At 74.5% G+C, this 112,250-nt stretch carries 106 protein-coding genes and 1 tRNA gene (1 of these 107 running past the window's edge); 30 read left to right on the top strand and 77 right to left on the bottom strand.

The genetic code is table 11. The annotated features are described in order from the left end of the window. The 3 genes from ACQZ2A_RS12035 to ACQZ2A_RS12045 all read right to left on the bottom strand — a co-directional run. A partial coding sequence (locus ACQZ2A_RS12035; RefSeq protein WP_430211223.1) for a DUF305 domain-containing protein occupies positions 1 to 597 on the bottom strand: 597 nt, incomplete at its 3' end. A 54-nt stretch (positions 598 to 651) separates the two neighbouring features. Beyond that, complete coding sequence (locus ACQZ2A_RS12040; RefSeq protein ID WP_430211225.1) at positions 652 to 1,089, bottom strand: hypothetical protein; 438 nt, start codon at positions 1,087 to 1,089, stop codon at positions 652 to 654. 73 nt (positions 1,090 to 1,162) lie between these two features. After that, entirely contained in the window at positions 1,163 to 2,284 is a 1,122-nt protein-coding gene (locus ACQZ2A_RS12045; RefSeq protein ID WP_430211226.1) for a GuaB3 family IMP dehydrogenase-related protein, read from the bottom strand. Positions 2,285 to 2,488: 204 nt separating this feature from the next. Here ACQZ2A_RS12045 and ACQZ2A_RS12050 point away from each other — a divergent pair, with 204 nt between their 5' ends. After that, on the top strand, positions 2,489 to 4,138 hold the full coding sequence (locus ACQZ2A_RS12050; RefSeq protein ID WP_430211228.1) for a DHA2 family efflux MFS transporter permease subunit: 1,650 nt from the start codon (positions 2,489 to 2,491) through the stop codon (positions 4,136 to 4,138). A 106-nt stretch (positions 4,139 to 4,244) separates the two neighbouring features. Then, positions 4,245 to 5,279: a P1 family peptidase gene (locus ACQZ2A_RS12055; protein ID WP_430211230.1), complete on the top strand. Its 1,035-nt coding sequence runs from the start codon at positions 4,245 to 4,247 to the stop codon at positions 5,277 to 5,279. 126 nt (positions 5,280 to 5,405) lie between these two features. Here ACQZ2A_RS12055 and ACQZ2A_RS12060 read toward each other — a convergent pair whose 3' ends face one another. Continuing rightward, positions 5,406 to 6,356, bottom strand: a complete 951-nt coding sequence (locus tag ACQZ2A_RS12060) for a serine hydrolase (RefSeq protein ID WP_430211232.1) — start codon at positions 6,354 to 6,356, stop codon at positions 5,406 to 5,408. Between the two features lie 44 nt (positions 6,357 to 6,400). After that, positions 6,401 to 7,993, bottom strand: a complete 1,593-nt coding sequence (guaB, locus tag ACQZ2A_RS12065) for an IMP dehydrogenase (protein WP_430211235.1) — start codon at positions 7,991 to 7,993, stop codon at positions 6,401 to 6,403. A 251-nt stretch (positions 7,994 to 8,244) separates the two neighbouring features. Here guaB and ACQZ2A_RS12070 point away from each other — a divergent pair, with 251 nt between their 5' ends. Together ACQZ2A_RS12070 and ACQZ2A_RS12075 are read left to right on the top strand one after the other, a co-directional pair. Beyond that, the gene (locus ACQZ2A_RS12070; protein WP_430211237.1) at positions 8,245 to 8,535 is read left to right on the top strand and encodes a WhiB family transcriptional regulator; all 291 of its coding nucleotides are present in this window, start codon (positions 8,245 to 8,247) and stop codon (positions 8,533 to 8,535) included. 279 nt (positions 8,536 to 8,814) lie between these two features. Next, positions 8,815 to 9,045 (top strand): RNA-binding S4 domain-containing protein, encoded by a 231-nt coding sequence (locus ACQZ2A_RS12075; protein WP_430211239.1) that lies wholly within the window; start codon positions 8,815 to 8,817, stop codon positions 9,043 to 9,045. Between the two features lie 93 nt (positions 9,046 to 9,138). On the opposite strand, the gene ACQZ2A_RS12080 is transcribed toward ACQZ2A_RS12075, so the two are convergent. From ACQZ2A_RS12080 to groES, 6 genes are all read right to left on the bottom strand, one after another. Further along, positions 9,139 to 10,548 (bottom strand): FtsX-like permease family protein, encoded by a 1,410-nt coding sequence (locus tag ACQZ2A_RS12080; RefSeq protein ID WP_430211240.1) that lies wholly within the window; start codon positions 10,546 to 10,548, stop codon positions 9,139 to 9,141. Next, a complete protein-coding gene (locus ACQZ2A_RS12085; protein ID WP_430211242.1) occupies positions 10,545 to 11,270 on the bottom strand; it encodes an ABC transporter ATP-binding protein in 726 nt (241 codons plus the stop codon). The genes ACQZ2A_RS12080 and ACQZ2A_RS12085 overlap by 4 nt, the downstream gene beginning before the upstream one ends. After that, on the bottom strand, positions 11,267 to 11,800 hold the full coding sequence (locus tag ACQZ2A_RS12090; RefSeq protein WP_430211243.1) for a PadR family transcriptional regulator: 534 nt from the start codon (positions 11,798 to 11,800) through the stop codon (positions 11,267 to 11,269). Before ACQZ2A_RS12090 ends, ACQZ2A_RS12085 begins: the two co-directional genes overlap by 4 nt. A gap of 152 nt (positions 11,801 to 11,952) precedes the next feature. Continuing rightward, complete coding sequence (locus ACQZ2A_RS12095; protein ID WP_430211245.1) at positions 11,953 to 12,648, bottom strand: aspartate/glutamate racemase family protein; 696 nt, start codon at positions 12,646 to 12,648, stop codon at positions 11,953 to 11,955. A 121-nt stretch (positions 12,649 to 12,769) separates the two neighbouring features. Further along, on the bottom strand, positions 12,770 to 14,389 hold the full coding sequence (groL, locus tag ACQZ2A_RS12100) for a chaperonin GroEL (RefSeq protein ID WP_430211247.1): 1,620 nt from the start codon (positions 14,387 to 14,389) through the stop codon (positions 12,770 to 12,772). A gap of 141 nt (positions 14,390 to 14,530) precedes the next feature. Next, positions 14,531 to 14,824, bottom strand: a complete 294-nt coding sequence (gene groES, locus ACQZ2A_RS12105; protein WP_055810586.1) for a co-chaperone GroES — start codon at positions 14,822 to 14,824, stop codon at positions 14,531 to 14,533. 247 nt (positions 14,825 to 15,071) lie between these two features. On the opposite strand from groES, the gene ACQZ2A_RS12110 reads away from it, so the two are divergent. Next, positions 15,072 to 16,334, top strand: coding sequence for a THUMP-like domain-containing protein (locus ACQZ2A_RS12110; protein WP_430211250.1), 1,263 nt, complete (start codon positions 15,072 to 15,074; stop codon positions 16,332 to 16,334). A 9-nt stretch (positions 16,335 to 16,343) separates the two neighbouring features. Here ACQZ2A_RS12110 and ACQZ2A_RS12115 read toward each other — a convergent pair whose 3' ends face one another. From ACQZ2A_RS12115 to ACQZ2A_RS12125, 3 genes are read right to left on the bottom strand one after another with little or no spacing between them, the layout of a single operon-like run. Continuing rightward, on the bottom strand, positions 16,344 to 18,329 hold the full coding sequence (locus ACQZ2A_RS12115) for an acyl-CoA dehydrogenase (protein WP_430211253.1): 1,986 nt from the start codon (positions 18,327 to 18,329) through the stop codon (positions 16,344 to 16,346). Between the two features lie 57 nt (positions 18,330 to 18,386). Continuing rightward, positions 18,387 to 19,223: a PfkB family carbohydrate kinase gene (locus tag ACQZ2A_RS12120; protein WP_430211256.1), complete on the bottom strand. Its 837-nt coding sequence runs from the start codon at positions 19,221 to 19,223 to the stop codon at positions 18,387 to 18,389. Beyond that, the gene (locus ACQZ2A_RS12125; protein ID WP_430211257.1) at positions 19,217 to 20,191 is read right to left on the bottom strand and encodes a nucleoside hydrolase; all 975 of its coding nucleotides are present in this window, start codon (positions 20,189 to 20,191) and stop codon (positions 19,217 to 19,219) included. The genes ACQZ2A_RS12120 and ACQZ2A_RS12125 overlap by 7 nt, the downstream gene beginning before the upstream one ends. A gap of 112 nt (positions 20,192 to 20,303) precedes the next feature. On the opposite strand from ACQZ2A_RS12125, the gene ACQZ2A_RS12130 reads away from it, so the two are divergent. Beyond that, positions 20,304 to 21,986 (top strand): serine/threonine-protein kinase, encoded by a 1,683-nt coding sequence (locus ACQZ2A_RS12130; RefSeq protein ID WP_430211260.1) that lies wholly within the window; start codon positions 20,304 to 20,306, stop codon positions 21,984 to 21,986. Between the two features lie 4 nt (positions 21,987 to 21,990). Here the strand turns inward: ACQZ2A_RS12130 and ACQZ2A_RS12135 are convergent, their stop codons facing one another. From ACQZ2A_RS12135 to ACQZ2A_RS12150, 4 genes are all read right to left on the bottom strand, one after another. Further along, complete coding sequence (locus ACQZ2A_RS12135; RefSeq protein WP_430211263.1) at positions 21,991 to 23,079, bottom strand: hypothetical protein; 1,089 nt, start codon at positions 23,077 to 23,079, stop codon at positions 21,991 to 21,993. A gap of 155 nt (positions 23,080 to 23,234) precedes the next feature. Further along, positions 23,235 to 23,486 carry a hypothetical protein gene (locus ACQZ2A_RS12140; RefSeq protein WP_430211266.1) on the bottom strand — a complete coding sequence of 84 codons (252 nt, stop codon included), beginning with the start codon at positions 23,484 to 23,486 and terminating at the stop codon, positions 23,235 to 23,237. 83 nt (positions 23,487 to 23,569) lie between these two features. Continuing rightward, entirely contained in the window at positions 23,570 to 26,542 is a 2,973-nt protein-coding gene (locus ACQZ2A_RS12145) for a helix-turn-helix transcriptional regulator (protein ID WP_430211269.1), read from the bottom strand. Positions 26,543 to 26,663: 121 nt separating this feature from the next. Continuing rightward, complete coding sequence (locus ACQZ2A_RS12150; RefSeq protein ID WP_430211272.1) at positions 26,664 to 27,191, bottom strand: DUF7010 family protein; 528 nt, start codon at positions 27,189 to 27,191, stop codon at positions 26,664 to 26,666. Positions 27,192 to 27,324: 133 nt separating this feature from the next. On the opposite strand from ACQZ2A_RS12150, the gene ACQZ2A_RS12155 reads away from it, so the two are divergent. Genes ACQZ2A_RS12155 through ACQZ2A_RS12165 form a run of 3 tightly spaced genes read left to right on the top strand, consistent with a single transcriptional unit; the run spans position 27,325 to position 28,903 of the window. After that, on the top strand, positions 27,325 to 27,927 hold the full coding sequence (locus ACQZ2A_RS12155) for a putative immunity protein (protein WP_430211274.1): 603 nt from the start codon (positions 27,325 to 27,327) through the stop codon (positions 27,925 to 27,927). Continuing rightward, complete coding sequence (gene arr / locus ACQZ2A_RS12160; RefSeq protein ID WP_430211277.1) at positions 27,906 to 28,262, top strand: NAD(+)--rifampin ADP-ribosyltransferase; 357 nt, start codon at positions 27,906 to 27,908, stop codon at positions 28,260 to 28,262. The genes ACQZ2A_RS12155 and arr overlap by 22 nt, the downstream gene beginning before the upstream one ends. After that, positions 28,262 to 28,903 carry a class I SAM-dependent methyltransferase gene (locus ACQZ2A_RS12165; RefSeq protein ID WP_430211280.1) on the top strand — a complete coding sequence of 214 codons (642 nt, stop codon included), beginning with the start codon at positions 28,262 to 28,264 and terminating at the stop codon, positions 28,901 to 28,903. Before arr ends, ACQZ2A_RS12165 begins: the two co-directional genes overlap by 1 nt. Before the next feature lie 13 nt (positions 28,904 to 28,916). On the opposite strand, the gene ACQZ2A_RS12170 is transcribed toward ACQZ2A_RS12165, so the two are convergent. From ACQZ2A_RS12170 to ACQZ2A_RS12210, 9 genes are all read right to left on the bottom strand, one after another. After that, a complete protein-coding gene (locus ACQZ2A_RS12170) occupies positions 28,917 to 31,253 on the bottom strand; it encodes a hypothetical protein (protein WP_430211282.1) in 2,337 nt (778 codons plus the stop codon). A 2-nt stretch (positions 31,254 to 31,255) separates the two neighbouring features. After that, positions 31,256 to 33,487, bottom strand: a complete 2,232-nt coding sequence (locus ACQZ2A_RS12175) for a transglutaminase-like domain-containing protein (RefSeq protein WP_430211284.1) — start codon at positions 33,485 to 33,487, stop codon at positions 31,256 to 31,258. Beyond that, positions 33,484 to 34,668, bottom strand: a complete 1,185-nt coding sequence (locus ACQZ2A_RS12180) for a DUF58 domain-containing protein (protein WP_430211286.1) — start codon at positions 34,666 to 34,668, stop codon at positions 33,484 to 33,486. Before ACQZ2A_RS12180 ends, ACQZ2A_RS12175 begins: the two co-directional genes overlap by 4 nt. 10 nt (positions 34,669 to 34,678) lie before the next feature. Next, positions 34,679 to 35,668 carry an AAA family ATPase gene (locus tag ACQZ2A_RS12185; RefSeq protein WP_430211289.1) on the bottom strand — a complete coding sequence of 330 codons (990 nt, stop codon included), beginning with the start codon at positions 35,666 to 35,668 and terminating at the stop codon, positions 34,679 to 34,681. Beyond that, complete coding sequence (locus ACQZ2A_RS12190) at positions 35,665 to 39,960, bottom strand: FtsK/SpoIIIE domain-containing protein (RefSeq protein ID WP_430211291.1); 4,296 nt, start codon at positions 39,958 to 39,960, stop codon at positions 35,665 to 35,667. Before ACQZ2A_RS12190 ends, ACQZ2A_RS12185 begins: the two co-directional genes overlap by 4 nt. 82 nt (positions 39,961 to 40,042) lie before the next feature. Beyond that, positions 40,043 to 40,306: a hypothetical protein gene (locus ACQZ2A_RS12195; RefSeq protein WP_430211294.1), complete on the bottom strand. Its 264-nt coding sequence runs from the start codon at positions 40,304 to 40,306 to the stop codon at positions 40,043 to 40,045. A gap of 83 nt (positions 40,307 to 40,389) precedes the next feature. After that, a complete protein-coding gene (locus tag ACQZ2A_RS12200) occupies positions 40,390 to 41,829 on the bottom strand; it encodes a hypothetical protein (RefSeq protein ID WP_430211296.1) in 1,440 nt (479 codons plus the stop codon). Positions 41,830 to 42,025: 196 nt separating this feature from the next. Next, positions 42,026 to 42,292, bottom strand: a complete 267-nt coding sequence (locus ACQZ2A_RS12205; RefSeq protein ID WP_430211299.1) for a hypothetical protein — start codon at positions 42,290 to 42,292, stop codon at positions 42,026 to 42,028. Positions 42,293 to 42,372: 80 nt separating this feature from the next. Next, positions 42,373 to 43,206, bottom strand: a complete 834-nt coding sequence (locus ACQZ2A_RS12210; RefSeq protein ID WP_430211302.1) for a hypothetical protein — start codon at positions 43,204 to 43,206, stop codon at positions 42,373 to 42,375. A gap of 131 nt (positions 43,207 to 43,337) precedes the next feature. Here ACQZ2A_RS12210 and ACQZ2A_RS12215 point away from each other — a divergent pair, with 131 nt between their 5' ends. The 3 genes from ACQZ2A_RS12215 to ACQZ2A_RS12225 are packed head-to-tail and all read left to right on the top strand — an operon-like array spanning position 43,338 to position 46,837. Then, positions 43,338 to 43,835 carry a hypothetical protein gene (locus ACQZ2A_RS12215; RefSeq protein WP_430211305.1) on the top strand — a complete coding sequence of 166 codons (498 nt, stop codon included), beginning with the start codon at positions 43,338 to 43,340 and terminating at the stop codon, positions 43,833 to 43,835. Positions 43,836 to 43,844: 9 nt separating this feature from the next. Further along, a complete protein-coding gene (locus tag ACQZ2A_RS12220; RefSeq protein ID WP_430211307.1) occupies positions 43,845 to 45,080 on the top strand; it encodes a glycoside hydrolase family 3 N-terminal domain-containing protein in 1,236 nt (411 codons plus the stop codon). A 23-nt stretch (positions 45,081 to 45,103) separates the two neighbouring features. Next, positions 45,104 to 46,837, top strand: a complete 1,734-nt coding sequence (locus ACQZ2A_RS12225) for an FAD-dependent oxidoreductase (protein ID WP_430211310.1) — start codon at positions 45,104 to 45,106, stop codon at positions 46,835 to 46,837. A 13-nt stretch (positions 46,838 to 46,850) separates the two neighbouring features. Here ACQZ2A_RS12225 and tsaD read toward each other — a convergent pair whose 3' ends face one another. From tsaD to glmS, 10 genes are all read right to left on the bottom strand, one after another. After that, positions 46,851 to 47,894 carry a tRNA (adenosine(37)-N6)-threonylcarbamoyltransferase complex transferase subunit TsaD gene (gene tsaD, locus ACQZ2A_RS12230; RefSeq protein ID WP_430211312.1) on the bottom strand — a complete coding sequence of 348 codons (1,044 nt, stop codon included), beginning with the start codon at positions 47,892 to 47,894 and terminating at the stop codon, positions 46,851 to 46,853. Then, entirely contained in the window at positions 47,894 to 48,388 is a 495-nt protein-coding gene (gene rimI / locus ACQZ2A_RS12235) for a ribosomal protein S18-alanine N-acetyltransferase (RefSeq protein WP_430211314.1), read from the bottom strand. The genes tsaD and rimI overlap by 1 nt, the downstream gene beginning before the upstream one ends. Continuing rightward, positions 48,385 to 49,041, bottom strand: coding sequence for a tRNA (adenosine(37)-N6)-threonylcarbamoyltransferase complex dimerization subunit type 1 TsaB (gene tsaB, locus ACQZ2A_RS12240; protein ID WP_430211317.1), 657 nt, complete (start codon positions 49,039 to 49,041; stop codon positions 48,385 to 48,387). The genes rimI and tsaB overlap by 4 nt, the downstream gene beginning before the upstream one ends. Continuing rightward, on the bottom strand, positions 49,035 to 49,565 hold the full coding sequence (gene tsaE, locus ACQZ2A_RS12245; RefSeq protein ID WP_430211320.1) for a tRNA (adenosine(37)-N6)-threonylcarbamoyltransferase complex ATPase subunit type 1 TsaE: 531 nt from the start codon (positions 49,563 to 49,565) through the stop codon (positions 49,035 to 49,037). The genes tsaB and tsaE overlap by 7 nt, the downstream gene beginning before the upstream one ends. Continuing rightward, a complete protein-coding gene (locus ACQZ2A_RS12250) occupies positions 49,562 to 50,701 on the bottom strand; it encodes an alpha/beta fold hydrolase (protein ID WP_430211323.1) in 1,140 nt (379 codons plus the stop codon). Before ACQZ2A_RS12250 ends, tsaE begins: the two co-directional genes overlap by 4 nt. Then, positions 50,701 to 51,900 (bottom strand): alanine racemase, encoded by a 1,200-nt coding sequence (gene alr, locus ACQZ2A_RS12255; RefSeq protein WP_430211325.1) that lies wholly within the window; start codon positions 51,898 to 51,900, stop codon positions 50,701 to 50,703. The genes ACQZ2A_RS12250 and alr overlap by 1 nt, the downstream gene beginning before the upstream one ends. Then, the gene (locus ACQZ2A_RS12260; protein WP_430211328.1) at positions 51,897 to 52,154 is read right to left on the bottom strand and encodes a hypothetical protein; all 258 of its coding nucleotides are present in this window, start codon (positions 52,152 to 52,154) and stop codon (positions 51,897 to 51,899) included. Before ACQZ2A_RS12260 ends, alr begins: the two co-directional genes overlap by 4 nt. Before the next feature lie 149 nt (positions 52,155 to 52,303). Next, positions 52,304 to 53,758 (bottom strand): bifunctional ADP-dependent NAD(P)H-hydrate dehydratase/NAD(P)H-hydrate epimerase, encoded by a 1,455-nt coding sequence (locus tag ACQZ2A_RS12265; protein WP_430211331.1) that lies wholly within the window; start codon positions 53,756 to 53,758, stop codon positions 52,304 to 52,306. After that, positions 53,755 to 54,117: a holo-ACP synthase gene (locus tag ACQZ2A_RS12270; RefSeq protein ID WP_430211333.1), complete on the bottom strand. Its 363-nt coding sequence runs from the start codon at positions 54,115 to 54,117 to the stop codon at positions 53,755 to 53,757. Before ACQZ2A_RS12270 ends, ACQZ2A_RS12265 begins: the two co-directional genes overlap by 4 nt. 13 nt (positions 54,118 to 54,130) lie before the next feature. Continuing rightward, positions 54,131 to 55,990 (bottom strand): glutamine--fructose-6-phosphate transaminase (isomerizing), encoded by a 1,860-nt coding sequence (glmS, locus tag ACQZ2A_RS12275; RefSeq protein ID WP_430211335.1) that lies wholly within the window; start codon positions 55,988 to 55,990, stop codon positions 54,131 to 54,133. A gap of 77 nt (positions 55,991 to 56,067) precedes the next feature. Between glmS and coaA the strand changes: the two genes are divergently transcribed. Next, positions 56,068 to 57,051 carry a type I pantothenate kinase gene (gene coaA / locus ACQZ2A_RS12280; RefSeq protein WP_430211338.1) on the top strand — a complete coding sequence of 328 codons (984 nt, stop codon included), beginning with the start codon at positions 56,068 to 56,070 and terminating at the stop codon, positions 57,049 to 57,051. 55 nt (positions 57,052 to 57,106) lie between these two features. Here the strand turns inward: coaA and ACQZ2A_RS12285 are convergent, their stop codons facing one another. Both ACQZ2A_RS12285 and ACQZ2A_RS12290 read right to left on the bottom strand, forming a co-directional pair. Continuing rightward, positions 57,107 to 57,526, bottom strand: a complete 420-nt coding sequence (locus tag ACQZ2A_RS12285; RefSeq protein WP_430211340.1) for a hypothetical protein — start codon at positions 57,524 to 57,526, stop codon at positions 57,107 to 57,109. A gap of 14 nt (positions 57,527 to 57,540) precedes the next feature. Further along, a complete protein-coding gene (locus tag ACQZ2A_RS12290) occupies positions 57,541 to 58,635 on the bottom strand; it encodes a hypothetical protein (protein WP_430211342.1) in 1,095 nt (364 codons plus the stop codon). 165 nt (positions 58,636 to 58,800) lie between these two features. On the opposite strand from ACQZ2A_RS12290, the gene ACQZ2A_RS12295 reads away from it, so the two are divergent. Continuing rightward, positions 58,801 to 59,283 carry a hypothetical protein gene (locus ACQZ2A_RS12295; protein WP_430211344.1) on the top strand — a complete coding sequence of 161 codons (483 nt, stop codon included), beginning with the start codon at positions 58,801 to 58,803 and terminating at the stop codon, positions 59,281 to 59,283. Positions 59,284 to 59,371: 88 nt separating this feature from the next. Here the strand turns inward: ACQZ2A_RS12295 and ACQZ2A_RS12300 are convergent, their stop codons facing one another. The 3 genes from ACQZ2A_RS12300 to ACQZ2A_RS12310 form a co-directional block, all read right to left on the bottom strand. After that, positions 59,372 to 60,019 (bottom strand): hypothetical protein, encoded by a 648-nt coding sequence (locus ACQZ2A_RS12300; RefSeq protein ID WP_430211346.1) that lies wholly within the window; start codon positions 60,017 to 60,019, stop codon positions 59,372 to 59,374. A 237-nt stretch (positions 60,020 to 60,256) separates the two neighbouring features. Then, the gene (locus tag ACQZ2A_RS12305) at positions 60,257 to 61,594 is read right to left on the bottom strand and encodes a PhoH family protein (protein WP_430211348.1); all 1,338 of its coding nucleotides are present in this window, start codon (positions 61,592 to 61,594) and stop codon (positions 60,257 to 60,259) included. Positions 61,595 to 61,787: 193 nt separating this feature from the next. Then, positions 61,788 to 62,552, bottom strand: coding sequence for an isoprenyl transferase (locus tag ACQZ2A_RS12310; RefSeq protein WP_430211350.1), 765 nt, complete (start codon positions 62,550 to 62,552; stop codon positions 61,788 to 61,790). 212 nt (positions 62,553 to 62,764) lie between these two features. Between ACQZ2A_RS12310 and trhA the strand changes: the two genes are divergently transcribed. Next, positions 62,765 to 63,478: a PAQR family membrane homeostasis protein TrhA gene (gene trhA / locus ACQZ2A_RS12315; RefSeq protein WP_430211353.1), complete on the top strand. Its 714-nt coding sequence runs from the start codon at positions 62,765 to 62,767 to the stop codon at positions 63,476 to 63,478. 11 nt (positions 63,479 to 63,489) lie between these two features. Here trhA and ACQZ2A_RS12320 read toward each other — a convergent pair whose 3' ends face one another. Together ACQZ2A_RS12320 and mca are read right to left on the bottom strand one after the other, a co-directional pair. Beyond that, the gene (locus ACQZ2A_RS12320; RefSeq protein WP_430211356.1) at positions 63,490 to 63,879 is read right to left on the bottom strand and encodes a hypothetical protein; all 390 of its coding nucleotides are present in this window, start codon (positions 63,877 to 63,879) and stop codon (positions 63,490 to 63,492) included. Beyond that, complete coding sequence (gene mca, locus ACQZ2A_RS12325; protein ID WP_430211359.1) at positions 63,876 to 64,814, bottom strand: mycothiol conjugate amidase Mca; 939 nt, start codon at positions 64,812 to 64,814, stop codon at positions 63,876 to 63,878. The genes ACQZ2A_RS12320 and mca overlap by 4 nt, the downstream gene beginning before the upstream one ends. A 91-nt stretch (positions 64,815 to 64,905) precedes the next feature. Between mca and ACQZ2A_RS12330 the strand changes: the two genes are divergently transcribed. Next, positions 64,906 to 65,274: a DUF4307 domain-containing protein gene (locus ACQZ2A_RS12330; RefSeq protein ID WP_430211362.1), complete on the top strand. Its 369-nt coding sequence runs from the start codon at positions 64,906 to 64,908 to the stop codon at positions 65,272 to 65,274. A gap of 225 nt (positions 65,275 to 65,499) precedes the next feature. After that, the gene (greA, locus tag ACQZ2A_RS12335) at positions 65,500 to 65,988 is read left to right on the top strand and encodes a transcription elongation factor GreA (RefSeq protein WP_430211365.1); all 489 of its coding nucleotides are present in this window, start codon (positions 65,500 to 65,502) and stop codon (positions 65,986 to 65,988) included. Between the two features lie 109 nt (positions 65,989 to 66,097). Here the strand turns inward: greA and ACQZ2A_RS12340 are convergent, their stop codons facing one another. From ACQZ2A_RS12340 to ACQZ2A_RS12375, 8 genes are all read right to left on the bottom strand, one after another. Then, positions 66,098 to 66,937 carry a PhzF family phenazine biosynthesis protein gene (locus ACQZ2A_RS12340; protein WP_430211368.1) on the bottom strand — a complete coding sequence of 280 codons (840 nt, stop codon included), beginning with the start codon at positions 66,935 to 66,937 and terminating at the stop codon, positions 66,098 to 66,100. Positions 66,938 to 67,415: 478 nt separating this feature from the next. Next, on the bottom strand, positions 67,416 to 68,261 hold the full coding sequence (locus ACQZ2A_RS12345; RefSeq protein WP_430211371.1) for an ABC transporter permease: 846 nt from the start codon (positions 68,259 to 68,261) through the stop codon (positions 67,416 to 67,418). Next, on the bottom strand, positions 68,258 to 69,253 hold the full coding sequence (locus ACQZ2A_RS12350; RefSeq protein WP_430211373.1) for an ATP-binding cassette domain-containing protein: 996 nt from the start codon (positions 69,251 to 69,253) through the stop codon (positions 68,258 to 68,260). The genes ACQZ2A_RS12345 and ACQZ2A_RS12350 overlap by 4 nt, the downstream gene beginning before the upstream one ends. Then, positions 69,250 to 69,663, bottom strand: coding sequence for a VOC family protein (locus tag ACQZ2A_RS12355; protein ID WP_430211376.1), 414 nt, complete (start codon positions 69,661 to 69,663; stop codon positions 69,250 to 69,252). The genes ACQZ2A_RS12350 and ACQZ2A_RS12355 overlap by 4 nt, the downstream gene beginning before the upstream one ends. A gap of 32 nt (positions 69,664 to 69,695) precedes the next feature. After that, on the bottom strand, positions 69,696 to 71,018 hold the full coding sequence (locus ACQZ2A_RS12360) for a glutamate mutase L (protein WP_430211379.1): 1,323 nt from the start codon (positions 71,016 to 71,018) through the stop codon (positions 69,696 to 69,698). Between the two features lie 56 nt (positions 71,019 to 71,074). After that, positions 71,075 to 72,022, bottom strand: coding sequence for an intradiol ring-cleavage dioxygenase (locus ACQZ2A_RS12365; protein ID WP_430211382.1), 948 nt, complete (start codon positions 72,020 to 72,022; stop codon positions 71,075 to 71,077). A 206-nt stretch (positions 72,023 to 72,228) separates the two neighbouring features. Continuing rightward, positions 72,229 to 73,407: a cystathionine gamma-synthase gene (locus ACQZ2A_RS12370; RefSeq protein ID WP_430211385.1), complete on the bottom strand. Its 1,179-nt coding sequence runs from the start codon at positions 73,405 to 73,407 to the stop codon at positions 72,229 to 72,231. Further along, positions 73,404 to 74,471, bottom strand: coding sequence for a GNAT family N-acetyltransferase (locus ACQZ2A_RS12375; protein WP_430211388.1), 1,068 nt, complete (start codon positions 74,469 to 74,471; stop codon positions 73,404 to 73,406). Before ACQZ2A_RS12375 ends, ACQZ2A_RS12370 begins: the two co-directional genes overlap by 4 nt. 38 nt (positions 74,472 to 74,509) lie before the next feature. Between ACQZ2A_RS12375 and msrA the strand changes: the two genes are divergently transcribed. Further along, on the top strand, positions 74,510 to 75,208 hold the full coding sequence (gene msrA / locus ACQZ2A_RS12380; RefSeq protein WP_430211391.1) for a peptide-methionine (S)-S-oxide reductase MsrA: 699 nt from the start codon (positions 74,510 to 74,512) through the stop codon (positions 75,206 to 75,208). 76 nt (positions 75,209 to 75,284) lie between these two features. Here the strand turns inward: msrA and ACQZ2A_RS12385 are convergent, their stop codons facing one another. From ACQZ2A_RS12385 to ACQZ2A_RS12400, 4 genes are all read right to left on the bottom strand, one after another. Beyond that, a complete protein-coding gene (locus ACQZ2A_RS12385) occupies positions 75,285 to 77,273 on the bottom strand; it encodes a fibronectin type III domain-containing protein (RefSeq protein ID WP_430211394.1) in 1,989 nt (662 codons plus the stop codon). A 128-nt stretch (positions 77,274 to 77,401) separates the two neighbouring features. Then, positions 77,402 to 77,935, bottom strand: a complete 534-nt coding sequence (locus ACQZ2A_RS12390; protein WP_430211395.1) for a DUF1697 domain-containing protein — start codon at positions 77,933 to 77,935, stop codon at positions 77,402 to 77,404. Between the two features lie 103 nt (positions 77,936 to 78,038). Beyond that, complete coding sequence (locus ACQZ2A_RS12395; protein WP_430211397.1) at positions 78,039 to 79,697, bottom strand: MDR family MFS transporter; 1,659 nt, start codon at positions 79,695 to 79,697, stop codon at positions 78,039 to 78,041. After that, entirely contained in the window at positions 79,694 to 80,203 is a 510-nt protein-coding gene (locus ACQZ2A_RS12400; RefSeq protein WP_430211400.1) for a MarR family winged helix-turn-helix transcriptional regulator, read from the bottom strand. The genes ACQZ2A_RS12395 and ACQZ2A_RS12400 overlap by 4 nt, the downstream gene beginning before the upstream one ends. A 60-nt stretch (positions 80,204 to 80,263) precedes the next feature. On the opposite strand from ACQZ2A_RS12400, the gene ACQZ2A_RS12405 reads away from it, so the two are divergent. Then, entirely contained in the window at positions 80,264 to 80,863 is a 600-nt protein-coding gene (locus ACQZ2A_RS12405) for a TetR/AcrR family transcriptional regulator (RefSeq protein ID WP_430211402.1), read from the top strand. Between the two features lie 44 nt (positions 80,864 to 80,907). Here ACQZ2A_RS12405 and ACQZ2A_RS12410 read toward each other — a convergent pair whose 3' ends face one another. Next, positions 80,908 to 81,990, bottom strand: coding sequence for a GtrA family protein (locus ACQZ2A_RS12410; RefSeq protein ID WP_430211404.1), 1,083 nt, complete (start codon positions 81,988 to 81,990; stop codon positions 80,908 to 80,910). Positions 81,991 to 82,000: 10 nt separating this feature from the next. After that, the gene (locus tag ACQZ2A_RS12415; RefSeq protein WP_430211406.1) at positions 82,001 to 82,996 is read right to left on the bottom strand and encodes a phosphodiester glycosidase family protein; all 996 of its coding nucleotides are present in this window, start codon (positions 82,994 to 82,996) and stop codon (positions 82,001 to 82,003) included. 204 nt (positions 82,997 to 83,200) lie between these two features. On the opposite strand from ACQZ2A_RS12415, the gene ACQZ2A_RS12420 reads away from it, so the two are divergent. Genes ACQZ2A_RS12420 through ACQZ2A_RS12430 form a run of 3 tightly spaced genes read left to right on the top strand, consistent with a single transcriptional unit; the run spans position 83,201 to position 86,194 of the window. Beyond that, positions 83,201 to 83,806: a DUF4956 domain-containing protein gene (locus ACQZ2A_RS12420; RefSeq protein WP_430211409.1), complete on the top strand. Its 606-nt coding sequence runs from the start codon at positions 83,201 to 83,203 to the stop codon at positions 83,804 to 83,806. Beyond that, positions 83,803 to 84,567: a VTC domain-containing protein gene (locus ACQZ2A_RS12425; RefSeq protein WP_430211410.1), complete on the top strand. Its 765-nt coding sequence runs from the start codon at positions 83,803 to 83,805 to the stop codon at positions 84,565 to 84,567. Before ACQZ2A_RS12420 ends, ACQZ2A_RS12425 begins: the two co-directional genes overlap by 4 nt. A 10-nt stretch (positions 84,568 to 84,577) precedes the next feature. Continuing rightward, positions 84,578 to 86,194, top strand: a complete 1,617-nt coding sequence (locus tag ACQZ2A_RS12430) for a carbohydrate-binding domain-containing protein (protein ID WP_430211412.1) — start codon at positions 84,578 to 84,580, stop codon at positions 86,192 to 86,194. 83 nt (positions 86,195 to 86,277) lie between these two features. Here the strand turns inward: ACQZ2A_RS12430 and ACQZ2A_RS12435 are convergent, their stop codons facing one another. From ACQZ2A_RS12435 to ACQZ2A_RS12460, 6 genes are all read right to left on the bottom strand, one after another. After that, positions 86,278 to 88,305, bottom strand: coding sequence for an FAD-dependent oxidoreductase (locus tag ACQZ2A_RS12435; protein WP_430211414.1), 2,028 nt, complete (start codon positions 88,303 to 88,305; stop codon positions 86,278 to 86,280). Positions 88,306 to 88,363: 58 nt separating this feature from the next. Then, complete coding sequence (locus ACQZ2A_RS12440) at positions 88,364 to 88,843, bottom strand: DUF1992 domain-containing protein (protein WP_430211416.1); 480 nt, start codon at positions 88,841 to 88,843, stop codon at positions 88,364 to 88,366. 45 nt (positions 88,844 to 88,888) lie between these two features. Continuing rightward, positions 88,889 to 90,265: a cystathionine beta-synthase gene (locus tag ACQZ2A_RS12445; RefSeq protein WP_430211419.1), complete on the bottom strand. Its 1,377-nt coding sequence runs from the start codon at positions 90,263 to 90,265 to the stop codon at positions 88,889 to 88,891. Between the two features lie 13 nt (positions 90,266 to 90,278). Further along, positions 90,279 to 91,292 (bottom strand): Clp protease N-terminal domain-containing protein, encoded by a 1,014-nt coding sequence (locus tag ACQZ2A_RS12450; protein WP_430211421.1) that lies wholly within the window; start codon positions 91,290 to 91,292, stop codon positions 90,279 to 90,281. Then, positions 91,289 to 91,555, bottom strand: a complete 267-nt coding sequence (locus tag ACQZ2A_RS12455; RefSeq protein WP_430211424.1) for a hypothetical protein — start codon at positions 91,553 to 91,555, stop codon at positions 91,289 to 91,291. The genes ACQZ2A_RS12450 and ACQZ2A_RS12455 overlap by 4 nt, the downstream gene beginning before the upstream one ends. A 61-nt stretch (positions 91,556 to 91,616) precedes the next feature. Next, on the bottom strand, positions 91,617 to 92,003 hold the full coding sequence (locus tag ACQZ2A_RS12460; RefSeq protein ID WP_430211427.1) for a thioesterase family protein: 387 nt from the start codon (positions 92,001 to 92,003) through the stop codon (positions 91,617 to 91,619). Positions 92,004 to 92,099: 96 nt separating this feature from the next. Here ACQZ2A_RS12460 and ACQZ2A_RS12465 point away from each other — a divergent pair, with 96 nt between their 5' ends. Further along, positions 92,100 to 93,161 (top strand): SGNH/GDSL hydrolase family protein, encoded by a 1,062-nt coding sequence (locus ACQZ2A_RS12465; RefSeq protein ID WP_430211429.1) that lies wholly within the window; start codon positions 92,100 to 92,102, stop codon positions 93,159 to 93,161. Positions 93,162 to 93,176: 15 nt separating this feature from the next. Here the strand turns inward: ACQZ2A_RS12465 and ACQZ2A_RS12470 are convergent, their stop codons facing one another. Beyond that, complete coding sequence (locus ACQZ2A_RS12470; protein ID WP_430211432.1) at positions 93,177 to 93,569, bottom strand: RidA family protein; 393 nt, start codon at positions 93,567 to 93,569, stop codon at positions 93,177 to 93,179. A 201-nt stretch (positions 93,570 to 93,770) separates the two neighbouring features. Here ACQZ2A_RS12470 and ACQZ2A_RS12475 point away from each other — a divergent pair, with 201 nt between their 5' ends. Continuing rightward, positions 93,771 to 94,994 (top strand): acetyl-CoA C-acetyltransferase, encoded by a 1,224-nt coding sequence (locus ACQZ2A_RS12475; protein WP_430211434.1) that lies wholly within the window; start codon positions 93,771 to 93,773, stop codon positions 94,992 to 94,994. A gap of 84 nt (positions 94,995 to 95,078) precedes the next feature. Here the strand turns inward: ACQZ2A_RS12475 and ACQZ2A_RS12480 are convergent, their stop codons facing one another. From ACQZ2A_RS12480 to ACQZ2A_RS12505, 6 genes are all read right to left on the bottom strand, one after another. After that, on the bottom strand, positions 95,079 to 95,414 hold the full coding sequence (locus ACQZ2A_RS12480; RefSeq protein ID WP_430211436.1) for a hypothetical protein: 336 nt from the start codon (positions 95,412 to 95,414) through the stop codon (positions 95,079 to 95,081). Further along, positions 95,411 to 96,253 carry a Bax inhibitor-1/YccA family protein gene (locus ACQZ2A_RS12485; RefSeq protein ID WP_430211439.1) on the bottom strand — a complete coding sequence of 281 codons (843 nt, stop codon included), beginning with the start codon at positions 96,251 to 96,253 and terminating at the stop codon, positions 95,411 to 95,413. Before ACQZ2A_RS12485 ends, ACQZ2A_RS12480 begins: the two co-directional genes overlap by 4 nt. Positions 96,254 to 96,593: 340 nt before the next feature. Beyond that, positions 96,594 to 96,668, bottom strand: a tRNA-Leu gene (locus ACQZ2A_RS12490). Positions 96,669 to 96,698: 30 nt separating this feature from the next. Further along, positions 96,699 to 97,646: an exopolyphosphatase gene (locus ACQZ2A_RS12495; protein WP_430211441.1), complete on the bottom strand. Its 948-nt coding sequence runs from the start codon at positions 97,644 to 97,646 to the stop codon at positions 96,699 to 96,701. Beyond that, positions 97,643 to 98,167, bottom strand: coding sequence for a DUF501 domain-containing protein (locus tag ACQZ2A_RS12500; RefSeq protein ID WP_430211443.1), 525 nt, complete (start codon positions 98,165 to 98,167; stop codon positions 97,643 to 97,645). Before ACQZ2A_RS12500 ends, ACQZ2A_RS12495 begins: the two co-directional genes overlap by 4 nt. Further along, on the bottom strand, positions 98,164 to 98,607 hold the full coding sequence (locus tag ACQZ2A_RS12505; RefSeq protein ID WP_430211446.1) for an FtsB family cell division protein: 444 nt from the start codon (positions 98,605 to 98,607) through the stop codon (positions 98,164 to 98,166). The genes ACQZ2A_RS12500 and ACQZ2A_RS12505 overlap by 4 nt, the downstream gene beginning before the upstream one ends. Between ACQZ2A_RS12505 and ACQZ2A_RS12510 the strand changes: the two genes are divergently transcribed. After that, positions 98,597 to 98,833, top strand: a complete 237-nt coding sequence (locus tag ACQZ2A_RS12510; RefSeq protein ID WP_430211449.1) for a hypothetical protein — start codon at positions 98,597 to 98,599, stop codon at positions 98,831 to 98,833. The genes ACQZ2A_RS12505 and ACQZ2A_RS12510 overlap by 11 nt on opposite strands. Here ACQZ2A_RS12510 and eno read toward each other — a convergent pair. Next, positions 98,814 to 100,103, bottom strand: a complete 1,290-nt coding sequence (eno, locus tag ACQZ2A_RS12515; protein ID WP_430211452.1) for a phosphopyruvate hydratase — start codon at positions 100,101 to 100,103, stop codon at positions 98,814 to 98,816. The genes ACQZ2A_RS12510 and eno overlap by 20 nt on opposite strands. 236 nt (positions 100,104 to 100,339) lie before the next feature. Between eno and ACQZ2A_RS12520 the strand changes: the two genes are divergently transcribed. Beyond that, positions 100,340 to 101,248, top strand: a complete 909-nt coding sequence (locus tag ACQZ2A_RS12520) for a type IV toxin-antitoxin system AbiEi family antitoxin domain-containing protein (protein WP_430211455.1) — start codon at positions 100,340 to 100,342, stop codon at positions 101,246 to 101,248. 97 nt (positions 101,249 to 101,345) lie between these two features. Here ACQZ2A_RS12520 and ACQZ2A_RS12525 read toward each other — a convergent pair whose 3' ends face one another. Then, entirely contained in the window at positions 101,346 to 102,284 is a 939-nt protein-coding gene (locus ACQZ2A_RS12525; protein WP_430211458.1) for a pseudouridine-5'-phosphate glycosidase, read from the bottom strand. Continuing rightward, on the bottom strand, positions 102,281 to 103,450 hold the full coding sequence (locus ACQZ2A_RS12530) for a PfkB family carbohydrate kinase (protein WP_430211461.1): 1,170 nt from the start codon (positions 103,448 to 103,450) through the stop codon (positions 102,281 to 102,283). The genes ACQZ2A_RS12525 and ACQZ2A_RS12530 overlap by 4 nt, the downstream gene beginning before the upstream one ends. A gap of 94 nt (positions 103,451 to 103,544) precedes the next feature. On the opposite strand from ACQZ2A_RS12530, the gene ACQZ2A_RS12535 reads away from it, so the two are divergent. Both ACQZ2A_RS12535 and ACQZ2A_RS12540 read left to right on the top strand, forming a co-directional pair. After that, entirely contained in the window at positions 103,545 to 104,099 is a 555-nt protein-coding gene (locus ACQZ2A_RS12535) for an ArsR/SmtB family transcription factor (protein ID WP_430211462.1), read from the top strand. Continuing rightward, complete coding sequence (locus ACQZ2A_RS12540) at positions 104,096 to 104,752, top strand: SRPBCC family protein (protein WP_430211464.1); 657 nt, start codon at positions 104,096 to 104,098, stop codon at positions 104,750 to 104,752. Before ACQZ2A_RS12535 ends, ACQZ2A_RS12540 begins: the two co-directional genes overlap by 4 nt. Before the next feature lie 22 nt (positions 104,753 to 104,774). On the opposite strand, the gene ACQZ2A_RS12545 is transcribed toward ACQZ2A_RS12540, so the two are convergent. The 3 genes from ACQZ2A_RS12545 to mfd are packed head-to-tail and all read right to left on the bottom strand — an operon-like array spanning position 104,775 to position 109,823. Further along, on the bottom strand, positions 104,775 to 105,719 hold the full coding sequence (locus ACQZ2A_RS12545; protein ID WP_430211466.1) for a MazG family protein: 945 nt from the start codon (positions 105,717 to 105,719) through the stop codon (positions 104,775 to 104,777). Beyond that, entirely contained in the window at positions 105,716 to 106,222 is a 507-nt protein-coding gene (locus ACQZ2A_RS12550; RefSeq protein ID WP_430211469.1) for a hypothetical protein, read from the bottom strand. The genes ACQZ2A_RS12545 and ACQZ2A_RS12550 overlap by 4 nt, the downstream gene beginning before the upstream one ends. Positions 106,223 to 106,241: 19 nt before the next feature. Continuing rightward, positions 106,242 to 109,823, bottom strand: a complete 3,582-nt coding sequence (gene mfd, locus ACQZ2A_RS12555; RefSeq protein WP_430211471.1) for a transcription-repair coupling factor — start codon at positions 109,821 to 109,823, stop codon at positions 106,242 to 106,244. Between the two features lie 354 nt (positions 109,824 to 110,177). Here mfd and ACQZ2A_RS12560 point away from each other — a divergent pair, with 354 nt between their 5' ends. Further along, positions 110,178 to 111,794 carry a hypothetical protein gene (locus ACQZ2A_RS12560; RefSeq protein WP_430211474.1) on the top strand — a complete coding sequence of 539 codons (1,617 nt, stop codon included), beginning with the start codon at positions 110,178 to 110,180 and terminating at the stop codon, positions 111,792 to 111,794. A 127-nt stretch (positions 111,795 to 111,921) separates the two neighbouring features. Then, on the top strand, positions 111,922 to 112,250 hold the start of the coding sequence (locus ACQZ2A_RS12565; protein WP_430211475.1) for a phosphatase PAP2 family protein. Its footprint extends 445 nt past the window's final position; the window shows 329 of its 774 coding nt (coding positions 1–329); its start codon is at positions 111,922 to 111,924; its stop codon lies beyond the right edge, outside the window.

Consider the following 112,250-nt stretch of genomic DNA (forward strand, 5'->3'; position numbering starts at 1 on the left):
GGCGAGCATCGCGCGCATCTCGTCGATCTCGCGCTGCTGGGCCTCGATGATCGCCAGCGCGAGGTCCTTCGTGCCGGCGTGCGAGCCGCGCTTCAGCACGTCCTCGGCCATGTCGATGGCGCCCTCGTGGTGCTCGACCATCATCTCCAGCCAACGCTTCTCGAACGCGGCGCCGATGAGCGCGGCCAGCTCGCGCAGGTCGGTGGCGGACATCATCCCGCCCATGCCGTGGTCCATCGAGCCCATGGCGCCCGAGGCGTCCGAGGCCCAGGCGTCGAGCCAGCCCTGCATGCGGTCGATCTCGGGCTGCTGGCCGGCCTCGATGCGGCGGGAGAGGTCGAGCAGCGTGACGTCCTTGCTGCGCGAGGGCACGAGGGCGGCCATCTCCAGGGCCTGCTCGTGGTGGGGGACCATCATCATCGAGAACATGACGTCGGCCTGGTCGTGGTCACCGGCGGCGGACGGGACCGCGGACGAGCGCGACCCCATCATCGATCCGTGGGTGCCGGTGTCATCGCCGCCACAGGCCGCGAGGCCGAGGGCGAGGAGGGCGGGAGCCGTCAGCAGGACGGCGCGCCGGGTCGTGGTGGTGCGCATGATGGAACTGCCTCTCTCTGGGACGTGCTGTGCGGGAACGGAGCCGGAGAGCGGCTAGGTCCGCGAGACGCAGAGGAGGACAGGCAGCCGGATCGATGGTGGGGGCCGAGAGAGCCGGCGCAGGACCACCGTGCGCGGGGCCGCGGTACCCGTGGCCGCGGGCGCGAGGACCCCGCGCCGTCGCAGCACGAGCACGACGACGGCCCCGAGCACGGCGACGCAGACTAGCTCGGCGGTGGAGGACGCCTCCGCCGTGGGACCGGGGGCCGCCGACCCGACGGTGACCGGGTCGGCGCCGAGGAGGTGCACCGAGTGGGCGGGCATGCCGTGGGTCGCGGAGGCATGGCCCGCGTGCCCCGCCGCCCCCGCCCCGTCGGAGCACAGGAGCAGCACGTGCATCGCGAGCACGCCGGTGAGCAGCGGGAGGAGCAGCGGGAGGAGCAGACCGGCCCGCACGACGCGGCTCCGGCCCTCCGGCACGGCGCTCCCCATACCCCTGAGGGTACCTGCCGCGCAGGTCCCGCGCAGTGCGTTCCCCGTCACGCCGGCCGGCCCCGGCCGGCCCTCAGCTGCGCTGGTACGGCGCGACGACGACCTCGACGCGCTGGAACTCCTTGAGGTCGAGGTAGCCCGACGTCGCCATCGCCCGGCGCAGCGCGCCGACGAGGTTCGTCGTGCCGTCGGCGAGCCGGCTGGGGCCGAAGAGCAGCTCGGCCAGCGGCGCCACGGCCCCGACCTCGACCCGCTCGCCGCGCGGCAGCTCGGGGTGGTGGGCCTCGGGCCCCCAGTGGAAGCCGCGGCCGGGGGCGTCGGTGGCGCGGGCGAGGGCGGCGCCGAGCATCACGGCGTCGGCGCCGCAGGCCACGGCCTTGACGACGTCGCCGCTGGTTCCGACCCCGCCGTCGGCGATGACGTGGACGTAGCGGCCGCCGGACTCGTCGAGGTAGTCGCGGCGGGCGGCCGCGACGTCGGCGATGGCGCTGGCCATCGGGGCGTGGATGCCGAGCGTCGTGCGGGTCGTGTGCGCCGCGCCGCCGCCGAAGCCGACGAGCACGCCCGCCGCGCCGGTGCGCATCAGGTGCAGGGCCGCCGAGTAGGAGGCCGCGCCACCGACGATGACCGGCACGTCGAGCTCGTAGATGAAGCGCTTGAGGTTGAGCGGCTCGGCGCGCCCCGAGACGTGCTCGGCCGAGACGGTGGTGCCGCGGATGACGAAGAGGTCGACGCCGGCGTCGACGACGGTCTTCCACAGCTCCTGGGTGCGCTGCGGGCTCAGGGCCCCGGCGACGGTGACGCCCGACGCGCGGATCTGGCGCAGCCGCTCGGTGACCAGCTCGGGCTGGATCGGCTCGCGGTAGATCTCCTGCATCCGCTGCGTGGCCCGGGCCGGCTCGAGCGTGGCGATCTCGGCGAGCAGCGGCGCGGGGTCCTCGTAGCGGGTCCACAGGCCCTCGAGGTCGAGCACCGGGAGCCCGCCGTGCTGACCGAAGGCGATGGCCGACTCCGGCGACATCACCGAGTCCATCGGCGCCGCGATGACCGGCAGCTCGAAGTGGTAGGCATCGATCTGCCAGCCGGTGGACACCTCCTCGGGGTCACGGGTCCGGCGCGACGGCACGATGGCGATGTCGTCGAAGGAGTACGCACGGCGCCCCCGCTTGCCACGGCCGATCTCGATCTCGCTCACCGGTGCAGCCTACCGAGGCCGGCATCGGCCGTTCGGACGGTGTCCGGGGCCCCGGGAAGAGCCGGGAACCCAAAAACGTTTCCGGCCTGTCGGACCCCTCCGGCAGACTTCTCCCGGCACCGTCGCCACCCGCCCACCACGGGCCGACGGCCGCCGTCATCCCGGGCGGTCCCACCGCCCAGACCACCCGACATGGAGCCACGCGTGTCCGCTGCAGCACCAGCGCCCTCGGCGCCCCCCGAGTACCCCGAGAAGATCGACGCCGCGGTCCTCAAGATCGCCGGCGTCGTCGTCCTCGGCGCCATCATGTCGATCCTCGACATCACCGTCGTCAACGTCGCCCTGCGCACCCTGCAGGTCGACTTCGCCAAGGACGGCGTGCCCCTCGACTACTCCACCGTCGCGTGGACCGTCACCGGCTACACGCTCGCCCTGGCCACGGTCATCCCGCTCACCGGCTGGGCCGCCGACCGGTTCGGCACCAAGCGCCTCTACATGCTGGCCGTCGGCCTCTTCGTCGCCGGCTCGGTGCTGTGCGCCACCGCCACGAGCATCGAGATGCTCGTCGGCTTCCGCGTCCTCCAGGGCCTCGGCGGCGGCATGCTCATGCCGCTCGGCATGACGATCATGACCCGCGCCGCCGGCCCGAAGCGGATGGGCCGGCTGATGGCCGTGCTCGGCATCCCGATGCTCCTCGGCCCGATCTTCGGCCCCATCCTCGGCGGCTGGCTCATCGACCACTACAGCTGGCACTGGATCTTCCTCATCAACCTGCCGATCGGCGTCCTCGCCCTCGGCTACGCCTGGTTCGCCCTCCCCGGCGACCGCCCGCACCCGTCGGAGTCCTTCGACTGGCGCGGTGTGCTGATGATGAGCCCCGGCCTGGCCCTCTTCCTCTACGGCGTCTCGTCCATCCCGGGCGAGGGCGGCGTCGGGCACGCCAAGGTGCTCGTCCCCGGCCTCGTCGGGCTCGCGCTGATCATCGCCTTCGTGCTGTACAGCTTCCGTCCCGAGCACCCGCTGCTCGACTTCCGGCTGTTCAAGAACCGCAACCTCACGGTCGCGATCATCACGATGTTCATCTTCGCCGCGGCCTTCTTCGGCGGCCTGCTCCTCGTCCCCCAGTTCCTCCAGCAGGTCCAGGGTGAGACGCCGCTCTCCGCGGGCTGGCTCCTGGCCCCGCAGGGCCTCGGCGCGATGCTGACGATGCCCATCGCCGGCGCGCTGGTCGACAAGTTCCCGGTCGGCCGCATCGTCCCGTTCGGGCTGCTGCTCATCACCGGCGGGATGTTCGCGCTGACCCAGATCGAGGCCGACTCCTCGCACTGGGGCTACCTCATCCCGATCCTCTTCGTCATGGGCCTCGGCATGGGCGGCACGATGATGCCGATCATGACCTCGGCACTCAAGACGCTGACGCACCACGAGGTCGCCCGCGGCACGACGCTGCTCAACATCACCCAGCAGATCGCCAGCTCGGTGGGAGTCGCGACGTTCTCGGTCATCCTCACCAACGCGTTCAAGGACCGGCCGCTCGTCGGCCAGGGCGGGCAGTACCTCGAGACCGTGCAGACGCAGGGTCCCGAGGCCGCCCAGGGTGCGCTCGCGAAGCTGCCGCTCGTCGGTGACTTCCTCGCCCAGCAGGGCGGCGACCCGCAGGCCGCGGTCGGTGCCCTCGGGGCGCGGGTCGCGGACCTCGCGGCCGACGCCTACGCGCACACCTTCTGGTTCGCGGCCGGGTTCGTCACCCTCACGCTCGTCGCGGCGGCCTTCCTGCCGCGCAAGCACGAGGAGTCGCACCTGCTCGAGGGTGCCGACGCCGACGAGGTCGCTCCCCCGGTGATCGTCCACTGACGACCGCCCGGTGAGGCCCGCCCTCACCTCCCGACCGGTGCCGGTCCCGCGTCCGCGGGGCCGGCACCGTCGCGTCGGGGGTGGAGCCGTGGTGAATGCTGGGGGCGTGCGACCCGGACCCCACAACGCCATCACCGACGTGCCCGGCGTGCGCGTCGGGCAGGTCACCCGCGACGAGCCGGGCTGGCTGACGGGAGTCTCCGTCGTCGTGCCACCCCCGGGCACGGTCGGCGGCGTCGACGTCCGCGGCGGCGGTCCCGGCACCCGGGAGACCGACCTGCTCGATCCGGCGAACGCCGTCGACGCGGTGGACGCCGTCGTCCTCTCGGGCGGGAGCGCCTTCGGGCTCGGAACCGCCGACGGGGTCGCCGACGCAGCCTGGGCGGCGGGAGCCGGATGGCCGGTCGGACCCGGCGCGGACGAGCGCGTACCGATCGTCCCCGCCGCGATCCTCTTCGACCTCGGGCGGGCCGGCACGTGGCGCCACCATCCCGGCCCGGCCGACGGCGCCTCGGCGTACGCGGTGGCCGTCGACGGTCCCGTCACGTGCGGGGCGGTCGGCGCGGGCACCGGCGCACGCGCGGGCGGGCTGCGCGGAGGCGTCGGGACGGCCTCGGCGGTGCTCGATTCGGGCCAGACCGTCGGGGTGCTGGTCGCCGTCAACGCGGTCGGGTCGCCGGTGGGCGCCGACGGCGCGCTGCTCGGCGCGCAGTGGGGCCTCGATGGCGAGTTCGCCGACCTGCCGTCCCCGGACCCGGCTGCCGCGCAGGCCTACTGGGAGGAGCGACGCGCCGAAGCCGAGGCGATGCGCGCCGGGCGGGCGACGACCCTCGTCGTCGTCGCCACCGACGCGGCGCTCGGGAAGGGCGGCTGCCGGCGGCTGGCCACGGTGGCGCACGACGGCATCGCGCGCGCCATCTCCCCGGTGCACACGCCCTTCGACGGCGACACCGTCTTCACCCTCGCGACCGGTGCCGGGCCCGCGCCGGTGGGCCTCGACCTGGTCGACCTCCACGACGCCGCCGCGCGCTGCGTCACCCGGGCGGTCGTGCGGGCCCTGCTGGCCTCGACGTCGGTGGACCGCTCCGCCGACGGAGGGCTGGTCGCGCGCTCCTGGCGCGACGCCCTCACCACCGACTGACGCTGTCACGCCAGAGAGGGCGCGTCCACGAACTGACGAATGTGACGATTCGTGGACGCGCCGCTTCCGGCCCACCAGCCCCACCCGTCCAGCACTCGACGAATGTGACGATTCGTGGACGCTCGGTCAGCCGAGGCGCTTGGCGAGCAGGGCCGCGAGCCGGTTCATCTGCTGCACGTGCGCGGAGTCACCGTCGGTCTGCACGACGGCCGGCCCCTCGCCGACGGTGATGATGGCCACCGCGTAGCCCCCGACGATGCCCATCTGCCGGGTCTCGGAGTCCGAGGTCAGCCAGCCGCCCTTGAACGACGACGCACCGATGGTCCCGAGCCCCCAGCGGTGCGCGGAGATCGGCTGCATCTGCCCGAGCAGCCACGCGCTGGCCTCGGCGCTGACCACGCGCCCGGCGGCGAGCGCGGCCATGAACCGCACCTGCTCGCGCGGGCTCCACGACATCGCGCCCTGGGAGCGGTCGGGCGCCGACGTCGAGGAGTCGCCGATCGAGCGCAGCACGGAGGTGATGGCCGAGCCGGGGCTGCCGGGGATCCTCTCGCGGATGGCCACGACGGCGTCACCGTCGCTGCGGGTCAGGGCGGCCCGGATGAGGCTGCGGTCGCCGCTGCTGATCCGCGACGGGTCGCCGTCGACCACGGTGTCGAGGTAGGCGGCGACGACGAGGACCTTCGAGGTCGACCACGCCTTGTACCGCGACACCGACCCCTCCGAGCGCACCGCCGAGGGGTTCGACAGCGGCGCCCAGACGATCTGGTTGCGGGTGTTCCCGCTGAGCGAGGTCAGGCCGCCGGTCCCGCTGCCCTGCGACGGGGCGCCGTCATCGTCACCACCCCCGCCGGACGCCGGCGGGGCGGCCTCGGTGGGCTGGGGGACGGCCCGCACGAGCTCCTCGGCCTTCGTGGCGGCCGGTCGCGGGGAGGGCGTCGGGGCCGTGGACGGCACGGGGTCGCCGGTGGCCGACGCGGACGTGCTGCCCGAGGGCGCCACCGACCGGCCCGCCGTGCCGCACCCGCCCGCGAGGGCGAGCGCCAGCAGCGGGAGGAGCATCAGGACGCGGCGCACGCGCCAGACCCTACGTCGGCGAGGCGCCGGGCACGACCCGGCGGTCAGCCCTGGCCGCTGTAGTTCGGCGCCTCGACGATGCCGGTGATGTCGTGGGGGTGGGACTCGCGCAGCCCGGCGGTCGTGATGCGGATGAAGCGCCCGCGGGCCTTGAGCTCGGGGACGGTGCGCGAGCCGACATAGAACATCGACTGGTGCAGCCCCCCGACGAGCTGGTGGACGACGGCCCCGACCGGCCCGCGGTAGGCGACCTGGCCCTCGATGCCCTCGGGGACGATCTTGTCGTCGGAGGCGACGTCGGCCTGGAAGTAGCGGTCCTTGGAGTAGGACTTCTTGCCGCGCGAGGACATCGCCCCGAGCGAGCCCATCCCGCGGTAGGCCTTGAACTGCTTGCCGTTGATGAAGACCAGCTCGCCCGGCGACTCCTCGCACCCGGCGAGCAGCGAGCCGATCATCACGGTGTCCGCGCCGGCGACGAGCGCCTTGGCGATGTCCCCGGAGTACTGGAGGCCGCCGTCGCCGATGAGGGGCACCCCGGCCGGGCGGCAGGCCAGCGAGGCCTCGTAGATGGCCGTGACCTGCGGGACGCCGACCCCGGCCACGACGCGGGTGGTGCAGATCGAGCCCGGCCCGACGCCGACCTTGACGGCGTCCACCCCGGCGTCGACGAGCGCCTGCGCCCCGGCGCGGGTGGCGACGTTGCCGCCGATGACCTGGACGTGCCGCAGCGCGGGGTCCTTCTTGACCCGCTCGACCATCTCGAGGAGCAGCCGCGCGTGGCCGTGCGCGGTGTCGACGACGAGGACGTCGACCCCGGCCTCGACGAGCGTGGCGGCCCGCTCCCAGGCCTCGCCGAAGTAGCCGACGGCCGCGCCGACCATCAGCCGGCCGTCGCCGTCCTTGCTGGCGTGCGGGAACTGCTCGGACTTCACGAAGTCCTTGACGGTGATGAGCCCGCGCAGCCGGCCCTCGTCGTCGATGATCGGGAGCCGCTCGCGCTTGTGCTGGCGCAGCAGCCGGGTGGCCTCGTCGTGGCCGATGCCGACGTGACCGGTGATCAGGGGCATCGGCGTCATGACGTCGCGGACGAGGGTGTGGCCCCACTCGGCGACCGGCGTGAAGCGCAGGTCGCGGTTGGTGACGATGCCGAGCAGGTGCTCGCCCGGGTCGACGACCGGCAGGCCGGAGACGCGGTAGCGCCCGCAGATCTCGTCGAGCTCCTCGAGGGTGGCGTCCGGGCCGATGGTGACGGGGTTGGAGATCATCCCGGTCTGGGTCCGCTTCACGAGGTCGACCTGGTAGGCCTGGTCCTCGATCGAGAGGTTGCGGTGCAGGATGCCGAGCCCACCGTGGCGCGCCATCGCGATCGCCATCCGGGCCTCGGTGACGGTGTCCATGGCCGCCGAGACGAGCGGCACCCGCAGCGAGATCTCGCGGGTGAGGCGCGCCGTGGTGTCGACCTCGCTCGGGATGACGTCGGTCTCGCCCGGCTGGAGGAGCACGTCGTCGTAGGTGAGCCCGAGCTCCGCGAAGGGGCTGGACGGCGCGGGCTCGGCCGAGGCGGCGGGCACGGTGACGGGCTCACCCGGGGTGGTGCCGGCGGGGGTGGTGGCGGTCTCGTCGAGTCCGAGGCTCATCACCCGATTCTACGTCTCCGCGGCCCCGGGGCCGACCACCGTCCCGACGACGCCCCGGAGCCTTCCCGGGGCCGTTCCTCCCCCCACCGGAGGAGGCCGCATCGGCCGTTCGGGCCAGGTCTTGAGCCCCCGTTGCCACGCCTTGACCAAAGCCTTACCCAGCGCTTGCCCACCCCTTCACAAACGCCACCTAGCGTGAGATTTCGTTGCCGCTGGAGGGATGTGGCAGACGATCGCGTGGAGGTAGACACATGGCCGAGATCACCCGGCTCCCGGGCCCCGTGGCCGACCTGTGGGACTGGCAGCTCGAGGGCTCCTGCCGTCGGGTCGGTCCCGAGGTGTTCTTCCACCCCGAGGGAGAGCGCGGCAGCAAGCGCCACCGCCGGGCCACCGCCGCCAAGGACGTCTGCCTCGCCTGCCCCGTGATCCAGCAGTGCCGCGAGCACGCCCTGGCCGTCCGTGAGCCCTACGGCGTGTGGGGCGGCCTCACCGAGGACGAGCGCGAGAGCGTCTACGCCCGCGAGCGGCACCTGGCGTCCTGACCGACGCCCACCGAACCCGGCGCCCGCCCACACGGGCGCCGCTCGGCCCTCCGGGGGCCGATCCGGACCCGCCGCGCCGTGGGGGCGAGAGCCCACGGCGCGCGCGCAGGTCCACCCGCCGCAGGCGCCGGTCGTGGGGGCGAGAGCCCACGACCGGACCTGCGGCCACCCGTGGGAACGCGCCCGGGCGGCCAGTGCCGCCCGGGCGCGGCCACGTCCGGGGCGATGTCCCCGGGGACGCGCGGTGTCCCGTCCACGGCCACGCCGTAGCCTGACGCCGTGCCCGACGACGCCCTCGAGGTCCCCATCCGTGACGAGTCCATCCGGCTCGGCCAGCTGCTCAAGCTGAGCGGGCTGGTCGACGACGGCGCCGACGCCCGCGAGGTCGTCGAGCGCGGTTTGGTCGCCGTCAACGGCGAGGTCGACACGCGTCGGGGCCGCCAGGTCCGGGTCGGTGACGTCGTGACGCTCGACGGCGGCGGCAGTCTCCGCGTCACCTCCGGCGCCTGATCCCCGCCGCACCGACCCGACTCATTGCGCATCCGCCACCTCCACGAGCCCGGATCTGGGCCCGCGAGGTGGCGGATGGGCAATCGGTCGGGCTCAGGCGGGGACGCGGGCCTCGGAGACGTCGGTGCTCGCGGGGAGGGCGAGGGTCGCGAGGGCGGCGGCTGCGGTCGCCACGACACACACCACACCGACGAAGCCGAGCACGGTGCCGGTCGGGAAGTCGGCGTACGGCTCGGCGACGGACAGCAGGTAGGTCTTGGCTACGAGCCCGCCGACCAGGGTCGTCACGAGGACGGCCGGCACGACGGGCAGCACCGCCTCGACGACGACCGCCCGGGCGATGACGGCGCGCGGGACGCCCGCGGCGACCGCCGTCGCCAGGCTGCGCCGGCGCTCGACCACACCCTCGACCTCGGCGACGAGCAGCCCCAGCGCGCTCGCGGCCGTGGCGAGGCCGAGGGCGACGAGCACCAGCGTGTACGTCTGCCCGAAGAACCCGTCGGTATCGCCCTGCTGCGCGCTCATCGCGAGGGCCTCGGCGCGCAGCACGAGCGCCCCGCCGCCGATGAGGCACCCGAGCAGCAGGGTCAGCCGGGATGCGCCCCGCCGCTGCTGCGCGGTCATCCGGCGGCCCGCCAGCAGCAGGTCGGCCCGGCCGGAGGCGACCGCGAGCCGGCCGCCCACGGCCACGGCGAGCTCGCCCGCGAGGCCGGCGGCCCCGACCGAGAACGCGACCACGGCGAGCAGCAGGAGGGCCGAGAAGGCGATCGTGCTGCCCCGCGACGCGCCAGCGACGACGGTGGGCGCGACAGACGCGACCAGCAGGGCGAGGACGACCGCGGCACCCGAACGCAGCACCCGGCGCCGGGTGGCGCGGGGCGCATCCCCCCGGCGGTCCCGGCGGGCGGCCCCCACGGAGGCGGCCACCGTCACGAGCAGCGGCAGCAGGAGCAGGCCCGGGAGGACCACCCACCACGCGGGCACCCGGTCCGTCGGGAGCAACAGGGCATCGGCCATCCACTGCGTCGACGTGGGCGCGAACTCGAGGTCGGGCGTGATGGGGACCGGCGCCCCGATGCTGTCCACGACGAGCGCCAGCAGCACGTAGAGCGGGATGCCGAGCCCAGCCCCGCCCGCCGCGGCGATGCCGGCCTCGAGGGCGACGACGCGGCGCAGCTCGTGCGGCGTCGTGCCGAGGCGCGCGAGGTCCTCGAGGCGGCGCTGGCGCTCCGGTGCCCCGATCCGCGAGCACTGCGCGGCGAAGGCGAGGAACGGCAGGCAGAGCAGGGCCAGGGCGAACACCGTGCCACCACGCAGCCCCTCCTCGTTCCACAGCGTGGGGTTCGAGTAGAACGACGGCTCGGACCCGGGTGGTGTGGCGACGGCCCCGGCGAGCAGCACGAGCACCGCGGCCAGCGCCGTCGAGGCGACCGTGAGGACGATGCGCAGCCGGTCCGAGCGACCGCCGCGGAAGGCCAGCCAGGTGGCGCCGGCCCAGGTCATCGCCCGGCCTCCGTCCCGACGACGAGCCCGTCCCGCAGCCGCACCTCACGGTCGCAGTAGGCCGCGACCGTGGCGTCGTGGGTGACGACGACGAGCGTCGCGCCGCGCTCGCGCACGGCGCCGAGGAGGGTGGCCATCACCCGCTCGCCGGAGACGGTGTCGAGGGAGCCGGTGGGCTCGTCGGCGAGGACGACGTCGGGCGCCGTGACGAGGGCCCGGGCGATGGCCACGCGCTGCGACTGACCGCCCGCCATGTCGATCGGCCGGCGGTCCGCGACGTCGTCGACCCGCAGCTCGGCGAGCACCGCCCGCGCGGACTCGAGGGCCTCCCGTCGGGGCCGACCGAGCAGCAGGAGGGGCAGGGCGACGTTCTCGACGGCGGTGAGGTCGGGGATCAGCTGGCCGTACTGGAAGACGATGCCGAACCGGGTGCGCCGCAGCCGGGCCCGCTCGGCCTCGGCGAGGTGCGACAGCGTGGCACCGTCGAGCGCGACGTGGCCCTCGGTCGGCACGAGCACCCCGCCGAGCGCCAGCAGGAGGGTCGACTTGCCGGAGCCCGACGCCCCGGTGACGGCCACCCGCTCCCCGGCCGCGATCTCGAGCTCGACGCCGGCGAGGGCGCGCGTGCGGCCCTGGTGCACGACCAGCCCGCTCGCCGTGAGGCGCGGGACGGCCGGTGCCGGGGTCCCGACGTCGGTGGTGGCGTGCGGCTGCGGGGTCATCGGAGCTCCTCGGCGAGGTCGACGACGCGGGCGGCGGCGGCCTCGAGCCAGCGCACGTTCGCGTCGAGGTGGGCGATGGCGTGGTCGGTGGCGAGCAGCTCCCCGACGGAGAGCCCGGAGTCGGTCTTGCGGCGGGTCAGCTCGCGCATCCGGCCCACGACGACCACCCGCTGGCGGTCGAGCAGGTCACGGGCCGCCTCCGGGCCGCCGGCGAGCATCGCGACCGCGGCCCGGGTGGCGAGCGGGTGCGAGAGCAGGGCGTCGGGCGCCTCGGTGGCGGCGCTCCAGCGCTCCAGCTCCGCGCGGCCCGCCGCGGTGAGCGCGTAGACCCGGCGGTCCGGGCCACCGTCGCGCTCGACCGCGGCGAGCTCGACCCATCCCCGGGCGGCGGCCCGGTCGAGGGCCGCGTACACCTGCCCCGGGGCGATGGGACGCGCCGACGGGAAGAGCGCGTCGTGCGCGCGCTTGAGGTCGTAGCCGTGCTGCTGCCCCCTCGACAGCAGCCCCAGCAGCACGTGTCCCGTCGTCATGCCGCCACTATTCACTGTGTGAGTAGTTGGCGCCAGCGGAACTGCGAGAACTCGCAACGAGGGGAGGATGGCCGCGCCGCCCGACCCGACTCATTGCGCATCCGCCACCTCCGCGAGCCCGGATCGGGGCCCGGGAGGTGGCGGATGGGCAATCAGTCGGTGGCGCAGAGCCAGTCGACGCCGGCCGCGACGTGGAGCGCGGTCGTGTCGAGCAGCGGGACGTCGGCGTCGCCGTCGCGCAGCAGCAGCCCGATCTCGGTGCACCCCAGGACGACGGAGTCCGCGCCGTCGGTGACCAGGCGCCGCACGACCTCGAGGTAGGCGGCCCGTGACTCCTCGCGCACGACGTCGTGGACCAGCTCGTCGTAGATGACCCGGTGGACGAGGTCGCGGTCGCCGGCACCGGGAACGACCACGTCGAGCCCCCGCCCGCGCAGCCGCTCGACGTAGAAGTCCTGCTCCATCGTGAAGCGCGTGGCCAGCAGCCCGACCCGATGGTGCCCGCCGGCGAGCAGCGCGTCGGCGGTCGGGTCGGCGATGTGGAGCAGCGGCACGCCCGCCGCGGCCTCGATGTCGCCGGCGACCTTGTGCATCGTGTTCGTGGCGAGGAGCAGCGCCTCGGCCCCGCCGGCCGCCAGACCCCGGGCCGCGTCCCCGAGGATGCGCGCGGTGGCGTCCCAGTCGTCGGCGTGCTGCGCCTCGGCCACCGGCGCGAAGTCGACCGAGTGCAGCAGCAGCCGCGCCGAGTGCAGTCCCCCGAGCCGCTGCGCCACCCCGACGTTGAGCCCGCGGTAGTAGGCCTCGCTCGAGGTCCAGCTCATCCCGCCGAGCACCCCGAGCAGCCGCATCCCCCGACCCTACGCGCGGCCCACCATGAGGAGGCGGCGGGTCAGACGCCCGCACGCACGACGCCGCCCGGCCCCTGGGCGGGACCGGGCGGCGTGCGGTGGTGCGAGGGAGGGAGCAGCCTCAGTGGCCGTGCCCGTGGCCGTGGCCACCGGCGGCGGCCGGCTCCTCGTCCTCCTTCTTCTCGACGACGAGGGTGTCGGTCGTCAGGACCATCGAGGCGATGGACGCGGCGTTGCGCAGCGCCGAGCGGGTGACCTTGACCGGGTCGATGACACCGGCCTTGACGAGGTCCTCGTACTCGCCGGTCGCGGCGTTGAGGCCCTGGCCGGCACCCAGCTCGGAGACCTTGGCGACGGCGACGTAGCCCTGCAGGCCCGCGTTCTCGGCGATCCAGCGCAGCGGCTCGGCCGCGGCCTTCTGCACGATGCGGGCGCCGACGGCCTCGTCGCCCTCGAGCCCGAGCCCGTCGAGCACCGACACGGCCTGGATGAGGGCCGAGCCGCCACCGGCGACGATGCCCTCCTCGATGGCCGCGCGGGTCGCCGAGATGGCGTCCTCGATGCGGTGCTTCTTCTCCTTGAGCTCGACCTCGGTGTGCGCGCCGACCTTGATGACGCAGACGCCGCCGGCGAGCTTGGCGAGGCGCTCCTGGAGCTTCTCGCGGTCCCAGTCGGAGTCCGTGCGCTCGATCTCCTGCTTGATCTGCGCGACGCGGCCCTCGACGTCGGCGGCCTCGCCGGCGCCGTCGATGACCGTCGTGTTGTCCTTGGTGACGACGACGCGACGGGCCTGGCCCAGCACCTCGAGCCCGACCTGGTCGAGCTTGAGGCCGACCTCCTCGGCGACGACCTGGCCGCCGGTGAGGGTCGCGATGTCCTGGAGCATCGCCTTGCGGCGGTCACCGAAGCCGGGCGCCTTGACGGCGACGACGGTGAAGGTGCCGCGCATCTTGTTGACGACGAGGGTCGAGAGGGCCTCGCCGTCGACGTCCTCGGCGATGACGACGAGCGGCTTGCCGGCCTGGACGACCTTCTCGAGCACCGGGAGGACGTCGGCGATCGCCGAGATCTTGCCCTGGTTGACGAGCACGTAGGCGTCCTCGAGGACGGCCTCCATGCGCTCGGGGTCGGAGACGAAGTACGGGGAGATGTAGCCCTTGTCGAACTGCATGCCCTCGGTGAACTCGAGCTCGGTGGAGGCGGTCGAGGACTCCTCGACGGTGATGACGCCGTCCTTGCCGACCTTGTCGAACGCGTCGGCGATGATGCCGCCGATCTCCTGGTCCTGGGCCGACAGCGAGGCGACCTGGGCGATCTCGTCCTTGGACTCGATCTCGCGGGCGGTCTCGAGCAGGCGCTCGGACACGGCCTCGACGGCGCGGTCCATGCCGCGCTTGAGGCCGGACGGGGCGGCGCCCGCGGCGACGTTGCGCAGGCCCTCCTTGACCATGGCCTGGGCGAGGACGGTCGCGGTGGTGGTGCCGTCACCGGCGACGTCGTTGGTCTTGGTGGCGACCTCCTTGGCGAGCTGGGCGCCGAGGTTCTCGTAGGCGTCCTCGAGCTCGACCTCACGGGCGATGGTCACGCCGTCGTTCGTGATGGTCGGGGCGCCCCACTTCTTGTCGATGACGACGTTGCGGCCCTTGGGGCCGAGCGTCACCTTGACGGCGTTCGCGAGCGCGTCGACGCCGCGCTCGAGCGACTTGCGGGCGGAGTCGTTGAACTCCAGTTCCTTGGCCATTGCTGTCCTTCTCGGTGGGGGGTGCCGGGGCGACGAGACGCCCGCCGGCGGTGGGTGCTGTGCGTCAGGGGAGCCGGACGCGCCCCGGTGGCACCCGGTCGGGTGCACACCGGGGCGCGGTCACGGCTGGTGGTGCGTGCGTCAGCCGACGACGGCGAGCACGTCACGGGCGGAGAGGATGAGGTACTCTTCGCCGCCGTGCTTGATCTCGGTGCCGCCGTACTTGCTGTAGATGACGCGGTCGCCGACGTTGACGTCGAGCGGGACGCGGTTGCCCTTGTCGTCGATGCGACCCGGACCGACCGCCAGGACCTCGCCCTCCTGGGGCTTCTCCTTGGCGGTGTCCGGGATGACGAGCCCGGACGCGGTGGTCTGCTCGGCCTCGAGGCTCTTGATGACGATGCGGTCCTCGAGCGGCTTGATGGAAACCGACACGGTGTGCTCCTCCCCTGTGGGATGAGTCGAAGTGGACGGGGACTGCGCGGGCCGGGCCGTGTCACGCCGTCGCGGGGGTCGATCCCCGGACCGGGCTGCGCTGGCACTCGCCGGTGACGAGTGCCAATGAGGCAAATCTAGGACGCCGTTAGCACTCGGTCAACTCGAGTGCCAGCGGGTGGGCGCCGCGCCGGGCGCACCGGGGCCCACCGGCCACGGTCGGGAGCGGATGGCAGGATGTCCGGCCGTGGACGTCGGCACCGTGAGAGCGCTCGGGTCGCCCGACGGCAAGGCCCTCCTCCGCTCGCTGCCGCCGTACGACGAGTCGGCCGTGTTCGCCCTCCAGGACCGGCTGCGCCGCGCGGGCCATCCGCCCGAGGTCGTGGCCGCGCTCCTCACCCAGCAGCGCCTGCGCGCCCGGGCCGAGGCCAAGTTCGGCGAGTTCGCGGGCGACATGCTCTACACCCCGGACGGCCTCGAGCAGGCCTCGCGCCTCGAGGTCGCCGCCACCCACGCGGGCCGCTTCTACAACGCCTCGCTGGCCACCGTCCACGACCTCGGCTGCGGCATCGGGTCCGACGCCGTCGCGATGTCGGCCCTCGGCGTCACCGTGCAGGGCGTCGACATCGACCCCGTCACCGCGGCCGTCGCCGACACCAACCTGCGCCCCTGGCCCGACTCGCGCGCCCGCGAGGGATACGCCGAGGAGTTCGAGCCGCCCCGCGACCCCCTGCGCTCCCGCGTCGGCGTGTGGCTCGACCCCGCACGCCGCGTCCCCGGGAAGACCGGCCGGCACGGGCGCATCAAGCGGGTCTTCCGCCTCGACGAGATCCGCCCGTCCTGGGACTTCGTCCTCCAGGTCGCGACCGCCGTCCCGGCCACCGGGGCCAAGCTCTCGCCCTCGATGCCGCAGGACGCCATCCCGCTGGGCACCGAGGCGCAGTGGACCTCGTTCGGCGGCGAGGTGCTCGAGTGCGCCGTCTGGTGGGGCCCGCTCGCCCAGCGCCCCGGGCGCAGCGCGCGCATCCTCTCCGCCGGCCGCTCGCCCGTCGAGGTCGACCAGACGATGGCCGAGCCCGAGCCGCCGGTGGCCGAGGGGTCGGGCTCGATCGGTGCCTGGCTCTACGAGCCGGACCGCGCAGTCACCCAGGCCGGCCTCCTCGGGGCGGTGACCGCCGCGACGCTCGGGGTCGAGGTCGACCGCGGGCTCGGGTACGTCCTCTCCGACGCCGAGGTCGACGTGCCGTTCGCTCGCCGGTACGCGGTCCTCGAGTCGATGCCGTTCACCGTCAAGACGCTGCGGGCGTGGCTCGCCCAGCACGGGGTGACCGGCCTGACCGTCAAGAAGCGCGGGGTGCGCCTCGATGACGACGAGCTGCGCCGCCAGCTGAAGATCGGGCGCAAGGCCGGCGACGGCGCGCAGGCGACGGTCATCCTCACCCGGGTGGCGGGCCAGCAGACGGCGATCGTCGTCGACCCCGTCCCGCTCGCGCCGCCGCGCGCCGACTGACCGTCGGGCTCAGGGCCCGACGAGCTCGCGCGCGCCGAGGACCTCGGGCGGGATGCCGAACGCCTCGACGAGCTCGAGCGCGACCGGCCGCAGCCGCCGCAGCAGCACCGAGACCTCGCGGGTGATGGCCTTCGAGCGCGGCGCCGAGAGCCGCCCGTGCTCGAGGAACCAGCCGCGGTCGGCCTCGATGACGGACAGGGCGTGCAGGTCGCAGAGGGCGGCGAGGACGTCGCGGCTGGGCGACGGCGGCTCGGCGCGCACCCGCTCGACGAAGGCCTCGAGGACGAGCCGCTCGACGTGCGAGCGCGCGGCGGTGATGACGTGGTCCTGCACCTCGCTGAACACCTGGCCGGGCGGCCGGCCCGCCCCCACACCGGCCTTGAGCCGGCGGGCGACGCCGGCCACCTGGTGCTCCTCGCGGAAGCGCAGCATCGCCAGCTGGTAGTCGGAGTCGAGGATGCCGGCCTCGGTGTCCCAGGCGTCGCGGCCGCCGGGCAGCACGTCGCGGATGCGCTCGAGCAGCTGGTGGGCGGCGGTGCGCTCGACGAGGGTGTCGACGGCCAGCCCGGTGACGAAGCGCACCATCCCGAGCTGGTCGAGGTCCTCGAACTCGGAGGAGTAGTCGGTGAGCAGGCCCTTGGCGACGAGCTGGAGCAGGACGTGGTTGTCGCCCTCGAACGTCGTGAAGACGTCGGTGTCGGCCTTGAGCGCGGCGAAGCGGTTGGCGGAGAGGTAGCCCGCGCCGCCGCACGCCTCGCGGCACTCCTGGATGGCGTCGCTGGCGTGCCAGGTCGCCAGCGCCTTGGTGCCGGCGGCCCGGGACTCCAGCGCGCGGCGGGCGCGGTCGTCGGCCTCGGGGGTGTCGTGCGAGAACACGTCGTGCAGCTGACGGGCGACCTCCTGCTGGGCGCAGCTCAGCGCGTAGGTGCGGGCGAGCATCGGCAGCAGGCGGCGCTGGTGCATCCCGTAATCGAGGAGCAGCTGCTCCTCCTCACCGGCGCCGGTCTCGAACTGCCTGCGCCGCAACGCATACCGGACCGCGATCTCCTGCGCGACCTTCGACGCCGCAATCGCGCCACCCCCGACGCTGACCCGTCCCTGCACGAGCGTGCCGAGCATCGTGAAGAAGCGACGGTTCGGGTTCTCGATGTCCGAGCGGTAGCGGCCGTCGTCGTCGATGCTCGCGAACCGGTCGAGGAGGTTGGCCCGCGGCACCCGCACGTCGTCGAACCAGAGGCGGCCGTTGTCGACGCCCTCGAGCCCGAGCTTGGCGCCGCAGTCCTCGACCCGCACGCCGGGCAGGACCTCGCCGGCGCGACGGATCGGGACGAGGACGGCGTGGACGCCGTGCCCCTCGCCACCGACCTCGAGCTGGGCGAAGACGACGGCCAGCTCGCCGTCCTCGGCGGCGTTGCCGATGTAGTCCTTGCGCGAGGCGTCGTCGGGTGTGCGGACCACCAGCTCGTCGGTGGCCGGGTCGTAGGTGGCGGTGGTGCCGAGGGCCTGGACGTTGCTGCCGTGGCCGGTCTCGGTCATCGCGAAGCAGCCGAGGAGGCGGCCGGTGAGGATGTCCGGCAGGTAGCGCTCGTGGTGGCTGCGGGTGCCGAGCTGGAGCACCGCGCCACCGAACAACCCGAACTGGACGCCGGACTTCACGAGGACGGACAGGTCCCCGTACGCGAGCGTCTCGAACGACGCGATGGATGCCCCGATGTCACCGCCCCCGCCGTACGCGGGCGGGAAGCCGTGCGCGGCACGGCCGCTCGTGCCGATCTCGACGACGAGGTCGCGGACCCGCCGGCGCAGCTCGCTTCGGGAGAGGTCGACCCGCTCGTCGAGGACGGCCACGTGCTCGACGAGCGCGGCACGCACCTCGTCGCGGGCGGCGGCGTGCGGCCCGTCGAGGAAGGCGCGCAGGACGGAGGCGTCGGCGCTCAGTGGCGCCGGCGCGCGGCGGGTCGGGTCGTCGGTGCGGACGGCGTCGGTGGCGGCCATGTCGTCACGATGGCACGGCACCCCACCTGCAGAGGCCGTCCGTGACGCAGAAGTTACTCACAGGTAGGGATCGGGTTGCGCACCCTCGCGCTGGACCGCGGCGGCGCCGGCCGCCAGCGCGGCGTGCAGCGCCGCCGGGCGATCCTCACCCCGCGCGAGGGCGGCGGCCAGCGCCCCGCAGAACGCGTCACCGGCCCCGGTGGTGTCGACCACCCGGCCACCCTCGAGCGCGTGCGCGGGCGCCGTGTCGCCGTCCCACGAGGCACCGTTCGCCCCGAACGTCACGAGGAGCGACCCCGTCTCGGCGCCGGCCTCGGCGAGCGCGGCCATCTCGAGCTCGTTGGCGACGACGGGGTCGCCGAGCGCGACGACGTCGGGGGGCAGCGCCACGTAGGGGGCGACGTTGAGGACCACCCGGGCCCCGCGGCCGTCGGCGAGGCGCGCCGCCTCGCAGACGACGTGCAGGGGGATCTCGAGCTGGAGCAGCAGGACGTCGCCGGGACCGAGGGACCGGACGGCGTCGAGCTCGGCGGCGCCGACCTCCTCGTTGGCGCCGGGCACGACGACGATCGAGTTCTCGCCGTCGTCGGAGACCTGGATGAGGGCGTGGCCGGTCGTGGCCCCCTCGACGACGCGGACCGCGGCGACGTCGACGCCGAGGCGGGCCAGCCGCTCCCGGTAGGCGCGGCCGCCGTCGTCGTCGCCGACGCAGCCGACCATCGCCACGGCGGCACCCGCGGCGGCGGCGGAGACCGCCTGGTTGGCGCCCTTGCCGCCGGCGAGCCGCGACAGCCCCTCCCCCAGCACCGTCTCCCCGGGCCGGGGGTGGGCCTCCACCCGGGTCACGAGGTCGACGTTGAGCGACCCGAGGACGAGGACGCGTCCGCTCACCACTGCTCTCCTCCCACGGTGCGCAGCCACAGGTCGGCGACCCACGGGCCGTTGATCTCGAGCGCCACGTCGACCATCGCCGGGGACAGCCCGTGGGGGTCGTGCGCCATGTCACCGCTCCAGTCCCGGGTGTCGACGATGGTCCGGCCGCGGGTCCAGGTGCCGGAGAGCTCGACCCGCACGGGTCGTCGCTCGGTGCGCACGGCATCGGGGGCGAGCAGCATCGCGACGGCGCCCGCGTCGCCGATGGTCGCGCCGTCGCTCGCGAAGCGCCGGTGGTGGAAGGAGATGAGCGCCGCTGCGAGCTGTGCCGGTGCGGTGTCGACCGCACGCAGGCGCTGCACCTGGGCGTCGGTGACCTTGGGCTCGTAGAAGACGTCGAGCCCGTACATCGTCACCGGGACCTCGTGGACGGCGCAGGCGTCGAGGACGACGGCCGCCGCCTCCGGGTCATGGAAGACGTTGAACTCGGCTGCGGCAGTGGCGTTGCTGATGTTGGCGCCGCCACCCATGAACACGACGCGGCCGAGCTTCCCGAACGCCGACGGGTGCAGCCGGGCGAAGAGCGCGATGTTCGTCATCGGGGCCAGGGGCACGAGCGTGACGGGGCGCCCCTCGGCGGCAGAGGACTCGACCGTCTCGCGCAGCAGCTCGACGGCGATGCGGGGGTCGGGCTCGAGGGCGGGCGGTGGGAGGCCGAGGTCGGCCATCCCGTCGGACCCGTGCACGTGCCGGGCGTCGACCGGGTCCTCGAGGAGCGGACGGGTGGCTCCGACGCCGACGGGGACGTCGGTGCGGCCGACCAGCTCGAGGACGGTGAGGGTGTTGCGGACGACGTCGACGAGCGGGGCGTTGCCGCCCACGCAGGTGACGGCCCGCAGGTCGAGGCACGGGTGGAGCGCGGCGAGGAGCAGCGCGCAGGCGTCGTCGACACCCGTGTCGACGTCGAGGACCACCGGAATTCCCTGCACGGGGATGATCATGGCCGATCGGGCGGCTCCGGCGTCAGGGCCATACCATGACGGCGAGTCGGAGCGGACGAGGAAGGGGACCGGTGGAGACGAGCCTGTCGGGAGGTGTGCGATGAGCACCGACGACGCCTGGCGTCCCCCGGAGCCCTCGGCCGTGCCCGCCGCCGGCCCCGAGCTGCTGCCCGGGTACGACGGAGCGGTCGAGGTCGCCCGGGGCGCCGACAGCGTCGTGTACCGCGCCCGGCAGAAGGCGCTCCGGCGCGACGTGGCCGTCAAGGTCCTCCAGGTCGACGACGCCGCGACGGCCGCGCGCTTCCGCCGCGAGCTCGAGCTGACGGTGCGGCTCGGACGACTGCACCCGCACGTCGTCACGGTCCTGGACACCGGCACGACGGCGGACGGGCGGCCCGCCATCGTCATGGAGTACCTGGAGCGGGGATCGTTGCAGGACACCCTCCGTGCGTCCGGGCCGCTGCCCGCGGCCGACGTCGTGCGGGTCGGGAAGGTCATCGCCGACGCGCTCGCCTTCGCCCACGGCCAGGGCGTCCTGCACCGTGACGTCAAGCCGCAGAACATCCTCGTGCTGCCGACCTCGTGGGTGCTGGCCGACTTCGGGATCGCCCGGCTGGCCGACTCCGGGGCGACGGCGTCGGTCGAGCAGTTCTCGTACCGGCACGCGGCGCCGCAGGTGCTCGACGGTGTGCCGCCGACCGCCGCCGACGACGTGTGGTCGCTCGGGTCGACACTCTTCACGCTGCTCGACGGCCGCCCGCCCTTCGCCAGCGACGACCCTGCCGACGACACCGCCCTCGCCTACCTGCGTCGCGTTCGCACCGAGGCTCCCCGCGAGCTGTCGCGCACCGACCTGCCTCCCGGGCTGGCCGAGGTCATCGCGCGGTGCCTCGTCAAGGACCCCGCCGGCCGGACCGCGACCGCCGAGCAGCTGATGCACGAGCTCGCCCGGGTCGAGGGTGCCTCGAGCGGATGGGCGCCGAGTGCCGCTAGCGGATCCGTGGCCGAGCCCGCGGTCGAGTCCGCCTCCGCGACAGCCGTTCCCAACGACAGCGAGCCCGCGACGAACGAGCGCGAATGGGTCCGGCTCGGTGAGAGCGAGCCACCCCCGCCCGAGCCCGTCGCGGAGCCCCGGACGCCCGCGGCACCCCCCGGACCGGCGCTCGGCGCCCCCGCTGCCGCGGTGCCGGCGGTGTCCGCGCTGGCGCACACGGCCCCCGAGACCCTCGACGCCGAGCCGACGGGCACCGCCCCGACGGCCCTCGCCGACGACCCGTCGTCGGTCGTGTCGCCCGCGTCCCCGACGGGCAAGGGGTTGCTGGGCACCCCCGGACGCCGGGTGGCCCTCGGGCTCGCGGCGGGCGCGGCCATCGGGGTCTCCCTCGTGCTCGTCCTCGACCGCCCGGCGGAGCCGCGGGCCGCGCCGTCGACGACACCGACCCCGAACACGGTGCCGACGGTCTCGCTCGGTCCCAGCCTGTCCGCGACCCCCGTGCCGCCGGTCCAGGACCCCGCCCTGCGGCCGGTCGTCGTCGACGCGCGCGGCAGCGGCACGAGCGTCGCGCTGGAGTGGACCGATCCGTCGAAGGGCGTCGCGACGTTCTTCGTCACCCAGGTCGGGCTGCCGGAGCCCAGGATCGTGGCCTCCTTCCCGCCCGGCACGACGAAGGGCGTCGTGGAGGGGGTCGACCCCTCTGCGCGCCAGGTCTGCTACGTCGTGGGCGCCTCGGACGGCTCGTCGGCCGCGACGAGCGCCCAGCGCTGCCTCGACCCCTCCCCCTGAGCCCTCACCGGCCGCCCCCGTGACCGCGCTGGAGGCCGGTGACCTCGAGGACCTTGCCGGTGATGGTGACGACGTAGGCCGTGTTCCCGACGAGCTCGAAGGTCGTCGGGCGGTCCAGCCCGGACACCACGGGCCGGAACAGGCCGTGCCCGTCGGCCCGCATCAGCAGGCCGGTGTCCGGCGAGGCCGGGAAGCCCTCCTTGCCCTCCTGACCGGCGTAGGGCCAGTACCCCTGCGCCAGCCCGAACACGGTGTGCCCGCGGGCCTCGACGTCGACGAGCAGGGGTGCACCGGAGGCAACCTCGGCGACCGGCCCACCATCACGGCGGAGGGCGACGACCCGTCCCGTGGTGGGGACGTGGGGCACCGGCCCGGCCTGGCCGACGAGGACGTGGTGGCCGACGAGGTCGAGGCCCGTGGGCACGAGGTCGGCGGCGAAGTCCCGGAACACGCTGATGTCCCCGTCGAGTCCGACGCGGAGGACCCGGTTGTGGTGGGCATCGGTCACGAGGAAGCCGTCACGGTACGGCTGCATGGCGTAGGTGAACCCGCCGGGGATGAAGAACCCCGGGTGCTGCGGCGGGTTCGCCTCGCTCCAGGTGTAGAGGTCGGCGACCAGGGTCGCCCGCGTCGTTCCGCGACCCACCCTGTCGAGCCGGTAGACACCCTCGGCGGCCGGAGCGGCGGAGGACCCGATCAGGTCGGTCCAGAACGCGCTCACCCCCGTGACCAGGACGTAGGCGGTGGTACCCCGGAACGCGATGTCGGTGAGGCCCCCGCCGACCACACCCGGGATCGCCTTCGGGAGTCCGTCGGCGAACGTGGTCACCGTGCCCCGCCGGGGGTCGACACGTCGGATCCGCCCCGCGGTGGAGTCGGTGACGTACAGGCCGCCATCCGGTCCGACGGTGCTGCCGGTGCTGCAGATGTCGTCGGCGCAGGGGCCGGTGACGAACGTGGCGAGCTCTGTCACCCGGGGGCGCTCGCGGGGATGCGCCTCGGCGGCAGTCACTCCGGTGATGGCGACGAACGCGGTCATGACGATGGCGGCCCGCCCTCTCCTGAGCCATTGGCGCTCCTGTTGCTGGACCATGACGTCTCCTGGTGCGTGGTGGGGTGCCCGACTCCCCCACGCTCCGGCGAGCGTGACCTCGCCGGCATCCGGCGAACCCCCTCAGAAAGGGACCCCGACCCCCTCAGATCGGTCCGTGGCGCCGGGTCGGGTCAGGCCGCGCGTGCCGGGCCGGCTCACCGCTCGGCGACCCACCCGGGGGCCGGCACCCCGTTCCCCGTGTGGTCGTCGCACCGGACGTACTGGGTCCCGACGCGCTGGAGCGGGCACTGGCCGGCGTGGCCGACCGTGGCGGCCGCGGGTCCGACGTCCGGTCGGGCCGCGGCCGGTCCCGACCCGAGGGCGAGCACGGTGAGGGCGGCCGACGTGGTCACGGCGAGGCCCCGCAGGAGCTGCTGGGAGCGCGGGGCGTTGTGGTGCTGGACCATGGTGGTCTCCTTCAGGACTGTGGCGTCTTCCGACTCCTCCACGGTCCTGCGGCCCCCGCCCCACCCACATCCGGACAGCCCCCTCAGGACCCGGTGCCGGACCCCTCGGATGTGGCCCCGTGGTCCCCGCCCCGGCGGGCCCGCTCGGCCAGCTCGATGCGGTTCGCGGCACCGGTCTTGCGCAGGATGGTGGAGACGTGGCTGCTGACGGTCTTGTCGCTGATGAACAGGCGCGTGGCGATCTGGGTGTACGTCAGTCCGGCCAGCAGGCCGTCGAGGACCTCCTCCTCCCGCCGGGTGAGCGGTGGGTCGGCCGACAGGTGGACCGTCCGCCCGGTCGTCCCGGGTCCGTCGGCCCCCCGGGGCGGCAGGACGATGTGGGACTGGGCGGCCAGGTCGTCGATGCGGTGCAGGAGTGGCGATGCCCCGAGGTCGGCGGCGATGCCCCGTGCGGTGGCGAGGGACCGGGCCGCCCGGGACCGGTCGTGCCCGCGGGTCAGCAGGTGGCGGGCCAGGCTGTAGTGCGCGCGGGCCTGGTCGTACACCAGACCCGCCTCCGCCGTGGCGGCGCAGGCCGCGTCCCAGAGCTCGTCCAGTGCGGCGCCGGCCCCGGTGCACTCAGCCCGCTGGGCGGCATGGAGCGCAGCGAAGGCGGGATGGACGACGTCGAGCCGGTTCACCGGGGTGAACGGCGGCGGGTCGTCACCGCGGGTGGCCTCGACCAGGTCGAGGAGGCGGAGCGCGGCCTGTCGCTCGGGGCTGTCCGCAGGGCGGTCGGCCAGCTGGGCGGCCGCCTGCGACGCGTACAGGAGCCACTCGTCGGCGTCCACCCGGCTGACGCGCACGACCTCGGCCATGTGCTGGGCGATCGTCCCCAGGGCGCCCATCGGGTCGTCCACCGCGAGATAGACCTGGATACGCGCGGGGATCAAGGGGTTGCCGACCGGAGTCACGTTGGGCATCAGCTCCTCGGCACGGCGCAGGTGCATGAAGGCTGCTGCACGCCGGCCCTCGAAGGCGCACAACAGCGCTGCGGCACAGCGTGACTGAGCCGCGCAGTTGTCACTGCGGGCGAACGTCAACGTCTGCCGGACCATCGGCCGGGTCTCGTCCCAGCGGCCGAGCGCGAGGTTCCATCGGGTGGTGAAGCTCCCGGCGAAGGCGGCGTCGTCGAAGGCCCCGGCGTCGCGCAGGGTCAGATAGGCGAAGGCCGCCGTGTCGGCGGCCTCCACATAGCGTCCTGCGGCCTCGAGGCTGTTGCCGAGGAAGAGCGCGGACCAGCCGAAGAGCTGGGTGTCGTCCGCGCCCGACCCCACGGCGAACGCCCGTTGCGCATCCCGGACGCCCAGGTCGCTGCCCCACCGGCTCTGCGCTCTCGCGCCGTAGGCCCAGACGAGGGCAGGAGCGGTGTCGACCACCTCTGCCAGCCGCACTGCGCTCTCGGCGTGTGCGGTGGCTCGGTCGCTGCCGGCGAAGACCTCGGCGAAGGCGAGCTGCGCGAAGGCACGCGCTCGCTCCTCGCTGTGGGGCAGGGCTTCCGTGAGTGCGAGCACCTGTCGCGGCTCGGTTGTCGTCAGGTGCTGCACGTCGCCCATCCGGCTGCGGACGAGGTGCAGCGCGAGCAGGATCCGGGACTCCGTCAGAGGGTCATCGGGCGAGCACTCCACCCGCGCCAACGCGGCCTCGTAGTGCCTCAGGGCGTTGCGGTCGTCGCCGGCGTTCTCGCACACCCGCCCCGCCCGGGTCAGCAGGCCGATGACGTCGACGTCCGCCACCACCTGGTCGGACAGCCGCGGCATGAGCGACACCGCCGTCGAGAGGTGCTGGGCCTCCTCCTCCCGTGCGCGGATCGTGGCGGCCTCGTCCGCGGCCCGCAGCGACCAGGTGAACGCCAGGTCGCTGTCCCCGGCCTCGACGTGGTGCAGCGCGAGGAAGTTGGCCCGGTCCCGCTCGTCGACGCCGACCGCCTCCTGCCATCGAGCGGCCAGGTCGCTGTGCAGGTCGGCCCGCTCCTGGCGACGCAGGCCGGCCGCGATGGTCTCGGCGAGCATCGGGTGTCGGAACCAGACGGCGCCGGAGGCGGTCTCGATGGTGATGCCCTGTGTCGCAGCCTCCCCCACGGCCCGTGCGGCCTCCTGCGGCGAGACTCCGTGGGGGACCGCGAGGTCCTGCAGCACGTGGAATGCCACGGGCGCACCGGCCACGGCGAGGAGCTGGGTGACCTTTCGGCCGGACGGCGACAGACGGTGCCAGGACGCCGAGAGCGCGTCGGCCAGCCGCCCGACCCGTGGCTGGTCACCGCGTTGCGCTGTGCTGGCCTCCTCGATGAGCAGGTCGGCCAGGTAGGGGTTCCCGCCGGAGCGGCGCAGGACGTCCTCGGCCCGCACCCCGGCCCTCCCCGGGCCGCCTCGGGCCAGGACCATCTCCTCCATCGTCCACGCGTCCATCCGGTCGAGCGCGACGCGCGACACCGACGGCATCCGCAGGGCGTCGGCGACCCAGCCGTGCAGGCGGTGGCCGTCGTCGAGCTCGGTGTCGCGGTACGTGCAGAGGACCGCCAGTCGCTGGCCGGCGGTGAACCCCGCGACGAGGTAGGACAGCGCGTCCAACGAGCTCGGGTCGGACCACTGCAGGTCGTCGACCACCAGGACGGTCGGGCCGTCGGACTGGATGGCGTCGACCGCCGCGCCGATCTGGAGCAGCGCGAGCCCACCCGTCGGGTCGTGCAGCGCGGGGACGAGATCGTCGACGACGCCACGGGGTGCCAGCCGCTGGCGTTGATCGGTGTCGGTGGTGCGCAGCCACTGGCCGAGGGCCTGCGTGAACGGCAGGAAGCTCGTGACGTCCGCACCGAACCGGAGACACTGCCCGAACAGGACGTGGGATCCCCCGGCACCGGCCGCCTCGGCGGCCTCGCGGACCAGACTCGTCTTGCCGATGCCCGCCTCGCCGTGGACGAGCAACAGGCCCGGCTCCCCGGACGCCGCGCGGTCGATCACCGCTCGCAGAGCCTCGCGTTCGGGCTCGCGACCGACGAGGACCGGTCGGACCTCCATCGACCGATCATCCGCCCGGCACCCGGCCTTCGTCGATACCTGTGCGTGGGGCGGCGACGTCGACCCCCGTCCAGGCGCCGGGCCGCCACGACCCGCGCCGCCCGAGGGGCGGTCGGCGGGCTCAGACGGCGAGCGCGGCGACGCCCCCGGCGAGCAGCGTCACCCCGGTGACCGCGCAGATCCGCTGGACCGCGTCGTCGTCCTCCGGCCGCCTCGAGAGGGCGGCGGCCGCGACGGCCACGACCGCGGCGACGACGAGGTAGAGGACCGTGCCGTACAGCCACGCGTAGGGCACGAAGTGGACGGCGAGCACGACAGCGACGAGCGCGACCGCGGGGGTGTGCCGCCCGGCGGCCAGGAGGACGGCCACGAAGGGCAGCGCGAGCAGCTGCCCGGCGGCCAGGTAGACCGAGAGCGGGCCCAGGGTCGGGTCCTCGGGCCGCGCCCCGGTGGCCCCGAGGTGGGTGAGCAGGAGGCCGAGCGGCAGGCCGACCATCCCCTGGAACAGCACCGCGTAGGCGCCGGCCCGCGCACCGAACCGCCGGCCGACTACGGCGGCCACCGACCACGTCGCACCGTAGGCGAGGAGGAAGCCGAACCCGTTGCGGTTCACCTCGGCCAGTGTCCGCAGGTACTCGTCCGGCCCCATCGACGCATCCCCTCGAGTCGCTTGCGAGCCACCCACCCTAGGGCAGCGGCCACGGGTCGGAGGATCGTCCGGGTGGGCCGCCGGACCATCCTCCGCCGGGGCCGAGCCGCTCCGTCGTGCCAGACTCGAGCGGGTGGGTGACCTCGAATTGAGCACGGACGACCTGCGCGCGGTCGCCGCGTACGCCCTGGCGTGCGCCGAGCCCGCGCTCGTCGTCTTCACCGCGGTCCACCCCGACGACCCCAGGCCCGCCGCCGCGCTCGAGGCGGCCCGTATCTTCGCCGAAGGAGCCCGACGAACCCGGCTGCAGCGCACCGCCGCCACCGAGGCCCACCGGGCCGGCCGCGAGGCCACGACCGAGGCGGCGCGGCACGCGGCGACGGCGGCCGGCGACGCCTCCGCCGCGGCCTACCTCCACCCCCTGGCGAACGCCACGCAGGTGCGCCACGTCCTCGGTGCGGCCGCGCACGCCGCCCGGGCCGCCGAGCTGCATCGCGGAGACGACCCCGTCGTCGCCGAGTACGTCGTCACCGCGGCGGCGGCGCGAGCCACCCCGCACATGCTCGACGTGCTCGGCCGCTACCCACGGGTGCCGTTGGGGCGCAACCGGATCGGCGTCCTGATGCACCGTCTCGACCAGCTGCTGCGGGACCCGCCCCCGCCGAAGCGCGTCGTCGACGACCCGGGCCGTTCTTCCACGGCACGCGCGCCGACGTGCGGGTCGGCGACCTGCTGAGCCCGGGGTGGCGCTCCAACTACGGCACCGGTCGTCCGCTGAAGCACATCTACGTCACCGCGTCGTCGACCGGCGCACCGCTCGCCGCCGAGCTCGCCCGCGGCGACGGCCCGCCGCGCGTCTACCGGGTCGAGCCGCTCGGCGAGCTCGAGGACGACCCGAACGTCACCGACAAGCGCTTCCCCGGCAACCCGACCCGCTCCTACCGCACCACCGAGCCGCTCCGCGTGGTGGAGGAGGTCCTCGGCTGGGAGCCGCCGGACGCCGCCCTGGTGCAACGGCTCCGTGACGCGTCCGGCGAGCTCGCCGAGCTCGGCATCGAGGCCATCGACTGATGCCCGCCGACTGGCTCGACGAGGCCCGCCACTCCTACGACGCCGACGCCGACGCGTACGCCCAGGTCGTCACCGGCCTCCTCGACGCGAACCCGGCGCTGCGCGCGAGCCTGGCCCTCTTCGCCGACCTCGTCGAACGAGCCGGCGGCGGGCCGGTCGCCGACGTCGGGTGCGGGCCCGGCTACGTCACGCGCCACCTGCACGACCTCGGTGTCGAGGCCTTCGGCATCGACCTCTCCCCCGGGATGGCCGCCCGCGCCCGCCGCGACCACCCGGACCTCGACTTCACCGTCGGGACGATGACCGGCCTCGCCCTCGCCGACGGCTCGTTGGGCGGCGTGCTCGCGTACTGGTCGGTCATCCACGTGCCCGACGACGCCGTCCCCGGGGTGTTCGACGAGTTCCTCCGGGTGCTGCGGCCCGGCGCCCCGGTGCTCGTCGGCTTCCACGTCGGCGACGCCACCGAGCGCACGACGGAGGGCCACAGCGGCCGCACCATCGGTGTCGACACGCATCGTCGAACGCCCGAGAAGGTGTCGACCTGGTTGCGGGACAGCGGCTTCCACATCGATGCCGAGCTCGTCCTGCGGCCGGACGACGACGTACCAGGCGCGATCCTGTTCGGGCGCAGGCCCACCTGACCGCGGGACGACGTCAGGGGCAGATCTTGCCGTTCGTGCCGCACATGTCGTAGGGCCAGATCAGGCTCCATGAGAACGTCGCCGACCGGACGACCGTCCCGGGAGCGGCGGGGTCGTAGGCGCGCAGGGTGACGCTGTGGGAGCTGCGCCGCGTGATCTCCGCGGCCCGGCTCGAGAGGACCTGGAGGCTGGTCGCGTTGCACGGCACCGTGCTGGGGCCCGTCGTGGGGCCGGTGTAGTCGACGGCGCACACCCCACCGAAGCCCGCCCACGACGCCGGCGGCGCCAGGGTCAGGGTGGTGCCGCGCTCGACGTCGAACTCGTCCTCGGCGCCCTCGGAGGACTGCGACGCGACGACGGTCGCCCCGGCCTCCGGCAGGGGCAGTCCGGGCGTCGGGCTCGAGGCCGCCGACGCGGAGCCGGCGGGTCCGGTGCCCACCCCGTTGCCGGCCGTCACCGACACGGACACCGTGCCGCAGGTCGCCTGGCCGGCGTCGCAGGCCACCGTGACGCTCGCCGAGCGCGTCGAGCCGCTCCACGCGTCCGAGCCGTGCGGCCCGGACGCCGAGACCGCGTAGCGCGTCACCGCACTGCCGTTGTCCGCGGCGGCGTTCCACGAGACGGCGAACGTCACCGACGTGCGGCTGCGCGCCGTCTCGGACATCGCCACCCCGCCGGGGGCTCCCGGCGCCCCGGCCGGGGTCACCGTGGCCGGGGCCGACACGACGGTCCTGCCGCCGGCGAAGGTGCCGCGCACCGTGATCTGCACGGCGGATCCGGTGGCCAGGCCGGTGAGCGTGGTCGAGGTGGTCGAGCCGGACACCGTCGCCGCGACGGACCCGCCGACGAGCACGTCGTAGGCCGAGGCGGCCGCGCCGGGCTGGGTCCAGGTGACCGCCGCCGACCCGGCGCCGCTCGCGCGGGCGTCGGTGATGACCGGCGCGCTCGGCGCCGGCGCGGAGGGCGTGGACGGTGGCTCGGTGCCGCCACCGTCGGCGGGCGGCGCGGCGGTGGCCGGAGGGGCGGTCGTGCCGGTCCGGGTGGTCGTGTGGGTCGGCCGCGGGCCCTCGGGCGCGTTCGTCGGCAGGCCGCCGGCCCCGGGGTCGTAGCGCGGTGGGTCCTTCTTGGGCCGGTCGCGGTCCTCCTCGCGGTCCTTCTTGGCCTTGTCCTGCGCCTTCTCGTCGTCCTTCGTCGGGTCGCGGTCGACGTCGGCGGGCTGCAGCTTCTCGTCGAAGCGGACGAAGGAGGTCGTGGTGCCGTCGGCCGAGACCCGGACGCCCTTGGTGTTGCCGGGGACGTTGACGAGCAGGGCACCGTCGTCGACGACCAGCTCGGGGGCACCCTTGCCGGTGAGGATGTCGGGGCCGGCCTTCGCGCCGTCGCCCCCGAGCCGGATGACCCGGCCGGTGGTCGGGCACGGCACGTACACGACGCCGTGCAGCTCCACCGGCGCACCCGGACGCGGGCAGTTCAGCCGCCCGGTCTGCACCTCGGACACGGCCGCCCCGTCGCGGACGATGACGACGACGTCGCGCCCCGGGACCGAGACCGGCACGAGCGTGCTGGACGACGACTGGGCCGGCTGGATCGGGCCGCGCATCTGCGGGGCCGCGCTCACGAGGTCGTGACCGGTGCCGACCTGGACGATGGCGCCGGTGCTCGGGCTGACGGCCGTGACGCCGCGCTCGTGGGCCACGAGCCGGACGGAGGTGCCGACCCGGGTCAGCGTGCGGGACTCCTCGGAGGTGAAGGTCAGCGACTCGTCGGACCAGCTGAGCCGGGTCAGGGCGTCGTCACCCGAGGCGACCCAGATCGAGCCCTTGCCGTCGACGGTGGCATCGCGCAGCCCCTTCGGCGCCAGCCAGACCCGGCCGCGGGTGGCCAGCGTGACGGGGTCGATGCTGGCCACCAGTCCGTTCTCCCGATCGACGAGGAAGGCGCGCCCGCGGTCGAGCAGAACGGTCACGGCGTCCCCCGGCGCGGCGTCGCGCCGGCCGGACGCGAGGAGCGTGGCGAGGTCGATGGAGGTCAGCGCCCCGGTGACCTTGTTCGCCACGACGAGCCGTCCCCGGTCCTGGGAGAGGACGAGCTGCTGCCCGGGGAGCCCGACGAGCGCGGCGGACTGGGGCTCGAGCGTGGCCGGGTTGATCTCGACGACCTGACCGGTCGGCGAGTCGGCGAGCCAGGTGACGCCGTCGGTGACCTCGACCGCCGTGCGCGCGACCCCGGTGCCGACGAGCGAGCCGGCCACCACGGCGGCGGCCACGAGCGCGACGCCGACCTCGGCCGAGCCGCGGTCGCCGCGTCCACGCAGCCGGGCAGGCACCAGTCGCTTCGGCAGCAGGCGCATCGTCAGTCCCTCCGGTCCACGGTGGCCGGGGCCCACCGCTCGTGGTCATCCTCAGGCACGGGAACCGTTTCCCCCAACCGCTGCGGGGGCGGAACCTTCCGCCCGTCGCGCCGGCGCAACGGCCGCGGGTGCACACCCCAGGCCAGCCGGCGGCCCGTGCCGGCCCGCCGACGCACCGCGCGCGCGACGCCACGGGCGGCCCGCCACGTGCCGTCGGCACCGTCCGACGTCCCCTCCGGGGACCACGCCTCGGCCTCGGCGGCGGCCAGCACGGCGGTCGCGCCCGACCCCGTCCCGGACCGGGCGTCGAGGGCGGTCGCGAGCTCGCGGGCGTCCTGCCCCGGGTGCGCCCGCAGGTCGGCGAGCGCCGCGACGTCCAGGAGCTCGGCCCACGCCCCGCGGGCCCCCGCGCGACGATGGGCGCCGCGGCGCCGTCCCCTCAGGGCGCCGAGGACGACGAGCGGGACGGCCACGACGACCAGCACGGCCGCGCCCCCGAGGACGAGCGGCGTGAGGTCCGGGCCGGCCGCCGCCTCCCCCGGCGCCGTGACCTCGACGGTGACCGCGGTCGACGGCACCGGCGCGGGCGTCGGTGCAGCGCTCGGGATGGGGGCGTCGTCCGGCACGTCCGGGCCGAGCTCGGCGAGGTCCGGGGTGGGCGAGAACGGCACCCATCCGGCGCCGCTGAAGTACACCTCGGGCCAGGCCAGCGCGTCCTCGCCGCGCACGGTCCGCACGCCGGTGCGCTGGTCCTGCGTCCCGGGGGTGAAGCCGACGACGACCCGTGTCGGCAGCCCGACCGCGCGGGCCAGCACGGCGAAGGAGGTGGCGAACTGCTCGGACCCGCCGGCCTGCGCGCCGGGGGTGTCCTCCTCGCCGAGAAGGAAGGTCTCGAGCCGGCGGTAGGACGAGCCGCCGGGCGCGGTGGGGTCGAGGGTCCGGGTGCCGCGCACCGCCGCCTCGACGGCCTTGGCCCGCGCGAAGGGTGCGGCCGTGCCCTCGACGGCGGACTCGGCGTACTGCCGCAGCGCGTCCGGGAGGCCGGGGGTCGCGAGCAGCCCGGGCACGGTCGCCGGGTCCGGCAGGCCCGCGGCGGTGGCGGCAGCGAGGTCCGGTGCGTCGACGAGCCCCAGCGCGCGGTACGACGTCCCGCTCGCGACCCGCGGGTCGACGAGGGAGCCGGAGTCGACGTCGACGAGGGCCCCGGCCCGGTCGACGCTCGTCGGCGAGCCGCTGACGGGCAGCCACGGCGCGGGCAGGTTGACGACGGTGACCGCGGCGTCCACCTCGGCCTGCCGCTCCCCCGGGGCGAGCGCGGACTCGGCCTCACCGACGGGTCGGAACGCGGACGGTGCCGCCCACGCCGCGCCGTCGTACTCGGTGAGCACCGCGAGGTGGAGCGGGAAGACCGGCCCCTCGACCGTGAACAGCTCGCGCTGCGGGTCGCGGGCCCAGGCGTCGAGCATCGGCATCGGGTTGGCGACCGTGACCTCCGTGACCGGCGGCTCGAGCACCTGCCGCGGGTCGAAGGCGTCGTCGCGCGCCAGCACGGACCCGCCGACGACCACCGGCACGGACACGAGCGCCAGTGCGGCGGAGGCGACCACGAGGTCGCGGGGACGCCGCCCGGACCGGCGGGTCCCCGGTGCGGGCGCCACCCGGTCGAGCAGCCCCCACCCGAGGACGGTCACGACGACGAGCAGCGCGGCGAGCAGGCCGAAGCGGTCGGCGCTGCCGGCGGTCAGCGCGGCCGAGGCCACGACGAGCACGACCGCCCCCACCGGCGCGCTCGCCCGGAGTCGTGGTGCGCGCCCGAGACGGACACCGACGAGCACCGCGACCAGTCCGGTGAGGAGCACGGCCGGTGCGAGGAGGTCGGGCGCGGCGGGAGCCGGGCGGGGACCGGTCGCGAGGCGCGGCACCGCGTCGGCGAGGAGCCGCCACGGCGGCTCACCGGCCGCCGCGTCGCCCGACCGCAGCAGCAGCGTCGTGCCGAGGACGAGCACGGCCAGCGCGGCGAGCGTCGTCACCGTGGTCGATGCCCGCAGCGCGCGCCCGGCCAGCACGACGAGCACCCCGGCCGCGGTCGTCCCCGCGAGGACGACGGCCGGCAGCCATCCGCGGTAGGCCTGGCCGAGGGCGACGGCGCCCACGGCGAGGACGAGCACGGCCCAGCCCGTCTCGGCGAGGCCGGCCGAGCCGCGGTCCGGTGCGGTGGGCGGCGCGGCGCTCATCCGTGCACCACGTCCCACGCGGCGGCGAGCATCCCGGCGCGGGCGCCGCGGACGGCCGCCACCGACCCCACGGCACCGAACGGCGACTCCGGCGCCGGCTCGACCTGGGCCACCACCGGGACGGCGGCGGCGGCCAGCACCCCGGCGGCCTCGGCCGCGGCGATGCCCTGACCCGTGACGAGGACGACGACGTCGAGGTCGCGCGTGCTGACCGAGGCGACGTGCGGCGTGGCGGCAAGGGCTACCTCGGCGAGCGCGTGCGACGCGCGTCGGTCGAGCGCGCCGCCGACGAGGGCGCTGCGCGCCGGGACGTCGACGTCCACCTGACCGCTGAGCGTCTGCAGGCGCACGTGCCGGCCGTCGCCGACCGCCCGCTCGACGAGCCCGGCAGCGAAGTCGACGGCCTCCTCGAAGGACTCGTCGTCGTCGCGGTACGAGGGCGACCGGTCGTCGAGCAGGACGAGGACGTGGGGCAGCGCGGGGTCGGCGTCGTCGCGCACCATGAGGGAGCCGGTCCGCGCGCTGCTGGCCCAGTGGAGGCGGCGCAGGTCGTCGCCGGGGACGTACTCGTGGAGCCCGACGAGGTCGGTGCCGCCGAGCTCGACCCTCTCGTCCTGCCCGGTGGCGGCGCGGCGGGTGCCCCGCGGGAGGGTGTCGAGGCGCACCGGGCGCGGCAGCACGCGCAGCTGCCGCACCTGCCCCACCTCGCGGGTCAGCGCCGCCAGGCCGAGTGGCGCGAGGCTGCGCACGACGAGGGGCCCGACCGCCACCAGCCCGCGCCGGGGGGTCTCGACCTCGTAGACCGACTCGGCCGGCCCACCCTCCCGCGGTGCGTCGAGCGGCACGGGCCGGCTGACGCCGTCGACGAGGTCGACCGCCTCCCGGCGCAGGGGCAGCCGGACGGCCGGCAGGTGGGCCGTGACGACGCAGCGCGCCGGGGTGCCGCGGGGGACGACGAGCGGTTCCACGGTGCGGGTGGCCACCAGCCGGCGGTCACCCCGGACGACCGCCGCCTCGAGGAGGACGAGCAGGACGAGCGCCGCGCCGACCCCCAGCAGCGCCCACCACCGGGTGCCGAGCGCGAGGGCGACGAGGAGCACGCCGGCGAGCAGCGCGACGACGCCGCGCCCGGTCAGCGACGACCGGCGCAGCACCCGCACGAGCCCGGAGCGGCGCGCCATCGCGGCGTCCTCACCCCGCCGTGGGCTGCGGGGCGGGGACCTGCTCGAGGGCCGCGCCGAGGACGTCGGCGGTCGTGTGACCGGCCAGCGCGGCGTCGCGGGTGAGCATCATCCGGTGCGCCAGAACGGGTTCGGCGAGGCGCTGGACGTCACTCGGGACGACGTAGTGGCGGCCCTGCGCGGCGGCGTACACCTGGAGGGCGCGGACGAGCGAGCGCAGGCCACGGGTGCTGGCGCCGAGCCGCACGCGGTCGTCGGCGCGCGTGGCCGCCCCGAGCTCGCGGACGTAGCGGAGGATCGGCTCGGCGACGTGCAACCGCTCGAGGACGGCCGACCATCGCTGCACCTCGTCGGGGCCGCTGACGGTCGGGACGTCGGCCACGTCACCCGCCGTGCTGCCGGGCCGCAGGACGTCGAGCTCGTGCTCGGAGTCGGGGTAGCCGAGCGCGGTCCGCACGAGGAACCGGTCGAGCTGGGCCTCGGGCAGCCGGTAGGTGCCGTCGAGGTCGACGGGGTTCTGCGTCGCGACCACGAGGAAGGGCCGCGGCACGGGGTGCGCCGTGCCGTCGACGGTGACGGTGCGCTCCTCCATCACCTCGAGGAGGGCGGCCTGGGTCTTGGCCGCGGCCCGGTTGACCTCGTCGGCGAGCAGCACGTTGGCGAAGACCGGCCCGGGGCGGAAGCGGATGGAGCCGTCTGCCGGGTGGAAGACGGTGGTGCCGGTGACGTCGGAGGGCAGCAGGTCGGGGGTGAACTGCACGCGGCGGGCGGTGCCGCCGAGGGCCTGCGCGACCGCGCGGGCGAGGGTCGTCTTGCCGGTGCCGGGGACGTCCTCGAGCAGCACGTGCCCACCGGCGAAGACGGCCAGGAGGCAGAGGTCGACGACGTGGCGCTTGCCGTGCACGGCGACCTCGACGGCGTCCGCCACCCGCTCGCGCACCTCGCGGAACGCGGCGACCTCGGTCTCGGTGGCCCACGGGGTCGTGGCGGCGGCGGTCATCGGGGAGCTCCTTCGACGTCGGTCACGGCGTGGACGAGGGTGACGGTTCCGTCGGCGCACCACATCCCCCGCCCGGGGCCGGTCAGCGGCTCCACCGACTGCGTGGGGACCGTGACCGCCATGACCGTACCGTCGAGACCGTCCGGTTGCAGCAGGACGCCGCGACGTGATCGCCGGACGAGCTGGACGACGCCGGGGGTCATCGAGCGGGTGCGGGCGTCGTCGGCGTCGGTGGCCGCGACGACCGCCACGCGGTGCTGGGCGGCCCGCTCGAGCAGGGCGACCAGCGCCGTCAGCTCCGGGCGGTGCTCGAGCTCGCGGTCGAGCCGGTGCGCGTCGTCGAGGAGCAGCAGGTCCCACCCGGCGCCGTCGCGCGGGGCGGCGACCCGCTCCTCGAGCCACGCGGCGAGCGCCTCGGAGTCGCCCAGGTGGTGGATGCCGTGGGGCGCACTGCGGCCGAACCAGGCTGCGGTGGTGGGCGGCTCAGTCGACCGGACCGAGAGCGAGGACAGCCCGGCGAGCACCGACGTCCGCCCGGACCGGGAGCGCCCGGCCACGAGCACCGGTCCCGCGAGCAGGTCCACGACGAGCGGGGAGACGTCGTCGGCGACCACGCCGACCGCCACGCGCGGGCCCTCCGGCACCGGGAGGGCGTGGGCCGGCACGAGGCCGGGCATCGGGGGGACGGTGCCGGATGCCCGGCCGTCGACGACCGGGCGCAGGAGCGCGGCGACCTCCTCGAGCTGGCCCGGCTCGACCGTGCCCGCTCCCCCGGCGACCGTCGCGACCTGGCCGCGCCGGCCGGACCAGACGGCCGCTCCGGCGGGCGACTCGGCGTCGACCAGCCGGTGCGGGACCCCGAGCATCACGTAGTCGTCCTCGGTGGGCATCCGCAGGGTGAGGCGCGAGCCGAACGCTGCGGCCATCGCGGTCGGGACGCCACCGCGGCCGGGAGCGGTCGCCGTGACGTGGATGCCGACCCGCCGCCCGTTCTGCAGCACGGCCTGGAGCATGTCGGTGTGCGAACGCCGCACCGCGCCACCGCCGTCGAGCAGGTCGACGAGGGCGGGGAGGTTGTCCACGAGCAGGTGGACGCGCGGCAGCGGGCGCCCCGCGCGGGCCAGCGCCGCGAGGTCCGCCGCCCCCGCGGCGGCCAGCGCGGCCGAGCGGTCCTCGACCGTCGCCCGCAGCACGCGGAGCAGCCGCAGGATGCGGCCGACGTGCTGCTCACCGACGACGCTCGCGACCGTCGGCAGGGCCTCGAGGACCCCGAGCCCGCCGCCGGCCATGTCGATGCCGTAGACGTAGGGCGCGACGCCGTCGGGGGCGTGCGCATCGACGAGCGAGGCGGTGGCCGCGACCGTGCGCAGCAGCTCGGTCTTGCCACTGCCGGACGCGCCGTGGACGAGCAGGTGGCCGGCGGCGGCGTAGTCGACGGCCAGCCGCGGCTGGGTCTGGCGCTGCGGGTCGTCGGCGAGGCCGAGCGGCGCCCATCCGCTGTGGGACAGCCGTGCCGACGCCACGAGGCCGGCCGGGTCGAGGAGCAGCTCGGTCGGCAGCGCGGGCAGCCAGGGGCGCCGAGGGGCGGGCGAGCCGAGGCGCTCGTGGGCGCTCCGGATGGTTCGCACGCAGCGGTCGAGGTCGGTGCGGGGGTCGAGCCGGTCGGTCCCGGTCCCCGTAGTGTCCCCGTTCCGCGCCGCGGTGAACGGCCGGACGAGGGCCGCCGCGCTCTCGGTGCGCAGCGGCTCGCGCGCACCGACCCATGCGGCCTGGACCATCTCGGCGGTGCCGTGGCCGGTGCGCCGCACCCAGGCCCGTCCCGGCGTCCGACGCGAGATGTGCGCGGCGTCCGGGGTGTCGATCACGTCGCGGCTGTCCTCGTCGGAGGCGATGCGCAGCGCGATCCGCAGGTCGGTGTTCGCGCGGATGGCGGGGGTGACGACGCCCGCCGGCCGCTGGGTCGCCAGCAGCAGGTGCATCCCGAGCGAGCGACCGCGCTGCGCCAGGTTCACCATCCCCTCGACGAACTCGGGCACCTCGGCGGTCAGGGCGGCGAACTCGTCGATGCAGATGAGCAGCGCGGGCGGTGCGAGCTCGGGGTGCTCGCGCTCGAGGTGCACGAGGTCCTTGGCCCCGTGCTCGGCCAGCAGCTCCTCGCGGTGGGCGATCTCGGCACCGAGCGAGGTGAGCGCCCGCTGGACGAGCGCCGGCGTGAGGTCGGTGATGTAGCCGACGGTGTGCGGCAGGTCGGCGCACTCGCGGAACGCGGCGCCGCCCTTGTAGTCGACGAGGAGGAAGGTCAGCCGGCTCGGCGGGGTGTTCGCGGCGAGCGAGCACAGGAGGGTCTGCAGCAGCTCGGACTTGCCCGACCCGGTCGTCCCCGCGACGAGGCCGTGCGGGCCGTCCTCGCGCAGGTCGAGGGTCACGACCCCGTCGACCCCGGCGCCCACCTGGGCCCGCAGCCCGGTGCTCGCCCCCCAGCGCCCGATGACCGCCTCGACGTCGTCGAGATCGGCGAGGTCGGCCATCAGGTCGGGGAGCCGGACGCGCGACGGCAGGGCGGAGTCGGCCGGGAGGACGGCGGCCTCGTCGACCTTGCCGGTGACGAGTCGGGCTGCGCGCCAAGCGTCCCCGAGCGCCAGCGCGTCCGTGGTGTCGAGGTCGCTGCGGCCACCGCGGTCGCGGACGGACAGGTGGCGGCCGGCCAGGTCGAGCAGCAGGCCCGTGCTCGCGGGAACGGTGGACGGGTCGTCACCGAGGAGGACGAGGTGCAGCCGGCGCTCGGCGGCGACCGCGGCGGCGGCCTCGATGCTGCGCCGCTGGAGCCCCGCGGCGGAGTCGACGAGCAGCACGGTGTGCCCGTGGCCGCCGTCCTCCGCGAGCAGCCGGTCGAGCAGGCGCTGGCCGTCGGAGGCCCCCACGGCGATCGACGGCTCGCCGCCGACGCGCGGGCGGGCGTGCGGCATCCACCGCAGCCAGGTCTCGTGGTGCGCGCGTCCCGGCGAGAGCACGGCGGCGACCGAGACGTCGACCGGCGAGTGGTCGAGGCAGACCCGGGCGAGCAGGGCCCGGGCCGCGGCGTCCACCGCGTCGTCCGGCCCGACGAGCGCGACGAGGCCGGCCGCGAGGGGGGCGAGCACGGGGGTGTCGGGGATGGTGCGGCGGCGCTCGAGCTCGGCCTGGACCTCCTCGGTGACCTCCTCGTCGCCGCCCTCGCGCAGGGTGGCGGTGAGCAGGGCGGGGACGGGGCCGCGGCCGACACGGACGGCCAGGTAGTCGGGGCCGTCCTCGCGGCGGGCCCACAGCGTGCCGTCGCGGTTGCCGGCCCGGCGCAGCAGGACCGGCGGGTCCGGGTGGTCGGTGACGGCTCGGTGGTGCTGCTCGGCGGCCTGGGCGTCGACCCGGTCGGTGACGAGCGCGACCCGGCGGCGCCACGACGCCAGCGCCGCCTCGTGCTCCTTGCGGGCGGTGCGCCGCTGCTGCCACCAGCCGGCGAACATCACGAGTGGCCAGGCGAAGACGTACGTGAGCGCGAAGGGGCTGCGGGTCTGCAGGTAGAGGCCGACGCCCATGACGACCGGCAGCGCGACCATGGCCCACTGCAGGGGGGTCGGCCTCGGCTTCGTCGGGGGCGAGGGCACCTCGACGTCGTCGACCTCGAGGGCCGCGCCGAAGCGCGGGCTGCGGTACACGGACACCGACGCCGGGTCGGCGGTGGCATCGCGGTCGAGGACGAAGGTCGTGCCGCCGACGACCACCGGCGTCCCGACGGGCAACGGCGTCGCGCGGGTGACGGGGACGCCGTCGACGAGCGTGCCGTTGGCCGACCCCTCGTCGACGACGGTCGGCTCACCGGTGAGGTCGAGGCGGGCGTGGCGGGCGGAGACCAGCGGGTCCGTGAGGCGGACGGTGGCGTCGGTGGCCCGGCCGACGACGACGGAGGGGGTGGTGATGCCGATGGTGCGCCCCGCGTCCGGGCCGTCGACGACGCGCAGCACGGCGCGGACCTCGCGCGAGGGCGCCGGGCGCTCCAGCCATCCGCTCGGGACGGTGACGACGTCGACGAGGTCACCGGTGCGCATCGCGCACTCGCTGAGCCGGGCCGCGGCCGGCCAGGGGCGCCCGGCGCTGGTCGGCACGACGAGCAGGTCACGCCGGTCCGGGGCGAGGTGCCCGCCGAGGGCCCGGGCCAGGTCGGCGACCGTGGCGTGCGGCTGGGCCTCGACGGTCACGTCGACCGCCGGCAGGTCGGTCTCCGCGGCGGGGCTGACCGAGAGCGTCCAGGTGGGCATCGGCGATGGTCCTCTCGGTCGGGTGTGGTCGGGACGGTCGGACGGGGTGCCGGCCCCCTGGTCGGCACCCCGTCCCGCGTGCTCAGGCCGCGGAGACCTTCTCCTGGTCCTCGGCCTGGGTCTTGATGAGCGTCGAGAACGCCCGCAGCGCCTCGACGACGCTCTGCAGCGCGCGGACCTGGTCGGTGTCCCAGCTCTGCCGGGTGCGGTCGGCATCCGGTCCGCGCCAGTCGAACCCGCGGATGGCCTGGGTGAGCTGGGTGGCGGTCTGCTCGAGCTCGCCGGCCTTCGCGTCGAGGACCACGGCGCAGTTGCGGCCGCCGTCGACGTCCATTCCCTTGAACATGTCGTTCTCCTTCGTGGTGGTGGGGTCGCCCCCGGGTGTGGGTGGTGCGGTGGTCGTGCGGGTGGGTCAGGTGGTGCGCGGTGTCAGCGGGCCGGGAGGATGCGCGAGCGCACCTTGGCGGCCGCCTCCCCCGCGGTGATGCCGCCGACGCCGTCGAGGTCGACGCCCCGGTTGGCCCGGTAGGCCCTGGTGCCCTCGCGGAAGAGGACGCCGTCGGGGTCGTTGACCGCGTGGCCGGCGAGGACCTTGGAGTACAGGCCCTCGACGGTGGTGTACCGGCCGTTCCCGAAGTACTTCTCGACGTAGTCGAGTTGCTGGACGGGGGTCATCCGGGTCAGCGCGGCCGAGGTCGTGCCGAGCCCGCGGGCGGTGTCGGGCATGAACTGGATGAGCCCGCGCGCGCTGCCGCCGGCCATGTTCCGCTGCGCCGGGTCGAACGAGCCGCCGGTCTCGAAGCTCATGACCGCCATGAGGTCCTCGGGCTTGCACCCGAGCTTCGTGGCGATCTGCTCGGTGCGGCGCAGGAACTCGGGGGTGACCCGCTCGTTGCCCTCGACGCCCTTGATCCGGGTGTAGTCGAAGCCGTTCGGCGAGGTGAGGCCAGTTCCCTGGCCACCGCGTCCCGCGAGGGCTGCCGCACCGCCCACGCCGAGGGCCCCTGCGGTGCCGGCCGCGGCGTAGGTGCCGGTGCTGGCACCGTCACCGGTGGTCGCGCCGGCGACCGGTGTCGACCCCGCGCCGAGGGCCGCGCCGGAGCCGACCTGGCCGCCGTCGTAGGAGCTGGTGTCGGCGGCCGACCCTCCGGCCGTGCCCGCGGTGGTGTCGGTACCGGCACCGAGGGCGCTGCCGGTCGAGGTCCCCGGCTCGAGGGTCGAACCGCCCCCGCCGGTGCTCGTCCCGGCGCCGCCGCCGCTGCTTCCGGCGCCGGAGCCGCCCGTGCCGAGGGCTCCGCCGGCGCCGCCCCCGGTGAACGTGCCACCGGTGCCGCTGCCCGTGCTCGCGCCCGACGTCGCGCCGGCCGTGCCGGCGCTCGCGCCGACCCCGGTCGTGGACGAGCCGTCGTAGGTCGAGCCGTTCGCGGCGGGCGTGCCCGGGGTGGCGCCCGGGTCGCTCGACCCGGTGGCGCCGGGGACGGTGGCCCCGGCACCGGTGCCGCCGGGGAAGCTCATCACCGGCGGTGTGTCGGTGGCGTTCGTCTGCGGCAGCTGCGGCGACTGGTAGCGCGGGAGCGCCGAGAGGTCGACGTCCTTGCCGGCGCTCACCTCGTCCTGGGCCTGGGCGTTGGCGCCGAGGACCTGGGCGAAGGCCTTGAGCGCCATCGAGATCTTCTTGAGCCACGGGATGACGGTGCCCTCGAGGTACGCGGCGTACGCGGCACTCGAGCCCCCCGTCCAGAACGACATGGCCTTGAGGACGACGACGAGCGCGGTGAGGAACATCGTCACCTGGTCGGCGACCTTGGCCGCCTCCAGGCAGTCCTTCTGGACGTCCCGCATCTCGTCGGTGTCGGCTCCGAGGATCATCGTGCACCTCCTTCGTGGTGTGAGGGTTCTGGCTGACGTCGAGGACGCTAGGCGTGGCAATCCGACGGCGACAAGGGTTCGGACGGAGGAACATTCCGCCTTGCTGCTCGTGGATCGCCTGTCGCACAACGACGTCCGGACGCACGACAGGGCCCGCCCTCCGGTCGGAGGACGGGCCCTGCGAGTGAGGCGGGGGTCAGGAGCTGACGGCGTCCTGGGCGTCGGCCTGCCGGCGCATCGCGTGCGCGTTCTCCTCGATGGAGGCCGTCGCGGCGTGCACCTGGGGGGCGCAGGTCTCCATGTCGGCGCAGAAGCTCTTGTAGTCGCTTCCCTCCCAGCCGAGTCCCTGCACGCGCGTAACGAGCGTGCCGAACATCTGGGCCACCCCCTGGGCGTGGCTGTCCATGCCGCGCGCGTACTGGCGGGCCTCGTCGGTGTCCATGCCCTGCATGCGAGCGGTCATGGCGTCCCTCCTCGTCGGTGCGGGTCGCCGGTCGACCCGATGCCGGGACGGTAGGCGCCGCGGCCCACCCGGCGCGAGGGTCAGGCGGGCGGAACCTTCCGGGTCCTCGCGGCCTGCTCGACGTCCTCGAGGTCCTCGACGGTCACGAGGCGCACCTCGGCGGCGCGCCGGCCGATGGCGAAGCGGACGTTCTGCGCGCGCCCGCCACCGAGGAGGAAGGGGTCGTCCGGCCCGAAGGCCAGCCGGCTGATCGAGCGGATGCTGTCGTCGACCCGCTGGCTGCGGTCGAGGTTCCACGCGTACCCGTGCCAGCCGAGGACTCGTTCGTAGATCTCGCGGTTGGACGGCGGGCGCGGGTAGTCGTCGGTGCCGGTGAGCCAGGGCTCGGCGAGCGCGAGGGCGACGAACCACTCGCGCGTGCGGGCCTCCAGCCGGGGTGCCGGGGCGGTGGCGCCGTCCTCGCCGGCGAGCGCGCGCTCCGGCGGCGGGCCGGCCGGCTCGGGGTCCTCGGACGCGACGTCGACGACGACCTGGAGGTCGTCGAAGACCCCCGGCTCGCGCTCGCGCCCGCGCAGCACGACGAGCGCGTTCTCGCCCTCGTCGAGCAGGGCGGACATCCCGTCGGTGACGGTGACGCGGCGGGCACCGCCCGGGGCGTCGAAGAGGCTGGACAGCTGGGCCTCGGTGGAGCCGCGCCAGCGCAGCCGGACGATCTCCTCCCCCACCTCCAGCGCGCCGAGGACGCGCGAGACGTGCGGCGCGCAGCGGGGCAGGGCCAGGGCGGTGGCCCGCAGCTGGTGGTCGGCATCGAGGTCGTCGAGCGCCCGGTGCGGGGCGCGCCCGAACCACAGGGTCTCGCCGGTGCCGAGCACCACCGTGGGCAGCCCCCCACCGCGCAGGGTCACCCGCAGCACGTCGCCTCCCCCGCGTCCGCCAGTGCCACCATGCGGCCATCCTGTCAGCGGCTGTGCCTGCCCACCCGTCGAGAGGAGAGAACACGCCGCCTGCGTCCAGCGTCCCGCGGCGTGTTCTCTACTCTCGACGGGTGGAGGTGCGAGCGGAGGAGGGCGGGATGGGCCGGCGCGGTGGCCGACGGACGGGATGGGCGCTGCTGGCGCTCGGTGTCGTCCTGATGGTCGGGGCGAGCCTCTGGGCCCCCGCGCAGCCCGAGGTCCTGACCAGCGGCGCCTGCGAGGTCGCGCCGTGCGGCACCCTCGAGGACCCGGCACGGTGGCAGGCGGCCTGGCTGCCGTGGGCCCTCGGGGCCCTGGCCTGCCTGCTCGCCACCACGCTCAGGGCGGCACCCGGCGCGCCGCCACGGTGGCCCGAGGTCGTCCTGGCCCTGCTCCTGCTGCCCGTGCTCGGCGTCGCGCTGCTGGTCGTCGCGGTCGTCGTGTCGTGGTCCACGTCCGTCCACGGTGCGGCCACGGTGCTCGTGCTCGGTCTGGTCCTGCCGGTCGGCGCACGGGTCGCCGAGACCGCCAAGGGGCTCGCCCGGCGCCGTGACCTGCGCGATTCCGCGGTTCCCAGCCCCCTCACGTAGCGTCGTCGGGTGCCTTCGCGACCCACCCCCCGCCCTCGCACCGCCGCCCTGGCCCTCACCGGCGCCCTGGCCGTCGCCCTGACCGGATGCTCCGGTGGCTCGCCGTCCGCCGCCACGAGCCCGAGCGCCACGACCCCGTCGGCCACCCCGACCACCGCGAGCCCGACGCCGACGCCCACCCCCACCTGCGTCGAGACCACGCTGGAGTCCCTCGACGAGGACCAGCGGCTCGGCCAGCTCCTCATGGTCGGCTTCGACACCAACGCCGACCTGTCCTCGCTCGACGAGGAGATCGGCCAGGACCACGTCGGCAACGTCATCTACCTCGGCGGCTGGGAGGGCGCGGACAAGGTCGAGCGCACCTCGAAGCACCTCCAGGGGCTGGTGTCCGAGAAGGCCACCGGCGACGTCGGCCTGATGGTCGCCGCCGACCAGGAGGGCGGCGAGGTCCACCAGCTGCGCGGCGAGGGGTTCACCCGCCCGCCGACCGCTCGCGACCAGGCGCAGATGTCGTCCGCACAGCTCACGAAGGCCGCCACCGGCTGGGCGAAGGAGCTGCGGGCCGTCGGCGTCAACGTCAACCTCGCGCCGGTCACCGACACCGTGCCCGAGAGCCTCGGCCGCGGCAACGAGCCCATCGGCAAGTACGGCCGGCAGTACGGGTCGGACCCGAAGACGGTCGAGAAGGCGTCGGCCGCCTTCATCGAGGGGATGCTCGACGGCGGTGTCGAGGCCACGGTCAAGCACTTCCCCGGCATCGGGCGGATCCGCAACAACACCGACTTCAACGCGAGCGGCATCACCGACGCGACGACCTCGGCCGACGACCCGTACCTCGAGCCGTTCGCCGCGGGCGTCGAGGCGGGTGCCGGCCTGGTCATGACCAGCTCGGCGAAGTACACGAAGCTCGACCCGGGCGTGCCCGCGATGTTCTCCGAGAAGATCGTCACCGGCCTGCTCCGCGAGAAGCTCGGCTTCGACGGGGTCGTCATCACCGACGACGTCAACGCGGAGTCGGTCCGGGCCACGCCGCCCGGCGAGCGGGCCGTGAAGGTGCTCGCCGCGGGCGGGGACATCGTCCTCACCGGTGACGCCTCGACGGCGCCCGCGATGCTGAAGGCGCTGAAGGCGCAGGCGACGGCCGACGACGACTTCGCGGCCACGCTCGACGCCTCCGTCGAGCGGGTCCTCACCCTCAAGGACCGGATGGGGCTGCTGCCCTGCTCGGGCACTCCCCAGGACTGACCGGCTCGCCTAGGCTCGACGGGGTGACGGACACCTCCACCGCAGCCCCCGCCCCCAGCGGCACGCCGGCCCCCGACGCCCCGGTCATCGTCCTCGTCTCCGGCGAGCACGCGGAGACCCTGCGCGAGGAGTTCTGGCGCTACTCGCGCGAGTACGACCTGCGCGCGACCACCTCGTGCTCCGAGGCCGAGGCGGCCACCGCGGCCGCGCTCGCCGAGGGGCGCCGGGTCGCGATGTTCGTCAGCGACTCGCAGCTGCCCGACGAGGAGAACGTCCTCGCCGCCTTCGGTCGCTGGCGGGCGCTCGTGCCCACGGCCCGCCGGCTCATCGTCTCCCCGTACGACCGCTTCCTCGCCGACGCACCACGACTGCGGGCAGGCATGGCCAAGGGCAAGTACGACGCCTACCTCCTGATGCCCCGCGGCACCCGGGACGAGGAGTTCCACCACTCGGTCACCGAGCTGCTCAGCGACTGGGGCTGGACCACCACCGACCCCGACGTCGTCGTCGCCAAGGTCGTCGCGCCGGCCGGCGACCCGCTGGCCGTGGAGATCCGCGACTTCTTCGACCGGATGGGTCTGCCGAGCCGGGTCGTGTTGCCGGACAGCGAGATCGGCCGGCACGTCGGCGAACACTTCGGGCCCGACGACGGGTACCCGCGCATCTGGGCGGTCAACCGCGACCCCGTCGTCGCGACGTCCGTGCGCGACGTCGCCCGGTCGTTCTTCGAGACCTCGGCCGAGCGCGACCTCGACGCCGCGGCCGGTGACGGCACCGGCGTGGTGGACCTCGCGGTCGTCGGTGGCGGTCCGGCCGGGCTGGCGACCGCGGTGTACGGGGCGTCGGAGGGTCTCTCGACCGTCGTCCTCGACTCCAGCGCCATCGGCGGCCAGGCCGGCACCAGCTCGATGATCCGCAACTACCTCGGCTTCCCGCGCGGCGTCTCCGGGATGCGGCTCGCCCAGCGCGCCCGCAACCAGGCGCTGCGCTTCGGGACCCGCTTCCACACCGGCTGGGAGGTCGAGGAGCTTGTCGCCGGGACCGACGGCGCGCCACACCTGTTGCGGGGCAGCGACTTCGAGCTGGCCGCCCGCTCGGTCGTCGTCGCGTCCGGCGTGCGGTACCGGCACCTCGGGGTGCCGTCCGTCGAGGCGCTGGTAGGGCGCGGCGTCAACTACGGGGCCGCGATGTCGCTCTCGCGCGAGATGGAGGACCAGGACGTGGTCGTCGTGGGCGGTGGCAACTCCGCCGGCCAGGCCGCGGTGCACCTCGCCCGGTTCGCCCGCTCGGTGACGATCGCCGTCCGCCGACCGGCCCTTGCCGAGACGATGTCGGCCTACCTCGTCGGCGAGATCGAGTTCAACCCCCGCATCACCGTCTCCCCGTGCACGCGGGTCGTCGACGGCGGCGGGGACGGCCGGCTCGAGTGGCTCGAGCTCGAGGACACCACCACGGGGGCGCGCGAGCGCCGTTCCGTCGGAGGCCTGTTCCTGCTGCTGGGCGCCGAACCGCACTGCGGGTGGCTGCCGGACGTCGTGGCGCGGGACGAGCGGGGGTTCGTGCTCACCGGGCGCGACGTGCCCAAGGGGCTCTGGGCCGACGGCCTGCCGCCGGAGAACCTCGCGACGAGCGCGCCGGGCATCTTCGCCGCCGGCGACGTGCGGGCCGGCTCGATGAAGCGGGTGGCGGCGGCCACGGGCGAGGGCGCCTCCGTGGTGCCGCTCGTCCACGCCTGGCTGTCGCCCGGCGAGGCCTGACCCGACAGCCGCCTCACGCGGAGACGCGGGTCACCGGCATCGAGGAGTCGGCGGGGATCGTGAGTTCCGAGGGCGTCCGCCCCTTGAGGACCATCTGCGCGCCGAGTGCCGCGACCATCGCGCCGTTGTCGGTGCAGAGCCCCGGCCGGGGCACACGCAGCTCGATGCCGGCCGCGTCGCACCGCTCCTGGGCCATCGCGCGCAGCCGCGAGTTCGCCGCGACCCCGCCCCCGATCTGGAGGTGCCCGACGCCGTGCTCGCGGCAGGCGTCGATCGCCTTGCGCGTCAGGACGTCGGTGACCGCCTCCTGGAAGCTGGCAGCGACATCGGCGAGCGGGACCGCCTCTCCCGCAGCCTCCTTGGCCTGCACCCACCGGGCGACGGCGGTCTTGAGCCCGGAGAACGAGAAGTCGAAGCGGTGGCGCTCCATGTCCCGGCCGGAGGTGAGACCGCGCGGGAAGTCGATGCTCACCTGCCCGTCGCGTGCCGCCCGGTCGATGTGCGGCCCCCCGGGGAACGGCAGGCCCAGCACCCGGGCCACCTTGTCGAAGGCCTCGCCGGCGGCGTCGTCGATGGTCGAGCCGAGGCTGCGGACGTCGTGCGTGACGTCCGGGACGAGGAGCAGCGAGGAGTGCCCGCCGGAGACGAGCATGGCCAGTGTCGGTTCGGGGAGCGGCCCGTGCTCGACGATGTCGACGGCCACGTGGCTCGCGAGGTGGTTGACGCCGTGCAGCGGCACACCGAGGGCCAGGGCGAGGGCCTTGGCCGACGCCACGCCGACCATCAGGGCCCCGGCCAGCCCGGGCCCGGACGTCACGGCGACCGCATCGACGTCGCGCAGCGTCACCCCGGCCTCGCGGCAGGACCGCTCGATCGTGGGCACCATCGCCTCGAGGTGGGCGCGCGAGGCGACCTCCGGGACGACACCACCGAAGCGCGCGTGCTCGTCGACGCTGCTCGCGATGGCGTCGAAGAGCAGGGTCTCACCGCGGACGAGGCCGACGCCGGTCTCGTCGCAGGAGGTCTCGATGCCGAGCACCAGGGGCTGGTCGGTCATCACCGGTCTCCGTTCTGCTGGAGGGACTTCCGCATGACCAGCGCGTCGACGGCGCCCTGGTCGTAGTAGCCGCGACGCCGGCTGACGACGGCGTACCCGGACGACGCGTACAGCGAGGTCGCGGGCTCGTTGTCGGCGCGGACCTCGAGCATCACGTGCTCGGCACCGCGCCCTCCGGCCCGCCGCTCGAGCTCGTCGAGCAGGCGGCGGCCGAGGCCGAGCCCGCGGGCGGCCGGGGCGACGGCCACGGTCATGACGTCCGAGACCTCGCCACCGTGGTCGAGCCCGCCGTACCCGAGGAGGTCGGCGGGCACGTCCGCACCCGGGACCGCGTTGGCCACGACGTAGTCACGCCGCGGTCGCCCGGCCAGCTCGGACCACCAGGACCGCTCGGACCAGGCGTCGTCCGGGAAGAGGGCCACCTCGAGCGCGGCGAGGCCGGACAGGTCGGTCCACCGCGCGTCGCGCACGACGACCGTGTCGAGCGTGCTCATCGGGCGGCGCGCTCAGCCGTCGTCAGGGCGTCCGGGCGGCGCAGGTAGAGGGGCTCGACCGGCATGTCGCGGCCCTCGGCCAGCCCGCCGACGACGAGCTCGGCGAGGTCCGCGGCCACCGCCTCGACCCATCCGACGCGGTGCGGCAGCAGCTCGGGGTAGAGCACCGGCCCGGCACCGGCGGTCGGCAGCGCGCGCACCTCGGCGGGCAGGTCGGCGGGGCGGTCGACGGCGGGGGCCGTGAGCGCGCGGGCGCCGTCCGGCCCGAGGGCGTAGCGGGCCCAGTACACCTCGCGACGCCGGGCGTCGGTGGCGACGAGGATGTCGCCCTCGAGGTCACCCCGACAGCCGTGGGCGATGACATCGAGGCTGCAGACACCGTGCACGGGGATGCCGAGCGCGTACCCCATCGTGACGGCCGTGACCATCCCGACCCGCAACCCCGTGAACGGGCCGGGGCCGGTTCCGACGCCGATGTCGGTGAGGTCGCCGGGCGTGACCCCGCCGGCGTCGAGGACGTCGGCGACGAGCGGCGCGAGGCGCTCGGTGTGCCCGCGCGGGTCCTCCACGCCGGCGCTGGTCACGACGTCGGTGCCGTCGTGGAGCGCCACCGAGATCATCGCGGTGGAGGTGTCGAGGGCGAGGATCAGCACGGCTCTCCTCCAAGGGGATCGAGCGGGTCGGGTTGCGGCGCAGCGGAACCAGCGTCCTCGACGCCGGCCACATCGGACGCCGTCCACCGGCCGCCGATGCCGGTCACGGTGGCGGTCCGGACCTCGGTGGCCGGGTCGACGTCGAGGACGACCTCGAGCCGGTCCTCGGCGAGCCCCTCGGCGAGCCCGTGCCCCCACTCGACGACGGTGACGCTCTCCTCGACGGAGGCGTCGAGGTCGAGGTCGTCGAGCTCGAGGCCACCGCCGAGCCGGTAGGCGTCGACGTGGACCAGCGGCGGGCCGCCGACGGTGGACGGGTGGACCCGGGCGATGACGAAGGTCGGCGACGTCACCGCGCCCCGCACGCCGAGGGCCTCCCCGAGTCCCTGCGTCAACGTCGTCTTCCCCGCGCCGAGCCCGCCGGTGAGGACGAGCAGGTCGCCCGCGCGCAGCATCCGCCCGAGGGCGGCCCCGAGGGCCTGGGTGTCCTCGACCTCGGGCAGCACGAACCGTCGGGCGCTCACGACGCGGCCTCCTTGCGGGCGCGGGAGGCCCGGCGCTTCTTGGAGATGTCCTGCACGGTGCGGCGCACGCGGGGCTTGCTGCCGACGGCCACGCCCTCGGCGACCGCGCGCTGCGCCCGGTGCACCAGGGCGAGGAGCTGTTCGGTGACGACCTCGGGGTGCTCGAGCATGAGGATGTGCCCGGCGTCCTCGACGACGACGTGCTCCGCGCCCGGGAGCAGCCGCACGATCTCCTCGGAGTGCGAGGCGGGCGTGATGAGGTCGCCGGCGCCGTTCATCACGAGGACCTCGACACCGGCGAGGCCGGTGAGGAGGGGCGAGAGGTCGAGGGCATCGATGTCGGGGAGAAAGGCGGCCATGACGTCGAACGGCGTCGCGAAGATCATCTCGGCGACGAGGTCGACGACCTCCGGCTCGACGGGCGAGTCGAAGGCCCAGCGCGCGACCGCGAGGTCCTGGACGCCCTTGCCCATCTTGCGGATCAGGCCGATGGGCCCCGCGTGCCGCGAGAGCCGCGTCAGCAGGCCCGGGCCGACCGAGCCCACGATGCGCCCCGCCAGCGGCCCGAGCCCGAACTCGGTCACCTCGTGGCCGCCCGGCGAGGTGGAGACGAGGGCGGCGGCGAGCACGCGGTCGCGCACGACGTCGGGGTGGTGGCCGGCGAAGGCCATGACGCTCATGCCGCCCATCGAGTGGCCGATGAGCACCACCGGGCCGGTGGGGCAGGCCGCCTCGAGCACCTGCGCCAGGTCGCGACCGAGCCGCTCGATGGTGCAGGAGGCGAGGTCGGGCTGCGCCGAGCGGCCGTGCCCGCGCTGGTCGTAGCTGACGACGCGCATCCCGGCCTCGACGAGCGCCTGGCGCTGGAGCACCCAGGAGCGCATCGTCAGGGCGAAGCCGTGCACGAGGACCACCGTGGGCGCGCGGCCCGCGAGGTGGCGGCGTCCGCGGCTGGACTGCCCGGGGGCGTCGATCTCGACGTGGAGGTCGACGCCGTCGTCCGTGGTGACCACGAGGGCCTCGGTGGCGGTGTGCGCCCACCCGAGCGGCGAGGTGCCGTCGGTGCGGGGGGCGCGGCCACGCAGCCCTCGGGAGGTCACGGCCCCGAGCGCGAGGCCGACCGGTCCGCGGCCCATCAGGCCTCGCCCTCGGCGCCGGTGACGACCCGCGGGAGCCGGGGGCCCATGCGGGTGACGACCTCGTAGTTGATGGTGCCGGCCGCCTCGGCCCAGTCCTGCGCGGTGGGCTCGCCGTCGGCACCCCGGCCGAGGACGGTGACCTCGTCGCCGGGCGCCGCGTCGGAGTCCGGGCCGAGGTCGAGGACGAACTGGTCCATGCAGACCCGGCCGGCGATGGGGTGGCGGCGGCCGTGGACCTGCACCGGACCGGCGTTGCCCGCGTGGCGCGGGATGCCGTCGGCGTAGCCCAGCGGGACGAGGCCGAGCACCGTGTCGCGGTCGGTCGTGTACTCGTGGCCGTAGCTGACGCCCTGCCCGGCGCGGGCGCGCTTGACCTGGGTGAGCCGCGCCGTGACGCGCATCGCCTCGCGCAGGCCGAAGTCGGCGGGGCTGCCGAGGTCGGGCACGGGCGAGAGGCCGTAGACCGCCAGCCCGGGGCGGACGAGGTCGAAGTGGGCGCTCGCGTTGGTGAGCGTGGCGGCGGAGTTGGCGAGGTGACGCAGGCCGGGGTCGACGCCGGCACGCTCGAGCTCGGCGACGGCCTCGACGAAGCGCTCCTGCTGGGCCCGCACGGTGGGGTGCTGCGGCGCGTCGGCCCAGGCGAAGTGCGACCAGGTGCCGGTGACCTCGACGGCGCCCTCGGCGACGGCGCCGGCCAGGGCGCGGGTGAACTCGCTCCAGTCGGTGAGGACTCCGCCGCGGCCCAGGCCGGTGTCGACCTTGGCCTGGACGCGGACGGGGCGGCCGCGCTCGCGGGCGACGGCGAGCACGGCCTCGAGGTTCCAGGCGCTGCCGACGGTGACGTCGATGCCGGCGTCGGCGGCGGCCGCGATGTCGGCCTGCGGCGGGTAGATCCACGTGAGGAGCGGGGCCTCGACGCCCGCGCGGCGCAGGGCGAGGGCCTCGTCGAGCTGGGCGACGCCGAGCCAGGAGGCGCCGCCGGCGAGGGCGGCGCGGGCGGCGGTGACCAGGCCGTGGCCGTAGGCGTCCGCCTTGACGACGGCGAGGACCTGGGCCGGGGCCGAGCGGCGGACCAGCTCGGCGACGTTGTCGCGGATGGCGGCGGCATCGACGCTCACCCACGCGGAAGCACCCGCGGGCGCGGGGGCAGGGGTGGGCGCGAGGTGCGGTGCGGCGGCGCCGTGGTCGTCGGTCATGAGCCCGCCCAGTCTAGGACCGGCGGCCCGGCCGGGAGGGGCCACCCCGGCACAGAAGGGTGTCCGTCCCGGACTCCGGTCGCCCCGTCCGCGATCCCGGTCACCACGTCCACGATCCCGGTCACCACGTCAGGGATCCCGGTCGCCAGGTCCGCGATACCGATCGCCACGTCAGGGATCCCGGTCGCCACGTCAGGGATACCGGTCACCACGTCAGGGATCCCGGTTCCCAGGTCCGCGATACCGGTCGCCACGTCAGGGATCCCGGTCGCCACGACCGCGATACCGGTCGCCGCGTCAGGGATCCCGGTCGCAGCGTCCGGTTCTCCGGAGGACACCCGTCGCGCCGGGCCCGCCGTGGCCCATCGCTCCCGCCGGACGCGCCCCGCGCATGGAGCCCCGCTCAGCGCCTCAGCAACCCCGCCACCGTCGCCGGCAGGGCGTGGGCCACCGCGAGCGCGCGCACCGGGCCCCCGGGGTTGGCCCGGTCCGCGGCCACCCCGTGCACGAGGGCTCCGAGCGCCCCCGCCTCGTCGGCGGGCAGCCCCGCCGCCAGCAGCGCCCCCAGCACGCCCGCGAGCACGTCCCCGGCCCCGGCGGTCGCGAGCCACGGCGGCGCATCGGCCTGGGACCACACGGTGGCCCCCTCCCCGGGCGGCACGACCAGCGTCGTCGCGCCCTTGAGCAGCACCGTCGCACCGGTCAGCGCGGCCAGCCGCCGGGCCGAGCGCAGCGGCGCGCCCTCGACCTCGGCCCGCGACATCTCCGAGCCACCGAGCCGCGTGAGCAGCCGCGCGCACTCCCCCGCGTGCGGCGTCAGCAGCGTCACCCGCTCGCGGCGCCGCCGGACCACCCCCTCGTCGAGCAGGTCGAGCCCGCCGGCGTCGAGGACGACCGGCTCCTCGCCCCCGAGCGCGTCGCGCGCCACGTCGAGCTGTGCCTTGGACCCCACCGCGCGCGACTGCGTGTCGAGCCCGGGCCCGACCACCCACGCCTGCACCCGCCCGGCACCGTGCGTCGCCTCCGGCACGGCGGCGCGCACGAGCCCGGTGGGCGCCGGCGTGCCGACGTAGCGCACCATCCCGACCCCGGCCCCGACCGCCGCGGTGACACAGAGCACCGCCGCGCCCGTGTACGACTCCCCGCCGGCCACGACCCCGAGCACCCCCCGCGAGTACTTGTCGTCCCCCGCGCCGGGCACCGGCCAGAGCGCGGCCACGTCGTCGTGGTCCAGCCGCCGCACCACCGGCTCGGCCTCCACCTCGACCCCGATGTCGACGACGGTCAGCACACCGCACGCCTGCTCGGTGGGCGGCAGCAGGTGCACCGGCTTGGCGACCGAGAAGGTGACCGTCTCGTCGGCCATCACCCCGTCGGCGTCGAGCACCCCGCCCGCCGGGTCCTGGCCCGACGGCAGGTCGACGGCCAGCACGTACGCCGAGTCCGGCACGGCCTCGACCCACGCGGCCGCCCACTCCGGCAGCCCGGGGCGCGCCCCGATCCCCAGCACACCGTCGAGCACCAGGTCGGCCTCGCCCACGGCCGCGGCGTCGGTGGTCAGCACCACCCCGGCGGCCTCGGCCGCCGCCCGCGCGCCCTCGTGCACCGTCTCGTGGTGCACCGCGACGGCGCTCCACCCTGCCTCGGCCAGCCGGGCCGCGGCGTAGAGCGCGTCGGCCCCGTTGTTGCCCGGCCCCACGAGCGCCACCACCGAGGTACCGCCCGTCTCGGAGAGCCGCGCATCGGCGACCGCCGCCAGCCCCTCGACGGCCCGCGCCATCAGCTCGCCGTCCTCGAGCACCTCCATCAGTGCGGCCTCGGCGGCGTACACCGCCTCCGCCCCGTACCCCTCGATCACGCCGACCCCTCCCGTTCCGCGACCACGACGGCCGAGGCGATGCCCGCGTCGTGCGACAGCGACACGTGGATGCTCGTGATGCCCAGCTCCGCGACGGCTGCCGCCACCGTCCCCCGCAGCACGAAGGCCGGCCGCCGGTCCTCGCCCCGGGTGACCTCGGCGTCGTGCCACTGCAGGCCCACCGGCGCCCCCAGCGCCTTGGCCAGCGCCTCCTTGGCGGCGAACCGGGCGGCGCGGGAGTTCAGCGGCATCACCCGCTCGGACTCGGTGAAGAGGCGGTCCCCGAGGGCCGGGGTGCGTTCCAGGGAGGCGCCGAAGCGCGCGACGTCGACGACGTCGATCCCGACGCCGACGATCACCGCGCCACCGGCCTCACTCGACCGTGACCGACTTGGCCAGGTTGCGGGGCTGGTCGACGTCCAGGCCCTTGGCCGAGGCCAGGTGCAGCGCGAAGACCTGCAGCGGGACCACGGCCAGCAGCGGCGCCAGCATCGGCGAGCACTGCGGGATGCGGACGACCTCGCTGGCGAACGGCTCGACGTCCTCGTCGCCGTCGTGCGCGATGACGAGCGTGCGGGCCCCGCGCGCCCGGATCTCCTGGATGTTCGAGACGACCTTCTTGTGCAGCTCGTGCGGGGTGTCCGGCCCCGGCACGACGACGAACACCGGCTGCCCGGGCTCGATGAGGGCGATCGGGCCGTGCTTCAGCTCGCCGGCCGCGAAGCCCTCGGCGTGGATGTAGGCGAGCTCCTTGAGCTTCAGCGCGCCCTCCATCGCCACCGGGAACCCGACGTTGCGCCCGAGGAAGAGCACCGTGCGCGTGTCGGCCATGAACTCGGCCATCTCCTGCACGCGGTCCATCCGGCCGAGGAGGTCCTCGATCTTGGCCGGGATCTCGCCGAGCTCGGCCATGACCGCCTTCGCGTCGTCGGCGTAGGTCTCGCCGCGCAGCTGGGCGAGGTAGAGGCCGAGGACGTAGCAGGCGGTGATCTGCGCGAGGAAGGCCTTGGTGGAGGCGACCGCGATCTCGGGACCGGCGTGCGTGTAGAGCACGGCGTCGGACTCGCGCGGGATGGTCGAGCCGTGGGTGTTGCAGATGGACAGCGTCATCGCGCCCAGCTCGGTGGCGTGCTTGACCGCCATGAGCGTGTCCATCGTCTCGCCGGACTGGCTGATCGAGACCACCAGGGTGTCCTCGTCGACGATCGGGTCGCAGTAGCGGAACTCGTGGGCCAGGGCGACCTCGACCGGGATGCGGGTCCAGTGCTCGATGGCGTACTTCGCGACCATGCCCGCGTACGACGCCGTGCCGCACGCGACGATCGTGATGCGGCGCACCTGGCGCAGCCGCTCCTCGGGGATGCGGACCTCGTCGAGCACCAGCGCGCCGGACTCGTCGGTGCGCCCGAGGAGGGTGTCGCCCACGGCGTGCGGCTGCTCGTGGATCTCCTTCTCCATGAACGTCGCGTAGCCACCCTTCTCGGCGGCCGCGGCGTCCCAGGTGACCTCGTAGGCCTTGCCCTCGGCGGGCGCACCGTCGAAGCCGATGACCGAGTGCCCGTCCGGCGTGATGGTGACGATCTGGTCCTGGCCGAGCTCGAGGGCGTGCCGGGTGTAGCCGATGAACGCCGCGACGTCGCTGCCGAGGAAGTTCTCGCCGTCGCCGAGCCCGACGACGAGCGGGCTGTTGCGGCGGGCCCCGACGACGACGCCCGGGCTGTCGGCGTGCACCGCGAGGAGGGTGAAGGCGCCCTCGAGCCGGCCGACCACGGCCCGCATCGCCTCGGTGAGGTCGCCGAGGCGGTCGTACTCGCGGCCGACGAGCTTGGCGGCGACCTCGGTGTCGGTCTCGGAGCGGAACTCGACGCCCTCGGCGAGGAGCTCCTTCTTCAGCGCGTGGAAGTTCTCGATGATGCCGTTGTGGATGAGCGCCAGCCGGTCGCCGTCACCGCCCCGGTGCGGGTGGGCGTTGCCGTCGGTCGGGCCGCCGTGCGTGGCCCAGCGGGTGTGGCCGATGCCGGTGCGGGAGGCCGCCAGCGGGTGCGCCTCGAGCGCGGAGCGCAGGTTCTCGAGCTTGCCGGCGCGCTTCTCGGTGGCGACGCCGTCGTCGGTGACGAGCGCGACGCCGGCCGAGTCGTACCCCCGGTACTCGAGGCGCGCCAGGCCCTCCATGACGACGTCGAGCGCCGTCCCGTCCATGCTCCGGCCGACGTAGCCGACGATTCCACACATGGCGGGCAGCCTAGCCGCTGCACGGGGGGCCACCGGGCCTCCCCCGGCGCCGCGCGACCATGCGCGATGATGGCCGCGTGACCGCTGCCGAGCAGGCCCTCGCGCACCTCGGTGTCGCCGGCGACACCGGCGCGCCGACGCCCTACGTCGACCTCGACCGCCAGGCGTGGTCGCGGCTGCGCGAGGAGCACCCGATGAGCCTCACCCAGGACGACCTGGCGCGGCTGCGGGGGCTCGGCGAGCGGCTCGACCTGCGCGAGGTCGAGGACGTCTACCTCCCGCTCTCCCGCCTCCTGCACTTCTACGTCGAGGCCGTCCACGGGCTACGCCTCGCGACCTCGGAGTTCCTCGGCGAGCGGCCGAGCCGGGTGCCCTTCGTCGTCGGGGTCGCCGGCTCGGTGGCCGTCGGCAAGTCGACGACGGCGCGCATCCTCCGCGAGCTGATGTCGCGCTGGCCGCACACCCCGCGCGTCGAGCTCGTCACCACCGACGGCTTCCTCCTCCCGAACGCCGAGCTCGAGCGTCGGGGACTGCTGCAGCGCAAGGGTTTCCCGGAGTCCTACGACCGCCGCGCCCTGCTGCGCTTCGTCGCCGACGTCAAGTCCGGGATGCCCGTCGTCGACGCGCCGCAGTACTCGCACCTGACCTACGACGTGCTCCCCGAGCCGGTGCACGTGCGCAAGCCGGACGTCCTCATCGTCGAGGGGCTCAACGTCCTCCAGCCCCCCGGGGTCCGCCCGGACGGCGGCCCGGCGAGCGCGGTGTCGGACTACTTCGACTTCTCGGTCTACGTCGACGCCCCCGTCGAGGACGTCAGCCGCTGGTACGTCGAGCGGTTCCTCCGCCTGCGCGAGACCGCGTTCGCCGACCCGCAGTCCTACTTCCACCGCTACGCCGGGCTGAGCGACGCCCAGGCCCGCGAGACCGCCGCCGGCATCTGGGCGGCGATCAACGAGCCGAACCTCGTCGAGAACATCCAACCGACCCGCGACCGCGCGACCCTCGTGCTCGGCAAGGGCGCGGACCACGCCGTGACCAGCATCCGGCTGCGCAAGATCTGAGCGCGCCCGGCCTGCGTGCCGACCGGCGTGCCGCCCACCGGCATTCGCGCGGGTGCTACCAGGTGCCCCCGCCACCGGCCGGCGGCTGCGGGCCGCGCGGCCGCCCCGGGTCCTCGCCCGGCGCCCGGCGCCCGTCGGAGGTCGGGGTGGGCTCGCGCATCTCCTCGATCTCCTCGTCGGGGGTGCGCTCCTTCCCCACGCGCGAGAGGACGTCCTCGCGCTGCTCGGGGTCGAGCCGCTCCAGCCCCTTCTCGAGGTTCTCGAGGTTCTTGGCGGCCATCGCGTTCAGGGCCGGGTGCAGCAGGGCGCGGCGCACGTTCACGCGGCCGGCGAGCACCTCGCGCACGGTGCGTCGCAGGTCCTCGTCGTCGGTGCGGCGGGCGACGACCGCGAGGGTCGCGCGGAGCCGGCGCGCGCGGTCGGCATCACCGCGGACGATGCTGTCGATGCCGCTGTGGTCGGGCTGGTCGCTCATGCGGGGCCTTCGGGTCAGAGGGAGGCGTTGACGTAGGGCGCGGTGGGCAGCTTCGTGGTGACGTCGCCGTCCTCGGCCCAGCTGGCCAGGCCGGTCACGGCGGCGAGCAGGCCGGTCACGCCCATGTAGACGTTGCCGGTCACCTTGAGGAAGGCCGCGACCGCCTCGGTGGTCTTCCACACCTGGTAGGCGCCGATGAGCCCGATGATGACGTTGATGCCCGGCACGCTCGCGAGGCAGCCGGCCGCCGCGAGCTCGGCTGCGCAGATGAGGATCTCGTCGATCGCGGTCTCGAGCAGGCCACCGAGGGCGGCGGCGAGCTCGGCGCAGTGCTGGACGAGCAGCGCGTACTTCTGGCTGAGGTCGTCGAGCTTGTCCGCGTGCTCCTCGAGGGCGTTGGCGGCCTCGACGAACCACTGGCGTGCGTGCTCGGCGGCCTCGCCGGTCCAGACCATCGCCCCGGCACCGGTGACGAGCGTCTGCGCCGCGATCTTCTCGAAGTCCCCGAGGGCCTTGGCCGCGTGCCCGGCCTGGGCCAGCTCGCCGTAGTCGCCGACGACGCACTTGGTGAGCGCGGCCCACGGGTCCAGGCCGAACAGCGAGGCGAGCTTGACGGCCAGGCCGGTGATCGAGGCCCAGCCGGCCTTGTCCATGATCCACTGCACCATGTCCGGCACGGGGGCGTCCTTGCTCGGCTCACCGTTGAGCGCCGGCTCGGGGTTCTCCAGCGCCCCGCCCGTGGCGTCCAGCCCCGACGAGGGCGCCGGCACCGACGCCTGGCCGCCCGGGTAGGAGGCGTCGAGCTGGGCGGCCGCCGCCGCGTCGAGCTTCGCGTAGCGCGTGGCCGAGGCCGTGAGGGCCTGCCCGCTCTGCTGGAGCAGCTGGCCGACCGCCGTCGTCGAGGACTGCAGGGCGGTGACGACCTGGCGGTTGTTCAGGTACACGTCGGCGTAGAGGTCGCCGCTGTCGTACGGCACCGGCATGTAGGTGTCCACGTACGTGCGGGCCTTGCCCGTGAACGCGGAGGCCAGGTCGATGCTGTGCCCACCCTGACCGAGCACTCCCGCGAAGTCGGTGAGCGTGCCGGACTGTACCGAGAAAGCTGCCACGTGCGGTCCCCTCCAGGACGTGCGTGGGCCGGACCCCGGTGGGGTCACGGCCCTCGAGCGATGTCGCGGGCCAGCCTAGGCAGGCCCGCCCCCTCGTGCGATGGGGAGCACTCCCCGTGCCGCATGGTACGGCCCGGCGGGCTCCGCGCGCCTACGATCGGCCACATGGACAGCTCACCCAGCACCCCCCTCGTCGGACGCCCGCACAGCTCGAAACGGTTCGCGCAGGCCGTGGTCGGCGCCATCGCGCTGGTGATCGGTGTCGTGCTGCTCACCAAGGGGACCTGGCTCTTCGGGATGGCGCTGGTGCTGCTCGGCCTCTACGGGCTCACGGACCTGCGCCGCAAGGTGACCGTCACGCAGGACCGGATGGTCGTCCAGGGCCGCGTGGCCCGGCGCGAGGTGGCCCTGGCCGACCTCGTGCGCGTCGCGCTCTCCCCCGCGTCCCAGCTGTGGGTCGCCACCGGGGACGGCTCGGCGTTCTACGTGCGGATGGTCGCGCCCTTCCAGGACATCAAGAACCCCGGCGTCCGCGACTTCGTCACCGCCCTGCGCGAGCGCGCGTCGGCCGCCGGCGCCCGCCTCGAGGCCGAGGAGGGCGACCGCTCGCCGGCCCCGCAGGGCACCTCCCCGCTCTTCAGCGCCTGACCCCGTCCCACCCGCGCCCCACGCGCGACGACGAACGCCCCGGCCGGTGGTCGGGGCGTTCGTCGTGCGGTGTCGGGGGTCGTGCGGCTCAGTACCAGTGCGGCGAGCGGGCCTGCCACTGGCTGAGGGCGTTGCACGGGCTGCCGTAGGAGCGCTTGATGTAGTCCAGGCCCCAGGTGATCTGGGTGACCGGGTTGGTGCGCCAGTCCGGTGCCACGCTGGCCATCTTGTTGCCGGGCAGCGACTGCGGGATGCCGTAGGCGCCCGAGGACGGGTTGGAGGCCCACCAGCGCCAGTCGCTCTCGCCGATCCACAGCTGCTCGAGGCAGGACCACTGCGACTCGCCGAACCCGAACTCGGGCAGGAGGAGACGGGCCACCGACTTCGGGTCGTCCTGGGCGTTCTCGAGGACGCGGTTGCGCTCGGCGGCGCGAGCGGCGCGCTCCTGCTTCTCGCGGCGCTGCTTGGCCAGGGCCGCGGCCTTGGCGCGGTCGACCTCGGCGGCGGCGGCCGCGACGACGGCTCGCTGGCCGTTCGTGGCCGAGCGGTCGGCGGCGACGCGCACATCGTCCTGGAGCGCGACCTCGCTCTGCTCCGTGGACGTGCTGGAGGTCAGCTCGTCGACGGCCAGGCTCAGCGGGTCCGCGTTCGCGGTGTCCTCGAAGGCCCCGCTGACCGCCACGCCGCCCGTGACGACGGCCGCGACCAGGCTCGTCGAGACCAGCGGACGCCCCACGACCGAGACGGCCGTACGCCCCAGCGACCGCTTGGGAGCGGCGTGGCGCGGGGCGTGACGGGGTGTGTAGCGAGCCATGAGTACGGGGTGGGACCTTCCGGCAGGGGTGTCTCGGGGCGTGGCTGAGCCACGGCAGGGCGTTACGGAATCGAGACCTTAGCCTAGGGAACGCGGCGTCGAGGGCGAAATCGAGCGCTGAGCAACCACACAGACGAGCAGGTCAGGAGCCGTTCGGCGTCAGACCTCGATGCCCTCCAGCAGGTCGGTCACGAGGGCCGCGATGGGGCTGCGCTCGGAACGCGTGAGGGTCACGTGCGCGAACAGCGGGTGCCCCTTGAGCGCCTCGACGACGGCCACGACGCCGTCGTGCCGCCCCACCCGGAGGTTGTCGCGCTGGGCGACGTCGTGGGTGAGGACGACCTTGGAGTTCTGCCCGATCCGCGAGAGCACGGTGAGCAGCACGTTGCGCTCCAGGCTCTGGGCCTCGTCGACGATCACGTAGGCGTCGTGCAGGCTGCGGCCGCGGATGTGGGTGAGCGGCAGCACCTCGAGCATCCCGCGGTCGAGGATCTCCTCGACGACCTCGCGCGACACGAGCGCCGAGAGGGTGTCGAAGACGGCCTGGCCCCAGGGGTTCATCTTCTCGGCCTCGGACCCCGGCAGGTAGCCCAGCTCCTGGCCCCCGACGGCGTACAGCGGGCGGAAGACGACGACCTTGCGCTGCTGACGGCGCTCCATCACCGCCTCGAGGCCGGCGCACAGCGCGAGCGCGGACTTGCCGGTGCCGGCCCGGCCGCCGAGGCTGACGATGCCGATGTCGGGGTCGAGGAGGAGGTCGAGGGCGATCCGCTGCTCGGCGCTGCGGCCGTGCAGGCCGAAGGCGTCGCGGTCGCCCCGCACGAGGCGCACCTGCTTGTCGGCGCCGACCCGCCCGAGCCCGGACCCGCGCGGCGAGAGCAGCTTCAGCCCGGTGTGGCAGGGCATCTCGGCCGCGGTGACGCTCTCGAGGCGGCCGTACTCGTAGAGGTGGTCCATCTCCTCGACGCTGACCTCGAGCTCGGCCATGCCCGTCCAGCCCGACTCCACGGCCAGCTCGGCGCGGTACTCCTCGGCCTCCAGGCCGCACGCCGAGGCCTTGACCCGCATCGGCAGGTCCTTGCTGACGACGGTGACGACGTGGCCCTCGTTCGCGAGGTTGCGCGCGACGGCGAGGATGCGGGTGTCGTTGTCGCCGAGGCGGAACCCGGCCGGCAGCGACATCGGGTCGGTGTGGTTGAGCTCGACGCGCAGCGTGCCGCCGGCCTCGCCGACCTCGACCGGCGCGTCGAGGCGACCGGCCTTGATCCGCAGGTCGTCGAGCATGCGCAGGGCCTGGCGGGCGAAGTAGCCCAGCTCGGGGTGGTGGCGCTTGCCCTCGAGCTCGGTGACGACGACGACCGGGAGGACGACCTCGTGCTCGGCGAAGCGCAGGATCGCCTTCGGGTCCGAGAGGAGGACCGAGGTGTCGAGCACGAAGGTCCGGCGCGGCTCCTTCCCCTGTCGCGTGGTGCCTGCCGTCCGGGTGCTCGAGGCCATTGCCGCTCCTGGTGGTCGAAGGAGGATCGTGCCTCGACGCTACGACCGCTCCGGGGCCGCGGCGGGAGGCGGCGTCCGGCGTGTCGGGGCCCGCGGGACCTGTGGGACTCGTGTGACCGGTGGGACGAGATGTCACCCGTTCGACCCCCACCGACCCCGGCCGTTCACCCGACCCGGGGCGACCCCGGGACCCTCAGGTGCCGAAGCGGCGGTGGCGCTCCCCGTACGCGCGCAGCGCACGGAGGAAGTCGACCTTGCGGAAGTCGGGCCAGTACGCCTCGCAGAAGTAGAACTCGCTGTGCGCGCTCTGCCAGAGCAGGAAGCCGGAGAGCCGCTGCTCGCCCGAGGTCCGGATGACGAGGTCGGGATCGGGCTGACCCTTGGTGTAGAGGTGCTCGGCGATGTGCTCGACGTCGATGATCTCGGCGAGCTCCTCGATGCTCGTGCCGCGGGTGGCGTGCTCCTGGAGCAGGCTGCGGACGGCATCGGTGATCTCGCGGCGCCCGCCGTAGCCCACGGCGACGTTGACGATCATCCCGTCGACCTCACGGGTGCGCTCGGCCGCGGCCTTGAGCCGCGTGGCGGTCGCCGCCGGCAGCAGGTCCAGCGCGCCGACCGGGTTGATCCGCCAGCGGGTCGTGGCCGCGAAGGCGTCGACCGAGTCCTCGATGATGCCGAGCAGCGGACGCAGCTCGCGCTCGGGCCGGTTGAGGTTGTCGGTGGACAGCAGCCACAGCGTGACGACCTCGACGCCGACCTCCTCGCACCAGGCCAGGACGTTGAGGATGTTGTCGGCCCCGGCGCGGTGCCCCTCCTCGGTCCCGGCCCCGCGCAGCTTCGCCCAGCGGCGGTTGCCGTCGACCAGCACGCCGACGTGGCGCGGGATCGGGCCCGGGCCGAGCTGGCGGGTGAGCCGCTTCGCGTACGCGGCGTAGACGACGTCGCTGAGCCGACGCATGCCTCACGACCTCCCGCGTGCTCCGGAACCGGCTCCCGGAGACCCGGGAGGCGCGGCCCACGCTACTCCGCCGGGGGCCACCGGCCGCCCGGCGACGCCACCCGGCGACGAACCTCCAGGGGGTGCGCACACATCCCCCCGACATCCTCCGGACGGCCGGTTCCCGGACCGACGGAGTCGTAACCTACGGTCGCGTAGGTTATCCTCGGGTCATGGACGCCTCCGAGACCCCCACCCCCGACGCGGGGCGCCTCGAGGTGCTCGAGAGCCGCGTCGAGGCCGCCCTCCAGCAGGTCAAGCCGCACCTGCGCGGCTGGCTCCACCTGGGCATGACGCCCGTCGCGCTCGTCGCCGGCGTGGTCCTGGTCGTCCTCGCGACGACCACCGAGGGCAAGGTCTCGGCCGCGGTCTTCGCCGGCACCGCGGTACTCCTCTTCGGGACCTCCGCCGTCTACCACCGCGGCACGTGGTCCCCCCGCGTCGGCGGCTTCCTGCGCCGCTTCGACCACTCCAACATCTTCCTCATCATCGCCGGGACCTACACGCCCTTCGCGCTGCTGCTCCCGACCGACCAGGCCCGCCGGATGCTCGTCATCGTCTGGAGCGGCGCCGTGCTCGGCGTCCTCTTCCGGGTGTTCTGGGCCGGGGCACCGCGCTGGCTCTACGTGCCGGCCTACCTGATGCTCGGCTGGGTCGCCGTCTTCTACTTCGGCCCCCTGCTCCAGCACGCCGGCGCCGCCGTGATGACCTGGGTGGTCATCGGCGGCGCGCTGTACAGCATCGGCGCCCTCGTCTACGGGACGAAGCGGCCGAACATCAGCCCGCGCTGGTTCGGCTTCCACGAGGTCTTCCACGCCCTGACCGTGCTGGCCTTCGCCGCGCACTTCATCGCGGCCTCGCTCGCGCTCACCGGCCCCGCGGCCTGAGGCGCAGCGGGTCAGTCCCCGCCGCCTCCGCCACCGCCGTCGCCGCCCCCACCGCTGGAGTCGCCGCCGGACCCGCTGCCCCCGGAGTCCGCGCCGCCGGAGTCGGCGCCACCGTCGTGGGCTCCCCCGTGGTGACCACCCTCGTGGTGCGAGCCGTGCCCTCCGCCGTCGTCCCCGCGACCCCGGTCGTCCGTGAGCGTCCCGCCGGCGGCCGCCGCCCCGACGTCCGAGGGACCGGCCTGCGGGTCGTCCTTGCCCCGGTGGGCCGCCTGCTGGCGGTAGGACATCCGCCGCATCCGGGCGTTCATGTTCCGCATGAGGAACCACAGTGCCAGCGCCAGGAACGCGAAGGCGAGGAAGGCGAGGAACCCGGTGGTGACGTCGGGCGGGGTGTCGTTCATGCGGCACGCTCCGTACGGGTGTCGTGGACGAGGGTCAGGCCGCCCGAGGTGGCGAGGGCGTCGGCCTCGGCGACGTCGACCGGCAGGCCGGCGAACAGGTCGTCCTCGCCCTCCGGCGTGGCGACGAAGGACGCGGCGAGCTCGTACTCCTCGACCGGCCAGACCTCCGCCTGCACCTCCCGCGGCACCTGGAACCACGTGCCGTCGGGGTCGACCTGGGTGGCGTGCGCCAGCAGCGCGGCGTCCCGGCGGTCGTACCAGGCCGAGCACTCGACCCGCGTGGTCACGACCCGGTCCGGGCGCGTCCAGTTCTCGAGCCACTCGGCGTACGGGCTCTCCTGGCCGAGCGCGGTGAGCGCCTCGTGGAAGGCCTCGATGCGCCCCCGGCTGAAGGTCTGGTTGTAGTAGAGCTTGAGCGGCTGCCACGCCGGGCCCGCGTCGGGGAAGCGGCCGGCGTCGCCGGCGGCCTCGAACGCCGACACCGAGACGTCGTGGCACATGATGTGGTCCGGGTGCGGGTAGCCGCCGTTCTCGTCGTAGGTCGTGACGACGTGCGGGCGGAACCGCCGGATCTCGCGGACGAGGGCCTCGGTGGTGACCTCGAGGGGCTCGAGCGCGAAGCAGCCCTCGGGCAGCGGCGGCAGCGGGTCCCCCTCGGGCAGGCCGGAGTCGACGAAGCCGAGCCACGTGTGCTGCACGCCGAGGATGTCCCGGGCGCGGGCCATCTCGTCGCGGCGGACCTGGGCGAGGTCGCGGAGGATGTGGATGTCCTCCTTCAGCCGCGGGTTGAGGATGTCGCCTCGTTCGCCGCCGGTGCAGGAGACGACGAGGACCTCGTGGCCGGCGTCGACGTACTTCGCCATCGTCGCCGCGCCCTTGCTCGACTCGTCGTCCGGGTGCGCGTGGACGCACATGAGCCGGAGCCGTTCGGACATGCGGGACCCTTCGGTGCAGTGGTCTCGGGCGTAGCCGAGAATGGGACGGATCCCATCCTCTCACTGCCCGACGACGCCCCGAGGACACCCTGTGCCGCTGCCCGACCCGCGCACTCCCGCCGGCCGCCGCGCGCTCGCCGGCCTGCTCGCCGTGCTGGCCGCCGTCGTCGCCGTCGCCTGGTACGGCTGGACGAGCACCGCGGGGCAGGTGCTGCCGAACGTCACGGGGTACGAGGTGGTGTCCGACGAGCTGACCCGCGTGGGCTACGACCTCGCCCGGCCCGAGGGCACCGCGGTCACCTGCCGCGTGGCCGCGCTCGACGCCGGCAAGGGGCGGGTGGGCGTGGTCGAGGACCGCGTCCCTGCCGCAGGTGGCGCCACGCTGCACCGGGTGGTCGAGGTGCGCACCAGCGCCCGGGCCGTGACCGGCGTCGTGGAGTCCTGCACCCGCGTGCGCTGAGCCCGGCGCACCCCTTCCGGGCTCCGGGAGGGAGCATCGGTGGCCTGACCTGTGCCGACGGATGTGCTTCACGGGGCTCGCGTTGCTAGAATGGTGGCTTCACGTTCGGGTCCGGGTCCGAGATGTCGCTGAGCAGCAGCGGTCGGTCCGGGCCCGTTGCCGTAGCACCCTCGGCGCAGCCCGCGAGGGTCCGGCGCCCACGTACCCAGCAGGAGTTGACCAGCCGTGACCGAGACCACGACGAACCAGAGCTACCTGACCCAGGCCGCGTTCGACCGGCTCACGGGCGAGCTCGAGGAGCTCACCGGCCCGGGGCGCACCGAGATCGCCAAGAAGATCGAGGCGGCCCGCGAGGAGGGTGACCTCAAGGAGAACGGCGGCTACCACGCCGCCAAGGAGGAGCAGGGCAAGATGGAGGCCCGCATCCGCCAGCTGACCCAGCTCCTCGAGAACGCCGTCATCGGCGAGACGCCGGCCGACAACGGCGTCGTCGAGCCCGGGATGATCGTCACCGTCGACATGTTCGGCGACGAGGAGGAGTTCCTCCTCGGCTCGCGCGAGATCACCGACTCCTCGATGCAGGTGTTCTCCGAGAAGTCCCCGATCGGCGGGGCCGTCAACGGCCACAAGGTCGGCGACACCGTCTCCTACGAGGCCCCGAACGGCAAGCAGATCGAGGTCAAGATCCTCAAGGCGACGCCCTACACCGGCTGACGCCCGCATCACCGCGGTCGGCCCGGCCCCTCCCCGGAGGCGCCGGGCCGACCTGCGTCCGGACCCGGTGCGCGTCGACCTCGCACGAGGTGTCGAGGGCAGCGGCCCGTCAGGCGGGGCGCTCGCCGGTGACGAGGGTGTGGGTGGCGCCGCCGACCCAGGTGTGGCCGTCCTCCACCGTCACGTGCACCCGCCCCTCGCGGCCGATGACCGTGCCCTGCGCCGCGACGTAGCGCGACGGGAGGTGGCCGGCCGGCACCAGCCACTGCGCGAGGCCGGCGTTGAGGCTCCCGGTGACGGGGTCCTCGCCGAAGTCCCGGCCGTCGGAGTAGAAGGCCCGCACCTCGAGGGCGACGTCGTCGTCGCGGGCGCCGTCGGGGTAGGGGGCGGCCAGTCCGGCCTTCATGCCGGCGAAGCGCATCCGGTCGGGGTCGCAGGCCAGGACCGCCTCGGGGGATCGCAGCAGCAGGCCCATCCACCCCGGCCCGTTGTCGACCCAGGCCGCCTCGAGCACGTCGGCCGGGTCGAGGCGCAGGGCCCGGACCATCTCGGCGAGCTCGGCGTCCTCGACCGGGCCCGAGCGGGTCAGCGGCGGCGCGGCGAAGCGCAGGCCGCCGTCGCGGCGGACCTCGACGAGCCCGGCCGCGCACTCCTGGACCACGACACCCTCCCGCCGCGGCGTGCCGCCGGCCTCGAGCCAGGCGTGCGCGCTGCCGAGCGTGGGGTGCCCGGCGAACGGCAGCTCGCCCCCGATGGTCCAGATGCGCACGCGGTAGTCGGCGCCGGGGTCGGTCGGGGCGAGGAGGAAGGTGGTCTCGGAGAGGTTGGTCCACCGCGCGACGGCGAGCATCTCCTCGTCGGAGAGGTCGTCGGCGTCGTGCAGGACGGCGAGGGCGTTGCCCCGGAACGGGCGGTCGGAGAAGACATCGACGAAGCGAACGGCGGGCATGCCGCCATCGAAGCACGCCGACGCCGTCCCCCGAGTCCCGGCCGGCCCGACCGTCCGGTGGTGCGTGCTCCCAGAAACCAGTCATCGCGACCGCGATACCGGACGCCGCGACCGCGATACCGGACGTCGCGACCGCGATATCGGACGCCGCGACCGGGAAACCGGACCTCGCGACCGCGAAACCAGTCATCGCGACCGCGAAACCGGACGCCGCGACCGCGATACCGGACCTCGCGACCGCGATACCCGACGTTGCGACCGGGAAACCGGTCATCGCGACCGGAGTTCGGGGCGACACCCTTTGTCCTCGAGCCGGGCCTGTCGCCGGGGTCCGCCTGCATCGCCGGGGTGCCACAGCACCCCGGCGGGACGGGGCCGCCCCGGCGAGGCGGGAACACGCCGGCGAGGCGGGACCACGCCGGCGAGCAGGGCTCGCACGCCGGGCGGGACACCGCGCCGACTGCGGTGGGCCGGGTCCTCAGTCGTTCGTGCGCCGGACGAACGCGCGCACCGCGAGCGGCGCCAGCACGGCGGAGAGCCCCACCGCCCAGATCACCGTGGTGAGCACCGGGTGCTGCAGCGGAAGGGCGGCCCCCTCACGCAGCGGGATGCCGTCGTTGCCCCACAGCTCGCGCAGCGCCTGGACGAGCGCGCTGATCGGGTTCCACTCGGCGAGGAAGCGCAGCCAGTCGGGCATCACGTCGGTGCGGGCGAAGGCGTTGGACAGGAACGTGATCGGGAAGACGGTCGTGAACATGACGCCCTGCACGGCCTCGACCGAGCGCAGCGCCGACCCGAAGAGGATGCCGACCCAGATCATCGCGAAGCCGAAGAGCACGAGCAGGCCGTAGCCGGCGAGCCCGCGCAGCACGCCCTCGTGGATGCCCCAGCCGACGAAGAGCCCGGTGACCGACATGACGACGATGCCGATCATCGAGTGGATGACGCTGGAGATGCTGCGCGCGACGACGACCGACGAGCGCCCGATGGGCAGCGAGCGGAAGCGGTCGACGATGCCCTTGCCGAGGTCGGTGTTGAGCCCGATGGCGACGATGAACGCGCTGAACGTCATCGTCTGGGCCATGATCCCGGGCAGCAGCCACTCCTTGTAGTCGACGCCGGGGATGGCGATCGAGCCGCCGAAGACGAACGCGAAGAGCAGCACGAACATCACCGGCTGGATGGTGACGTCGGTGAGCATCTCGGGCTGGCGCTTGATGTGGGTGAGGTTGCGCCGCACCAGCGCCCACACCTGGCGCACGGGGCTCGGGCGGCGCTCGCCGGGGTGCACGGCCTGGAAGTGCTGCTGCTGGGTGGCGGTCATCGCACGGCCTCCTCGGCCGGCTCGCCGGCCTCGTCGTCGGTGGTGTCGGTGCGCTCCTCGGCGCGGTGGCCGGTGAGGTGGAGGAAGACGTCGTCGAGGCTGGGCCGCTGGAGACCGATGTCGTCGAGGTCGATGCCGGCCTCGTCGAGGCGGGCCGCGATGCGGGTGAGCGCGGCGACCCCCTCGGCGGGGGCGGTGATGCGGCGCGCGTCGGGGTCGACGTGCAGGTCGCCGACCTCGGCGCGCACGATCTCCTCGGCGGCCCGGACCTCCTCGGCCCGGCTGACCGCGACGACGAGGCTGGCCCGCCCGGAGCGGTCCTTGAGCTCGAGCGGCGTGCCGTCGGCGATGACCTTGCCGTGGTCGACGACGACGATGCGGTCGGCGAGCTGGTCGGCCTCGTCGAGGTACTGCGTCGTGAGGAAGAGCGTCGTGCCCTCGCGGACGAGGTCGCGCAGGACGCCCCACAGCTCGACGCGGCTGCGCGGGTCGAGGCCGGTGGTCGGCTCGTCGAGGAAGAGCACCGGCGGGGTGGCCACCAGGCTCGCCGCGAGGTCGAGCCGCCGCCGCATCCCACCGGAGTACTCCTTGGCCACCTTGTCCCCCGCCTCGGCGAGCGAGAACCGCTCGAGGAGCTCGTCGGCGACGCGACGCACGGTGGCGCGGTCGAGGCCGTAGAGGTCCCCGACGAGGCGGAGGTTCTCGCGGCCGGTCAGCAGCTCGTCGACGGTCGCCGACTGCGCCGTCAGCCCCATCCGCTGGCGCACGGCGTCGGCGTCGCGGACGACGTCGAGACCGGCGACCCGGCCGGTGCCGCTGGTGGGGGTCGAGAGCGTGGTCATCATCCGCACCGTCGTGGTCTTCCCGGCGCCGTTGGGGCCGAGCATCGAGAAGACCGTGCCCTCCGGGACCGAGAAGCTCACGCCGTCGACGGCCGTGAAGTCGCCGAACCGCTTGACGAGGTCGACCGCCTCGATGGCCGGGGTGCTCATCGGACGAGGCAGAACGGGTGTCCTGCGGGGTCGAGGTAGACGACGAACCCGCCGTCCTCGGACGGCTGGTGGTCGTGACGGACCGCTCCGGCGGCCAGGACGCCCTGCTCACCGGCCGCGAGGTCGTCGACGAGGAGGTCGAGGTGGAACTGCTGCGGGTGCCCGCCCGTGGGCCAGGTCGGGGCCTCGAAGTCGTCGGCCCGCTGGAAGGCGAGCGCGGGGACCGAGCCGGCCGGCGCGTCGGCCGGGGTGCCCGCGGGCACGATGGTCGTCCACGAGTCGTCGGAGCCGTCCTGCACCTGCCAGCCGAGGAGGCCGGCGTAGAAGGACGCCAGCGCCGCGGGGTCGGGGCAGTCGAGGACGACGACGTCGAGCCGGAACGTGGCGGAGGGCGGGGATTCTGCGCTCATGCCCCGACGCTAGGGGGTGGCACCGACAGCCGTCACCCGAGTTCGGCGCGCCCCGCCAGACTCGCCGCCAGCGCTCGCGCGCGCACGGGGTCGGACGCGGCCAGGAGCCCGACGGCGAAGAGCACGTAGTCGCGGTCGACGACGGGCGCGGCCCGGTCCGGCACCCGCCAGCCGCCGCCGTGGTCGGTCAGTGCGGCGGCCAGCACGCGGTCGGCAACGGCGGGGTCGGCGTGCCGCAGCACCCCACCGGACCCGACGAGCAGGCCGACCTCGGCGAGCGGGCGCGGGCGCTCCCCCGGCGCCGGCCGCCCGTGCCGCCGCAGCGCCACCGTGACCGCGGAGCGGGCCAGCGCCTCCTCGCACCTCCACTCGTCGGCGGAGGCGGCCACGTGGCCGGTGTCCGCCACGACCCGCTCGGCGTAGCGGGCGACCTCGTCCGTCACGGGCACCCGTTCACGGGCCGCGGCCTCGACCACCCCCTCGGCGTTCCACCGCATCCCCAGGTCGGCCTCGACGGTGCGGGCGTGCCACATCGTGCCGACGACCTCGCGGTGGATGGCCGCGTCCTCGCCCTGGGGGCTGATGACCGAGTAGACGTCCGTCGTGGCGCCCCCGACGTCGACGACGAGGACGTCCTCGCCGCGCACGTCGGCGAGGACCTCGACCCCGCCGAGCACGGCGTCGGGTGTCGCGGCCCGCACGAGGTCGGCGAACCCGCGTCCGCGGGAGAGCCCCTTGCCCCCGATGACGTGCCGGAGGAAGACCTCTCGGATGGCGGCCCGCGCCCCCTCGGGGGCGACCTCGCCGATGCGCGGCAGCACGTTCGCCGTGACGACGTGCCGCCGCCCCGTCCCGGCCAGCTCGGCGGCCACGGCCTCGGCCACCGCCGCGTTGCCGGCGACCACGACGGGGGCCGTGGTGCGGGCGCGCGCCAGGCGACGGGCGTTGTGCAGCAGGACGTCCGCGTTGCCGCCGTCGGTCCCGCCGACGAGGAGGACCACGTCGGGGCGGGCGGCCCGCAGGGCGGTGACGTCGGCGCCGGACATCGGTCCGGAGGCGACGTGGACCACGCGCGCGCCGGCCGACAACCCCACCCGGAAGCCGGCCTCGGCCGTCACCTCGCGCTCGTAGCCGACCACGGCGAGCCGCAGCCCGCCCCCGGCGCTGGAGCACAGGAACAGGTGCTCCGGGTCGTGGGCCACCCCGAGCGCGTCCCGTACGGCGTCGACGCCGTCCATGACGTCGGTGGCGACCGTCGTGGGGTGGGACGCCCGACCGAGCACCACGCCGTCGTCGCCGACGAGCAGCGCCTTGGTGAAGGTCGACCCGACGTCGACGCACAGGACCGCACCCACGGGGCCCGACCCTAGTGGTCGGTGTGGATGCGGTCCCCGGCGGCCGGTCCCCGGCGTCAGCTCGACGGCGGCGCGCCGCCCGGTCCGCCCATCGACCCGCCCGTCGGCTGCGTCGTCGTGTCGACCGGCACGGTGAGCGAGACGGCGTAGCCCGCCGCGACGCTGCCCGAAACCGTGCCCAGCTGGTGCACGCCGCCGTCGTCGCCGAAGACGTTGTCGCTGGTCAGCGACAGCCGCGAGAGGTTGGAGACCGACTGCTCGTACCCGCTCGTCGCGTACACGGTGTCGCAGGTCGCCTTCGGCAGCGCGACCTGCGAGGTGGCGATGGCCTTCGTGGAGTCGGTGATGCTCGCCTCGTCCGGGTAGACCTCGAAGTGGATGTGCGGCCAGCGCCCCGAGTAGCAGGCCGGGAAGATACTCGTGAAGGTCACGGCACCGGCGTCGTCGGTGACCTGCACGCCGCGCAGGTAGTTCTCCTCGGTGACACCGTCGGTGTACATCGAGTACCGGCCCTCGCGGTCGCAGTGCCAGACGTAGACGGCGGCGCCGACCATCGGGCCGCCTCCGGCCGCGATGTCGAGGACGGTGAGCGTCAACGTCATCGGCACGCCCTCGGCCGTGGTCGTCGAGGTGCCGAAGCTGCTGCGGATGTCGTCGCGCACGACCCCGCTCTGCTCGAGGACGTCGGCGCCGTTCGAGCCGTCCCCCGGGTAGGGGCCGGCCGTCTCGTCGGGGATCTCGGTGAGCGCACCGGATGCCGTCGCGCTCGCGGTGGCGCTGCTCGTCGCCGAGGCCGAGGAGGTGGAGGAGGCGCTCGTCGACGAGCCGCTGCCGCAGGCTGCCAGCGCGCCGCCGGCGACGCCGATGCCGAGGACCTGCAGCGCGCGGCGCCGGTCGAACAGCGTGCCGAGGTCGAAGGCCAGCCCCTGGTCGACCACCTCCTCCTCGGGGTGGGGCAGGACGCGGCCCTCGTACGTGGGACGGGAGCGGTCGGTGCGGGTCATCGGAACCTCCGGGTCGGTGTCGTCCCGACGACCGTAGGCAGCCCGCCGAGGCATCCGGTGTGCGTTCCCTGTGCGCCTCCTGTGACGCCGGCCCCGTCGCGCCGCCGGCTCCCCCACCCGTCGAAGGTACAGAACACGCCGCGTGCGAGCTCCGCACACGGCGTGTTCTGTACTCTCGACGGGCTCTACGCGCCCGGGTGCCCACGTCAGGTGAGGCGGTCGAGCGCCTGGCGCAGGTCGGCGACCAGGTCCTCGGCGTCCTCGATGCCGACCGAGAGCCGGATGAGGTCGGCCGGCACCTCGAGCTCGGTGCCGGCGACCGAGGCGTGCGTCATCCGGCCCGGGTGCTCGATGAGCGACTCGACGCCGCCGAGCGACTCCCCGAGGGTCCACAGCCGCGTCTCCCCGCAGACCTTGGCCGCGACGTCCTCGCCGCCCCGGACGCGGAAGGCGACCATGCCGCCGAAGCGCTTCATCTGGCGCGCGGCGACGTCGTGGTTCGGGTGGTCGGGCAGGCCCGGGTAGTGCACGGCCGTGACCCCGGGGTGCGACTGCAGGAAGTCGACGACGGTCTCGGCGTTGTCGCAGTGGCGCTCCATCCGCACGGCGAGGGTCTTCAGCCCGCGCAGGACGAGCCAGGCGTCGAAGGGCCCGGCGACGGCTCCCATCGAGTTCTGGTGGAAGGCAACACGTTCCACGACGGACTCGCCGCCCCGCGTCGTGGCCCCCGGGGCGACGACGACCGCACCGCCGACGACGTCGCTGTGGCCGCCGGCGTACTTCGTCGTCGAGTGGACGACGACGTCGGCACCGAGCGCGATCGGGTTCTGCAGGTACGGGGACGCGAAGGTGTTGTCGACGACCAGCAGCGCGCCGGCCTCGCGGGCGACGGCCGCGATGGCCTCGATGTCGGCGATGCCGAGCAGCGGGTTGGTCGGCGTCTCGACCCAGATCATCCGGGTCTCGGGACGGACCGCCGCGCGCACCGACTCGACGTCGGCGACCCGGGCGATGGAGTGGTCGACGCCCCACGGCTTGAGGACCTTGTTGAAGAGCCGGTACGTGCCTCCGTACGCGTCGGACGGGACGACGACGTGGTCACCCGGGGAGAGCAGTGCCCGCAGCACGGTGTCCTCGCCGGCGAGGCCGCTGGCGAAGGCGAACCCGCGCTCGCCGCCCTCGAGCGCGGCGATGCACTCCTCGAGGGCGGTGCGCGTCGGGTTGGCCGAACGCGAGTACTCGTACCCGCCGCGCAGACCGCCCACGCCGTCCTGCTTGTAGGTGCTCACCTGGTGGATGGGCGGCACGACGGCACCGGTCGTGGGATCCGGCTCCTGCCCGGCGTGGATGGCGCGGGAGGAGAAGCCGAGGTTCTCGGGAGTCATGCTCCGAGGGTAGGACCCGGGCGGCCGGGCGGCTCCGCGCGGGGTGCGCCGGCCCTGGGGAGGTGCTTCTGCCACTGGGACACCCGGGCACCCACCCGGAAGCCCATCGCCGTGTTGACGGCCAGCATGTGGGTGTTCGTCGCCGCGTTCCACGTCCGTACGGTGCGCACGTCCGGCACGCCGTCGGCGAGCGCGCGGAGGTTGGCGACCTTGAGCGCCAGCCCGAGGCCGTGCCCACGGTGCTCGCGCAGGACGAGGGTGTCGTGCTGGAACGCCAGGTGCGGGGCGTCCTGCGGCACCTGGATGCTCGTGTACCCGACCAGCCGGCCGCTCGCGAGGTCCCGGGCGAACGTCGACACGACCCGTCGGCCCATCGCGCGGGTGCGCTCGTCCTCGCCGCGCACGCGCTCCTCGTCCCACTGCTCCTCCTCGAGCTCGAGGTCGCCCAGCGGGGCGTCGGTCGACATCCTCCGCGCGAGGACGGCGCGGTCCGCGAGGTCCGTCTCCGGCATCGCGTCGACGTGGGTCTCGAGCCGGTACCCCGGCGCCACGGGGGCACCGGGGAGCTCCGCCGACGCCACGAGGAGGTCCGAACGCAGCACCCGCTGGGCGAGGACGAACCCGTGGCGCTCCACCCACGGCCCCTGCGGGTCGCGGTCCGTGTCGGCCGTCCACTCGGTCTCGGCGTGCAGCGTCGTGCGCCCCAGCTCGCGGGCCCGCTCGTGCGCCCACCCGAGGAGCCGGTCACCGAGCCCCCGCCGCCGGTGGCCCGGCAGGACCGCGACGACCACCCAGCAGACCGTCGGGTTGTCGCGGAGCGGTGCGATGACCCCCGCCGCCCCGACGGCCTCCCCGCCGACCACCGCCAGCACCTGCAGGCGGCGCTTGGAGGGGGAGGCCTCCATCTCGCGCAGCTCCTGGGCGCTCCACGCGTCGTGGTCCTCGCCCTGCTCGTGACGGGCCACGTCGACGAGCACGCCGGCCCAGGCGTCGAAGCGGGCGATGCCCTCGGGGTCGGTGTCCAGGCCGGAGACGGGCACGAGACGGGGGACGAGGTCGCTCACGAGGAACACCGTGCCATCCCCCGGGCGTTGGACGGGACATGCTGTTCGGCTCGAAGGCGAAGACGACCCTGCCCACCCGCGACGAGGCCCTCCCCGGCCGCGACCACCGGATCTTCCCCGTGCCCGTCACCCACGAGGTGCTCGGCACGCCGCTCGAGGGCCCGTGGCCCGACGGCACCGAGGTCCTCTACGTCGCGATGGGCTGCTTCTGGGGCGTCGAGCGCATCTTCTGGAAGCTCCCCGGCGTCGTGACCACCGCGGCCGGCTACATGGGCGGCTACACGCCGAACCCGACGTACGAGGAGACCTGCACCGGTCGCACGGGGCACGCCGAGGCCGTCCTCGTGGCGTACGACCCCGCGGTCACCTCCCCCGAGCTGCTGCTCAAGGCCTTCTGGGAGAACCACGACCCGACGCAGGGCAACCGCCAGTACAACGACGTCGGCACGGCGTACCGGTCGGCGATCTTCACGACCACGCCCGGTCAGGCCGCCGCCGCCGAGGCGACCCGGCAGGCCTTCCAGGGCGTGCTCACCGAGGCCGGCCGCGGCGAGATCACGACGACCATCGCGAGCGCCGAGCAGGCCGGGCCGTTCTGGTACGCCGAGGACTACCACCAGCAGTACCTCCACAAGAACCCCGGCGGCTACTGCAACCACGGCCCGAACGGGCTGACCTGCCCCGTCGGCGTCGCGAACCTCCCCGCGCAGACCGACGTCGAGCCGCCGCGGGCCTGAGCGCCCCCGGCACCGGACCCGCACGCACGGACTCCCGACGCCGAGGGCGCCGGGAGTCCGTGGACCGTGGTGGCCGCTACTTGCTGGTCACCGTGAACGGTGGGGTGGTTCCGCCGCCGCTGGAGACCGCCATGACCCGGCCGGGGCTGGACGTGCCCGCCGCCGCGTTGCGCAGCCGGATGGTCCAGTCGCCGACGCCCGGGGGTGCGGCGGCCACGACGGTCGCGACCGCGCCCGGGATGGCCGCGCCCTGGGTGCCCGTGGCGGTGACCCGGTAGAGCGTCACCGTCGTGCCCAGCTGCGAGCCGGTGCCGACGATCTTGAAGTCACCGGTCTTCCAGACGGCGGTGCTGATCGTGATCCGGTCGGTGGGGACCGGCGTGCTGACGGTGATCGGTGCGGAGAAGTCGCCGACCCCGGCCGCGTTGATCGCCGCGACGGAGAACACGTACGGCGTCCCCGGCGCGAGCCCGCTGATGGTCTGCCGCGGCAGCGCCGTGACCGGCGGCGTGGTGACCGTGGTCCCGCCGGGGGTGGTCACCCGCACCTGGTAGCCCGTCACCGTGGTGTCGGTGCTGGCGTTCCAGGTCAGCGCCACCGCGCTCTGCGACGCGGTGCCGGCGAGACCGGTGGGGGCGGCCGCGAGGGGCGGCAGCGGACGCGGCTCGAAGTCGCCGGCGAAGGTGGCCAGGTTGCCGGCCTGGTCGAGGGCGACGACCGACAGGTGGACCGGTGCGGTGATCGGGATCGACCGGGGCAGCGGGCTCGGGAGCAGGACCGCCTCGTCGGTGGGCACGCCACCGGTGACCACCGGCACGTCGGGGCCGCCGATCGGGGTCGTCGTGTAGAAGACCTGGCCGTCGCTGTTCACGGTGACCTGGTCGGTCTGGGTGGTCCCGCCCGAGTCCGGGGTGATGGACAGCGTCGGCACCGTGGTGTCACCGAGCTGGGGTCCGGTCCCTCCCATCGTGAACGGCACGCTGAGCCGGTCGCCGGTCATCGAGCGGACCTCGACCGTGTAGTCCCTGCTCGGGTCGAGGCCGGTCAGGTTGGTCGACCGCGCATCGGGTCCGAAGCGGCGGCCGGAGGTGGCGGCGGGGAGCGAGCCCTGCTCGATCACCTCGACGTCGTAGCCGGTCACGGCGGCGGCACCGGGCTGCGGGGCCACGGGCGTCCAGTTGACCTGCATCGAGGCCTTGTCGGCCGACCGGATCGCGGTGGCGCCGCCGGCCGGTGCCTCCTGCTGCGAGGGCCCGAGCGGGCAGCCGCCCATGCCCGGGCCGCCGGCCTCGCCGAACTCGGAGATGGTCAGGCTCTGCCGGTTGCCGTCGGCGTCCTGGACCTGCCAGTTCATCGCCCGCTCGCCGAGGTCGGCCGCGGCGGTGGTGTCGGCGAGCTCGACGGTGTCGAAGACGTAGGTCGCGAGGAAGGTGCCGGCGGCGGCGTCGATGGACATGCCCGAGGAGTAGCCGCCGCGCGGCGCGCGGGTCAGGGGGCCGGGCAGGGCGCGCACGTCGCGCTTGCCGACGGCGGTGCCGACGAGGTCGGGCTGGATGATGCGCTGCTCCAGGAAGCTCGGGTCGACCCCGGGCCCGAAGGTGCCGGCGACGGTGATGGTGCTGCCGTCCTGCACCATGTCGCTGGCCGTCGCGGAGGACGTCGTGGTCTCCTCGACGCTGCCGTCGGGGAAGGTCACCGACACGACGTCCCCGGCGCGGATGTCGGGGGTCACCTTGAGCGAGGTCCCCGCACCCCAGCACTCGCCGCCGGGGTGGTTGATCTCGAACGCGACGTCGGTGCCCGAGACCACGGCCTCGGCGGACCCCATCACGGTGCCGTCGCGGACCACGCGCACGACGGCGCGCTCCCCGGCGTAGCGCTCGTAGCCCTCGACCGAGACGAAGTCCCGGTCGGGGAAGACGACCACGTTGTCGGGGAAGGCGGGCACCGCGGCACTGGCGGGCTGGGCGACGGCGATGCCGGCGACGACCAGGCCGAAGGCCCCGGTCAGGGACAGCAGTCGTCGCGGCGTTCGGCGGACTGGTTGGACGATGTTCTCGGGCACGATGCACTCCCCTGGACGTGGGTGCCGCCGCAGACGGAACGGGCGACTCTCAGCAGTCTCCGAGGGCGACCTTGGGGTTTCCTCGTGCTCTCGCCGCTGGTCAGGACCGGCGACGCCGCGGCGGGGCCCTACCGCGCGTCGATCTTCGCCACGAGCCGGGTGAGCATCGTGACGTTGCGGCTGCTGGTGCTCAGCGGTCCGAGCACCTTCTCCCAGTCGCGCCCCGTGAGGCGGGAGTCCGTGGACTTCCCGCGCATCCGCCAGTGCACGTCCGCCCCGTCGACGACGAGCGCGTCGAAGGGGTTGGACAGGGCCTCGAGCCGCTTCGCGTCGGCCGCCGCCGGGGCCTCCTTGAGGAAGGTCACGATGTGCGTGTCGCCCGCCTCGACGGGGAAGGGCTCGGCGGCCAGCACGTTCCGCAGCTGGGCCGCGGTCCGGACGAAGGTCGTGCACTCGAAGCCGAGGTCGTCCTCGAACGCCCGCTCCATCGCCCGCTCGAGGGACGCCCGTGCCCCGGTGGCGTCGAAGACGACGTTGCCGCTGTTGACGAAGGTCCACACGTCGGCGTACCCGAGCCCCTCGCACACCGCGACGAGGCGGGACATCGGCGCCCGCCGCTTCCCGACGTTGACCGCTCGTAGGAACCCCACCCGGACGCTCATGGCGCCTCACTCTAGGGCCGGCCGCAGCATGCAGGAGCCCCCGCGCTCCGGGTCCTTCCCCGGTGCCGCGGGAGCTCCTGCGCGAGGTCGTCCCGGCCGGGGCTCAGCGCACGCCGGCCGGCTCGCCCGCCCGCACGTCGTGCTCAGCCGGGGCGCTCGACGACATCGTGTCGAGGAGCTCGGTGCCGGCCTCCTCGGCCGCCTCGGCCGGGGTGTCCGCGTGGTTGCTGTCGCGCAGCGGCAGCGCCTTGATGGCGAGCGTCGCCAAGAGGACGAGCACGACGATCGGCAGGCCCATGAGGAAGACCGCGTGCAGCTGGTCGGCCAGGCCCTGACGGACGGCGGTGGCGACGGCCGGCGGCAGCTGGGAGAGGGCCGCCGGGTCGAGCACCGAGCCGGCGCTGGCCGCACCCTCGGGCATCGAGGCCGCCGCGCCCGCCGGCAGGTGGGAGGCGATGGCGCTGCCGAGCCCGCTCGTCAGCACGGTGCCGAAGACCGCGATGCCGACCGTCGAGCCGACGTTGCGGAAGAACTGGCTCGACGCGGTCGCCACCCCGAGGTCACGCTTCTCGGCGGCGTTCTGGACGACGAGCGTGTACTGCTGCATCGCCATCCCGATCCCGATGCCCAGGACGACCATCGCCAGCGTGAGCTGGGTCTGCGTCGAGTCGGCGGTCAGCCGGGTGAGGAGCCAGATGCCGGCGCCCATGACGACGACCCCGACGGCCATGAACGGCTTGTAGACACCGGTCTTCGTGATGACCAGGCCGGTGACGATGCCCATGACGATGAGGCCGACCATGAGCGGGGCGAGGATGAGGCCGGAGTTCGTCGCGTCGACGCCGAGCACGCCCTGGGCGAAGACGGGGATGTAGATGATCGAGCCGAACATCACCATGGCCAGGCCGAAGCTCGCGAGGTTGGCCGCCGTGAACACGCGGGACCGGAAGAGGCGCAACGGGATCACCGGCTCCTCGGCGCGGCTCTCCGCGAACACGAAGGCGGTCAGGCCGAGGACGCCGACCACGTAGAGCCCGATGATGGTGGCCGAGCCCCACGGGTAGGACGTGCCGCCCCACGAGGTGGCGAGCAGGACCGCGGTGAGCCCCACGGCGAGGGTGGCGATGCCCCAGCCGTCGACCTTCGCCTCGCGCCGCTCGTGCGGGAGGTGGAGGAAGCGCAGGATGAAGCCGGTGGCGACGATGCCGATCGGGATGCCGGCGAAGAACAGCCAGCGCCAGCCCCAGTGGTCGGTGATGAAGCCACCGGCCAGCGGCCCCGCGACCGACGTGACGCCGAAGACGGCGCCCATCAGGCCCTGGTACTTGCCCCGCTGACGCGGCGGGATGATGTCGCCGATGATGGTCTGCGACAGCGGCATCACCGTGCCCATGCCGAGGCCCTGGATGGCGCGGGCCGCGACGAGCACCCAGAAGCTCTGGGCGAAGCCGGCGACGAGCGAGCCGAGCATGAAGACGACGAGCCCGGCGATGTAGAAGCCGCGGCGGCCGTAGAGGTCGGAGAACTTGCCGACGATCGGGACGGTGATCGCCGAGACGAGGAGGGCGGCGGTGGCGACCCAGCTGTAGTGGTCCATCCCGCCGAGCTCGGAGACGATGCGCGGCATCGCGGGCCCGACGATGGTCTGGCTCACGGAGGCGACGAGCATGCCGAGCATCAGCCCGACGAAGACCCGGGAGGCCTCCGGGCTGAGCTTGTACGGCTGCTTCGCCGGTGTCTTCGCGATGGTCGCGGAGGTCATGCGGGAGTCCTTTCACGGTGGGCCGCACCCGTTCCGGTGGCGGCGGGGCCCGCGACGCTGCGAGCGGTGGTGTCGTGGGAGCCGGCGACGACCGCCAGCGAGCCCTGGAGCCGCCCGAGCAGGTCGGCCAGGGTGCCGCGGTCGGCGGGCGACCAGTCCTCGAGGGCGATGCCGACCAGCTCCTCGCGGCGACGGCGCTCGGCGGCGAGCACGGACCACCCGGGGTCGGTGAGCCCGATGCGCTGGGCGCGGCCGTCCTCGGGGTCGGGGCTGCGGTCGAGGAAGCCGCGCTCGACGAGGGCGGAGACCCGGCGGCTCGTCGTCGAGGGGTCGAGCCCGCCGGCGTCGGCGAGGTCGCAGGCGCGGCGCGGGCCGAGCTTGGCGGCCAGGGCCAGCAGCGCGTACTCCCCCCGCGTCACCGGCCCGTCGACGACGTGGCTGCGGCTGAGGAGGGTGAACAGCGCCGAGAGGTGCTCGGTGACGAGCGGGTCGGCGTTTGGTTGCATGATGCAAGCATATAACTATCTGCACTCGCTGCAAAATTGCGCTGACGGCATACTGGGGTCATGAGTACCGGTACGGGCGGTGTCCCCGGCCTCCGTGACCGCAAGAAGGAGGAGACGCGCCTCCGACTTCACACCGCGGCGCTGCGGCTCGCCGTCGAGCGGGGCGTCGGAGCCGTGACCGTCGAGGAGATCGCCGCCGCGGCCGAGGTCTCCCCCCGCACCTTCTTCAACTACTTCGCGACGAAGGAGGACGCGCTCGTCGACGCCGACCCCGCCCGCACGGCGCGCGTCCGGGACGCCGTCCTGGCCCGGCCGCCCGAGGAGTCCCCGGCGGCCGCCCTGCGTGCCGTCCTCACCGAGCACATGCGCCTCCTCGAGGCCGACCGCGACCTGTGGCGGATGCGCAGCGAGCTCGCGGCACGCAACCCCGGGCTCACCGCCCGCGCGGCCGGGGCGGGCGACCGCTTCGAGGCCGCGCTCGTCGAGGCCGCGTACGCGCGCACCGGGACCGACCCGGCCGACGACCTCGTCACGGGGCTCACCGCCAGGGTCGCGATGGCGGCGGTGCGGGCCGCCTACCAGCAGCACCGCCTCGCGGGTCAGGAGGGCTCGCTCGCCGACCGCCTCTCCAGCGCCTTCGACGCCGCCGGACTGCGCTGACTCCTCGCGAACGTGTGTGAACGCGCCGGGGGTCTCCGGCGAGTTCACACACGTTCGCGGGGACGGGGAGCCGGCGGGGTCGTTGCCGCCGTCGTGGGCCCGCGCAGGCCACTGCCGGCCGACGGCGCGAAGACGACGCGCCGCTGGACGGTGTACGACACCGCCAGCAACAACCCCTCGGTGAGGATCTTGCCGACGAGGAGGGGCATCCCCAGCCCGGCCACGAGCAGCTGCATCGAGGCCGCGTTGGCCGCCAGCACCGCCGCGACGAGGGCGGCGTACCGCAGCGCGGCACCCCTCCCCGCCGGTCCGAAGACGAAGCGACGGTTGGTGCGGTAGTTGACGGTGGCGCTCGCCAGCCGGGCCGAGACGACGGAGAGCACCAGGTTGCCGGTCAGCACGTGGACGAGGAACAGCAGCGCGTAGTCGACGGCGGTCGCCAGCAGCGAGGACGCCGCGAACCGGGCCATCGGCGCGTACACGCGCAGCGAGTCACGGACCGGCCGGAAGTGCGAGGAGGCGTTGCCCTGGAGGTAGACGGTCGCGACGGGCACCTCCACCACCGAGTGCCCGGCGCCGTGCGCCCGCAGGAGCAGCTCGAGCTCGTACTCGAAGCGCTCGCCCTCGACCTCGCACAACCAGCCGAGCATCTCCGACGGGTAGGCCCGCAGCCCGGTCTGGGTGTCGGACAGGTCGATCCCCGTCGCCAGCATGAAGAGCCGACGGGTCGCACCGTTCCCGAGGCGGCTCCGCGCCGGAACCGCCCCGGTGAACCGGCGCGCCCCGAGGACCATCGCCCGGCGGGATCGGGCCACCGTGTCCGCGACCGTCAGGACGTCCTCGGGCCGGTGCTGGCCGTCACTGTCCGCGCACACGACGTCCTCGCCCGGCCAGAGCACGCCGGCGCGGGCGAAGCCGGTCTTGAGCGCCCGTCCCTTGCCCCGGTTGACGTCGTGGTGCACGACCACCGCCCCGGCGCGCGCGGCCCGGGCGAACACCGCCGCGAAGTCCGGTCCGCTGCCGTCGTCGACGACGAGCACGTGGAGGTCGGGGCGGGCGGCTCGCAGGTCGCGCACCAGGTCGACGAGGCGCCCGTCGGGCTCGTAGGCGGGGACGAGGACGATCACGGCGCGCCCCTCAGGCCCCGATGTAGAGGATGTCGGAGGTGCCGCGCTCCTGGCCCTTGCCGAGGGGGTCGTTGACGAGGTCGCCGTCGAAGACCATCGCCGAGGACCCGCCGCCGTCGAGGTTGTAGGCCACCTGCGCGCCGCGGTCGACGAACACCTGCGCGAACTCGCTCATCCCGATGCCGCGGCTGTACCCGGTGGACCGGCCGTCGGCGACGATGACGAGCACGTGGTTCGCCTCGACGAGGCCGATGCCCGTCCGCGGCTGGTTGCCCTGCACCGAGTGGTTCCCGAAGTTCGTGTCGACCTCGACCGAGTCGATGCCGTCGACCACCGCACCGCCGTCGACGAGCCCGGGACCGAACGAGAGCGTCTGCCAGACACCGTCGTCCACGAGGGCCTTGGCCGTGGTCGCGGTCTCGTCGTAGAGCCGCATCGACCCGTCGCGGTACCAGGCCAGGCCCTGCCGGGCGCCCTCGTCGCGGTAGGCGACCCCGTTGCGGACGACGATCCCGTTGTCGCGGAACCCGTAGTAGTCGCCGTTGACGGCCCACACGGCGTCGACCGCGGAGGCGATGGCGCTCGGGACCTCGATGATGTTCTGCCCGAACTCGTCGTTCGCGAAGGCCGAGCGCAGGACCGTCGCGTCCTCCAGCCGCAGGTCGGCCGTGAAGTACACGAGCTGGTCGTCGCCGCTCCCGACGACCGTCCTGGAGATGTCGATCGTCGCGAGATCGCTCGTGTACGTGGTGCCGGAGACCGTGCCGCCGGTCGACGCGGTGGCCGCGGAGGCGACGCCCTGGCTCGCCTCGTAGGCGCTGGCCGAGGCGACCTCGACGTGGTCGACGACGTACCGCTCCAGGGCCCAGCCGGTCCCCGTCGCGGCGAGGGCGGCGAGGCCGGCGCCTCCGCCGAGGAGGGCGCGGCGGCCGACGCGACGACGGGGAGGACCCACCGACGGCGGCGGGGTGCGGTCGGGGGCGAGGGTGCTCGTGGGCTCGTTCATGGGAGCCACCGTCGGGCCGTCGGCTGTGCACCCGCTGTCCCCTGCCGGTGGGTCCCTCATGACCGTCCTGCGGAGACGCTGGAGCGGATGTCGTTCGGCGACAACGCCATACCCAAAGTCGCCACACCGACCTCGCACAGAGGCCCCACAGCCGCGGCGGGCCTGATGGTTCCCGACACCCCTCCCCCGACCCAGGAGCCTCCCGTGAGCACCCTGATCGTCTACGCCGCCGACGTCGCGGCCATCTGCCTGCTCGTCTTCGCCCTCTACGTCCCCCGGCACGGCCGCCGCGACCTCGTCGTCGCCTACCTCGGCGTGAACATCGGGGTGATGGCCGTCGCGTCCGCGTTGCTGGACAGCGCCGTCGGGGCCGGCCTGGGGCTCGGGCTGTTCGGCGTCCTGTCGATCATCCGGCTCCGCTCCGAGGAGCTGGCCCAGCACGAGGTCGCCTACTACTTCGCGGCCCTGGCCCTCGGTCTGCTGAGCGGGCTGGCGGTCGGCCCGGTGTGGCTCCCCGTCGCCCTGATGGCCCTGATCGTCGGCGCCCTCTGGCTCGGTGACCACCCCCGGATGCTGTCCCGGCACCGTCGCCGCGTCGTCGTGCTCGACCGCGCGTACGACGACGAGCGCGACGTCGCCACCGCCCTGGAGAAGCGCCTCGGCGGCCCGGTCATCGGGGTCACGGTCCTCAAGGTCGACCACGTCAACGACTCGACGACCGTCGACGTCCGCTTCCGCGTGCCCGTGACGCCGGCCTCCGCTCCCGACGCGGCCGCACCGGTCCGCCGCACGACGGTCCTGGTCCCGTGAGCGCCACCGCGCCGGCCCGGTTCGACGACCTGCCGGCCATCGCGCTCGACGAGCTCGTCGCGACGAGCGACCTGCTGACCCGGGTCGACCGCAAGTACGTGCTCACGGCGACCGAGGCGACGATGCTCACCGACCTCGCCCCGGCCGGGACCCGCGTCCTGGAGATCGACGGGTACCGCACCCTCGGCTACACGACCCGGTACCTCGACACCGGCGACCTGCTCACCCAGCGGCTCGCCGCGCACAATCGTCGCCGCCGCTTCAAGGTGCGCTCACGGCGCTACGAGCTGACCGGCGCGTCGTACCTCGAGGTGAAGACCCGGGCCGGCGAGCACACGGTCAAGACCCGCCTCGCGGGGGACCACATCCGTGAGCGCCGGATCGACTGCGCCGGAGCCCGGTTCGTCACCGAGTCGCTGGCGGCATCGGGCATCGACCCGGCCGTCGTCCCCGACCTCGCGCCGGCCCTGGACATCCGCTACGACCGCACGACGCTGCACCTCGCCGACGACGGGACCCGGGTCACCGTCGACCGCGCCCTCGGCTGGGAGCGCCCCGACGGGCTGCGGCTCGAGCGGCCCGACCTCGTCGTCGTCGAGACGAAGAGCCCCGGACGGCCCTCGTCCCTGGACCGGGCTCTCTGGTCGCTCGGCCACCGCCCCCGGCGGATGAGCAAGTACGCCACCGGCCTCGCCGCGCTCGACCCCGCCCTTCCCGCCAACCGCTGGGCGCGCACCCTGCGCGACCACGTCCGTCCCTGAGGAGACCACGATGAAGCTCACCAAGGCCCGGGCCGCCGTCACGGCCGCCCTGCTCGCCGCCACCCTCGCCGGCTGCGGCGTCGCCGGAGCCGTCACCGGCGCCTCCGTCGACGACAGCAGCACGACGACCAACGCCACCGCGACCCCCGGCGCCACGGTCGAGGCCGTGCTCGCCGCGAACCAGGAGTCGCACGCCGACACCGACGACGGCAGCTACGACGCCTCGGGCGCCGTCACCGTCACCCTGTCGGGGTCCACGGCCACCGCCTCGGGCGACGGGGTCACGGTCGAGGACTCCACGGTGACGATCAGCGCCCCCGGCACCTACGTGCTCACCGGCACGCTCGCCGGGCAGGTCGTCGTCGACTCCTCCGTCGAGGGCACGGTCCAGCTCGTCCTCGACGACGCGCACATCACCTCCTCGACCGGCCCGGCCGTCTCGGTCACCGCCGCCGACGAGGTCGTCGTCGTGCTGGCCGACGGCTCGACCAACACCCTCGAGGACGGCTCCGGCTACGGGGACGGCGAGGGCGAGCCCAACGCGGCCCTCTACTCCGCGGCCGACCTGACCATCGCCGGCACCGGGTCGCTGACCGTCACCGGCAACAGCAACGACGGCATCGGGTCACAGGACGGGCTGGTCATCCTCTCCGGCACCGTCACGGTCACCGCCGTCGACGACGCCGTGCGCGGCAAGGACTACGTGCGCGTCGAGGGCGGCACGCTCACCGCGAAGGCCGGTGGCGACGCCCTGACGTCCGACAACGCCGAGGAGGGCGACCGGGGCTACGTCGCGGTGCTCGGCGGGACGGTGGAGCTGACCGCCGGCGACGACGGCATCCAGGCCGCCACCGACGCCGTGATCGGCGGGGGCACCACGACGATCTCGGCCACCGGTGACGGCATCCACGGCGACGTCAGCGCCACCGTCGGCGGCGGAACGACGACGGTGAGGAAGTCCGCCGAGGGCCTCGAGGGCAAGGTCGTCACCGTCTCCGGTGGCACCCTCGACATCACGAGCTCGGACGACGCCGTCAACGCCACCGACGGCTCGAGCTCCGGTGGCGGAGGCGGCGGCGGGGGTGGCGGGATGTCGGCCCAGGACGGCGTGTCCGTGACGATCAGCGGCGGCACGGTCATCGTCGACGCCGAGGGCGACGGCCTGGACTCCAACGGCTCGATGTCGATCACCGGCGGAACCGTCGTCGTCAGCGGCCCGACCGGCAACGGCAACGGCGCGCTCGACACCAACGGCGGCCTGACCGTCTCCGGCGGCACGGTGCTGGCGGCCGGGTCCTCCGGGATGGCCGAGGCGCCGTCCACCGACTCCGAGCAGGGCTGGCTGTCGGCGACCTTCGACTCCGGGTACGCCGAGGGCACCGTCGTCCAGGTGGTGAACGACGGGGAGGTCATCGCCTCGTTCACGGCGAGCAAGACCTTCTCGTCGGTCGTCTTCTCGTCGTCGGCGATCACCTCGGGCGAGTCCTACGAGATCTGGGTCGACGGCACGCCGTCCGGGACCGCGGTCGGTGGGCTGGCCCTCGGCGGCTCGACCGACGGCGGCACGAAGCTCGGCACGGTGACGGCCGACGTGTCCTCCGGCGGCCAGGGCGGCGGCCGCCCCTGACCCACCCGTCGAACGACGAGAACATGCCGTGCGGTCCGGGGTTCGCACGGCATGTTCTCGTCTCTCGACCGGCGTGGCCGGGGTCAGAGGGCGGCGGCGACCTCGGTGCCCTGGCGGATGGCGCGCTTGGCGTCGAGCTCGGCGGCGACGTCGGCACCACCCACGACGTGCACCCGGATGCCGTGGGCCTCCAGCGGCTCGGCGAGCCCCCGCACCGACTCCTGCCCGGCGCAGACGACGACGGTGTCGCAGGCGACGACCCGCCGCTCGGCACCGTCCTCGCCGAGGGCCACGTGCAGCCCGTCGTCGTCGATGCGCTCGTAGGCGTGCACCCCGGTGACCTGCTCGACGCCCTTGGCGCGCAACGACGCCCGATGCACCCAGCCGGTCGTCTTGCCGAGCCCCTTGCCGATGGAGGTGGTCTTGCGCTGGAGCAGCACGACCTCGCGCGGGCTGGCCCCGGGCTCGGCGACGGCGACGCCGCCACGGGTCTCGGCGGGGTCACCGACCCCCCACTCGCGCCGCCACGCGGGGGCATCGAGGGTCGGGGAGGCATCGCTGGTGAGGAACTCGCAGACGTCGACCCCGACGCCGCCGGCCCCGATGACGGCCACCCGGCGCCCGGCCGTCCGCTCGCCGCGGACCAGCTGGTCGTAGGTCATGACCATCGGGTGGTCGACACCCGGGATGTCCGGCAGGCGCGGCGCGACGCCGGTCGCGACGACGACCTCGTCGACGCCGGCGGCCACGAGCGAGTCGACGTCGGCCCGCTCGCCGAGCCGCACCCGCACCCCGAGCACCTCGAGGCGCCGCGTGAAGTAGCGGATGGTCTCGGAGAACTCCTCCTTGCCGGGGATGCGCATCGCGATGTCGAACTGCCCGCCGAGGTGGTCACGCGCCTCGACCAGCTCGACCTCGTGCCCTCGCTCAGCCGCGGTGACCGCGGCGGCCATCCCGGCCGGTCCCCCACCGACGACGACCACCTTGCGCCGCACCGGAGCCCGTCCGATGACGAGCTCGGTCTCGTGGCCGGCGCGCGGGTTGACCATGCAGGTCGCCCGCTTCTTGACGAAGGTGTGGTCGAGGCAGGCCTGGTTGCACGCGATGCAGGTGTTGATCTCGTCCGAGCGCCCCTCGGCGGCCTTGCGGACGAACTCGGGGTCGGCGAGGAAGGGCCGGGCGAGGGAGACGAGGTCGGCCCCGCCGGCGAGCACCGACTCGGCGACGTCGGGGGTGTTGATGCGGTTGGTCGCGACGACCGGGAGCGACGTGTGCTCCTTGAGCCGGGCCGCGTACCCCGTGAACGCCGCGCGCGGCACCGACGTGACGATGGTCGGCACCCGCGCCTCGTGCCACCCGATGCCGAGGTTGAGGATGCTCGCCCCGGCCGCCTCGACCTCGCGCGCGAGCGCGGTCACCTCGTCCCAGGTCTGCCCGTCCTCGACGAGGTCGAGCACCGAGATCCGGTACACCAGCAGGAAGTCCGGGCCGGTGGCCTCCCGCACGGCGCGGACGACCTCGACCGCGAGGCGCCGGCGGTTCTCCGGCGAGCCACCCCAGCGGTCGGTGCGTCGGTTCGTGCGGGGGGCGAGGAACTGGTTGATCAGGTAGCCCTCGGACCCCATCACCTCGACGCCGTCGTAGCCCGCCTGTTGCGCGAGCCGCGCGGCCCGCGCGAACGCTCGCACCTGACGACGAACACCCCTGTCCGACAACGCTCTCGGGCGGAACTTGCTGATGGGGCTCTTGACCGCGGACGGCGCGACGCACCACGGCGTGTACGCGTACCGCCCGGCGTGCAGCAGCTGGAGCGCGATCCGGCCGCCCTCGGCGTGCACCGCGTCGGTGACGAGGCGGTGGCGGGCCAGCTCGCGGCGCGAGGTCAGCTTCGAGGCCCCCGGGTACAGCGTGCCCTCGAGGTTCGGGGCGAACCCGCCGGTGACGATGAGCGATGCTCCGCCCCGGGCGCGCTCGGCGAGGTAGGCGGCGAGCTTCGGGAAGTCCTTCGCCCGGTCCTCGAGCCCGGTGTGCATCGACCCCATGACGACCCGGTTGGGCAACGTCACGTGGCCGAGGTCGAGCGGGGCGAGCAGGTGGGGGTGGTCGCTCATCGGGCCTTCCTCGTCGGGCACCGGCGCGCGGCGCGGTCCCGGCGGGCGGGTCGCGGCCTCAGCGGCGGCGGCGCCACCAGCGGCGCCTCGGGCGAGCCTCTCCCGTTGTTACCGGCGGGTCAACCTCGAGGGGCTGTGAGGATGCTCGCAGCTCCCGCCAGCGCCCGACCATCTCCTCGACGTCGACGGTCGGGGCGAGCAGCGGTGGCATCCGGCCCTCCGGCGGGCGCAGCCGGTCGCGGCGCACGCGGTGGTTGAAGTCCTCGAGCACGCGGCGCACCGACTCCTCGGTGCGCAGCTCGAGCAGGCTCTCCGGGAACGTCGCGGCCTCCTTGCGGAGGGCGACGGCCGGCGGGAGGGCCCCGGTGAAGTCGATCTGCTCGCGCTCGGCCAGCTGGCGCACCCACCACAGCGGGTCGTCGGTGCCCTCGATGCGCAGCGGCTTCCCGGCGCCGGGCAGGTCGTCGAACTCGCCCCGCTCCTGCGCCTCGCGGATGGCGCGCTCGACCGGCGACTCGTAGCGGGGCCGCTCCACCATGCCCCCCAGTCTCACCCGGGAGCGCCCCTCGACGGGGCCCGCGGGTCAGTCGGCGAGGAAGGAGAGCAGGTCGGCGCGGGTGAGCACCCCGACCGGCTTGCCGTCCTCGACGACGAGCACGGCGTCCGAGCCCTCGAGCTCGTGGCGCGCCGTGGAGACCGGCTCGCCGGCGCCGACGAGCGGCAGGCCCGGGCCCATGTGCTTCTCGACGGGGTCGGCGAGGTGCGCCGACCCGGTGAACAGCGCCTCGAGCAGCGCCCGCTCCGAGACCGCGCCCGCGACCTCGCCGGAGACGACCGGCGGCTCGGCCTTGACGACCGGCATCTGCGAGACGCCGTACTCGCGCAGGATCTCGATGGCGTCGCGCAGCGTCTCGTTCGGGTGCGTGTGCACGAGGGCGGGGAGGTCGCCCGCCTTGGCGTGCAGCACGTCGCCGACGGTGCGCTCGCCCTCGGCCTTCATGAAGCCGTACGAGGCCATCCAGTCGTCGTTGAAGATCTTCGACAGGTAGCCGCGGCCGGAGTCCGGGAGCAGGACGACGACCACCGCGTCGTCCGGCAGCTCGCGGGCCACCCGCAGCGCGGCGACGACGGCCATCCCGCAGGAACCGCCGACGAGCAGGCCCTCCTCGCGGGCGAGGCGGCGGGTCATCTCGAAGGAGTCGGCGTCGGAGACGGCCTCCACGCGGTCGACCTGGTCGGGGTCGTAGGCGCTGGGCCAGAAGTCCTCGCCGACGCCCTCGACGAGGTACGGCCGGCCCGTGCCGCCGCTGTAGACCGAGCCCTCGGGGTCGGCGGCGACGACCTGGACGCGCCCGCCGTCGCGCTCGGCCGAGACCTCGCGCAGGTAGCGGCCCGCACCGCTGATGGTGCCGCCGGTGCCGGCGCCGGTGACGAAGTGCGTGATGCGGCCGTCGGTGTCGCGCCAGATCTCCGGACCGGTCGACTCGTAGTGCGAGAGAGGGCCGTTGGGGTTGGAGTACTGGTCCGGCTTCCAGGCCTTCGGCGTCTCGCGGACGAGCCGGTCCGAGGTGGAGTAGTAGGAGTCCGGGTGGTCCGGGGCGACGGCGGTCGGGCAGACGACGACCTCGGCGCCGTACGCGCGCAGCACGTTGCGCTTGTCCTCGGAGACCTTGTCCGGGCAGACGAAGATGCAGGTGTAGCCCTTGCGCTGGGCCACCAGCGCGAGACCGACGCCCGTGTTGCCCGAGGTCGGCTCGACGATGACGCCGCCCGGCTGCAGCTCGCCGGACTCCTCGGCCGCCTCGACCATCTTCAGCGCGATGCGGTCCTTCACCGACCCGCCGGGGTTGAGGTACTCCACCTTGGCCAGGACCGTGGCCCCGATGCCGTCGGTGACGGAGTTGAGCTTGACGAGCGGGGTGTTCCCGACGAGGTCTGCGATGTGCTCGGCGTACTTCACGCCGGCCATCCTGTCACGGCCGCAGGGGCTCCTCGTCCTCGCCCGCGAGCACCGTCAGCGCGTCGGTGGACGCGCGGGCGCCCACCCGCAGCAGGCCGAGGACCAGCCGCCGGGCCGGCCGACCGGTCCGGCGCGCGAGCAGGCCGCCGCGCACGAGCTCCACCCGTGTCGCGCCGTCCGCCTCGGCCCCGATGCTCACGTGCGACCACTGCGTGAGCCCCGTGCGCCCCCACCGGGCCTGCTCCCGGGAGACCGACCACACCACGAGGCCCGGCTCATCGCCCTGCGGGGGCCGGGCCAGGACGAGGCGACGCACGAGCGTCGCTTCCCGCCACGGGAGGCGGCGCCGGCCGGGGTCCGGCACCGTGCGCGCCTCGACCTCGGACACCACCCGCTCGCCGGCCACGCCGAGCCATCCGGTGGAGCCGGCGGCGGTCGAGCAGCGGCGCCACACCGCTTCCACCGGGCTCTCGAGCACCACGACGCGGCGCACCGCCTGCCCCGGCGACCCGACGAGCAGCTCGACCCCCGGCAGGGTCGAGGGGTCGACCTCGTCGGTGCCGCGGGCCACCGGGACGTCGAGCGTCACGACGGCCTCGCGCACGGCATCGGGATCCGCACCCTGGTGGGTGATGAGGGCGCGGACGGTGCCGCCGGGCTCGTCGACCAGCCGCAGGAGGACCGCCGGCAGCGCATCGCCCGGGACGAGGGCCTCCATCGCCCGCTGGGCGAAGGTCAGGTCGCCGACCGCGCCGTGGTGGAGGTCCGCGAGGGGAGGTCGCGGCTGACTCGGCGCGACCGGGACGCTGATACCGAGCCGCTCCACCTCGGCCCGGACGACGGCGTCGACGGCGCCGCGCGTGCCCTCGAGGGTGACACCCCGCTCGCGCAGCGCCCGTCCGACCACCGGGTCGTGCAACGTCGCGAGGAAGACGTGCTCGACGTCGACCTCCCGGTGCCCGAGGAGGGCACACTCGCGCCACGCCGTCTGGCTGAGTCCGATGCTCGCGCCCCACCGACCGTTCACGTCCTGCTCCTGCCTCGTCCTGCGTCGGGGCGCACGCGCCCCCGGAACTTCTTGTGCGCCGCCTGCCGGGACACCCCGAGGCACGCGGCGATGTCGGCCCAGGTCATCCCGGCCTCGAGCGCGGCCTCGACGTGCTGCAGCTCGAGGGCGACGGTCTGCTGGCGCAGCCGGGCCACGGCACGCAGCCCGGCGGCGGGGTCGAGCACCTCGCCGGTCGGTGCCGGCAGGGCCTCGCCGCCCGCGCCCCGGTCGTCGCTCGCCATGGCGTCAACCTAGGTTGACACCGGTCCGCGTGTCAACCCTGGTTGACGAGCAGCCCCGCGGTCAGGGTCGGGCCACCCGGGCCGTGAAGCGCGCGACGTCGACCACGGCGCGCTCGACCGTGCCGCGCGCCAGCACCGTGCCGTCGGCCCCGGTGGCCACGACCTCCAGCACCACGCTCCGGCCGTCGTCCGAGAGCATCCGGGCGCCGACCGTGACGACGTCGCCGACCGCGCTGGGGGCGAGGTGGTCGAGGGCGACCGCCGTCCCGACGCTGGTGCTGCCCCCGGGCAGCGCGCCGTCGAGGGCCGCCACGGTCGCCGCCTCGGCCCAGGCCAGCAGCCTCGGCGTGCCGAGCACCGGCAGGTCACCCGAGCCGAGCGCCGCGGCGGTGTCCCCGCCCGCCACCGTGCGCACCACCTCGGCCGATCGGCGCGGGTGGGGGTCCATCCGGTCAGCGTAGGCCGGTGCCGTGCGAATCCGGTCCACGTCCTCGGCGCCCGGCGTTACCGTGGACGTCCGAACCGAGGAGGAGGACCCACGGGGATGGGACGCGCACGCCGGGCCCGCCGGATCGCCTCCACCGCCGCGTACGGCGGAGGCGGGGTCGCTGCTGCCGGAACGGCGCTCGCCGCGCTCGGCTGGGGCGTCATCAAGGCCGAGGCGGTCCTCGCGCGGCGGGCCATCGGTCATCCCTTCGACACCTCCCCCGACGACAACGGCCTCTACGGCGCGGGGCGCGGCGCCCCGTGGGAGATCGTCGTCATCGGCGACTCCTCGGCCGCGGGCATGGGCGCCGACCACCCGCACGAGACGGTGGGCGCGATCGTCGCCAACGGCGTGTCCGCGCTCACCGGGCGCGCCGTGCGGCTCACGAACCGGGCGGTCGTGGGCGCCGAGTCCGGTGACCTCGAGCGCCAGCTCGCCAACGCCCTCGAGGACGTCATGCGCCCCGACGTCGTCCTCGTCATGGTCGGCGCCAACGACGTCACGCACCGCATCGAGCGCGCCGCCGCGGTGCGCCACCTCGAGCAGACCGTCCGCCGCGTCCGAGCCCTGGGCAGCGAGGTGGTCGTCGGCACCTGCCCCGACCTCGGCACCATCGAGCCGATCCGCCAGCCGCTGCGCTCGCTCATGAAGCGCTGGTCCCGCGACCTCGCGGCCGCCCAGACCGTGGCTGTCGTCGAGGCCGGCGGGCGCACCGTCTCGCTCGGGGATCTGCTCGGACCGGAGTTCGCCGCGTCGCCGCGCGAGATGTTCAGCAGCGACCAGTTCCACCCGTCGGCCGCCGGCTACGCCCGGGCCGGCGCCGCCCTGCTACCGAGCGTGTGCGCGGCGCTGCGGGTGTGGGGCGCCGACACCGACGACCGTGCCCCCGAACCCCGCCGCGGCGAGGGCGTGGGCCCTGTCGCCGTCGCCGCCGGGCAGGCCGTGCGCGAGGCCGGCACCGAGGTGGCCCCCACCGAGATCGCCGGTCAGTCGCGCGGCCCGCGCGGGCGCTGGGCCGTGCTCCTGCGCCGTCGCCCGGACGCCGCCGGACCGGCCGCGGACCCGGTGGCCGAGGACGAGACCGCCGGTCCGGCGGGCTCCCCCACACCGGCCGGCTGAGGCCTCCGGCCGCGGTCAGCCCTCGGCCACGACCGCGTCCACCTCGACCTCCACGCGCCAGCGGGCATCGAGCAGGCCCGCCACGAGCACCATCGTGCTCGCCGGCCGGATCTCGCCGAAGATCTCCCCGTGCACCGCGGAGACCGCGTCGACCACGTCGAGGTCGGTGACGAAGTGCCGGGTGCGGATGACGTCCTCCGGCCGGCCCCCGAGCTCGGCGAGCGCGCCGAGGGCGATCTCCCAGCAGCGGCGGGCCTGCGCCCCGGGGTCGGGGCTGACCGCCCCGTTCTCACCGATCGGTGCCGTCCCGGAGACGGCGATGTGCTGGCCGACGCGGACGGCGCGGGCGAACCCGACGCTCCCCTCGTACGGAGACCCTGACGATGCCCGGCTGCGCGTGGTGTCCATGGGCTCATCCTGTCCCTCCGGCGGCGTACGCACGACCCCCCGATGGGTCGGACCGGGTGCCGGTGGTCGAGACGCAGCCCACAGGGCCGGCCCGGTTCCCTCGGGCGGGGCGAGCGCCTACGCTGGACGGCCAGTGGTGAGCGCTTGCTCACCTCCCGGGCCGGCGCCCCACGACCGGCCACCCGACCCCTGGAGGACCCCGTGCCCGAGGCCGTCATCGTCGCCACCGCCCGCACCCCGATCGGTCGGGCGTTCAAGGGGTCGCTGCGCGAGATGCGCCCCGACGACCTGTCGGTGCAGGTCGTCCGCGGCCTCCTCGACCAGCTCCCGGGCCTCGACCCGACGACCGTCGACGACCTCTACTGGGGCTGCGCCGACCCCAGCGGCAAGGCCGGCAACAACATGGCCCGCGTCATCGCCGTGCTCGCCGGCCTCGACGGCCTGCCCGCCGCCACCGTGAACCGGTTCTGCGCCAGCTCGACCCAGACGATGCGGATGGCCTTCCACGCCATCAAGGCCGGCGAGGGCGACACCTTCGTCGTCGGCGGCGTCGAGTCGGTCTCGACCAACGCGGCGTTCCGCGGCGCCGGCGAGTCCGACCCCGACGCCCTCAACCCGGTCTTCGCCGAGGCGATGGAGCGCTCGGCCGCGATGGCGTCCGCCAACGAGACCTGGTCCGACCCGCGCGAGAGCGGCTCGCTGCCCGACGTCTACCTCGCGATGGGCCAGACCGCCGAGAACGTCGCGACGCTGCGCGGTGTCACGCGCGAGCGCCAGGACGAGTGGGGCGTCACGAGCCAGAACCGCGCCGAGAAGGCCATCGCGAACGGCTTCTTCGAGCGCGAGATCCTGCCGGTCACGCTCGCCGACGGCACCGTGGTGTCCCGGGACGACGGCCCGCGCGCCGGAGTGACGCTCGAGGCGGTGCAGGGCCTGCAGCCGGTCTTCCGCGAGGGCGGCACCGTGACCGCGGGCAACTGCTGCCCGCTGAACGACGGCGCGTCCGGTGTCGTCGTGATGAGCGACGAGCGGGCACGCGAGCTCGGCCTCACGCCGCTGGCGCGCATCGTCTCCACCGGCGTCTCGGGGCTCTCGCCCGAGATCATGGGTCTCGGCCCGGTCGAGGCCTCCCGGCAGGCGCTGTCGCGCGCGGGGCTCTCGATCGGCGACATCGACCTCTACGAGATCAACGAGGCGTTCGCGGCGCAGGTGCTGCCCAGCGCCGACGACCTTGGGATGGACCTCGACAAGCTCAACGTCAACGGCGGCGCGATCGCGCTGGGCCACCCGTTCGGCTCGACCGGCACGCGCATCATGACCACGCTGCTGAACGGCCTCGAGGAGCGCGACGGCACCTTCGGCCTCGAGACGATGTGCGTCGGCGGCGGCCAGGGCATGGCCATCGTCGTCGAGCGCCTCTCCTGACCCGCCTCCCCCACTCATTGCCCAGAACCCACCTCTCGAGGCCTCGTACGGCGCTCGGGATGTGGGTTCTGGGCAATAGGTCGGCTAGGGGAGGGCGCGGCGCAGGTCGGTCAGCTGCTCGGTGAGCCCCTGGGCGCGGCCGGCGGCGTAGGCATCCCACACGACGACGGCCAGCTGGTCGACGAGCGCCGCGGCGCCGAGGTCCGGGACGTCCACCCCGGGGGCGGTGCGGGCGGCCACCTCGTCGACGAGCTCGCGCACGAGCGGCGCTGCCGGCTCGGCACGGGTCAGCGGCAGCTCGGACCAACGACGGGCGATGCGGTCGAGCTCGATGCGCGCCGCGGCGGGCACCGGGTCCGCAGACGACGGCGCCGGGGCGGGATCCCCCGCCCCGGCGCCGGCCGGTGGTGCGTCGGTCACTCGCGCATGCGCGCGATGAGGCGCAGGAACTCGATGTAGAGCCAGACGAGCGTGACGATGATGCCGTGGGCCAGCAGCCACGAGTACTTCTGCGGCGCACCGGTGGCGATCGCCCGGTCGACCATGTCGAAGTCGAGCGCGAGGCTGACGGACGCGAGGCCGACGGCGAACAGCGAGATGGCGATGCCCCACGGGCCGGAGCCGCCGAAGCCGAACGCGGTGTCGGTGACCATCGCGAAGACGAAGTTCGCCACGGCGAAGATCGCGTAGCCGAAGATCATCATCGTGACGATCCGACGGAACTTCGGGGTGACCTTGATGAGGCCGACCTTGTAGGCGATGAACATGCCGACGAAGGTGGCGAGCGTCGCGAGGACGGCCTGCGCGACGATGCCCTGGTAGCGCTGCTCGAAGAACTGGCTGACGGCGCCGACGAAGAGGCCCTCGACGACGGCGTACCCGACGATGAGCGGCACGCTGAGCGTCTTCTTGAAGGCGATGACCAGGCCGAGGATCAGGGTGGCGATCATGCCGCCGAGCCACAGCCCGATCCCGAGGGCCGGGTTCGTGGCGGCGACGACCCAGCCGACGGCGCCGAAGCCGACCACGAGGGCGAAGAGGCCGAGCGTCTTCATGACGACGTCGTCCATCGTCAGGGCGCGGTCGGTGCCCGGGCGCAGGGCCGAGGGGGCCGAGTACATCTCCTGCAGCTGCTGGGCGCTCAGCTGGTCGGTGGCGGCGTGCGAGGCGCCGGCAGCACCGCTGCCGCTTCCGCCGAAGCCCGCGTAGCCGCTGCGGGCGTCCTTCTCGAGCCGGTTGAAGGCCGGGTTGTTGGCCATCGATCCTCCGTGCGTGTCGTGGCGGTGAGGCTCACCGTCGTCCGTACCAGCGTAGACGTTCGACGATCTTCCTGAGTTCCCGCTGAGAGCCGCAGTGGACGGCGTTCTCGCCCGCCCACCACGTCCCTCGCGAACGTGGGTGAAAACCGTCGCCCTGCCGAAGGATCTCACCCACGTTCGCGATGGTCGGGCCACCGCTCACGCCCCCGACGGGAACCGGCCACGTCACTGCGTTCGGATGCCTCCCGACTCCCCTCGGGTGCGCTGGCGCGCCCCCGACGGGGCACCATCGCTCACACTCCGTTCGAGCGACTCCCGACTCCCTCCGGGTGCGCTGGCGCGCCCCCGACGGGAGTCGAACCCGCACCTGTGGCGCTTTTAAGGCGCCTGCCTCTGCCGGTTGGGCCACGGGGGCGCGCCCACCGTAGCGCGCAGCGGCTCGGCGTCAGCCGGCGACCGAGAGGGCGATGCCGTCGAGGATGTCGTGCTCGCTCGTGACGACGCGCACGCCGGGCGAGCGCAGAGCCACCCGGGCGAGCACCTCGTGCCACACCAGCGCGCCGGCCCCGATGACGTCGACCCGGCCGGGGTGCATGTACGGCAGGGCCCCGCGCTCGACCCGGGGCATCCCCAGCAGGTCGCGGCAGGCCACCCGGTGCAGGTCGAGGGGGACCTCGGCCAGGTGGATGGCGTCGCGGTCGTACCGGTCCAGCCCGAGGGCGTGCGCCGTGACGGTCGTGATGCTCCCGGCCAGCCCGACGACGGCACCGAGGTCGCCGAGGTCGACGACGCGCTCGGCCTCGGCGAGGGCGTCCGCGATGTCCGCGCGTTCGGCCGCGACCTCGTCGTCGGTGGGCGGGTCGCCGGCGAGGTGCCGCTCGGTCATCCGGACGCAGCCGATGTCGACGGAGCGGCCGGCCTCGACGTCGTCGGTGCCGCGGACCAGCTCGGTGGAGCCGCCACCGAGGTCGACGACCAGGTAGGGGCCGTCGATGCCCCGGCGCCGCAGGTCGCCGGTGGCGCCGGTGAAGGACAGGCGGGCCTCGACGTCACCGGCCACGACCTCGGGCGCGACGTCGAGGTCCCCGAAGGCCTCGCGGACGCCGGCCACGAACTCCTCGGCGTTGCGGGCGTCGCGCGAGGCCGAGGTGGCGACGAAGCGGACCGCCTCCGCGCCCAGCTCTCGGCACCGGGCGGCGTACTCGCGGCTCATGGCGAGCGTGCGCTCCATGGCCTCGGCGCCGATGACCCCGGTGCGGTCGATGCCCTGACCGAGGCGGACCACCTCGGTGCGCCGGTCGACGTCGGTGAGCAGGCCGTCGTCACCGACGTCGGCGACGAGCAGGCGGATCGAGTTCGTGCCGCAGTCGACGGCACCGACCCTGCGCGTCACTGACCCTCTCCCGCAAGCGTTTCCGAGCAGGGGGCGCGGTCCCACCAGGGACCGAGGAGCTCCAGCGCCTCGTCGCCCAGGGGGTTGACGCCCGGCCCGGCCCCGAGCGAGTGGGCCGCCAGCACGTGCAGGCACTTGACGCGGGTGGGCATCCCACCGGCCGAGATGCCGGCGACCTCCGGGACGTCGCCGAGCTCGGCCCGCCGCGCCAGGTAGTCCGCGTGGGCCCGCTCGTAGCCGGCCCGCAGCTCGGGGTCGGCCTCGAGCCGGTCGGACATCTCCTTCATGACGCCGCGGCTCTCGAGCGTGGAGAGGGCGCCCGTGAGGCGAGGACACGTGGCGTAGAACGAGGTCGGGAAGGGGGTGCCGTCGGGCAGACGGGGCTCGGTGCGCACGACGTCGGGGTCGCCGCAGGGGCAACGGTGCGCCACCTCGACGACGCCTCGCGCCTCGCGGCCGAGCTGACGGGTGACGGCGTCGAGGTCCGCCTGCGCGACCGGTGGCCGCTCCGGACCGCTCACCGCACCGCCCCGGGGGCGTCGGCCGTGCGGACCGACTGCCACACGGTGGAGTACCACGGCAGGGTCGACTTCTGCTCTGCCGCACCGGGACCCACCGCGGCCGCAGCACCCGGCGTCTGCGGCTCGGGGTCGAGGACGGTGAAGGCTCGCTCCCCCGGCCGGACGAACTTCAGCCGCTGGCGCGCCTGCTGCTCGACGTACGCGGGGTCCTCCCAGCGCTCGCGCTCGGCGCGCAGCTCGGCGACGTCGGCCTGCTGCGTCGCGACCTTGTCACGAAGGGCGGCGATCTGCCCGCGCTGGTGCACCCACGCCGCCACGGACGATGCGAGCAGCACCACGATGAAGACGCCGATCGTGGCGAGGACGACGCCGCGGCGCAGCATCCGGTTCGAGGCTGCGCCGCCGACCCGCCCGCGCCAGCCGGAGGGGGTGCGGCGCACCACCTTCGCCGTGGTCGTCGACGCCTTGGAGGGGCGGGGCGACGCGGACGCCGGACGGGAGGGGCCGCGGCTGCCCGTCCCCCGCGCGGACCCCGACGTGCGGGAGGACGCCGACGGGCGCGCCGCGGACCCGCGGCGCGGTGGGCGCGCTGCGGGTCCGGTGCTGCGGCTCGTGGCCATCGGCTGCTCCCCCGGCGTCCTGGGGCTCAGGCCCGGCCGGCGGTGAACCGCGGGAAGGCGCCCGCGCCGGCGTAGACCGCGGCGTCGTCGAGCTCCTCCTCGATGCGCAGCAGCTGGTTGTACTTCGCGACTCGCTCGGAGCGGGCCGGTGCGCCGGTCTTGATCTGGCCGCAGTTGGTGGCGACCGCGAGGTCGGCGATGGTGACGTCCTCGGTCTCGCCGGAGCGGTGGCTCATCATGCAGCGGTAGCCGTTGCGGTGCGCGAGGTCGACGGCGTCGAGGGTCTCGGTGAGCGAGCCGATCTGGTTGACCTTCACCAGGAGTGCGTTGGCCGTGCCGGTCTCGATGCCGCGGGCGAGGCGCTCGGGGTTGGTGACGAACAGGTCGTCGCCGACGAGCTGGACCTGCGCTCCGAGGCGGTCGGTCATCGCCTTCCAGCCGTCCCAGTCGGACTCGTCCAGCGGGTCCTCGATAGAGACGAGCGGGTAGGCCGCGACGAGCTCGGCGTAGTAGTCGACCATCTCGGCGGAGGTCTTGGAGCCACCCTCGAAGGTGTACGAGCCGTCCTCGTGGAACTCGGAGGCCGCGACGTCGAGCGCGAGGGCGATCTGCTCACCGGGGGTGTAGCCGGCCCGACCGATCGCCTCGACGATGAGGTCGAGCGCCGCGCGGTTGGACTCGAGGTTCGGGGCGAAGCCGCCCTCGTCGCCGAGCCCGGTGGCCAGGCCCTTCTCCTTGAGGACGGCCTTGAGCTCGTGGTAGACCTCCGTGCCCCAGCGCAGGGCCTCGCGGAAGGTCTCGGCGCCGATCGGCGCGATCATGAACTCCTGGATGTCGACGTTGGAGTCGGCGTGGCTGCCGCCGTTGAGGATGTTCATCATCGGCACGGGCAGGACGTGCGCGTTCGGGCCGCCGACGTAGCGGAAGAGCGGCAGGTCGGCGGAGTCGGCGGCGGCACGGGCCACGGCGAGCGAGACGCCGAGGATGGCGTTGGCGCCGATCTTCTCCTTGTTCGCGCTGCCGTCGATGGCGAGCATCTCGGCGTCGACGAGGCGCTGCTCGCTGGCCTCGAAGCCGAGCAGCTTGGGGCCGAGCTCGTCGATGACGGCGTCGACCGCCTTCTCGACACCCTTGCCGCCGTAGCGGTTCTTGTCGCCGTCCCGGCGCTCGACGGCCTCGAAGGCGCCGGTGGAGGCGCCACTGGGGACGGCCGCGCGGGCGACGGTGCCGTCGTCGAGGGCGACCTCGACCTCGACGGTGGGGTTGCCGCGCGAGTCGAGGATCTCGCGCGCGCCTACTGCCTCGATGCTGGCCACGGGGAACTCCTGGGAGGGGAGGAACAGGTTTCCTCCCGAGCGTAGCCGGGCGGGCGAGGGTCACCGGGGACCGACCCGCTCCCCGGACGCCCTGCCTCCGCCCCGACCCAGGTGGACGCGCGAGCCGCCTTCCTGCGCGCGAGCCCCCGGGAACCGGCTCCCGCCCGGGAACCCGGCTCGACCGGGCCTGTGGAGAACCCCGCGGCCGTCCGGCGGGACGTGGGCACAGTGGACCGGTGCCCGATCTCGACCGCCTCCTCGCCACCGGGTCCGGCGTCCTGACGACCCGGGCCGCGACCGCGGCGGGCCTCACCGACGACGACCTGCGGCGCGCGACGGCAGGCGGCCGGCTGCAGCGCGTGCGCCGAGGGATCTACGTCGAGCACGCGACCTGGCAGTCCGCGACCCCGTGGGTCCGTTACCGCTTCCTCGTCCGCGGCGTGCTCACGGCCCGACCGGGCTGGGCCGCCTCCCACCACGCGGCGGGCGTCCTGCACGGGTTGCCGGTGCACGGCGTCGACCTCGCGCTCGTCGACGTCGCCGCCGAGGTCGGGACGAGCAAGCGGCGGGGCGGCACCCATGTGCACCGGCTGGAGACCGACCTCGTCGAGGCGACCGGGCTGCCCGCCGTCCCCGTCGCGCACGCCTGCGCCGTGCTGGCGTGCGCGAGCGGCGTCGAGTCCGGCGTGGTGTCGATGGACGGCGCCCTGCACGCGACGGCCTGCTCGACCGCCGAGCTGGAGGCCGCCATCGAGGCCCTCGGTGAGCGGACGGGCATCGGCCGGGCCCGCGAGGCCCTGCGGCTCGCGGACGGTGCTGCCGAGTCGCCCGGCGAGTCCCGCACGCGGATCCTGCTGTCGGGGCTCGGGGTCCCGGTCCGCTCGCAGGTCGACCTCTTCGACGCCGACGGTCACATCGGGCGGGTCGACCTGCTGGTCGGTGACCGGGTCGTCGTCGAGTTCGACGGGATGGTCAAGTACGAGGGGGCCGACGGACGGGAGGCGCTGGCGCGCGAGAAGCGGCGCGAGGAGCGGCTGCGCGATGCGGGGTACCGCGTCGTGCGGGTGCTCTGGTCCGAGCTCCGGCAACCGGCCGTCGTCCTGGCACGGGTCCGCGCCGCGCTCGCCGCCGCGGCCTCCGTCTGATGCGAGCCGCCTTCCGGCACGGGAGCCGCCTGCACGGGGCTCGAGCGCGGGAAGGAGGCTCCGCTGGCGTGACCGCGCGGGCCGCCCCGTCCCGCGCTCAGGCGCCGGCGGCGTACGCGACGGCGATGGCGGTGCCGACGACGGCGTTGTTCCGCACGAGCGCGAGGTTGGTGTTCAGCGACCGCCCGTCGGACAGCTCGACGAGCCGGCCGAGCAGGTACGGCGTGATGTCCTTGCCGGTGATGCCGCGCTCGGCACAGTCGGCGAGGGCCCGCTCGATGACCGCGTCGATGTCGGCGCGGGGCATCTCGTCGGCCTCGGGCACCGGGTTGGCGATCGAGATCCCGCTGCCCAGCCCCAGCCCGAAGGACGCACGCATCAGGGCGGCGACCTGCTCGGGGGTGTCGACGCGCATCGGCACGGGCAGGCCGCTGGAGCGCGAGAAGAACGAGGGGAACTCGTCGGTGCCGTAGCCGACGACCGGCACCCCGAGGGTCTCGAGCACCTCGAGGGTGCGGCCGATGTCGAGGATCGACTTCACGCCGGCCGAGATGACCGCGACCTCGGTGCGGGCCAGCTCGGTGAGGTCGGCCGAGACGTCCATCGAGGTCTCGGCGCCCTGGTGCACGCCGCCGAGCCCGCCGGTGACGAAGACCCGGATGCCCGCCAGCGCCGCGATCCGCATGGTGCTGGCGACCGTCGTGGCGCCGTGCACCCCGGTGGCGACCACGTGCGGGAGGTCGCGGACGCTCACCTTGCGGATGCCGCCGTCGGCACCGAAGAGCTCGAGCTGGTCGTCGGAGAGGCCGACGGTCGGGCGGCCGTCGAGGATCGCGATGGTCGCCGGGACGGCTCCGTGGTCGCGGACGATCTGCTCGACCTCGCGGGCCATGGCCACGTTCGAGGGGTACGGCATGCCGTGGCTGATGATCGTCGACTCGAGCGCGACGACCGGGCGGCCGGCGGCGAGCGCCTCGCGCACCTCGGGCGCGACGGCGAGCATCGGGTGCGGGGTGGCCGGGCTGGCGGTGGTCATGCGGAACGCTCCTCGGTGGACGGCTGGTCGGGCGTGAGGTGGGCCGCGACGAGCGCGGGGGTCAGGTCGGGGCGGACGGTGTCGGGGGAAGCCACCGTCAGCGCGGCGAGGACCTGGCCGAAGCGGGCGGCCTCGACGACGCCGTCGCCCGCGAGCAGGGAGTGCACGTAGCCGGCGGTCATCGCGTCACCGGCCCCCGTGACGTCGGCGACCGAGGTCGGTGGTGCGCTGACGAGGTAGACGCGCCGCTCCGGCGCCGGGTCCTCGGCCGTGGGCCGGGGCGCGACGGAGAGCAGGCTGCCGCGGGTCCCGCGACGCACCCAGACGTGCTCGACGCCGCGGTCGTGGAGGATGCCGGCCGCCTCGACGACCCCGTCGACCTCCGGGTCGACGTGCCGCCCCACGAGGGCCGCGAGCTCGTCGAGGTTCGGGGTGACGGTGTGGACCGGGACGGTGCCGTCGAAGACCGCGGCGGCCTCGGTGGCCTTGGCCACCGACACCGGCTCGAAGACGCCCACCACGCCGGCCTCGGCGGCGGCCGCCAGGACCCAGCGCACCACGGTCGGGCTCACGTTGGCGTCGACGACGACGGCGTCGGCACCCTCGAGGAGCGACGGGACGACGCCGAGCTCGCCGACGGTCAGCTCGTCGGTGGCGCGCATGTCGGCGACGGCGACGAGCAGGTCCCCCTCGTCGTCGAGGACGGCGGCGTAGGTGCCCGTGGGGTAGGTCGAGGTGACGAGGTGGCGGCAGTCGACCCCCGCGGCCTCGGTGCGTGCGGCCACGGTGCGCCCCGCGAGGTCGTCGCCGACGGCCGCCACGAGCACGGTGGGGCTGCCGAGCCGGGCGAGGTTCTCGGCGATGTTGCGTCCCACCCCGCCGACGGCCGAGGTCGAGACCCCGGGGTTGCTCGACCCGATGACCGGGCGCACCGAGATCCGCATCTTCGCGTCGAGCACCGCTCCCCCGACGACCAGCACGGACTGCGCCTCCGGCCGGACGAGGTAGCCGCGGCCGAGGAGCACCCCCTTGCGGGTGAGGTTGCTCAGGTGCACCGACACCGCCGCGCGGGTCGAGCCGAGGCGCTCGGCGAGGGCGGAGGCGTCGAGCAGCGGCTCGGCGCGCAGCAGCGCGACGATCTCCCGCTCCCGCGCAGTCAGACTCACGTTGCAGACGTTAAGCGATCTTGCACATCCAAAGCAAGCGACGCGAGCGACCTGACCACTTGACAGGATTTCCTGTCCATTGGACCATCGAGCCGTGCCCACCCTCATCGACGAGCCGGAGGCGGTCCGCGCCGCCCTCTCCCCCGTGCGGCGGCGGCTGCTCGCCCACCTGCGCGAGCCCGCCTCCGCCCCCGAGCTCGCGGCGGCCCTCGGGCTCTCCCGCCAGAACGTCAACTACCACCTGCGCGCGCTCGAGGCCGCCGGCCTGGTCGAGCTCGTCGAGGAGCGCCAGCGCCGCGGCTTCCGCGAGCGCGTGCTGCGGGCCCGGCCGGGGTTCGTCATCGACCCCGGCCTCGTGTCCGACGACTTCGAGCGGGTCGCCGACCGCTTCGCCGCCGACCACCTCGTCGGCGCCGCGGCCGACGCGGTCCGCGACGTGAGCCGGATGCAGGCCGCCGCCGAGGCGGAGGGCACCCGCCTGCTCACCGCCACGGTCGAGGTCGAGGCCCGCTTCGCCTCCCCCGCGGCCGTCCGCGACTTCACCGACGAGCTCACCGCCCTCCTCCAGGACCTCGTCACCCGCTACGACACCCCGCGCGGCCGGCGCCACCGGCTCGTCGCCTTCACCCACCCGGGAGCCGCACGATGACCCCTCACCCCAGCGACCCCGACGACACCCCGGTGCTCGTCGTGACCATCGCCGCCCCGGTGGCCGAGGTCTGGCAGGCCCTGCGCGACCGGGAGCGGGTCCACCACTGGCACGGGTGGGAGGCCGAGGGCCTGGACGACGAGATCGGGCAGATCTACTTCTCCGACGAGGTGGTCGAGGACGGCGCCGCCCACACCCTCACCCTCGGGGGCGGCGACCGGCTCGAGCTCCTGCCCGACGGCGACGCGACCCGGGTCCGGCTGACCCGCCCACCGGTCTCGGACGACGACGAGTGGGCGGCCTACTACGACGACATCACCGAGGGCTGGGTGACCTTCCTCCACCAGCTCCGGTTCGCCCTTGAGCACCACCGCGACGCGCCGCGACGCACGCTCTTCCTCGCCGGCCCCGGCGAGGCACCCGACCCGGCCGGCCTCGCCGACGGCTCGACGTGGTTCCGCTCCCAGCAGCAGGTCGGTACGCGCGTGCCCGCGTGGGGGGACGGGTTGCTGGTCACCGCACACATCCCCGCGAGGAACACGGCGATGGCCGTGCTCACGACCTACGGGATGGCCGACGACGAGCTCGCCGCCCTCGACACCGCGGCGCAGGCGTGGTGGGAGGGCCGCCCCGGCGCGGTGGACGCGCGGTAGGGACCAGGCGCCGGGTGTGCCGTCAGGCCTCGGGGTGGGCGCCGGCTGCGAGATCGGCCAGGGCGGCCCGGGTGCGGGCCTCGGCGGCGGCGAGGGCCGCCCGGGCCTCGTCGAGCTCGGTGCGGGCGGCGTCGTCGGCGACCAGGCCGCGGCGCCGCAGCCGGGCCAGGACCTTGGTGGCCGCCAGCTCGGCGGGCAGCGACGCCGGGACGCCGTGGAGGAGGTCCTCGGCGTAGGCGGCCGGCTTCTCCTCGGCCTTGATCCGCTCCCACTCCTGCTCGACCTCGTCGGGTGTGGCCGCCGCGCCGTCGGCGAACACGTGCGGATGCCGCCGCACGAGCTTCTCGACGAGGAGACCGGCCACGGTGTCGACGTCGAAGGCGTCCTCCCCCGCGTCCTCGGCCACCCGGGCGTGGAAGACCACCTGCAGCAGCACGTCGCCGAGCTCCTCGGCCAACGCGCGCGGGTCGCCGAGCTCGATGGCCTCGAGCACCTCGTGGGCCTCCTCGACGAGGTACGGCGCGAGCGAGGCGTGCGTCTGCTCGGCGTCCCACGGGCACCCACCGGGCGAGCGCAGCCGGTCCATCGCGGCGACGACGTCGAGCAGCCGGCCGCCCTGCACGTCCCAGGACCCGACGACGAGCTCGACGTCCGGCGGCACCTCGAGCCGGGAGACCTCGGTGGCGACGGCGTCGGACAGCCCGGGATCGGCGTCGGCGGACCCCAGCCAGACCACCGCCTCCGTGCCGGCCAGCTCCACGAGCCGGCGGGCCAGCGCGGGGGGCGGCACCTCACCGACGCACTCGACCTCGACCCCGGCGTCCGCGAGGGCCTCGACGAGCGGCTCGTCGGCGCTGCGCGCCAGGCGCCGGTCGGCACCGGCCACCGCGGACCACGCGGCGTGGGAGAGCAGCCCCGGGGCGACGCGGGGTGAGGTGACGAGGAGGGCGAGCCGCCCGGTGCTCACTTCGCGGCAGGGGCGCCGGCGGGCTTGATCCAGCTGGGCGTCGTCGGCGTGAGCGAGGCGGTCGAGGGGTCGTAGGTGCCGTAGCGCGGGTTGACCTCGACCTTCAGCTTCTCGAAGACCGCCATCGGGATGGAGACGCCCGCCTGCTGGAGGTAGGCGATGGCGAGCTCGCCGCGCAGGACCTCGACCGCCTCGGGCGAGGGGTCGGTGCCGGCGGGGAAGTTGGCGCGAGCGACCGACTCGGACTGCGGGCTGCCCTGCTGCGCGACGAAGTCGAGCTGGTAGGGCGCGTTGATGAGCCGCGCGAGCACGGCCGAGCTGCTGAGGTTGGCGTTCGGGAAGGCCTTGTTGATCTCGGCCTGCGCGGTGGCGACCTGGTCCTGGGTGATGACGCGGCCGTCGACCGTGGCGGCCCGGCCGGCCTCGGTGGTGCCGCAGCCGGCGGTGACGAGGGCGGCGCCCAGGGCGAGCGCCGCGGCGACGCGGCGAACCGGGAGGGTCACGAGCAGTCCTTTCATCGGGTCACCCCCGGGCGGGGGCGGTCGCGGCACGGGCGGCCTCGCCCACATTGTCCATGACGACGGAGCGCACCACCGCCGCGGCCCAGTCGAGGATGTCACGGTCGCGCAGGGGTCGGCCACCGACGGGAGCCGTCTTGGGCGCGGGCACGAGCATCGAGCCGGTGGCCGCCTTGAGGATGGACTTCGGGAAGAGCCGGTTCAGCCGCAGCTGCTGGCTCTCGCGCAGGTCGACCGGCCCGAAGCGCACGTGCTGGCCCTGGACCGAGATGTCGGCGATGCCGGCCGCCCGGGCGACGGTGCGCAGCCGGGCCACCTCGAGCAGGTTGCGCACCGGCTCGGGCACCGTGCCGTAGCGGTCGACGAGCTCGCCCTCGATCTCGGCGAGCTGCTGCTCGTCGACGACGGCGGCCAGCTTCTTGTACATCTCGAGCCGCAGCCGCTCGTGCGGCACGTAGTCGTGCGGCAGGTGGGCATCGACCGGCAGCTCGATCTTGATCTCGGCCGGCGCCTCCTCGCCCTCCCCACGGAAGGACGCGACGGCCTCGCCGACCAGCCGCACGTAGAGGTCGAACCCGACCCCGGCGATGTGCCCGGACTGCTCACCGCCGAGCAGGTTGCCGGCGCCGCGGATCTCGAGGTCCTTCATCGCGACCTGCATGCCGGCGCCGAGGTCGGTGTTGCTCGCGATGGTCTGGAGCCGGTCGAGGGCGGTCTCGGTGAGCGGGGTCTCCGGCGGGTACAGGAAGTACGAGTACGCGCGCTCGCGCCCCCGACCGACGCGGCCGCGCAGCTGGTGCAGCTGGGAGAGCCCGAGCCGGTCGGCGCGCTCGACGAGGAGGGTGTTGGCGTTCGAGATGTCGAGCCCGGTCTCGACGATGGTCGTGCACACGAGGACGTCGAAACGCTTCTCCCAGAAGTCGACCACGACCTGCTCGAGCTTGTGCTCGCCCATCTTCCCGTGCGCGGTGGCGACCCGGGCCTCGGGCACGAGCTCGCGGATGCGGGCCGCCGCCTTCTCGATGGTCGACACCTTGTTGTGGACGAGGAAGACCTGGCCCTCGCGCAGCAGCTCGCGGCGGATGGCCGCCGTGACGGTCTTCTCGTCGTAGGCGCCGACGTAGGTCAGGACCGGGTGCCGCTCCTCCGGCGGCGTTGCGAGGGTTGACATCTCGCGGATGCCCGTCACCGCCATCTCGAGGGTGCGCGGGATCGGCGTCGCCGACATCGCGAGGACGTCGACGGAGGTGCGCATCGCCTTGAGCTGCTCCTTGTGCTCGACGCCGAAGCGCTGCTCCTCGTCGACGACGACGAGGCCGAGGTCCTTGAACCGCACCTCCTTCGAGAGCAGCCGGTGCGTGCCGATGACGAGGTCGACCGAGCCGTCGGCGAGCCCCGCGAGGACGGCCTTGGCGTCGGCGTCGGTCTGGAAGCGGGAGAGCCCCTTGACGACCACCGGGAACCCGGCGTAGCGCTCTGAGAAGGTGTTGAGGTGCTGCTGGACGAGCAGCGTGGTGGGGCAGAGCACCGCCACCTGCTTGCCGTCCTGGACGGCCTTGAAGGCCGCGCGCACCGCGATCTCGGTCTTGCCGTAGCCGACGTCTCCGCAGACGAGGCGGTCCATCGGGACCTCGCGCTCCATGTCGGCCTTGACCTCGTCGATGGTGCTCAGCTGGTCGGGGGTCTCGACGTGGGCGAAGGCGTCCTCGAGCTCGCGCTGCCACGGGGTGTCCGGGCCGAACGCGTGGCCCTTGCTGGCCATCCGGGCCGAGTAGAGGCGGATCAGCTCGGCGGCGATCTGCTTGACGTAGCGGCGGGCCCGGCCCTTGGTCTGCTGCCAGTCCGAGCCACCCATCTTGTTGAGGGTGGGCTGCTCGCCGCCGACGTAGCGGGTGACCTGGTCGAGCTGGTCGGTGGGCACGTAGAGCCGGTCCCCGGGCTGGCCGCGCTTGGAGGCCGCGTACTCGAGGACGAGGTACTCGCGGGTGGCGCCCTGCACGGTGCGCTGCATCATCTCGACGAAGCGGCCGACGCCGTGCTGCTCGTGGACGACGAAGTCGCCGGGTCGCAGCTGGAGCGGGTCGACCTGGTTGCGCCGCTTGGACGGCATCCGGCGCATGTCCTTGGTGGAGGTGCCGGAGCCGGCGGCCGCGCCGGTGAGGTCGGACTCGGTGACGAGCGCGAACCGCTCGGCGGGGGCGAGGAACCCGTGGCCGAGCGCCCCCGTGGTGACCGTGACGACCCCCGGCTCGGGCTCGAGGTCTCCGGCGGAGAGGCGGCTCGCCACCTCGTTCTCGCCCAGCACCTCGGCGACCCGCTTGGCCAGGCCCGGGCCCTCGGTGGCGACGAGCACGGTCCAGTCCTCGGCGACGAGGCGCCGCAGCTCGGCGACGGCGTCCTCGGTGCTGCCGCGGAAGGTCGGCGACACGGTGAGGCCGAGGTCGAGGGTGTCGTCCTCGCCGTCCCCGGCGAACGGGGTGAGGTCGAGCCACCGCACCCCGAGGCCACGCGCCTGCTCGCGCAGGTCGGCGATGGTGTGGAAGGAGGCGGTGCCGAGGACGGACTCGAGGTCGATGGGGACCGCGCTGCCACCGGCCGCGTTGGCCCAGCCGGCCTGCAGGAACTCCTCGCTCGTCGAGACGAGGTCGTGGGCACGGGTGCGCACCCGCTCGGGGTCGCAGGCGACGAGGACGGCATCGGGGGGAAGCACCTCGAGGACGGTCTGCATGCCGTCGACGAGGGCGGGGGCGAGGGACTCCATGCCCTCCACGGCGATGCCGTGCGCGAGCTTCTCGAGGATGTCGGCGACACCGGGCAGCTGGTCGGCGAGCGCGGCCGCCCGATCGCGGACGGCGGGCGTGAGGAGCAGCTCGCGGCACGGCGGGGCCCACAGCCCGTGCTCGGCGACCTCGAGGGAGCGCTGGTCGGCGACCTTGAACCAGCGGATCTCCTCGACGGTGTCGCCCCAGAACTCCACGCGCAGCGGGTGCTCCTCGGTGGGCGGGAAGACGTCGAGGATGCCGCCGCGGACGGCGAACTCCCCCCGGCGCTCGACGAGGTCGACCCGGGCATAGGCCGCGGCGGCGAGGTCCTCGACGACCTGCTCCAGCGGCACCTCCTGGCCGGCCGACAGTGCGACGGGGCGCAGGTCGCCGAGGCCCTTGGCGATCGGCTGGAGCACGGCACGCACCGGGGCGACGACGACGGCCAGAGCGCCGTGCGAGGCGTCCTCGGCATCCGGGTGCGCGAGGCGACGCAGGACCGAGAGTCGTTGTCCGACGGTGTCGCTGCGCGGGCTGAGGCGCTCGTGCGGGAGCGTCTCCCAGGAGGGGAAGTGGCCGACCGCGTCGGGGCCGAGGAGCGCGGACAGGGCGGCGTGCAGGTCCTCGGCCTCGCGGCCGGTGGCGGTGACCGCGAGCAGCGGGGCACCGGACGGGCGCGGGGCGAGGGCGGCCACGACGGCGGCCCGGGCACCCGGCGGGGCGCTCGCCTCGACCTCGGCCGAGGGCACGGCGAGGGCCTCGGCGAGACGGGTGGGACCGGGGAGCGCGGCGACGCGGGTGCGCAGCGAGGTGAGTGAGGGCATGTCGGTGCCATTTTACGGTCGCGCACCGACACCGGGGGACGCGCGGTGGGCGCGAACGGTGGGACGCACCGAGGGGGACCGAGCCGGCCCGACCGGGCCCTCCGGGGAGGAAGGGCGCCGGTTCCGATCGGCCGTTCGGACGAAGTCCTTAGCGTTTCGTCGACCGTTGCCTCGTGTGTTTCACCTCACGCTCGACCGAACGGCCGATATGACCCCAGTTTCGGTCATGGACAGGCGAACCCCCGCAATAGCGTCCATACCAGATCGCGTCCCTGCACCCGAGGCGCCACGCGCGGTCACATGCGAGAGACCATCAGGGGAGTCGCGCATGAGGCGCCAAGGAAGTAGTCAGCCATGGGCACGCCTCTGTCCCCTCGCCGCCGCCGCGCGGCCTCATCCCTCGGCTCGCTCGCCGTCATCGCCCTCGGGATCGCCGTCCCGGCCGGTGCGGCCGCCCGCCCCCTCCCCTTCCCGGACCTGGTCCGGGTGCCGTACGGCATGACCGTCCAGAAGGTCGACGACTCGGCGACGAGCACCAGCCAGACCGCCCTCCGCTACGCGGGCACCTGGCAGGTCGCGACCGGCTCGGCCGCGTACCAGAACACCCAGCACAGCGCCCAGAGCAGCGCCAGCGCCGTGATCACGTGGACCGGCTCCCAGCTGCTCCTCTACGGGCCCAAGGGTCCCTCCCTCGGCCGGGCGAGCGTCTCGGTCGACGGCGGCGCCGCCACGGTGATCGACTCCTACGCCCCCACCCTGCGCCAGCAGGCGCTGCTCTACACGGGCCGGACGCTCACCCAGGGCACCCACACCGCGCGCGTCACGGTCCTCGGCCAGCGCAGCTCGTCCAGCACCGGCAGCACGTGGTCGCTCGACAGTCTCGTCGTCGTCGCGAAGAAGACGACCACCACGACGACCCCCACCCCGACGCCGACGCCCACGCCGACCCCCACGCCGACGCCCACGCCGACGCCCACGCCGACGCCGACCCCCACGCCGACCCCGACACCGGTCCCCGTCACCAAGACGAACTACGGCGGCCTCTACGGCGCCACCTCGACGGACCGCCTGCGCCGTGGCGTGAACCAGCAGTGGCTCAAGGTCCGCTGGTCCGACCTGGAACCCACCGAGGGCGTGTACAACTGGGCGCCGATCAGCAACCTGCTGGCCTCGGACCCGAACCTGGTCGTCCGCGTACACGTCCAGGGCGGCCAGTTCGCCCCGCAGTGGCTCAAGAACGCCGCGGGCATCGTCTCGGTCACCAACGCCAAGGACGGCATCACCGCGACCGTCGGCCAGTACTGGACCCCGCGCTACACGAGCGCCTACCAGCGCTTCGTGACCGCCCTGGGCGCCAAGTTCGACGCCAACCCGCGGATCGCCTCGGTCAACATGTTCGGCACCTCGCTCATCTACGACGAGCCGTGGATCACCGGCGGCACCGCCTCCGGCGCCGCGCTGTACACCGCCGGGCTCACGAAGGACAAGGTGATCGCCGCCCAGAACGCCGGTCTGTCCGCGACCGTCAAGGCCTTCCCGCACACCGTGGTCGAGATGCCCCTGCACGGCCAGTTCACCTACCCCGTGGCCGGCGGGCAGAAGGGCACCTGGGCCGACGGCATCGGCCTGGCCAACGCCTGGGACGCCCAGTACGGCAACCGCGTCGTCTTCACCGACTACGGATGGGGAGCCGGCGACTTCACCGCCGCCGCCACCAGCCTGACCACGGCGCCGAACCTGTACTCCTGGATGCACAAGCGCGCCGACCTCGGCCGCCCGATCGCCCTCCAGGCCACCCTCGCCCCCGGCACCGCCGCCGGCACCACGAAGCCGACCGCCGAGGTCGCCCGCGCGGCCGCCGACGAGGCCGTCCGGATGGGTGCCCGCTGGTTCGAGCACGCCAGCTGGGGCTACTTCACCGTCGAGGAGGCCGCGGTCTTCGACACCGGCCTCAAGGCCAACGTGAGGTAACCGGTCCGCGCCGGATCGACGGCCCCGGTCCCCCCGCAGCACGGCGGGAGGACCGGGGCCGTCCGTCCGTGGAGACGAACCGCCCGAACCCTTCCCGCCGCAGGTCACGGACATTTAGAGTCACGCCATGGACAGGACACCGGCCTCGCAGCGGGGGCTCGCCGGGTTGCGTTGGCTGGCGGGTCTGCGGACCGCCGCGGTGTGGCTGGCGGGGGTGACCGTGCTCTCCATCCTCGTCGGCTTCGTCGCCAAGTCGCTGACCACCCTCGTCGACGAGCCGGTCTTCGCCGCCATCGACCGGGCCGGCACCAACGGGTGGACCGACGTGCTGTCCACACTGACGAAGATGGGCAACGTCTGGCAGACGCAGCGGCTCGCCGCGGTGCTGGCCATCGTCCTCGCCGTGTGGCTCTGGCGGCGGGGCCAGCGGTGGTGGATGCCCCTCGTGGTGCTGCC

This window comes from Phycicoccus avicenniae (genome assembly GCF_050496545.1).
GTDB classification, from domain to species: domain Bacteria; phylum Actinomycetota; class Actinomycetes; order Actinomycetales; family Dermatophilaceae; genus Phycicoccus; species Phycicoccus avicenniae_A.

Bases quoted from the DNA above. Each gene is read 5' to 3' on its own strand.
- ACQZ2A_RS12040 (WP_430211225.1), bottom strand. From the start codon at position 1,089: ATGGGGAGCGCCGTGCCGGAGGGCCGGAGCCGCGTCGTGCGGGCCGGT.
- guaB (WP_430211235.1), bottom strand. From the start codon at position 7,993: ATGAGCCTCGGACTCGACGAGACCGCCACCACCCCCGCCGGCACCACC.
- ACQZ2A_RS12070 (WP_430211237.1), top strand. From the start codon at position 8,245: ATGGCCGAGATCACCCGGCTCCCGGGCCCCGTGGCCGACCTGTGGGAC.
- ACQZ2A_RS12080 (WP_430211240.1), bottom strand. From the start codon at position 10,548: ATGACCTGGGCCGGCGCCACCTGGCTGGCCTTCCGCGGCGGTCGCTCG.
- ACQZ2A_RS12085 (WP_430211242.1), bottom strand. From the start codon at position 11,270: ATGACCCCGCAGCCGCACGCCACCACCGACGTCGGGACCCCGGCACCG.
- ACQZ2A_RS12090 (WP_430211243.1), bottom strand. From the start codon at position 11,800: ATGACGACGGGACACGTGCTGCTGGGGCTGCTGTCGAGGGGGCAGCAG.
- ACQZ2A_RS12095 (WP_430211245.1), bottom strand. From the start codon at position 12,648: ATGCGGCTGCTCGGGGTGCTCGGCGGGATGAGCTGGACCTCGAGCGAG.
- groL (WP_430211247.1), bottom strand. From the start codon at position 14,389: ATGGCCAAGGAACTGGAGTTCAACGACTCCGCCCGCAAGTCGCTCGAG.
- ACQZ2A_RS12115 (WP_430211253.1), bottom strand. From the start codon at position 18,329: ATGGCCGCCACCGACGCCGTCCGCACCGACGACCCGACCCGCCGCGCG.
- ACQZ2A_RS12130 (WP_430211260.1), top strand. From the start codon at position 20,304: ATGAGCACCGACGACGCCTGGCGTCCCCCGGAGCCCTCGGCCGTGCCC.
- ACQZ2A_RS12135 (WP_430211263.1), bottom strand. From the start codon at position 23,079: ATGGTCCAGCAACAGGAGCGCCAATGGCTCAGGAGAGGGCGGGCCGCC.
- ACQZ2A_RS12140 (WP_430211266.1), bottom strand. From the start codon at position 23,486: ATGGTCCAGCACCACAACGCCCCGCGCTCCCAGCAGCTCCTGCGGGGC.
- ACQZ2A_RS12145 (WP_430211269.1), bottom strand. From the start codon at position 26,542: ATGGAGGTCCGACCGGTCCTCGTCGGTCGCGAGCCCGAACGCGAGGCT.
- ACQZ2A_RS12150 (WP_430211272.1), bottom strand. From the start codon at position 27,191: ATGGGGCCGGACGAGTACCTGCGGACACTGGCCGAGGTGAACCGCAAC.
- ACQZ2A_RS12165 (WP_430211280.1), top strand. From the start codon at position 28,262: ATGCCCGCCGACTGGCTCGACGAGGCCCGCCACTCCTACGACGCCGAC.
- ACQZ2A_RS12170 (WP_430211282.1), bottom strand. From the start codon at position 31,253: ATGCGCCTGCTGCCGAAGCGACTGGTGCCTGCCCGGCTGCGTGGACGC.
- ACQZ2A_RS12175 (WP_430211284.1), bottom strand. From the start codon at position 33,487: ATGAGCGCCGCGCCGCCCACCGCACCGGACCGCGGCTCGGCCGGCCTC.
- ACQZ2A_RS12180 (WP_430211286.1), bottom strand. From the start codon at position 34,668: ATGGCGCGCCGCTCCGGGCTCGTGCGGGTGCTGCGCCGGTCGTCGCTG.
- ACQZ2A_RS12185 (WP_430211289.1), bottom strand. From the start codon at position 35,668: ATGACCGCCGCCGCCACGACCCCGTGGGCCACCGAGACCGAGGTCGCC.
- ACQZ2A_RS12190 (WP_430211291.1), bottom strand. From the start codon at position 39,960: ATGCCCACCTGGACGCTCTCGGTCAGCCCCGCCGCGGAGACCGACCTG.
- ACQZ2A_RS12195 (WP_430211294.1), bottom strand. From the start codon at position 40,306: ATGTTCAAGGGAATGGACGTCGACGGCGGCCGCAACTGCGCCGTGGTC.
- ACQZ2A_RS12200 (WP_430211296.1), bottom strand. From the start codon at position 41,829: ATGATCCTCGGAGCCGACACCGACGAGATGCGGGACGTCCAGAAGGAC.
- ACQZ2A_RS12205 (WP_430211299.1), bottom strand. From the start codon at position 42,292: ATGACCGCTCGCATGCAGGGCATGGACACCGACGAGGCCCGCCAGTAC.
- tsaD (WP_430211312.1), bottom strand. From the start codon at position 47,894: ATGACCGACCAGCCCCTGGTGCTCGGCATCGAGACCTCCTGCGACGAG.
- rimI (WP_430211314.1), bottom strand. From the start codon at position 48,388: ATGAGCACGCTCGACACGGTCGTCGTGCGCGACGCGCGGTGGACCGAC.
- ACQZ2A_RS12250 (WP_430211323.1), bottom strand. From the start codon at position 50,701: ATGGGCCGCGGACCGGTCGGCCTCGCGCTCGGGGCCGTGACCTCCCGA.
- alr (WP_430211325.1), bottom strand. From the start codon at position 51,900: ATGACCGACGACCACGGCGCCGCCGCACCGCACCTCGCGCCCACCCCT.
- glmS (WP_430211335.1), bottom strand. From the start codon at position 55,990: ATGTGTGGAATCGTCGGCTACGTCGGCCGGAGCATGGACGGGACGGCG.
- ACQZ2A_RS12285 (WP_430211340.1), bottom strand. From the start codon at position 57,526: ATGAGCGACCAGCCCGACCACAGCGGCATCGACAGCATCGTCCGCGGT.
- ACQZ2A_RS12295 (WP_430211344.1), top strand. From the start codon at position 58,801: ATGGACAGCTCACCCAGCACCCCCCTCGTCGGACGCCCGCACAGCTCG.
- ACQZ2A_RS12305 (WP_430211348.1), bottom strand. From the start codon at position 61,594: ATGGCCTCGAGCACCCGGACGGCAGGCACCACGCGACAGGGGAAGGAG.
- ACQZ2A_RS12310 (WP_430211350.1), bottom strand. From the start codon at position 62,552: ATGCGTCGGCTCAGCGACGTCGTCTACGCCGCGTACGCGAAGCGGCTC.
- trhA (WP_430211353.1), top strand. From the start codon at position 62,765: ATGGACGCCTCCGAGACCCCCACCCCCGACGCGGGGCGCCTCGAGGTG.
- ACQZ2A_RS12320 (WP_430211356.1), bottom strand. From the start codon at position 63,879: ATGAACGACACCCCGCCCGACGTCACCACCGGGTTCCTCGCCTTCCTC.
- mca (WP_430211359.1), bottom strand. From the start codon at position 64,814: ATGTCCGAACGGCTCCGGCTCATGTGCGTCCACGCGCACCCGGACGAC.
- ACQZ2A_RS12340 (WP_430211368.1), bottom strand. From the start codon at position 66,937: ATGCCCGCCGTTCGCTTCGTCGATGTCTTCTCCGACCGCCCGTTCCGG.
- ACQZ2A_RS12345 (WP_430211371.1), bottom strand. From the start codon at position 68,261: ATGACCGCCACCCAGCAGCAGCACTTCCAGGCCGTGCACCCCGGCGAG.
- ACQZ2A_RS12350 (WP_430211373.1), bottom strand. From the start codon at position 69,253: ATGAGCACCCCGGCCATCGAGGCGGTCGACCTCGTCAAGCGGTTCGGC.
- ACQZ2A_RS12355 (WP_430211376.1), bottom strand. From the start codon at position 69,663: ATGAGCGCAGAATCCCCGCCCTCCGCCACGTTCCGGCTCGACGTCGTC.
- ACQZ2A_RS12365 (WP_430211382.1), bottom strand. From the start codon at position 72,022: ATGACCCGCACCGACCGCTCCCGTCCCACGTACGAGGGCCGCGTCCTG.
- ACQZ2A_RS12370 (WP_430211385.1), bottom strand. From the start codon at position 73,407: ATGACTCCCGAGAACCTCGGCTTCTCCTCCCGCGCCATCCACGCCGGG.
- msrA (WP_430211391.1), top strand. From the start codon at position 74,510: ATGCTGTTCGGCTCGAAGGCGAAGACGACCCTGCCCACCCGCGACGAG.
- ACQZ2A_RS12390 (WP_430211395.1), bottom strand. From the start codon at position 77,935: ATGAGCGTCCGGGTGGGGTTCCTACGAGCGGTCAACGTCGGGAAGCGG.
- ACQZ2A_RS12395 (WP_430211397.1), bottom strand. From the start codon at position 79,697: ATGACCTCCGCGACCATCGCGAAGACACCGGCGAAGCAGCCGTACAAG.
- ACQZ2A_RS12400 (WP_430211400.1), bottom strand. From the start codon at position 80,203: ATGCAACCAAACGCCGACCCGCTCGTCACCGAGCACCTCTCGGCGCTG.
- ACQZ2A_RS12405 (WP_430211402.1), top strand. From the start codon at position 80,264: ATGAGTACCGGTACGGGCGGTGTCCCCGGCCTCCGTGACCGCAAGAAG.
- ACQZ2A_RS12415 (WP_430211406.1), bottom strand. From the start codon at position 82,996: ATGAACGAGCCCACGAGCACCCTCGCCCCCGACCGCACCCCGCCGCCG.
- ACQZ2A_RS12430 (WP_430211412.1), top strand. From the start codon at position 84,578: ATGAAGCTCACCAAGGCCCGGGCCGCCGTCACGGCCGCCCTGCTCGCC.
- ACQZ2A_RS12435 (WP_430211414.1), bottom strand. From the start codon at position 88,305: ATGAGCGACCACCCCCACCTGCTCGCCCCGCTCGACCTCGGCCACGTG.
- ACQZ2A_RS12440 (WP_430211416.1), bottom strand. From the start codon at position 88,843: ATGGTGGAGCGGCCCCGCTACGAGTCGCCGGTCGAGCGCGCCATCCGC.
- ACQZ2A_RS12455 (WP_430211424.1), bottom strand. From the start codon at position 91,555: ATGGCGAGCGACGACCGGGGCGCGGGCGGCGAGGCCCTGCCGGCACCG.
- ACQZ2A_RS12460 (WP_430211427.1), bottom strand. From the start codon at position 92,003: ATGGACCCCCACCCGCGCCGATCGGCCGAGGTGGTGCGCACGGTGGCG.
- ACQZ2A_RS12465 (WP_430211429.1), top strand. From the start codon at position 92,100: ATGGGACGCGCACGCCGGGCCCGCCGGATCGCCTCCACCGCCGCGTAC.
- ACQZ2A_RS12470 (WP_430211432.1), bottom strand. From the start codon at position 93,569: ATGGACACCACGCGCAGCCGGGCATCGTCAGGGTCTCCGTACGAGGGG.
- ACQZ2A_RS12485 (WP_430211439.1), bottom strand. From the start codon at position 96,253: ATGGCCAACAACCCGGCCTTCAACCGGCTCGAGAAGGACGCCCGCAGC.
- ACQZ2A_RS12525 (WP_430211458.1), bottom strand. From the start codon at position 102,284: ATGACCACCGCCAGCCCGGCCACCCCGCACCCGATGCTCGCCGTCGCG.
- ACQZ2A_RS12540 (WP_430211464.1), top strand. From the start codon at position 104,096: ATGACCCCTCACCCCAGCGACCCCGACGACACCCCGGTGCTCGTCGTG.
- mfd (WP_430211471.1), bottom strand. From the start codon at position 109,823: ATGCCCTCACTCACCTCGCTGCGCACCCGCGTCGCCGCGCTCCCCGGT.
- ACQZ2A_RS12560 (WP_430211474.1), top strand. From the start codon at position 110,178: ATGGGCACGCCTCTGTCCCCTCGCCGCCGCCGCGCGGCCTCATCCCTC.